The 113,692-nt window shown below is 72.0% G+C and carries 95 protein-coding genes and 4 pseudogenes (2 of these 99 running past the window's edge); 51 read left to right on the top strand and 48 right to left on the bottom strand.

The window, feature by feature from the left end; all coding sequences use genetic code 11:
* The 5 genes from ACWCQM_RS10055 to ACWCQM_RS10035 all read right to left on the bottom strand — a co-directional run.
* A protein-coding gene (locus ACWCQM_RS10055; protein ID WP_450914797.1) for a penicillin-insensitive murein endopeptidase crosses the window boundary here: on the bottom strand, positions 1-150 show its start. It extends 789 nt beyond the left edge of the window; only the first 150 of its 939 coding nucleotides appear in the window; it begins with the start codon at positions 148-150; its stop codon lies beyond the left edge, outside the window.
* A 34-nt stretch (positions 151-184) separates the two neighbouring features.
* The gene (locus ACWCQM_RS10050) at positions 185-1,933 is read right to left on the bottom strand and encodes a glycoside hydrolase domain-containing protein (protein ID WP_450914796.1); all 1,749 of its coding nucleotides are present in this window, start codon (positions 1,931-1,933) and stop codon (positions 185-187) included.
* 793 nt (positions 1,934-2,726) lie between these two features.
* Positions 2,727-4,166: an NADP-dependent phosphogluconate dehydrogenase gene (gene gndA, locus ACWCQM_RS10045; RefSeq protein ID WP_450914795.1), complete on the bottom strand. Its 1,440-nt coding sequence runs from the start codon at positions 4,164-4,166 to the stop codon at positions 2,727-2,729.
* A 305-nt stretch (positions 4,167-4,471) separates the two neighbouring features.
* A complete protein-coding gene (locus ACWCQM_RS10040; RefSeq protein WP_450914794.1) occupies positions 4,472-6,304 on the bottom strand; it encodes an ABC transporter ATP-binding protein in 1,833 nt (610 codons plus the stop codon).
* Between the two features lie 444 nt (positions 6,305-6,748).
* Entirely contained in the window at positions 6,749-7,216 is a 468-nt protein-coding gene (locus ACWCQM_RS10035) for a DUF5709 domain-containing protein (RefSeq protein ID WP_450914793.1), read from the bottom strand.
* A gap of 211 nt (positions 7,217-7,427) precedes the next feature.
* Between ACWCQM_RS10035 and ACWCQM_RS10030 the strand changes: the two genes are divergently transcribed.
* Genes ACWCQM_RS10030 through ACWCQM_RS09985 form a run of 10 tightly spaced genes read left to right on the top strand, consistent with a single transcriptional unit; the run spans position 7,428 to position 18,668 of the window.
* Entirely contained in the window at positions 7,428-8,684 is a 1,257-nt protein-coding gene (locus ACWCQM_RS10030; protein WP_450914792.1) for an ATP-grasp domain-containing protein, read from the top strand.
* Positions 8,681-9,520, top strand: a complete 840-nt coding sequence (locus tag ACWCQM_RS10025) for a hypothetical protein (RefSeq protein WP_450914791.1) — start codon at positions 8,681-8,683, stop codon at positions 9,518-9,520. Before ACWCQM_RS10030 ends, ACWCQM_RS10025 begins: the two co-directional genes overlap by 4 nt.
* Positions 9,517-10,602: a PLP-dependent cysteine synthase family protein gene (locus tag ACWCQM_RS10020; RefSeq protein ID WP_450914790.1), complete on the top strand. Its 1,086-nt coding sequence runs from the start codon at positions 9,517-9,519 to the stop codon at positions 10,600-10,602. The genes ACWCQM_RS10025 and ACWCQM_RS10020 overlap by 4 nt, the downstream gene beginning before the upstream one ends.
* Positions 10,599-11,666 carry an enolase C-terminal domain-like protein gene (locus tag ACWCQM_RS10015; protein ID WP_450914789.1) on the top strand — a complete coding sequence of 356 codons (1,068 nt, stop codon included), beginning with the start codon at positions 10,599-10,601 and terminating at the stop codon, positions 11,664-11,666. The genes ACWCQM_RS10020 and ACWCQM_RS10015 overlap by 4 nt, the downstream gene beginning before the upstream one ends.
* Positions 11,663-12,940, top strand: a complete 1,278-nt coding sequence (locus tag ACWCQM_RS10010) for an MFS transporter (RefSeq protein ID WP_450914788.1) — start codon at positions 11,663-11,665, stop codon at positions 12,938-12,940. Before ACWCQM_RS10015 ends, ACWCQM_RS10010 begins: the two co-directional genes overlap by 4 nt.
* Positions 12,937-13,776, top strand: coding sequence for a class I SAM-dependent DNA methyltransferase (locus ACWCQM_RS10005; RefSeq protein WP_450914787.1), 840 nt, complete (start codon positions 12,937-12,939; stop codon positions 13,774-13,776). Before ACWCQM_RS10010 ends, ACWCQM_RS10005 begins: the two co-directional genes overlap by 4 nt.
* Positions 13,773-15,368 carry an ABC transporter substrate-binding protein gene (locus tag ACWCQM_RS10000; protein ID WP_450914786.1) on the top strand — a complete coding sequence of 532 codons (1,596 nt, stop codon included), beginning with the start codon at positions 13,773-13,775 and terminating at the stop codon, positions 15,366-15,368. Before ACWCQM_RS10005 ends, ACWCQM_RS10000 begins: the two co-directional genes overlap by 4 nt.
* Positions 15,365-16,318: an ABC transporter permease gene (locus tag ACWCQM_RS09995; protein ID WP_450914785.1), complete on the top strand. Its 954-nt coding sequence runs from the start codon at positions 15,365-15,367 to the stop codon at positions 16,316-16,318. The genes ACWCQM_RS10000 and ACWCQM_RS09995 overlap by 4 nt, the downstream gene beginning before the upstream one ends.
* Positions 16,315-17,124, top strand: a complete 810-nt coding sequence (locus ACWCQM_RS09990) for an ABC transporter permease subunit (protein ID WP_450914784.1) — start codon at positions 16,315-16,317, stop codon at positions 17,122-17,124. Before ACWCQM_RS09995 ends, ACWCQM_RS09990 begins: the two co-directional genes overlap by 4 nt.
* Positions 17,121-18,668, top strand: coding sequence for an ABC transporter ATP-binding protein (locus tag ACWCQM_RS09985; RefSeq protein WP_450914783.1), 1,548 nt, complete (start codon positions 17,121-17,123; stop codon positions 18,666-18,668). The genes ACWCQM_RS09990 and ACWCQM_RS09985 overlap by 4 nt, the downstream gene beginning before the upstream one ends.
* Before the next feature lie 11 nt (positions 18,669-18,679).
* Here the strand turns inward: ACWCQM_RS09985 and ACWCQM_RS09980 are convergent, their stop codons facing one another.
* Complete coding sequence (locus ACWCQM_RS09980) at positions 18,680-19,522, bottom strand: class I SAM-dependent methyltransferase (RefSeq protein ID WP_450914782.1); 843 nt, start codon at positions 19,520-19,522, stop codon at positions 18,680-18,682.
* Positions 19,523-19,859: 337 nt separating this feature from the next.
* Positions 19,860-20,507: an HD domain-containing protein gene (locus tag ACWCQM_RS09975; protein ID WP_450914781.1), complete on the bottom strand. Its 648-nt coding sequence runs from the start codon at positions 20,505-20,507 to the stop codon at positions 19,860-19,862.
* Between the two features lie 209 nt (positions 20,508-20,716).
* Here ACWCQM_RS09975 and ACWCQM_RS09970 point away from each other — a divergent pair.
* The 5 genes and pseudogenes from ACWCQM_RS09970 (at position 20,717) to ACWCQM_RS09950 (ending at position 28,453) form a co-directional block, all read left to right on the top strand.
* A pseudogene (locus ACWCQM_RS09970) lies at positions 20,717-22,224 on the top strand (carboxylesterase/lipase family protein).
* Between the two features lie 232 nt (positions 22,225-22,456).
* On the top strand, positions 22,457-23,590 hold the full coding sequence (locus ACWCQM_RS09965) for a S1 family peptidase (protein ID WP_450914849.1): 1,134 nt from the start codon (positions 22,457-22,459) through the stop codon (positions 23,588-23,590).
* A gap of 399 nt (positions 23,591-23,989) precedes the next feature.
* A complete protein-coding gene (locus ACWCQM_RS09960) occupies positions 23,990-25,153 on the top strand; it encodes a DNA gyrase subunit B (protein ID WP_450914780.1) in 1,164 nt (387 codons plus the stop codon).
* A gap of 331 nt (positions 25,154-25,484) precedes the next feature.
* Positions 25,485-26,600, top strand: a complete 1,116-nt coding sequence (locus tag ACWCQM_RS09955; RefSeq protein ID WP_450914779.1) for a DUF1996 domain-containing protein — start codon at positions 25,485-25,487, stop codon at positions 26,598-26,600.
* An 86-nt stretch (positions 26,601-26,686) separates the two neighbouring features.
* On the top strand, positions 26,687-28,453 hold the full coding sequence (locus ACWCQM_RS09950; protein ID WP_450914778.1) for a discoidin domain-containing protein: 1,767 nt from the start codon (positions 26,687-26,689) through the stop codon (positions 28,451-28,453).
* A 135-nt stretch (positions 28,454-28,588) separates the two neighbouring features.
* On the opposite strand, the gene ACWCQM_RS09945 is transcribed toward ACWCQM_RS09950, so the two are convergent.
* The 6 genes from ACWCQM_RS09945 to ACWCQM_RS09920 form a co-directional block, all read right to left on the bottom strand.
* Positions 28,589-30,598, bottom strand: a complete 2,010-nt coding sequence (locus ACWCQM_RS09945) for a hypothetical protein (protein WP_450914777.1) — start codon at positions 30,596-30,598, stop codon at positions 28,589-28,591.
* Between the two features lie 136 nt (positions 30,599-30,734).
* On the bottom strand, positions 30,735-31,115 hold the full coding sequence (locus tag ACWCQM_RS09940; protein ID WP_450914776.1) for a hypothetical protein: 381 nt from the start codon (positions 31,113-31,115) through the stop codon (positions 30,735-30,737).
* A 133-nt stretch (positions 31,116-31,248) separates the two neighbouring features.
* On the bottom strand, positions 31,249-32,607 hold the full coding sequence (locus ACWCQM_RS09935; protein WP_450914848.1) for a GH1 family beta-glucosidase: 1,359 nt from the start codon (positions 32,605-32,607) through the stop codon (positions 31,249-31,251).
* A 20-nt stretch (positions 32,608-32,627) separates the two neighbouring features.
* Positions 32,628-33,467 carry a carbohydrate ABC transporter permease gene (locus ACWCQM_RS09930; protein WP_450914847.1) on the bottom strand — a complete coding sequence of 280 codons (840 nt, stop codon included), beginning with the start codon at positions 33,465-33,467 and terminating at the stop codon, positions 32,628-32,630.
* A 13-nt stretch (positions 33,468-33,480) separates the two neighbouring features.
* On the bottom strand, positions 33,481-34,491 hold the full coding sequence (locus tag ACWCQM_RS09925; RefSeq protein ID WP_450914775.1) for a carbohydrate ABC transporter permease: 1,011 nt from the start codon (positions 34,489-34,491) through the stop codon (positions 33,481-33,483).
* A gap of 10 nt (positions 34,492-34,501) precedes the next feature.
* Positions 34,502-35,815 carry an ABC transporter substrate-binding protein gene (locus ACWCQM_RS09920; protein ID WP_450914774.1) on the bottom strand — a complete coding sequence of 438 codons (1,314 nt, stop codon included), beginning with the start codon at positions 35,813-35,815 and terminating at the stop codon, positions 34,502-34,504.
* Positions 35,816-35,957: 142 nt separating this feature from the next.
* On the opposite strand from ACWCQM_RS09920, the gene ACWCQM_RS09915 reads away from it, so the two are divergent.
* A complete protein-coding gene (locus ACWCQM_RS09915) occupies positions 35,958-37,292 on the top strand; it encodes an ROK family protein (protein WP_450914773.1) in 1,335 nt (444 codons plus the stop codon).
* Between the two features lie 137 nt (positions 37,293-37,429).
* Here the strand turns inward: ACWCQM_RS09915 and ACWCQM_RS09910 are convergent, their stop codons facing one another.
* A complete protein-coding gene (locus tag ACWCQM_RS09910; protein WP_450914772.1) occupies positions 37,430-38,500 on the bottom strand; it encodes a LacI family DNA-binding transcriptional regulator in 1,071 nt (356 codons plus the stop codon).
* Positions 38,501-38,711: 211 nt separating this feature from the next.
* Here ACWCQM_RS09910 and ACWCQM_RS09905 point away from each other — a divergent pair, with 211 nt between their 5' ends.
* On the top strand, positions 38,712-39,989 hold the full coding sequence (locus ACWCQM_RS09905) for a transglycosylase family protein (RefSeq protein ID WP_450914771.1): 1,278 nt from the start codon (positions 38,712-38,714) through the stop codon (positions 39,987-39,989).
* Positions 39,990-40,032: 43 nt separating this feature from the next.
* Here the strand turns inward: ACWCQM_RS09905 and ACWCQM_RS09900 are convergent, their stop codons facing one another.
* From ACWCQM_RS09900 to ACWCQM_RS09875, 6 genes are all read right to left on the bottom strand, one after another.
* Positions 40,033-41,172, bottom strand: coding sequence for a DMT family transporter (locus tag ACWCQM_RS09900; RefSeq protein WP_450914770.1), 1,140 nt, complete (start codon positions 41,170-41,172; stop codon positions 40,033-40,035).
* A gap of 238 nt (positions 41,173-41,410) precedes the next feature.
* Positions 41,411-41,866: an ATP-binding protein gene (locus tag ACWCQM_RS09895; RefSeq protein WP_267078876.1), complete on the bottom strand. Its 456-nt coding sequence runs from the start codon at positions 41,864-41,866 to the stop codon at positions 41,411-41,413.
* Positions 41,867-41,963: 97 nt separating this feature from the next.
* Positions 41,964-42,407: a response regulator gene (locus ACWCQM_RS09890; RefSeq protein ID WP_450914769.1), complete on the bottom strand. Its 444-nt coding sequence runs from the start codon at positions 42,405-42,407 to the stop codon at positions 41,964-41,966.
* Positions 42,404-44,029 carry a sensor histidine kinase gene (locus ACWCQM_RS09885; RefSeq protein ID WP_450914768.1) on the bottom strand — a complete coding sequence of 542 codons (1,626 nt, stop codon included), beginning with the start codon at positions 44,027-44,029 and terminating at the stop codon, positions 42,404-42,406. The genes ACWCQM_RS09890 and ACWCQM_RS09885 overlap by 4 nt, the downstream gene beginning before the upstream one ends.
* A complete protein-coding gene (locus ACWCQM_RS09880) occupies positions 44,026-45,285 on the bottom strand; it encodes a PP2C family protein-serine/threonine phosphatase (RefSeq protein WP_450914767.1) in 1,260 nt (419 codons plus the stop codon). Before ACWCQM_RS09880 ends, ACWCQM_RS09885 begins: the two co-directional genes overlap by 4 nt.
* A 117-nt stretch (positions 45,286-45,402) precedes the next feature.
* On the bottom strand, positions 45,403-46,299 hold the full coding sequence (locus ACWCQM_RS09875) for an RNA polymerase sigma factor SigF (RefSeq protein WP_450914766.1): 897 nt from the start codon (positions 46,297-46,299) through the stop codon (positions 45,403-45,405).
* Between the two features lie 388 nt (positions 46,300-46,687).
* Here ACWCQM_RS09875 and ACWCQM_RS09870 point away from each other — a divergent pair, with 388 nt between their 5' ends.
* Both ACWCQM_RS09870 and ACWCQM_RS09865 read left to right on the top strand, forming a co-directional pair.
* Positions 46,688-48,178 carry an SDR family NAD(P)-dependent oxidoreductase gene (locus ACWCQM_RS09870; protein ID WP_450914765.1) on the top strand — a complete coding sequence of 497 codons (1,491 nt, stop codon included), beginning with the start codon at positions 46,688-46,690 and terminating at the stop codon, positions 48,176-48,178.
* A gap of 427 nt (positions 48,179-48,605) precedes the next feature.
* Positions 48,606-48,779, top strand: a complete 174-nt coding sequence (locus ACWCQM_RS09865) for a hypothetical protein (RefSeq protein ID WP_450914853.1) — start codon at positions 48,606-48,608, stop codon at positions 48,777-48,779.
* A gap of 120 nt (positions 48,780-48,899) precedes the next feature.
* On the opposite strand, the gene ACWCQM_RS09860 is transcribed toward ACWCQM_RS09865, so the two are convergent.
* The 3 genes from ACWCQM_RS09860 to ACWCQM_RS09850 are packed head-to-tail and all read right to left on the bottom strand — an operon-like array spanning position 48,900 to position 51,713.
* Complete coding sequence (locus tag ACWCQM_RS09860; RefSeq protein WP_450914764.1) at positions 48,900-50,342, bottom strand: lipase maturation factor family protein; 1,443 nt, start codon at positions 50,340-50,342, stop codon at positions 48,900-48,902.
* Between the two features lie 28 nt (positions 50,343-50,370).
* On the bottom strand, positions 50,371-50,880 hold the full coding sequence (locus tag ACWCQM_RS09855; RefSeq protein WP_450914763.1) for a DUF1990 family protein: 510 nt from the start codon (positions 50,878-50,880) through the stop codon (positions 50,371-50,373).
* Positions 50,877-51,713 carry a YndJ family protein gene (locus tag ACWCQM_RS09850; RefSeq protein ID WP_450914846.1) on the bottom strand — a complete coding sequence of 279 codons (837 nt, stop codon included), beginning with the start codon at positions 51,711-51,713 and terminating at the stop codon, positions 50,877-50,879. Before ACWCQM_RS09850 ends, ACWCQM_RS09855 begins: the two co-directional genes overlap by 4 nt.
* Positions 51,714-51,860: 147 nt before the next feature.
* Between ACWCQM_RS09850 and ACWCQM_RS09845 the strand changes: the two genes are divergently transcribed.
* From ACWCQM_RS09845 to ACWCQM_RS09805, 9 genes are all read left to right on the top strand, one after another.
* Entirely contained in the window at positions 51,861-53,927 is a 2,067-nt protein-coding gene (locus ACWCQM_RS09845; RefSeq protein ID WP_450914762.1) for a SpoIIE family protein phosphatase, read from the top strand.
* 136 nt (positions 53,928-54,063) lie between these two features.
* The gene (locus ACWCQM_RS09840; protein ID WP_450914761.1) at positions 54,064-55,422 is read left to right on the top strand and encodes a wax ester/triacylglycerol synthase family O-acyltransferase; all 1,359 of its coding nucleotides are present in this window, start codon (positions 54,064-54,066) and stop codon (positions 55,420-55,422) included.
* A gap of 103 nt (positions 55,423-55,525) precedes the next feature.
* A complete protein-coding gene (locus tag ACWCQM_RS09835) occupies positions 55,526-56,494 on the top strand; it encodes an aldo/keto reductase (protein ID WP_450914760.1) in 969 nt (322 codons plus the stop codon).
* Between the two features lies 1 nt (position 56,495).
* Positions 56,496-57,365: an amidohydrolase family protein gene (locus ACWCQM_RS09830; RefSeq protein ID WP_450914759.1), complete on the top strand. Its 870-nt coding sequence runs from the start codon at positions 56,496-56,498 to the stop codon at positions 57,363-57,365.
* Between the two features lie 46 nt (positions 57,366-57,411).
* Positions 57,412-58,272: an Fpg/Nei family DNA glycosylase gene (locus tag ACWCQM_RS09825; RefSeq protein WP_450914758.1), complete on the top strand. Its 861-nt coding sequence runs from the start codon at positions 57,412-57,414 to the stop codon at positions 58,270-58,272.
* Between the two features lie 294 nt (positions 58,273-58,566).
* Positions 58,567-59,319, top strand: a complete 753-nt coding sequence (locus tag ACWCQM_RS09820; RefSeq protein WP_450914757.1) for a LytR/AlgR family response regulator transcription factor — start codon at positions 58,567-58,569, stop codon at positions 59,317-59,319.
* A gap of 62 nt (positions 59,320-59,381) precedes the next feature.
* On the top strand, positions 59,382-59,744 hold the full coding sequence (locus ACWCQM_RS09815; RefSeq protein ID WP_073752720.1) for a hypothetical protein: 363 nt from the start codon (positions 59,382-59,384) through the stop codon (positions 59,742-59,744).
* Positions 59,741-61,231: a sodium/solute symporter gene (locus ACWCQM_RS09810; protein ID WP_073752718.1), complete on the top strand. Its 1,491-nt coding sequence runs from the start codon at positions 59,741-59,743 to the stop codon at positions 61,229-61,231. The genes ACWCQM_RS09815 and ACWCQM_RS09810 overlap by 4 nt, the downstream gene beginning before the upstream one ends.
* Positions 61,228-62,457 (top strand): sensor histidine kinase, encoded by a 1,230-nt coding sequence (locus ACWCQM_RS09805; RefSeq protein ID WP_267078889.1) that lies wholly within the window; start codon positions 61,228-61,230, stop codon positions 62,455-62,457. Before ACWCQM_RS09810 ends, ACWCQM_RS09805 begins: the two co-directional genes overlap by 4 nt.
* A gap of 39 nt (positions 62,458-62,496) precedes the next feature.
* Here the strand turns inward: ACWCQM_RS09805 and ACWCQM_RS09800 are convergent, their stop codons facing one another.
* Positions 62,497-63,006 (bottom strand): hypothetical protein, encoded by a 510-nt coding sequence (locus tag ACWCQM_RS09800; RefSeq protein WP_450914756.1) that lies wholly within the window; start codon positions 63,004-63,006, stop codon positions 62,497-62,499.
* Between the two features lie 111 nt (positions 63,007-63,117).
* On the opposite strand from ACWCQM_RS09800, the gene ACWCQM_RS09795 reads away from it, so the two are divergent.
* A complete protein-coding gene (locus ACWCQM_RS09795; protein ID WP_267078891.1) occupies positions 63,118-63,315 on the top strand; it encodes a zf-HC2 domain-containing protein in 198 nt (65 codons plus the stop codon).
* Here the strand turns inward: ACWCQM_RS09795 and ACWCQM_RS09790 are convergent.
* Complete coding sequence (locus tag ACWCQM_RS09790; RefSeq protein WP_450914755.1) at positions 63,249-63,818, bottom strand: sigma-70 family RNA polymerase sigma factor; 570 nt, start codon at positions 63,816-63,818, stop codon at positions 63,249-63,251. The genes ACWCQM_RS09795 and ACWCQM_RS09790 overlap by 67 nt on opposite strands.
* 257 nt (positions 63,819-64,075) lie before the next feature.
* Here ACWCQM_RS09790 and ACWCQM_RS09785 point away from each other — a divergent pair, with 257 nt between their 5' ends.
* On the top strand, positions 64,076-65,287 hold the full coding sequence (locus ACWCQM_RS09785) for a CapA family protein (RefSeq protein ID WP_450914754.1): 1,212 nt from the start codon (positions 64,076-64,078) through the stop codon (positions 65,285-65,287).
* Positions 65,288-65,441: 154 nt separating this feature from the next.
* Here the strand turns inward: ACWCQM_RS09785 and ACWCQM_RS09780 are convergent, their stop codons facing one another.
* Entirely contained in the window at positions 65,442-65,903 is a 462-nt protein-coding gene (locus tag ACWCQM_RS09780; protein WP_267078894.1) for a universal stress protein, read from the bottom strand.
* 164 nt (positions 65,904-66,067) lie between these two features.
* Here ACWCQM_RS09780 and ACWCQM_RS09775 point away from each other — a divergent pair, with 164 nt between their 5' ends.
* On the top strand, positions 66,068-66,913 hold the full coding sequence (locus ACWCQM_RS09775; RefSeq protein ID WP_450914753.1) for a polysaccharide deacetylase family protein: 846 nt from the start codon (positions 66,068-66,070) through the stop codon (positions 66,911-66,913).
* 59 nt (positions 66,914-66,972) lie between these two features.
* Here ACWCQM_RS09775 and ACWCQM_RS09770 read toward each other — a convergent pair whose 3' ends face one another.
* Positions 66,973-67,635 (bottom strand): class F sortase, encoded by a 663-nt coding sequence (locus tag ACWCQM_RS09770; RefSeq protein ID WP_450914752.1) that lies wholly within the window; start codon positions 67,633-67,635, stop codon positions 66,973-66,975.
* Between the two features lie 324 nt (positions 67,636-67,959).
* On the opposite strand from ACWCQM_RS09770, the gene ACWCQM_RS09765 reads away from it, so the two are divergent.
* Positions 67,960-68,661: a hypothetical protein gene (locus ACWCQM_RS09765; RefSeq protein WP_450914852.1), complete on the top strand. Its 702-nt coding sequence runs from the start codon at positions 67,960-67,962 to the stop codon at positions 68,659-68,661.
* Positions 68,662-68,759: 98 nt separating this feature from the next.
* Here the strand turns inward: ACWCQM_RS09765 and ACWCQM_RS09760 are convergent, their stop codons facing one another.
* A complete protein-coding gene (locus tag ACWCQM_RS09760; protein ID WP_450914751.1) occupies positions 68,760-69,308 on the bottom strand; it encodes a hypothetical protein in 549 nt (182 codons plus the stop codon).
* 189 nt (positions 69,309-69,497) lie between these two features.
* Positions 69,498-70,265: a bestrophin-like domain gene (locus tag ACWCQM_RS09755; protein ID WP_450914750.1), complete on the bottom strand. Its 768-nt coding sequence runs from the start codon at positions 70,263-70,265 to the stop codon at positions 69,498-69,500.
* Between the two features lie 729 nt (positions 70,266-70,994).
* Between ACWCQM_RS09755 and ACWCQM_RS09750 the strand changes: the two genes are divergently transcribed.
* From ACWCQM_RS09750 to ACWCQM_RS09740, 3 genes are all read left to right on the top strand, one after another.
* Positions 70,995-71,948, top strand: a complete 954-nt coding sequence (locus ACWCQM_RS09750; protein WP_450914749.1) for an SCO0930 family lipoprotein — start codon at positions 70,995-70,997, stop codon at positions 71,946-71,948.
* 203 nt (positions 71,949-72,151) lie between these two features.
* Complete coding sequence (locus ACWCQM_RS09745) at positions 72,152-72,970, top strand: SAM-dependent methyltransferase (RefSeq protein ID WP_450914748.1); 819 nt, start codon at positions 72,152-72,154, stop codon at positions 72,968-72,970.
* Positions 72,967-75,141 (top strand): putative bifunctional diguanylate cyclase/phosphodiesterase, encoded by a 2,175-nt coding sequence (locus ACWCQM_RS09740; protein WP_450914747.1) that lies wholly within the window; start codon positions 72,967-72,969, stop codon positions 75,139-75,141. The genes ACWCQM_RS09745 and ACWCQM_RS09740 overlap by 4 nt, the downstream gene beginning before the upstream one ends.
* Before the next feature lie 12 nt (positions 75,142-75,153).
* Here ACWCQM_RS09740 and ACWCQM_RS09735 read toward each other — a convergent pair whose 3' ends face one another.
* Positions 75,154-76,077: a LysR family transcriptional regulator gene (locus ACWCQM_RS09735; protein ID WP_450914845.1), complete on the bottom strand. Its 924-nt coding sequence runs from the start codon at positions 76,075-76,077 to the stop codon at positions 75,154-75,156.
* 96 nt (positions 76,078-76,173) lie between these two features.
* On the opposite strand from ACWCQM_RS09735, the gene ACWCQM_RS09730 reads away from it, so the two are divergent.
* The 3 genes from ACWCQM_RS09730 to ACWCQM_RS09720 are packed head-to-tail and all read left to right on the top strand — an operon-like array spanning position 76,174 to position 79,575.
* The gene (locus tag ACWCQM_RS09730; protein WP_450914746.1) at positions 76,174-76,881 is read left to right on the top strand and encodes a succinate dehydrogenase; all 708 of its coding nucleotides are present in this window, start codon (positions 76,174-76,176) and stop codon (positions 76,879-76,881) included.
* 1 nt (position 76,882) lies between these two features.
* Positions 76,883-78,832 carry a fumarate reductase/succinate dehydrogenase flavoprotein subunit gene (locus ACWCQM_RS09725; RefSeq protein ID WP_450914745.1) on the top strand — a complete coding sequence of 650 codons (1,950 nt, stop codon included), beginning with the start codon at positions 76,883-76,885 and terminating at the stop codon, positions 78,830-78,832.
* On the top strand, positions 78,829-79,575 hold the full coding sequence (locus ACWCQM_RS09720; RefSeq protein WP_073752691.1) for a succinate dehydrogenase/fumarate reductase iron-sulfur subunit: 747 nt from the start codon (positions 78,829-78,831) through the stop codon (positions 79,573-79,575). Before ACWCQM_RS09725 ends, ACWCQM_RS09720 begins: the two co-directional genes overlap by 4 nt.
* 22 nt (positions 79,576-79,597) lie before the next feature.
* Here ACWCQM_RS09720 and ACWCQM_RS09715 read toward each other — a convergent pair whose 3' ends face one another.
* Positions 79,598-82,024 (bottom strand): ABC transporter, encoded by a 2,427-nt coding sequence (locus tag ACWCQM_RS09715; protein WP_450914744.1) that lies wholly within the window; start codon positions 82,022-82,024, stop codon positions 79,598-79,600.
* Positions 82,025-82,124: 100 nt separating this feature from the next.
* Positions 82,125-82,316, bottom strand: coding sequence for a DUF6381 family protein (locus tag ACWCQM_RS09710; protein WP_450914743.1), 192 nt, complete (start codon positions 82,314-82,316; stop codon positions 82,125-82,127).
* Between the two features lie 219 nt (positions 82,317-82,535).
* Between ACWCQM_RS09710 and ACWCQM_RS09705 the strand changes: the two genes are divergently transcribed.
* Together ACWCQM_RS09705 and ACWCQM_RS09700 are read left to right on the top strand one after the other, a co-directional pair.
* Positions 82,536-82,862 (top strand): plasmid stabilization protein, encoded by a 327-nt coding sequence (locus tag ACWCQM_RS09705; protein ID WP_450914742.1) that lies wholly within the window; start codon positions 82,536-82,538, stop codon positions 82,860-82,862.
* 59 nt (positions 82,863-82,921) lie between these two features.
* Positions 82,922-83,411 (top strand): annotated as a pseudogene (locus ACWCQM_RS09700) (phosphatase domain-containing protein).
* A 136-nt stretch (positions 83,412-83,547) separates the two neighbouring features.
* Here ACWCQM_RS09700 and ACWCQM_RS09695 read toward each other — a convergent pair.
* A complete protein-coding gene (locus ACWCQM_RS09695) occupies positions 83,548-83,763 on the bottom strand; it encodes a dodecin (protein WP_073752687.1) in 216 nt (71 codons plus the stop codon).
* Between the two features lie 204 nt (positions 83,764-83,967).
* On the opposite strand from ACWCQM_RS09695, the gene ACWCQM_RS09690 reads away from it, so the two are divergent.
* The 3 genes from ACWCQM_RS09690 to ACWCQM_RS09680 all read left to right on the top strand — a co-directional run bounded on the left by ACWCQM_RS09690 (position 83,968) and on the right by ACWCQM_RS09680 (position 87,114).
* Positions 83,968-85,221 carry an extracellular solute-binding protein gene (locus ACWCQM_RS09690; protein ID WP_450914741.1) on the top strand — a complete coding sequence of 418 codons (1,254 nt, stop codon included), beginning with the start codon at positions 83,968-83,970 and terminating at the stop codon, positions 85,219-85,221.
* Positions 85,222-85,474: 253 nt separating this feature from the next.
* Positions 85,475-86,278 carry a GNAT family N-acetyltransferase gene (locus ACWCQM_RS09685; RefSeq protein ID WP_450914740.1) on the top strand — a complete coding sequence of 268 codons (804 nt, stop codon included), beginning with the start codon at positions 85,475-85,477 and terminating at the stop codon, positions 86,276-86,278.
* Positions 86,275-87,114 carry a lysophospholipid acyltransferase family protein gene (locus ACWCQM_RS09680; protein ID WP_450914739.1) on the top strand — a complete coding sequence of 280 codons (840 nt, stop codon included), beginning with the start codon at positions 86,275-86,277 and terminating at the stop codon, positions 87,112-87,114. Before ACWCQM_RS09685 ends, ACWCQM_RS09680 begins: the two co-directional genes overlap by 4 nt.
* On the opposite strand, the gene egtD is transcribed toward ACWCQM_RS09680, so the two are convergent.
* From egtD to egtA, 4 genes are read right to left on the bottom strand one after another with little or no spacing between them, the layout of a single operon-like run.
* Entirely contained in the window at positions 87,057-88,019 is a 963-nt protein-coding gene (egtD, locus tag ACWCQM_RS09675) for an L-histidine N(alpha)-methyltransferase (protein ID WP_450914738.1), read from the bottom strand. The genes ACWCQM_RS09680 and egtD overlap by 58 nt on opposite strands.
* Positions 88,016-88,771 (bottom strand): ergothioneine biosynthesis protein EgtC, encoded by a 756-nt coding sequence (egtC, locus tag ACWCQM_RS09670; RefSeq protein ID WP_450914737.1) that lies wholly within the window; start codon positions 88,769-88,771, stop codon positions 88,016-88,018. Before egtC ends, egtD begins: the two co-directional genes overlap by 4 nt.
* Entirely contained in the window at positions 88,771-90,111 is a 1,341-nt protein-coding gene (gene egtB / locus ACWCQM_RS09665; protein WP_450914736.1) for an ergothioneine biosynthesis protein EgtB, read from the bottom strand. Before egtB ends, egtC begins: the two co-directional genes overlap by 1 nt.
* Positions 90,108-91,409 (bottom strand): ergothioneine biosynthesis glutamate--cysteine ligase EgtA, encoded by a 1,302-nt coding sequence (gene egtA, locus ACWCQM_RS09660; protein WP_450914735.1) that lies wholly within the window; start codon positions 91,407-91,409, stop codon positions 90,108-90,110. The genes egtB and egtA overlap by 4 nt, the downstream gene beginning before the upstream one ends.
* Positions 91,410-91,556: 147 nt before the next feature.
* On the opposite strand from egtA, the gene ACWCQM_RS09655 reads away from it, so the two are divergent.
* Positions 91,557-92,390, top strand: a complete 834-nt coding sequence (locus ACWCQM_RS09655) for a TIGR02452 family protein (RefSeq protein WP_450914734.1) — start codon at positions 91,557-91,559, stop codon at positions 92,388-92,390.
* Here ACWCQM_RS09655 and ACWCQM_RS09650 read toward each other — a convergent pair.
* The gene (locus ACWCQM_RS09650; RefSeq protein WP_450914733.1) at positions 92,375-92,842 is read right to left on the bottom strand and encodes a type II toxin-antitoxin system PemK/MazF family toxin; all 468 of its coding nucleotides are present in this window, start codon (positions 92,840-92,842) and stop codon (positions 92,375-92,377) included. The two genes, ACWCQM_RS09655 and ACWCQM_RS09650, sit on opposite strands and share 16 nt — an antisense overlap.
* Positions 92,843-93,131: 289 nt before the next feature.
* Between ACWCQM_RS09650 and ACWCQM_RS09645 the strand changes: the two genes are divergently transcribed.
* The 3 genes and pseudogenes from ACWCQM_RS09645 to ACWCQM_RS09635 all read left to right on the top strand — a co-directional run.
* Positions 93,132-94,025 carry a glycosyl hydrolase family 18 protein gene (locus ACWCQM_RS09645; protein WP_450914732.1) on the top strand — a complete coding sequence of 298 codons (894 nt, stop codon included), beginning with the start codon at positions 93,132-93,134 and terminating at the stop codon, positions 94,023-94,025.
* Positions 94,026-94,134: 109 nt separating this feature from the next.
* Positions 94,135-95,163 carry a LacI family DNA-binding transcriptional regulator gene (locus ACWCQM_RS09640; protein ID WP_450914731.1) on the top strand — a complete coding sequence of 343 codons (1,029 nt, stop codon included), beginning with the start codon at positions 94,135-94,137 and terminating at the stop codon, positions 95,161-95,163.
* A 73-nt stretch (positions 95,164-95,236) separates the two neighbouring features.
* Positions 95,237-95,485: pseudogene (locus ACWCQM_RS09635) on the top strand (hypothetical protein); the annotation flags it as partial.
* Positions 95,486-95,819: 334 nt separating this feature from the next.
* Here ACWCQM_RS09635 and trxA read toward each other — a convergent pair.
* Positions 95,820-96,218 carry a thioredoxin gene (gene trxA, locus ACWCQM_RS09630; protein WP_450914730.1) on the bottom strand — a complete coding sequence of 133 codons (399 nt, stop codon included), beginning with the start codon at positions 96,216-96,218 and terminating at the stop codon, positions 95,820-95,822.
* A gap of 115 nt (positions 96,219-96,333) precedes the next feature.
* On the opposite strand from trxA, the gene ACWCQM_RS09625 reads away from it, so the two are divergent.
* Positions 96,334-97,779, top strand: coding sequence for a dihydrolipoyl dehydrogenase family protein (locus tag ACWCQM_RS09625; RefSeq protein ID WP_450914729.1), 1,446 nt, complete (start codon positions 96,334-96,336; stop codon positions 97,777-97,779).
* 110 nt (positions 97,780-97,889) lie between these two features.
* Here the strand turns inward: ACWCQM_RS09625 and ACWCQM_RS09620 are convergent.
* From ACWCQM_RS09620 to ACWCQM_RS09610, 3 genes and pseudogenes are all read right to left on the bottom strand, one after another.
* A pseudogene (locus tag ACWCQM_RS09620) lies at positions 97,890-98,111 on the bottom strand (transposase); the annotation flags it as partial.
* 118 nt (positions 98,112-98,229) lie between these two features.
* The gene (locus ACWCQM_RS09615) at positions 98,230-98,535 is read right to left on the bottom strand and encodes an AzlD domain-containing protein (protein WP_450914728.1); all 306 of its coding nucleotides are present in this window, start codon (positions 98,533-98,535) and stop codon (positions 98,230-98,232) included.
* The gene (locus ACWCQM_RS09610; RefSeq protein ID WP_450914727.1) at positions 98,532-99,353 is read right to left on the bottom strand and encodes an AzlC family ABC transporter permease; all 822 of its coding nucleotides are present in this window, start codon (positions 99,351-99,353) and stop codon (positions 98,532-98,534) included. Before ACWCQM_RS09610 ends, ACWCQM_RS09615 begins: the two co-directional genes overlap by 4 nt.
* A gap of 96 nt (positions 99,354-99,449) precedes the next feature.
* Here ACWCQM_RS09610 and ACWCQM_RS09605 point away from each other — a divergent pair, with 96 nt between their 5' ends.
* Positions 99,450-100,067 (top strand): CGNR zinc finger domain-containing protein, encoded by a 618-nt coding sequence (locus ACWCQM_RS09605; protein ID WP_450914726.1) that lies wholly within the window; start codon positions 99,450-99,452, stop codon positions 100,065-100,067.
* Between the two features lie 59 nt (positions 100,068-100,126).
* Here the strand turns inward: ACWCQM_RS09605 and ACWCQM_RS09600 are convergent, their stop codons facing one another.
* Genes ACWCQM_RS09600 through ACWCQM_RS09590 form a run of 3 tightly spaced genes read right to left on the bottom strand, consistent with a single transcriptional unit; the run spans position 100,127 to position 103,219 of the window.
* Positions 100,127-100,894, bottom strand: coding sequence for a class I SAM-dependent DNA methyltransferase (locus tag ACWCQM_RS09600; protein WP_450914725.1), 768 nt, complete (start codon positions 100,892-100,894; stop codon positions 100,127-100,129).
* Between the two features lie 46 nt (positions 100,895-100,940).
* On the bottom strand, positions 100,941-102,161 hold the full coding sequence (locus tag ACWCQM_RS09595; RefSeq protein ID WP_450914724.1) for a YcaO-like family protein: 1,221 nt from the start codon (positions 102,159-102,161) through the stop codon (positions 100,941-100,943).
* Positions 102,158-103,219, bottom strand: coding sequence for an aKG-HExxH-type peptide beta-hydroxylase (locus tag ACWCQM_RS09590; RefSeq protein ID WP_450914723.1), 1,062 nt, complete (start codon positions 103,217-103,219; stop codon positions 102,158-102,160). The genes ACWCQM_RS09595 and ACWCQM_RS09590 overlap by 4 nt, the downstream gene beginning before the upstream one ends.
* Before the next feature lie 753 nt (positions 103,220-103,972).
* On the opposite strand from ACWCQM_RS09590, the gene ACWCQM_RS09585 reads away from it, so the two are divergent.
* A complete protein-coding gene (locus tag ACWCQM_RS09585) occupies positions 103,973-104,449 on the top strand; it encodes an N-acetyltransferase family protein (protein ID WP_450914722.1) in 477 nt (158 codons plus the stop codon).
* Positions 104,450-104,602: 153 nt separating this feature from the next.
* On the opposite strand, the gene ACWCQM_RS09580 is transcribed toward ACWCQM_RS09585, so the two are convergent.
* Positions 104,603-104,773 carry a hypothetical protein gene (locus ACWCQM_RS09580; RefSeq protein ID WP_450914721.1) on the bottom strand — a complete coding sequence of 57 codons (171 nt, stop codon included), beginning with the start codon at positions 104,771-104,773 and terminating at the stop codon, positions 104,603-104,605.
* 160 nt (positions 104,774-104,933) lie between these two features.
* On the opposite strand from ACWCQM_RS09580, the gene ACWCQM_RS09575 reads away from it, so the two are divergent.
* Positions 104,934-105,374, top strand: a complete 441-nt coding sequence (locus ACWCQM_RS09575) for an ATP-binding protein (RefSeq protein ID WP_450914720.1) — start codon at positions 104,934-104,936, stop codon at positions 105,372-105,374.
* 22 nt (positions 105,375-105,396) lie between these two features.
* On the opposite strand, the gene ACWCQM_RS09570 is transcribed toward ACWCQM_RS09575, so the two are convergent.
* Both ACWCQM_RS09570 and ACWCQM_RS09565 read right to left on the bottom strand, forming a co-directional pair.
* Positions 105,397-112,077 carry a beta-ketoacyl synthase N-terminal-like domain-containing protein gene (locus tag ACWCQM_RS09570; RefSeq protein ID WP_450914719.1) on the bottom strand — a complete coding sequence of 2,227 codons (6,681 nt, stop codon included), beginning with the start codon at positions 112,075-112,077 and terminating at the stop codon, positions 105,397-105,399.
* Between the two features lie 42 nt (positions 112,078-112,119).
* Positions 112,120-113,692, bottom strand: the 3' end of a protein-coding gene (locus ACWCQM_RS09565; RefSeq protein WP_450914718.1) for an SDR family NAD(P)-dependent oxidoreductase. It continues 4,508 nt past the right edge of the window; the window shows 1,573 of its 6,081 coding nt (coding positions 4,509-6,081); its start codon lies off the right edge, out of view — the gene reads right to left on this strand; its stop codon occupies positions 112,120-112,122.

The raw sequence follows: 113,692 nt of genomic DNA, 5'->3' as shown, positions 1-113,692 counted from the left end.
GTGCTGCAGCGCGACCACGTCGGAGCCCCGGCTGCCGCTACTGCTCAGCGGGAACGCTGCCTGCGGGAAGGCCTGCGCGGGGACGCCCGCTCCGAGGAGCAGGCCGGCCAGCGCGGCGGCCAGGGTGATGATGCGTGCGACTCGCCTCATGGTTCCTGCCTCGCTCTCGTCTTCACTCGCCTGGTCATTTCCCGGCCTGGAGGGCGCCCCAGGTGGCGGGTCCGACGATGCCGTCCGCGCCCAGACCGCGCGAGGACTGGTAGTCGCGTGCGGCCTGGGCGGTGCCCGACCCGAAGACGCCGTCGATGGACACCGTCCGGCCGAGTGCGGCGGTCAGGGCACGCTGGAGCCGGGTGACGGCCTCTCCTGTCGATCCGTTCTGGACGGTCGGGGTGGATCCGCGGGACAGCAGGGCCGTCCAGGTCTTCGCGCCGACCACGCCGTCAGCCGTGAGCCCCTTGCCGGCCTGGAAGTTCCGGGCGGCAGCGGTCGTATCGGGTCCGAAGATCCCGTCGGGTGTTCCCGGGTCGAATCCGGCGGCCTTGAGCAGGCACTGCGCGGCCTTGACCCGGTCTCCTGTCGAGCCGTTCTGGACGGTGGTGTACGAGGCGAAGTCGAGGTTCGCCCCGGTGCAGGTGGGTGTGGGCGTGGAGCCGTTTCCGACGTCCAGGTAGTCGCGGTCGATGTTGATCGAGTAGCCGCCGTAGGACTCGGTGACCTCGCCCGCGTACTGGTGGATCCGCTGATGGTCGGACCAGGAGGTGGACGGCACGTAGGAACCGGTGTTGGTGTCGGCGGCGCCGTTCCACCACGCGTAGAAGAGGTGGTCGACCCGGGTGTAGGCGCTGTTGCCGTACTCGGCCGCGGCGTCCTTGATGCCGGAGGCGGCGCTGGAGTAGAAGCCCGACAGATAGCCGCTGCTGTGCAGCCGTTCGGTCCATCCGGACAGGTACGACAGCACGGACGCCTTGCAGGCGGCTGTGGAGGTGTACGCCTCGATGTCGCTGTAGATGGCGCTGCCCGCCGGGATGCCGAGGCCCGCAGCGGCGGTGATGGCCCCGGCCGCCGCGGTGACGCCCTGGGACTTGGCCGTGGCCGGATCGGTGGACATCTTCAGCGAGTAGCTGGTGCACGGTGCCTGACGGCCGACGTCGATGGGGAACAGGCGCCATCCGTTGCTGGTCTGGCTGGTCACCCAGCTCGCCGTCAGATTCGGCTGGGCGCAGCCGCGGAACGAGCCGCTGATGTAGACGCCGACCGCGCTGTACGGCGAGCTCGCCTGCCAGGCGTTCATGGCGGCCTGCGAGGGCGCGGCGCAGGCGTCGAAGCCCTTGCCCAGGTAGGTGCCGGGTTGCGGTCCTGCCGCGGCCGTCGGGTTGACGTCGGCGCGCTGGGCCGTGTGGGGCAGCGCGGTGCGCTCGGCGCCCTGGGTGAGCTCGGCGGAGGCGAGGACGTCGCGTACGAGGTTCTCGGTCTGCGGTGTGTGGGCGGCGGTCACGAGGACGCCCGCGTCCTCGACGGCGATCCGGATGGTGCCGTCGCTGGACGTGGTGGACGGCGCGGTGGCCTCGCCCGGCTGGGTCCGCGCGGTCGCCGCGGTCGTCTGTCCGGCGGAGCGGGCGGTGATGGGCTCCACGACGATGCCCGCCGAACGGCCGACGACTCCGGCGGGGCAGTCGTTCTGCTCGGCGGGCTCGCCCAGATAGACGGCGGGTCTGTCGAACCGGAGGCAGGCGCGCGGGTTCTCGGCCAGATCGACCACCTGCCAATCGGCGGGTACCTGGATGCGGTAGCCGTGGTAGGTGACGCTCCGCGGGCTCTCGGACGAAGACCCCGCCAGGGCGGGGGCCGGGGTGGCGAACGCGCCGATGCCGGCAAGCGCTGCCAGCAGTGCTGTTCCGGCGCGGGCGCGCCAGGGGATCCAGGACGACATCGGTTCACTCCTGCTCGGATGCGGGGGGAGGGTGGGGGAGCGCGGCACGGCGGGTCTGCTCCGGTCCGGCCACGAGCGGCGCCCGCCCATGGCCGAGTCCGACGGGCCGCCCACCCTGTGGAAGGTGCCGGGCCCACTGCCGTGCGGTAGGTGCAGCTGTGCCTGCCGGACGCCGCGGCTGGGCGCGGCCCAGGAGCGGCTGGTGCGTCCGTCCATGTGGGTGTGGTCGTCGACATGCCCGGCCATCCGGGGCCGGAGCCGGGTCATGTCGGCGCCCGGCATGGCTTCGGGCAGGGTGTGGCCGCAACCGCCGCACTCGTCGGCCGGAGCCGGTCCGGGCGGTGGCCGGCACCCTGCCTGTCGATGTAGCCATGGCCATGACATGTCTCGGGGTGAGCTGGATCGTACGCGTCGGCACGGCGCCTCCGTGGTGGGTCCTTCCTGATCTACCCGTAGAGGGCTGAGGTGAGTCTGGCGCCCTCATTCATGGCGTGTCCACACCATCACCATCTGCCACAGGATCAGACCTCCGGCACAACAGGCTCACCGCTGCGCAGAGTTGCGGTCATCCGCAGTGACGCGGTCTCCGGCGCAGGCCGGGAGGACGGGGCCGGGGCCCAGCACGCCGTGCGCCCACAGTGCCGGTGGCAGCCCGCGGCACCAGCCGAGCGGCGCTCGGCGAACTGCGCGCCACCGCGATCCTGCCGCGCGCAACGGAGCTCCCCGGCCGCGTCGTACGACGAGTCCAACGGCCGGGTCACACGGTTCGATCCGGGCAGCAGGGTGCTCCCGCTCAGCTCTCGACTTCGCTCTTGTCGCCGCCCCAGAGTGTGTGGAAGACGCCGTCGCGGTCGACGCGGCGGTAGGTGTGGGCGCCGAAGTAGTCGCGCTGGCCCTGGGTGAGGGCGGCGGGGAGGCGTTCGGCGCGCAGGGAGTCGTAGTAGGCGAGGGTCGCGGCGAAGGCGGGGGTGGGGACGCCCTGGGTGACGGCGGTGGCGATCACCGAGCGCCAGTCGTCCTGTGCCGCGGCGATCTCCTCGGCGAAGCTCTTGTCGGAGAGGAGGCTCGGCAGCTGGGGCTGTGCCTCGTAGGCGCTGGTGATCCTGTCGAGGAACGCGGCCCGGATGATGCATCCGCCGCGCCAGATCGCGGCGACCTTGCCGAGGTCGACGCTCCAGTCGTACTCCTCGCTGCCGGCCGCGATCTCGTGGAAGCCCTGGGTGTACGAGACGATCTTCGAGGCGTACAGCGCCTGCTCGACCTGGTCGGCGAAGGCCGCCGCCTCGTCCGTGGCGAGCTTGCGGGCGGTCGGTCCCGCGAGGTGGCGGGAGGCCTCGCGGAGGTCTGCGTGGCCGGAGACCGAGCGGGCGAACACCGCCTCGGCGATGCCGGAGACCGGAACACCCAGGTCGAGCGCGATCTGCACCGTCCAGCGGCCGGTGCCCTTCTGCTCCGCCTGGTCGACCACCACGTCCACGAAGGGCTTGCCGGTCGCCGCGTCGACATGCGAGAGCACGTCCGCGGTGATCTCGATGAGGTAGGAGTCAAGCCGCCCGGTGTTCCAGGTGCGGAAGATGCCCGCGATCTCCTCGGCGGAGTATCCGGCCACGTCACGGAGCAGCTGGTAGGCCTCGCCGATGAGCTGCATGTCGGCGTACTCGATGCCGTTGTGCACCATTTTCACGTAGTGGCCCGCTCCGTCCGGGCCGATGTGCGTGACGCACGGCGCCCCGTCCTTGGCCTTCGCCGAGATCTTCTCCAGCATCGGCCCCAGGGACTCGTACGACTCCTTGCTGCCGCCCGGCATGATGCTCGGGCCGTTGAGCGCGCCCTCCTCACCGCCGGAGACACCGGTGCCGACGAAGTGGATGCCCTGCTCGCGCAGTTCCTTCTCGCGTCGGCGGGTGTCCGCGAAGTGTGCGTTGCCGCCGTCGATGATCATGTCGCCGGACTCCAGCAGAGGCGCGAACTCCGTGATCACCGCGTCCGTGGCCTCCCCGGCCTTCACCATGACGACCAGACGACGCGGCCTCTCCAGGGCGGCCACGAAGTCCTCGGCGCTCTCCGTCGCGATGAAATCACCCTCGTCGCCGAAGTGTTCGACGAGCTCGTGGGTGCGGGCGGCGGTTCGGTTGTGCAGAGCGACGGTGTATCCGTTGCGTGCGAAGTTCCGGGCCAGGTTGCGGCCCATGACGGCAAGCCCTGTGACACCGATCTGCGCTGTGCTGCTCATTGTGACCCTGCCTGCTTCCGGTCTCGTCGTGTTCGGCACTCCGGCCGACCGCCGTGCTGGAACGGGCTACCGAGCTTACGGCGCGCGGCCGGCCGCGGCCCGGGAGCCCGCCAGGGTGTCGCCACCGTGCCCCGGATGGTCGCCCCGCACAGGTCAGCGGCCGGCCGCCCGAAGGGCGCGATCCGCGTGGCATCGAGGCCGGAATTCACCGGTGCGGAGTGCGTGATCCACCGGCCGGGAGGAAGCGATCCAACGGCCGGCGGCGCGCGGTGCCCCGGTGCGCGAGCACCGGGGCACCGCACCGGTCAGCGTGCCTGTTCGGCAGGGGCGGCGGGCCGGCCGACGGCGGTGTCGACGAGGAATCCGCCGGACTGGTGGCGCCAGAGCTTGGCGTACGCACCGTCGCTGAGCAGCAGTTCCTGGTGCGTTCCCTGCTCGGCGATGCGGCCGTGGTCCAGGACGATCAGGTGGTCCATGGCCGCGACCGTGCTCAGACGGTGGGCGACGACCAGCGCGGTCCTGCCCTCCATCAGCTGCCACAACGCCTGCTGGACGAGCGTCTCGCTCTCGGAGTCCAGCGCGCTGGTCGCCTCGTCCAGGAGCAGGACCGGAGCGTCGCGCAGGATCGCCCTGGCGAGGGCGACCCGCTGGCGCTGCCCGCCCGAGAGCTTCACGCCCCGTTCACCGACCATGGTGTCGAAGCCTGCGGGAAGGCCGTCGGCGAACTCGGTGACGTGTGCGGCGTCGGCGGCCGCACGGACCTCCGCCTCGGTGGCGTCGGGCCGGGCGAAGAGGATGTTCTCGCGCAGCGTCCGGTGGAACATCGCCGGTTCCTGGGGAACGTACGCGATGAGGCTCCGCAGGTCCGACTGGCGCAGCCGGCTGATGTCCTGACCGCCGATCAGGATGCGGCCCGACTGGACGTCGGCCATCCGCAGCAGGAGCCGGGTCAGTGTGGTCTTCCCGCCGCCCGACCGCCCGACGAGACCGATTCTCGATCCGCTCGGCACATCCAGTTCCAGGCCCTCGAAGATCGGGTCGGCGCCGTCGTGGGCGAAGGTGACGTGGTCGAAGCGGACGTCCGCCGTCTTCGTGAGCAGGGGCTCCGGCACCGGGGGATCGACCACGGTCGGTTCCGTGAGGAGCAGTTCGGTGAACTGCGCGGCCTCCGTCATCGAGCTTTCGAGGCGGCGGTAGATCTGGTTGAACTCGAACATGATGCGGGTCGAGCCGGTGTAGTAGGTGAAGGCGACGACGATCGCCTCCACATTGCCGCCGCCGGCACCGATTCCGACGGCGAGCAGCAGGCCGAGCGCGTTGGTGAGCACCGACATCGGTGCGACGAAGGTGTCGATGCGGAGATTGCCGTAGTCCCACGAACGCAGCGTCAGCCGGCGCGACTCCGCGACCCGTGCCCGGTGCTCGGCGGCCTCACGCTCCTCGGCGGCGAACGCGCGCACGGTGTCCATGTTCATCAGCGCGTCGGAGACATGGCCCGACACCCGGGCGATCGCCTCCTCCCGCCGGTTGACCAGCTTCTGACGGCGCCGGATGAGCGGCGTGGCGCATACCGCGGTCAGTGTGATCATCGTCAGCAGGCCGACCACCAGGAGGGGGTCGTAGCTCCAGAGGATCACCGTGCCGAACAGCAGCGGGCCCACACTGCCGACGATGTTGAACGTGAGGGTGTCGACGAACTCCTCGAAGCGCGAGGCGAAACTCAGCACCCGCTTGGTCAGCGATCCGGCGAAGTTGTCCTGGAAGAACGCGGCGTCCTTGGCGAACAGGTCGTCCATGCCGGTGACATACAGGTGCTCGATGCCCCGTGCGTCCACGCGGTTGAGGCAGTGCAGGCCGACGCGCCACATCGTCTCGGCCAGCAGCAGGACACCGGCGAAGAGGGCGACGTACGGGAACGCCTCACTGACGCTCAGTGTCCCGTCCTCGGCGATCCGGCCGACGAGCTTGGCGACCACGAGCGGTGCGACGTACGTGATTCCGATGTTGCCCAGCGCCGGGAGCGCGAGGGCAGGGACGGACAGTCTGCGCTGGCGGGTCAGTTCCCGCAGGTAGTGGCGGAGAGCGAGCCGGACCGGGCCTCTGCCCGGTCCGGTGCCCTGGGACTGCTGCGATTCCATGCCGACCTCATGTCGTGTCGCGGGCAGTTGTTCCGGGCCTCGGCCGCGGCGGGAGTCATCCCTGAGAAAGGCGTGTCACCGCGCCGGGCGGAAGCGCTCGCGGCGCGTCCGCGGTAAGAGATCCGGGGGAGATGAGTCTCCCCTCGCCGGGCAGTCGGAGTCCAAAGGTTTTCGGGGGCACGGGCAGCACAGCGGCTCGTTCCGGCCGGTGCGTCCGGGCACCCTCGCACCACGGGCGCACGCACGTCTCAGAGGCGCGGGACGTGACGGGCGGGAGCGCGCTCCGGGGCGCGGCCGGGCGGATGGTACGCGCGTATGTCCTGATGCGCATGATCTGCGCCTGGTGCGGGGCGGGCCCGCATCCGTGCGGATGCGGGCGCCGGGAAGGAGGGGGCGGCCAGGCCGCGCGACCGGGGCGGAACAGCGCCCCGGCGGTGCCGGCTCCTACCCGAACAGGTCCTCCTCCTCGGGGATCACATGCATCGCCGCCTCCTCGGCGGAGGCCGCGGCCCCGTCGACGCCGACGTCCTGGGCGGTGAGGGTGGAGGGCACATGGCCGTCGCCCCCCTGAGTGAGCCGCCCGGCGCGGTCCGTGCCCACCTCGGTGTCGTACGGCTCGCCCTCGCCGCCCGGCAGATCGCCGATCCAGTCGTCGGAGGCACCCGGAGTCTCGGGAACCTCTCTGGTCAGGCGGGTGTCGAGGGACTCGCCCGTGTGCTGCTCCGACGCGGTGGTCCCCTCGTCATCGACGGCCCAGGGCCGGTCGGGCGGGGAGTAACCCTCCTCCAGCACGTCGGTGACACCTGTGGTGTCGAGAGTGTCCTCCACGTCCAGCAGGTCAGCGGGGTCGGAGGCCTCCGGCTCCTGCGGCTGGTAGACGTCGTCCCCCCGGTCGCTGTCGCTGTCAGTCATGGCGAGTCCCTTCCTCCGGGTCCCCCTGTACGTCATTCCACTCCGGTCCGGCGAGGGACGCAACGGAAGGCGGTTCCCCGCGGCAGTGACACTGTTTTAGATGACAATGAAAACGATTATCGATAGCGTGTGTGCGGGCGGGCCGCCACCGCCGCAGGGGGTGACTTCTGCCTGCCCGCATTCCCAACGGCACTGTGAGAAGGGGGAACCAGTGGCTCATCTGCTGGTTGTCGAGAGCTGGGTCGGGTCGATGAGCAGGCTGCTGCCGAAGGCGCTGGGGGAGGGAGGGCACGACTTCACCTTCCTCACCCGCGACCTGCGGCACTACCTCCGCTCGGCGCCGGAGGGCACGGATCATCCGCTGCTCACCGCGCGTAATATCATCACGGCGCCCACCAATGACGTCGAAGCCCTGCTTCCGCAGGTGGAGCGGCTGCACGGCGCCCTCGGATTCGACGGGGTGGTCACTTCCTGTGACTACTATCTGCCGACGGCGGCCCGGATCGCCGCCCGTCTGGGCCTGCCCGGCCCCGCGCCCGAGGCCATGGAGAACGCCTGCCGCAAGGACGCGACCCGCCGTGTCCTCGCGGACGCCGGTGTCCCGGGACCCCGGTTCGCTGTCTGCGCGGACGGTGCGGAGGCAGCGGTGGCCGCCCTCGGCCTCGGGTATCCGCTGGTCGTCAAGCCGGTGGACCTGTGTGCGGGCATGCTCGTGCGCCGGGTCGACGACGAACGGCAGCTGGCCGAGGCATGCAGGGCGCTGGCGGACTTCCCGTACAACGCCAGGGGGCAGCGGCGCGCGTCCCACATCCTGCTGGAGGAGTTCCTCCAGGGTCCCGAGGTCAGCGTCGAGACCGTGACCTTCCGAGGGGCCGTCACCGTCGTCGGCGTGACGGACAAGAGCCTCGGCGGGGCCACGGCCTTCGTCGAGACCGGCCACATGTTCCCGGCCGCCCTCGGCCCCGAAGACCTCGCCGCGGTGACCGCCACCGCGGTCGCCGCCGGCGCCGCGCTCGGGCTCGACGACGTCGTGGCGCACACCGAGATCAAGCTGACGGCCGAAGGGCCCCGGGTCGTGGAGGTCAACCCCCGGCCCGCGGGGAACCGCATCACCGAACTGATCCGCCATGTCACGGGGATCGACCTCGCGGCCGCCTGCGTCGATGTGGCGCTCGGCAGGGAACCCGCACTCCACCCCAGGGACACCGGACTGCGCAGCGCCGCCATCGGCTTCCTCGTCCCCGACACCGCGGGCACCCTCGCGTCCTTCGACGGCGCCGCCGCAGTGCGGGAGGCCGACGGCGTGCTGGAGGCCCAGTTCGCCGAGGCGGGCCGGGCCGTGGAGGCGGCGGACAGCAACAACGGCTACCTCGGGCACATCATGGCGGGCGACGCCGCGGAGTTCGGTGCCCGGCGCCGTGTCGAGACGCTGCTCTCGGGCGTACGACCCCGGCTGGTGCGCTCATGACGACATCTCCCCGCATCCTCGCCCCCTGCCTGGACACGCTCACCGGCCAGGCCCTGCGCGGCGAACTGGGCCCGGACCCACGCCACCGCCGCATCGCCGTCGCCTTCACGACGTCCCAGGCCGTACGGCACGACGGGCGGAGCGGCGGATACCGCAACGAGGTGCTCAGCCTCCGCCTCGACCGTGCCGTCGGCTCCTGCGCCGTCGAGCCGGGCGCCCTTCCCGGGGGCGCGGTCCAGGAGTGCGCCGGCGCGGACGTGGCGGCGCTGCTCGCCCATCCGCTCCTGCCCGTCCGTGTCGCGGCGCTGGACGCCTATCTGATGGACGTCCTGCCGCATGCCCCGGAACAGGGGGCCCGCCCGGCGCACATCCCCGCCGGGACCTCGCTGGAGCGCTCGCGGGCGCGGGCGGCCGTCGTCGTGGATCTGCTGGAACTGCCGCCCGGCAGCCGCGTCCTGGTCGTGGGAGTCGTGAACTCCCTCCTGGAAGAGCTTCGTTCACGCGGGCTCATCGGCATTCCCCGCGATCTGAAGGGCGGTACCACCGAATGGGGAGAACCCATCGGCACGGACGCCCTCGGGGACGTCGGCCGCTGCGACGCGGTGCTCGCCTCGGGCATGACGCTCGGCAACGGCACCTTCGAACCACTGCGCCGGAGCGCACAGGAGCACGGCAAGCCGCTGGTCATGTTCGCCCAGACCGGGAGCGCCGTCCTGCCCCGGCTCCTGGGCGCGGGAGTGGCGGCGGTGTGCGCGGAACCGTACCCCTTCTTCTGGCTCGACGGGGGTCCCGGCACGGTCCACTGCTACCGCGAAGGCCAGGGAGGCCCCGCATGACCACGGTCTCCCCGCCCGTCCTCGCCCCCAACCGCGAACTGCTCTCCCTCATCGGCCGGAGCCCGCTGGCCAGGATCACCACGGAACTGCCCCGGTCCCACCCCGGCTTCTGGGCCAAGCTCGAAGGGCACGCCGTCGGCGGCATGAAGGCCAGGGCAGCGGTGTCCATGCTCCTCGGTGCGGAGGAACGCGGCGAACTCCCGCCCGGCGCACCGGTGGTGGAGTCCACCTCCGGCACCCTCGGCATAGGCCTCGCCTTCGCCGGACAGGCGCTCGGGCATCCCGTCGTGCTCGTCGGGGACAGCGAACTGGAGCTGTCGATGCGGAAGCTGCTCCGGTCCTACGGCGCCCGCCTCGAGATCGTGGACCGCCCCGCGGCACACGGCGGCTGGCAGGGCGCTCGTCTGGAGCGGCTGCACGACCTGCTCGGCCGGCTGCCAGGCGCCTACTGGCCCGACCAGTACAACAACCCCGACAACACCGCCGGTTACGCCTCCCTCGCCGCCGAACTCGCCACCCAGCTCGACCACCTCGACATCCTCGTGTGCAGCGTCGGCACCGGCGGACACAGCGCCGGGATCGTCGGACCACTGCGCAGGCACTGGCCCGGACTGCGCCTCGTCGCCGTCGACTCCACCGGATCCACCATCTTCGGCCAGGCCCCCGGGCCCCGGCTGATGCGAGGGCTCGGCAGCAGCATCCATCCGCGCAACGTCGCCTACGACGCCTTCGACGAGGTCCACTGGATCGGCCCGGCCGAGGCCGCCGACGCCTGCCGCCGCCTGGCCCGGGGCAACTTCGTCAGCGGCGGCTGGAGCACCGGCGCGGTCGCACGCGTCGCCGCGTGGGCCGCCCGCACCCACCCCGGGCAGGCCGTCGCCACCGTCTTCCCCGACGGGCCGCACCGCTACCTCGGCACGGTCTACGACGACGACTTCATGACCGCCCACCGCCTGGACCCCGGCCTCGCCGCCGAGCACCCCGTCGACGTCCCGCACCCGCGCGCCGCACCGACCGGGGGATGGGCCAGGTGCACCACCGTCACCGACCCCCTGGCGGAAGGCATGGAGAAGAAGCCGTGAAACTCACCCAGCACACCGTGCGGCTCGTCCTCGCGGAGCCGCTGCGCATCTCCCGCTCGACCATGACCGCCCGCGACGCCGTACGCCTCACCGTCGAACACGACGGGCTCAGCGGCCATGGAGAAGCCGTCACCAGCGTCTTCTACGGCCTCGACACCCGGACGCTGCAACGCCTGGCCGCCCGAACCGCCGAGCACCTCACCCGCTTCGACGGACCGGAGACCGCGCTGCACGCCCTGCGCGTCGGTGAACTCGCCCCGCCGGACACCCCGGCCGCGATGACCGCCGCGACCGAGGCGGCCCTCCTCGACCTGGTGGGCAAGCGCACCGCCACCGCCGTCCACCGGTTCCTCGGTTCCCCCGTGCCGCCGAGGGCCGCCACGGCCCGCACCATCTCCCTGGTGTCGCCGGGCCGGGCGGCGGCCCAGGCCCGTGGCCTGGCCGGCGCGGGGTTCTCCGTCATCAAGGTCAAGGCGGGTGACCGGGACCCGGAGACCGACCTGGACCGGGTACGCGCCGTCCGGGCCGCGGCCCCCGCCGCCCGGCTCCTCCTCGACCCCAACGGGGCCTGGCCGGCGGCCCTGGCCCGCACACTCCTGCCCCGGTTCGCCGGACTCGGCGTCGAGGCGGTGGAGCAGCCCCTCGCCCCCGGCGATCCCGAGGCCCTCGCGCGGCTCGCCGCCCGCTCACCCGTCCCCGTCATCGCGGACGAGGACGCCGTCACGTACGAGGACGCGCGGCGGCTCGCCGGACGCGTCCACGGAATCAACGTCAAGCTCGCCAAATGCGGTGGCGTCCACGCCGCCCTGCGCATCGCGGCGCTGATCGAGGACAGTGGCACGGATCTGATGCTCGGCTGCCTCACCGCGAGCACGCTCGGCATCGCCCCCGCGGTCCACATCGCCGACCGCGCCCGCTGGACCGACCTCGACGGCCACCTCCTGCTGGCCCACGACCCCTGGACCGGCATCGGCGGCACCGACGGATTCGTGAGCACCACAGGGGAGCCCGGCCTCGGTGTCCGGCCCCGTGGCGAAGCCGGGGCCTGGAGCGAGGCCTCATGAGGACCTGGCACGAGATCCGGGGCTTCCCACTCGCCATCCGCCTGCTGCTGGTCAACCAGTTCGGCGTCAACACCGGCTTCTACCTGCTCATCCCCTACCTCGCCACCCACCTCGGCGACGACCTCGGCATGTCGGCGGCCGTCGTGGGCATCGTCCTCGGCGTACGCAACCTCAGCCAGCAGGGCCTCTTCCTCATAGGCGGGTCCGCCGCCGACCGGCTCGGGGCCCGGGGCGTCATCATCACCGGCTGCGCGATACGCACCGCCGGCTTCGCCCTCTTCGCGCTCGGCGACGGACTGCCCGTCCTGCTCGCCGCCTCCGTGCTCAGCGGAGTGGCCGGCGCCCTGTTCAACCCCGCCGTCCGCACCTACCTCGCCCTGGAGGCCGGGGAGCGCAAGGCCGAGGCGTTCGCCCTGTTCAACGTCTTCGCCACCACCGGGGCGCTCGTCGGCCCGCTCCTGGGGAGCGCCCTGCTGCTCGTCGACTTCCGCGCCTCCGCGCTCACCGCCGCCGGGATATTCGCCCTGCTCACCGTCGCCCAGGCCCTGGTCCTCCCCGCGCGCACCGTGACCCCGGCCAGCAGCCGTGTCACCGCCGACTGGCGGGAAGCCGTCGGCAACCGCGCCTTCCTCGCCTTCGCCCTGGCCATGGTCGGCATGTTCACCCTGGAGAACCAGCTCTATCTGCTGCTGCCCGACGGCGCCCGGCAGGCCACCGGCTGGGACGGCGCCGCAGGACTGGTCTTCCTCACGGGAACGATCGCGGGGATCACGCTCCAACTGCGGATCACCCGCACGCTGAAGGAGCGCGGTAACAGGGGCCGTTGGATCGCCGCCGGGCTCGTGCTCATGGGCCTCGCCTTCGTACCGCCGATGCTCGTCGCGGGCGACGGCACACCGCCGGACGGCACCCTGGACGCGGCCCTGCGCGTGCTGCCCGTGCTGGCCGGAGCGCTGCTGCTCCACCTCGGGGTGATGACCGCGCAGCCCTTCGTCATGGAACTGATCCCCGGCTTCGGCCGGCAGGCGCTGACCGGAACGTACTTCGGGATCTTCTACGCCGTCTCCGGCATCGCGGCGGCCGTCGGCAACACCGCCGTCGGATGGGCCATGGACGCCGCGCAGCGGGGTGGGGCGCACAGCGGCGCGACCGCACTGCTGCCCTGGGCCTGCTGCCTGCTGACCGGCCTCGTCTCGGCCGCCGCCGTCATCCGGCTGCAGCGCGCGGGCGGCCTTCCCGCGGCCGTGCCCGGACCCGTGGCGGTGACGGCGTGAAGCGGCGCACGGGCAACCTGCTCACCGACCGGCCGGAGCTGTACGAGGCGCGGTTCCCCGATCCCGAACGGCTCGCCGGACGCTGGGCCGAGGACTGCCTGCGGAGGTACGGGGCGGGGCCCGCCGTCCTGGACCTCGGTTGCGGGACCGGCCGCGACGCTGCTTTCCTCCACCACGCGGGGCGCCGGGTCACAGCCGCCGACCTGTCCGCCACCATGCTCGCCCACGCCCGCGCACACCACCCGGGCCCGGACCACGTACTGGCCGACCTCAGCCGGTTCGATTTCGGACAGGGCGTCTTCGACGCGGTGGTGTGCCTCGACAGCTCGCTGCTCTACTGCCACTCGAACGAGCAACTCGACGGCTTCCTCACCTCCTGCCACCGCACCCTCGCGCCCGGCGGTCTGCTGGTCGCGGAGATGCGCAACGGCGCCTACTTCCTGGGCCGGGCGGAACCTCCCGCCGAGCCGGCCGTCTCCCGCTTCACCCGGGACGGCACCACTTACCGCTCCACCACCGTCCTGCGCATCGACCGCGCCGCGCAGCTCCTGCGGCGCACCCGCCACTGGACCGCCGACGACGGCAGCCCGCCCGTCGAGGAGCACTCCGCGTGGCGGCTGCTCCTGCCCCAGGAACTGCGCCACTTCCTCACCGCCCACGGCTTCGACGTCCTCGGCCTGTACGACGGCCCCGGGCCACGCACCGAGCCCGCCTGGCGGCCGGGCGCCGAGCCCGGCACCGCCGCCGACGGCGACCGGCTCCACCTCGTCGCGAGGAAGCCGCACACGACACCAGCCCCACCCTCAGCCCGATCAGGAAAGCGAGTACGGCCATGACCGCATCCCACGACAGACACGAGAGCTTCCCCGCCCTGCGCAGGCGCGGCTTCCTCGCCGCCGCCGGGGGAGCGGCCGGAGCCGGGGCGCTCGCTCTCGCGGGATGTTCGGGACCCGGCGCCACCCAGGACCCGGCGGGCAAGGCCGACGGCGCTCCCCGGAGAGGCGGACGGCTCCGCGCCGCCTTCGCCGGAGGCGGCGCGAGCGAGACCCTCGACCCGCACCTGGGCAACCTCTTCGCCGACGCGGCCCGGGGCAAGGCGCTCTTCGACAAGCTCGCCGACTACGGCGCCGACCTGTCGGCCGAACCGCGCCTCGCCGAGACCTGGGAGCCGAACGCCGCGCTCGACCGGTGGAAGGTCACCCTGCGGCAGGCCGACTTCCACGACGGGAGGCCGGTGACCGCCGCCGACGTCCTGTACAGCTACCGCCGCATCGCCGACCCCGGCAAGGCCTACCGCGCCCGCGCATCCCTGGAGCCCATCGACCTGAAGGCGAGCCGCGCCACGGGCAAGCGCACCCTCGAATTCGTGCTCAAGCGCCCGACAGCCGAATTCCCCAACGTCATGGCCGCGTTCGGCACCCACATCGTCCAGGACGGTGCCACCTCCTTCGACAACGACCCGGTGGGAACGGGCCCCTTCCGGTTCGTCTCCTTCGCCCCCGGGCGCTCCACCGTCCTGCGGCGCCACGACGCCCACTGGGACGGCGCCCCCTATCTCGACGAGCTCGAATTCATCGTCGCCAACGAGGAATCCGCCCGTGTCAACGCCCTCCTCGGCGGCCAGATCGAGTACGCGCACGAGCTCAACCCCGCCACCGGACGGGCCCACGAGAAGGCCGGAGCGATCGAGATCGTACGGCTGCGGAACAGCGCCATGCAGGCCTTCGCCATGAAGACCGACCGGCCGCCCTTCGACGACCCCCTGGTCCGCGAGGCGTTCTTCCACATCGCGGGCCGCCAGGAACTCGTGGACGGCGCGCTGTCCGGCGCCGGCGAGGTGGGCAACGATCTCTTCGGCAAGGGATACGAGTACTACGCCGACGAACTCCCGCAGCGCGAACAGGACATCGACCGCGCACGCACCCTGCTCGCGCGGGCGGGCGCGGACGGTCTGAGGATCACCCTCGACACCTCGGCCGTCGCCGCCGGCTTCACCGAGGCCGCCGGCATCTTCCGGGACCAGGCGGCGCGCGCCGGAGTCACCGTCGAGGTCCGGATGGGCAGCAAGGACTCCTACTGGAAGGACATCCTCGACTCCGGCACGCTCTGCTGCTACCGGTCCGGGGCCATGCCGATCGAGTCGCACATCTCCCAGCGGCTGCTGACCGGATCCACCACCAACGCCACCCGATGGCAGGACAGGAAGTTCGACGCGCTGTACCAACAGGCCCAGTCCACGCGGGACAAGGCGGCGCGCGCCGCCCTCTACGGCCGGATGCAGCGACAGCTGCACGCCGAAGGAGGCTTCCTGGTCTGGGGATTCGGCGACTGGATACTCGGCACCGCCCGCGCCCTGCGCGGCGTCGCACGCGAAGCGCCCGCCAACACCCTGGACTGGGCCCGCTTCGACAAGGTCTGGCTGGCGTGAACGGACCGCGCTCCTGGATCGCCCGGCGGCTCCTCCTCGGAGTGGCGCAGACCGCGGCCGTCGTGCTGCTGGTCTTCGTGCTCACCGAGGCCCTCCCGGGCGACGCGGCCGTGGCCTTCGCGGGCGACCAGCCCGACCCCCGACGCATCGAGGCGGTCCGCGAGGCGATGGGACTCGACCGGCCCGCCCACGAGCGGCTGGCCGAGTGGGTCACGGGACTGCTCCACGGCGACCTCGGCACCTCGCTCACCTCCGGGCGGCCGGTGTCCGGCTTCCTCGCCGACGGCTTCGGCCCCACCCTGCTCCTCGCCACGGTCACCGTCCTGCTCCTGGTGCCCGTGGGGGTGGGCCTCGGAGTACTCGCCGCGCGTCACGAAGGGCGGTTCACCGACCGGCTGATCAGCTCCGCCACGCTCGGCGTCTACGCCGTCCCCGAATTCGCCCTCGGGGTACTGCTGGTGAGCGTCTTCGCCCTGCGGCTCGGCTGGCTCCCGCCCACCGCCGTCGGCTACGGCGACGGGCTGCTCGCGCACCCCGCCGTGCTCGTCCTGCCCGTCCTGGTCCTGCTCGCCCGGCCCGTCTGTTCGCTGGCCCGGCTGGTCAGGGCGGGCATGATCGAGGCGCTCGCCACCCCGTACGCGGCCCAGGCCCGGCGGTACGAGATCCCCGGCGCCCGCATCCGCTACGGGCACGCCCTGCCCAACGCCCTCGCACCCGCCACCCAGCAGCTCGCCCGCACCATCGACTGGCTGCTGTGCGGAGTCGTCGTCGTGGAGGCCCTGTACGTGATCCCCGGACTCGGCACCGTCCTCATGAACGCGGTCGCCGACCGCGACATCCCCGTCGTGCAAGGTCTCGCCGTCGTGTTCGGTCTCGCCACCGTCGTGCTCAACCTCGGCGCGGACCTCGTCACCCACCGGCTCGCACCCCGCTCGGCGGTGGCAGCGTGAACCGACTGCGGAGATACGGCCCCGGAGCGGCCGTCACCGCGCTCCCGCTGGCCCTCGCCCTCGCCGGACCGCTCCTGGCCGGTGACACCCCGGCCCGCGCCGCCTCCTTCACGCTCGGCGGGGGCCACTGGCTCGGCACCGACTTCGTCGGACGTGACGTCGTGCACCAGATACTGCTCGGCGGCCGGCCCGTGGTCCTGGTCGCCCTCGCCGCGACGGCCCTCGCGTATCTCGTCGCCCTGCCCCTCGGACTGATCAGCGCGCTCACCCACCGCAGATGGCTGGAGGAACTGCTGATGCGCCCGCTGGACGTGCTGCTCGCCGTTCCCTCGCTGCTCATGATCCTTCTGGTCGCCGCCGCGTTTCCGCCCGGTGCCGCCGGACTCGCGCTGCTGGTGGCCTTCGTCTCCGTACCGGACACGGCCCGGATCGTGCGCGCGGCGGCGGCCGAGGCGGCGTCCCGGCCGGCCGTGGAGGCGCTGCGGATGCAGGGCGAGAGCTGGTGGCGCCTGGCCGTCGGATACGTCGGCAGGTCCATCCTGCGCACCCTTGCCGCGGACGCGGGCATCCGGCTGACCGGAGTGCTCTATCTGGTCGCCACCGCGGCGTTCCTGGGCATCGGAGTCGCCCCGGACGCGGCCGACTGGGCGGTGATGGTCGACCGTAACCGCACCGGACTGCTCATCCAGCCCTGGGCGGTCGTCGTGCCCGCCCTGCTCATCATCGCGCTGACGACGGGCAGCAACCTGCTCGTCGACGCCGCCATGGAGAACCGCACCCCGCCCCGGAAGGGCCGCCGCCCATGAACCGCAAGCCCCCGCTCGCCACCGTCACCGGGCTGACCGTCGAGGTCGACGGGCAGGTGCTCGTCGACCGGGTCTCGCTCGACATCAGGCCCGGCACCGTCACCGCCCTGGTCGGCCCGTCCGGCAGCGGCAAGACCACCACCGGCCTGGCCCTGCTCGGCGAATATCCGGCGGGCGCCCGGGTCACCGGAGAGGTGACCGTGGACCGGGCCAGGACCGGCTACATCCCCCAGCACCCCGCGTCCGTGCTCAACCCCGCCCGCAGAGCCGGAACCCTCCTGCACGACATGGCCCGGCAGCAGGTCCGTGACCTGCCCCGCGCGCGGCGGCGTGGCGCCGCCGCGGAACGCGTCACCGACGCGCTCACCGAGGCCCAGCTCGACGACGGCGACGCCCTGATGCGCCGCTACCCGCACCAGCTGTCCGGCGGCCAGCAGCAACGCGCCGTCCTGGCACAGGCGCTGCTGCTCGGCGCCCGTATCGTCATCGCCGACGAGCCCACCACAGGGCAGGACGCCCTGACCAAGCGCCGCATCGTCGACGAACTGGCCGCCGTCGCCCGCAGGGGCATCGCCGTCCTGCTGCTCAGCCACGACCTCGACGTCGTACGCGAACTCGCCGACGAGGTCCTGGTGATGCGCGGCGGCAGAGTGGTGGAACAGGGCCCGGCGCACGTGGTCCTGGACACGCCCGCACACCCGTGGGCCGGGGAACTCCTCGCCGAGCCGCGGACCGTGCCGTACGCGGACCCCACGCGAACCGGCCACGAGGTGCTGACCGTCAGCGACCTGACGGCCCGTCACCGCAACGGCGGCGCCCGTGTCCCGGTGCTCCGGGTGGACCGGCTCACCCTGCGCGGCGGCGAATGCCTCGCCGTCGTCGGACGCTCGGGCAGCGGCAAGACCACCCTCGCCCGCTGCCTCGCCGGACTCCACCGCGACCACACCGGAGAGATCCGGCTGGACGGCACGACGCTGCCCCGCAGCCTGCGCGCCCGCGGCCGGGAACAGCTCGCGGCCGTGCAGTACGTGTTCCAGGACGCGCGGGCCGCCTTCGACGAACACCGGCCGGTACTCGACCAGGTGGCCCGCACCGCGGTACGTCTGCGCGGTGCGGGCCACGAGGAGGCGATGGCCGAGGCCCGGCATGCCCTCGCAGGGCTGGGCCTGGACGAGAGCCACGCCCGCAGGCTGCCCGCCCGGCTGTCCGGCGGCGAACTCCAGCGCGCGGCCCTCGCCAGGGCGCTCCTCGCCCGGCCCCGGGTGCTGGTCTGCGACGAGATCACCTCAGGACTGGACCCCCTCACCCGCCGCTCGCTGCTGGACCTGCTCGCGGCCCTGCTCCGCGGGAACGACGGGCTGAGCGTCGTACTGATCACACACGACCTCGACACCGCGGCCCCGGCGAACCGCATCGCGGTGCTGGACGGCGGCCGGATTGTCGAGGAGGGGCCGGCCGAACAGATCCTGACCGCCCCCGGGCACCCGTTCACGGTCTCCCTGCTCGGCGCCTCGACACGGTGGGGAGCCGCCGTACGCCCATGAACCCTGGCGCCCTACGGCACGGTGGCGACGACCGCGAACCGGTCGGCCCCGCTGTCGTAGGGCGCTCCGGCGAGGTCGCCGAGGACCTCGACGCCGGTGAACCCCGCACCGAGGAGCTCCTCCTCCAGCTCGCCCGGAGCGAAGTAGCGGATCCAGTTGCAGAACGTCCTGTGACGCCCGGCTTCGACGATCTCGTACTTGTCCAGCGACACCCGCTCGTCCTCGTACCTGAAGGTGTCATGGAAGCCGAAGTACGGCCGGGCGGACCAGAATCCGTCCATCAGGGAGGGCGCGTACACCGCCTGCTCGCGCACCGCGGCGAACGCCGGCGCGGCATCGACGTCGAAGACGAACGCACCCCCGGCGGCCAGGTGCTCCCGGACCGTGCGCAGCAGTGTCCGGCGGGCGTCAGGAGACAGGGCGGAGTAGTCGCGCATGACCATGATGACGAGGTCGTACGCGGCGTCCTCGTCCCGGTAGGCGAGGTAGTCCTGGTGCAGATAGCGGATCGCCAGACCCTCGCGGTGCGCGTCGGACACGGCGTGCCCGAGCGAGCGGGACGACACGTCCAGGCCGGTCACAGCGGCCCCGGCGCGCGCCAGCCGGGAGGTGTACAGGCCGGGCCCGCACCCGAAATCGGCGACGCGCCTGCCGCCGGCCAGGCCGAAGCGGTCGATGAGCCAGGCCACGACACGTTCGAGGTACTCCTCCCGGTAGGAGGAGAGGTCCAGCAGCGGATCGAGATGGGCGGCGAGCATGTGCGCCGAGATATGGGGGTCGGCCCACATCTCCGGAGTGGTCACCCGCGAGTAGAGCGGGGGACGGGCGACGATGGCCGAAAGTTCTGCGAACACGTGGATATACGTCCGTTGTTCTCGTGGGACGGGCGGGGGTGGGGCATGCCACGCACCTCTGGCCGGCGAGCCCTCGCCGGACTCGCCGGGGTGCGGGGTGATCGCCGATGGCGCCCGCCGCCGGATACGGCGTGGAGCGGGGCCCTGCCTGGTCGCGGACATGCCGCCGCGCACAGACCGGACGGCCGGCGGTGCCGTGACGGCATCGCTCGGGACCGGCGGTCTGCCGGGGCATGGGGACTTCGGGCTCACTGGCGCATGGCGAGACCGTAGGCCGGGTGCACGCCGTCCCGCAAACGGGTTTCCGCGCGGTGGCCCGCTCCCGGCCGACGCCGTCTCACTCGGGCCACGGCGAGTCGAGAATCGTGCGTACGAAGTCCCCGCGCTCGAAGCCGGGAACGTAGTGCTGGAGCACATCGGCCTTGACGTTGCCGAAGGTCGTCTCCGGCTTCGGGCTGATTCCGTCGGTGAAGGCGGCGAGAATGCGCCGCTTGAAGTCCGGGCGGGGATGGAGGGCGACGATCTCCGCGCGGTCGGCCTCGGAAATGTCCTCGTAGCCGATACCGAGCACGTCGTACTCCACACCGGCCGTCACGAGCGCCACCTCAGGTTCCATGAAGGCCGGGATGCCGGGGGTGGTGTGCAGGGCGATCGCTGTCCACACCCGCCGCACACTGTCCTCGGGCACCCCGTGGGACTGAAGGAAGCGGCGTGCCTCGTCCGCGCCGTCCACCTCGAAACGCCTGCCGCTGGAGCGGAAGCGCTCGCCGAGTCCGAGGTCGTGGAACATGGCCCCGATGTACAGAAGTTCCGGGTCGAAGGAGAGATCGCGCCGACGGCCCTGGAGTGCGCCGAAGAGGAAGACCCGGCGCGAGTGGTGATAGACGAGATCGTCCGTCGTGTCGCGCACCAGCTCGGTCGCCTCGACGGCGAGTCTCGTGTCCGGGACGCTCACGTCCGCTGCCTGGGACGGGCCGTTCGCCATGGGACACCGGGGCTTTCCGTGCGAGGGGTCGTTCGGGGCACTGCCAGGATCGGCGTACGCGGGTGCGGTGCTGGGGCGACAGGCCGTGAGGTCGCCCGACTGATTCACATCGGATGTGCGTCAATCGGCGCCGTTCAGGTGTTGGCCAGGTGCCGCCCGCCGGTGCGAGGGTGATGCCGGACCGGCAGGGGAGCGACGGGGGAGTGCGGATGAGCGTGTTCACGACGAAGGCAGGAGCGGTCGAGGGGCGGCCGGGTGAACGCGATTCCGGCATCACCGTGCTGCGCGGAATCCCTTACGCCGCACCGCCGTTCGGCGCCGACAGGTTCCGCGCCCCGCGCCCCGCCGCACCCTGGGACGGGGTGCGGACCTGCGCCGCGTACGGCCCGACCCCGCAGTCCGCACGGCTGCCCGGTGCTCCGGCCTGGTCCCCCGGCGACGAGGACGTGCTCAGCCTCAACGTCTGGACGCCGGGCGGCAGCGGCGACGCACTCCCCGTGCTCGTCTGGATCCACGGCGGTGCCTATGTCTTCGGCTCCTCCGCGCAACCGGACTTCGACGGTACGGTCCTGGCCGGCCGGGGCCTCGTGGTCGTCACGCTCAACTACCGTCTGGGATTCGAGGGGTTCGGTCATGTCCCGTCCGCCGGGGCCGACGGAGCCTGCCCGGACAACCGGGGCCTGCTCGACCAGATCGCCGCGCTCGAATGGGTGCGTGACAACATCGCCGCGTTCGGTGGCGACGCCGACCGTGTCACCGTGGCGGGCCAGTCCTCCGGGGCCACCTCGGTCGCCTGTCTGATGGCGATGGACGGGGCACGCGGACTGTTCCGTCGCGCCATCGTCCACAGCGCGGTGAACGCCTGCGCCTCGCCCGCCTCCGCCGCCCGCACCACGGGCGAGGTGGCGGCGGAGGCGGGGGTGCCCCCACGTACGCCGGGCTGGTGTCCACGTCCCCGAAGGCACTGGTCGATGCCTCCGACCGGGTCGCGGAGGTATATCGGCGCGACCCCGGGTCAGGGCAGCGCCACTACGATCCCGCGATCTACGGACCGGTGGCAGGAAGCGACACACTGCCCCTCGACCCACTCACCGCGTGCGCCGCGGGCGCCGCACGCGAGGTGGACCTGATGGTGTGCCACACGGCCGAGGAGTACTGGCTGCTGGATGCGGTGGGCAGCTGCGCGAAGATCACGACGGAGGAGCAACTCGCCGTCTTAGCCTCGGACTTCCAGCTCCCTGAGCCTCTGGTGGAGGCATACCGAGGACTGGCTCCGCAGGCGTCGGTGCACGACATCTTCCTCGCCCTGTACGGGGACCTGCTGTTCGGTGAGTACAGCAGCAGACTGGCCGAGGCCCATATGCGGGCAGGCGGCCGGACGCGCCTCGCGCGCTTCGTCCGGCGGCAGGACGGCCGTGGGGGGCCGGTCCGGGCGTGGCACTGCGCGGACATCCCGTTCGCGTTCGGCACCCTGGACGACCACAACGTCCACTTCCTCATCGGTGGACCGCCGGGTGCGGCCGACCACGAGCTGGCGTCGCGGATGACGCGCGCCTGGGCGGACTTCGCGGCCTCGGGGGACCCGGGCTGGCCGCAACTCACCCCCACCGGCGGCCCCGTGCGGATCTGGGACACCGCTGCGGAGGCTCCCGGCGGCCGGTGGGACGCGTTCCGGGAGCCATGGCGTACGACGGGACTGCCGCTGCTCACGCCCTGACATCGGGGGCGCCGTTGCCGGCGGTGACGGCTGCTGGACCGGCGGCCGTCACCGGCCGATCTGCCATCGGCCGCGCTTCCGTCGCAGTCATTGGCATGGACCTGCCCGTCGAACTGCTCTACAGTCCGTAGCGGCACTTCTGAGAGCGCTCTCAGACGGCTTTCGGATGCTTCCTGTTCCACCCCCACGATGCTGGAACAACAGAAGGGGCACTCCCTTGAGACACACGACGATGGTGCGGACCGGTCTCTCCGCACTGCTCATCATCGGCACCTGGGCGACCGCCGGGCTCACCCAGGCCTCCGCGGCGGACGCCACCTCCTCCACCGGACCCCAGGCTTCCGCCGGGCTCCTCACGGCCATGCAGCGGGACCTCGGGCTGACAAAGGATCAGGCGGCGGCCCGGATCACCGCAGAGAAGGCGGCGACGGCCCTGGAGGGCACCGCGCGGAACGCGGCCGGGACGTCGTTCGGCGGCTCCTGGTTCGACGCGGGCACCGGCAAGCTGACCGTGGCCGTCACGGACAGCGCCAAGGCCCGCGCCGTCCGTGCCACCGGCGCCGAGGCGCGCGTCGTCGACCACACGGCGCTGCAGCTCGACGCCGCGAAGGCCAAGCTCGACGCGCTCTCCGCGCCCGCAGGGGTCAGCAGTTGGCACGTCGACCCCCGTGCCAACAGCGTGGTCGTGAACGTCGTCGCCTCCGAGCAGGGTGACAACGATGTCCGCGCCTTCCTGGCCAAGGCGCGTGCACTCGGACCCGTCACGGTGAAGCAGACCACCGAGGCGCCGCAGACCTTCGCGGCGGGCACGGTCGGCGGCGACCCGTACTACACAGGCAACGTCCGGTGCTCCATAGGCTTCTCGGTGCACGGCGGCTTCGTCACGGCCGGCCACTGCGGCCAGGCGGGCGGAGCGGTGAGGGGCTGGGACGGCTCGGCCATCGGCAACTTCCAGGGGTCGTCCTTCCCCGAAAACGACTATGCCTGGGTGAACGTGGGCAGCGGCTGGTGGACCGTCCCGGTCGTCCTGGGCTGGGGCACCGTCTCGGACCAGCTGGTGCGCGGCTCCAACGAGGCCCCGATCGGCGCCTCGATCTGCCGCTCCGGCTCCACCACCCACTGGCACTGCGGCAACGTCCTGGCCAAGAACGAGACCGTGAACTACAGCCAGGGCGCCGTCCGTCAGATGACCAAGACCAGCGTGTGCGCCGAACCGGGCGACTCCGGCGGCTCGTTCATCAGCGGCGACCAGGCGCAGGGTGTCACCTCCGGCGGCTGGGGCAACTGCAGCAGCGGCGGCGAGACCTGGCACCAGCCCATCAACGAGATCCTCAACCGTTACGGGCTGACCCTCCACACCGCCTGACCCATGACCCCGCCGGGTCACGGTGACCCGGCGGAAAGCGACCGGTCTGCTGCGGCAGCAGGGTGGCCCCCTGTCGCAGCAGGCCCCGTCGCCTTTCCGGACGCCCCACCCGGCGAGCGCATGCGTGGGGCCCGGTCCGGCACCCTCGGAGCGCGCACTCTCCGGGTGGCTGTCAGGTATCGGAATCGGAGGCCTCCGGGACGCTCGGAGTGGGGTCGTGTGCGCCTTCGGCGGGCCCGGGGGCAGGCTCCGGGCGTGGTGCGCGGCGCCTGGGCCGACTGCTTCCCGGCACGCCCTCACCTGCCCGGTGACAGCTTCGCTGAAAAGGCTCTGACCTGGTGTTCTGTCGGCTTTCCCCTAGGCTCGGGAGGTCTGCCGGACGCCATGGGAGGGGTCTTCATGAGTGGGGAAACGACGGGGTACGACGCTGCCCGGACCGAGGAGCTGGAGGGGCGGGAAGGCATTCGGAAACGGCCCGGTATGTTTGTCGGATCGACCGGCGAACGCGGTCTGCACGAGATGGTGTTCCAGGTCCTCAGTTGGGCGGTGACTCACGTCTTGGCCGGCCACGGCGGCGGCTCCGTCGATGTCACGCTCACCCGCGACGGTGGCGTGCGGATCTCCGGCGACGGGCCCGTCACGGCTGCCCGTGACACCGGCGGCACCGGTCTCGAAACCCTGCTGACCAGCATGCCCACCGCGACCGAGGCCGGCGGCCGGCTCATCGTGAACCTGGGCCATGGCCGCATGGGTGGTGAACTCTTCGTGGCCAACGTCCTGTCGAGCCGGCTGACGGCCGAGGTGCGGTGCGGGGGGACCCGCCGCGTCCAGGCGTACGCGCGTGGTGTGGCGACTGCCCCGCCCGCAGCCATGGGGTCGGCGGCCGGCAGCGGGACCACCGTCACCTTCTGGCCCGACACCGAGATCTTCGAGACGACGCGGTGCTCGTTCGCCCTGCTGGCGGAGCGCTTCCGTCAGGTGGCTTCCCTCAACCGGGGCCTGGGACTGTCGCTGACCGACGAACGCCCGGAGGGCGGGGCCCGGGCGGTGAGCTTCCGGTTCCCCGACGGAGTGCGGGACTTCGTGGCAGCCCTCGACGTGGAGGCAGGGGCCGTCCTCCAGCCGGACGTCATCGGCTTCGAGCGCGAGGATTCGCGGATGGCGGGGACGATGGAGGTGGCCCTGCTGTGGAACGGCTCCCACCAGGAGCGGATACGCAGCTTCGCCAACAGCCGGGCCACGCGCCAGGGCGGCACGCATGTGGACGGCTTCAGGGACGGAGTGGCGGCAGTGGTCACCGCGTACGCGCGAGCGCAAGGGCTCCCCGACGCGGTCGGTGGTTTCTGGGCCGACCGGATCGGCGAGGGCCTCACGGCCGTGGTGTCGGTGAAACTGGATCACCCCGAATACCTCGGCGCCACATGCGAGTTGCTGGGCAACGCGGAGGTACGGGACTGCGTCGCGGAGGCCGTCCGGGAACACCTCGGCAACTGGCTCAGGGAACGTCCGACGCAAGCCGCGCAGGTCCTCGACCGAATCCTGCGGAACGTCCCCCAGGACTGAACGTCGGGCGGTCCGTGGGTCTTCGGCTCCCGGCTTGCCGGAGACCAGAGGGCCGGCGGCGCCGCTCCGGCCCCGAGTTCGTCACGCGCTCGCCGAGCGCCGTCCGGACGCCCGTTCCCGCAGGTCGAGGGGCGATGGGTGCCGGACGCGCAACTCCCCGTGTGCCGGGCACCGTTCACCAACTATTGACATGTTCTCAGCGGCGACGCAACACTGACACCGCTTCGGAGAGCGCTCTCCGAAAGTTTCGCGCACGATGCACCAGCCAGCTCCACTCTCCCCCCACCGTGCACCCGATGTGCACGGGACGCAGAGCGGTACGGAGGTCCGCATGGCCGAAAGAATCAGCAGAACCACCCTGGTGTCAGCCCTCGTCGTCGCCACAGCGCTCGCCCTGGTCGTCATGGGGCTCACGGCGATCACGGGTGCCGGTGCCCCGAAGGCCGGGGCCGCCCCGCAGGGCGCGGGAGCGCCGGCCGCCGTGTCGCACATGGCGCAGGGTCACGTCATGGCGGCGGCCGATCCCGTCCCCTCGGGCGACGACCCCGACGGAGACGGCTACATCCCGGCGAACCCTCCGGTCACCGGCGTTCAGCCGTCCACCGAGATACCGCCGCACCGGTACTTCCACGAGTTCCAGGCGAACTGCTCGGTCAACCACACCGGATCGGTCGACCCGATCGTCTATCCGGGGCAGACCGGGAAGTCGCACAACCACACGTTCATGGGGAACGACACCACCGACGAGAACAGCACCACCTCGTCGCTCGGCGCGGGCGGTACCGCGTGCAAGGCGCCCGGTGACCTGTCCGCCTACTGGATGCCGACGCTGTACAACGGCGACCAGGAAGTCCGCCCCGTCGGCCCGCAGACCATCTACTACAAAGCGGGGGTCACCGACTACCGCACCGTCCGGCCGTTCCCCAAGGGGCTGCGCTTCGTCGTCGGCAGCCCGACGCAGACGGCCGAGGAGTTCCGCGACCACCCGGGTACGGTCGAGGGCTACGAGTGCGGTGAGAGCTACCACAACTTCGAGTTCCCGGCGAGCTGCCCGACCAGTCAGGACACCCAGCTCAACCTGCGTATGCAGGCCCCTAGTTGCTGGGACGGGAGGAATCTCGACACCCCGGATCACCAGGCCCACATGGCCTATCCCGTCGTGATGGGCGCCAACCAGGACGTCTGCCCGGCAAGTCACCCCGTCGCTCTGCCGATGATCGAGTTCAAGATGGCGTGGCCGGTCAACGGTGACATGTCGCAGGTGAGGCTGGCCAGCGGCACGGGACACTCCTTCCACTACGACTTCTTCAACGCGTGGGACGACGCCACGCTCGACGCCATGGTCGGCCACTGCATCGTGGGCGGCCTCCAGTGCGACGCCCGGGGCTACGACCAGAACAACCCGGGCGAGGGTGCCGCCCTCGACGAGAACTACGAACTGCCCTGACCCGCCGCGCTCTCCCTCATGGGTGCTCCACGCCCATGAGGGAGAGCGCTCTCCGAAATCATCCCCCCACAAGGAGTTCCAGGACCATGAAACTGTCACGTCCCACACCCGCGGCCCTCGGCCGCAGACGTACGACGGCGAGGCTCGCCGTCGCCGCTCTCCTCGCCGCCGGAGCGGCAGCCCTGCCCGTGCCCGCCGCCCAGGCGGCCGGAACCGTGGTGAAGGTCGAGGGATCACAGGGCGCCTGGCGCCTCACCGTCGACGGCGCGCCGTACACGGTGAAGGGCCTGACCTGGGGCCCGGCCGTCGCCGACGCCGGACGGTACATGCCGGACGTCAGGTCGATGGGCGTCAACACCATCCGCACCTGGGGCACCGACGCCACGACCGCACCACTGCTGGACAGCGCGGCCGCCAACGGCATCAAGGTCATCGCCGGCTTCTGGCTCCAGCCGGGCGGCGGCCCGGGCAGCGGCGGGTGTGTCGACTACCTGACGGACACCACCTACAAGAACAACATGCTCGCCGAGTTCCCCAAGTGGGTGGACACCTACAAGAACCACCCCGGCGTCCTCATGTGGAACGTCGGCAACGAGTCCGTGCTCGGCCTGCAGAACTGCTACAGCGGCGATGCCCTGGAGCGGCAGCGCGACGCGTACACGACGTTCGTCAACGACATCACCAGGAAGATCCACGCCGTCGACCCCGACCACCCGGTCACTTCGACCGACGCCTGGACGGGGGCCTGGCCGTACTACAAGAAGAACGCGCCGGACCTCGATCTGTACGCCGTGAACTCCTACGGCGCCGTCTGCGACATCCGCAGGACCTGGGAGGACGGAGGCTTCGACAAGCCCTACATCGTGACCGAGGGCGGCCCGGCCGGTGAGTGGGAGGTGCCCGACGACGCCAACGGCGTACCGGACGAGCCCACCGACGTGGCGAAGGCCGAGGGCTACAGCAGGGCGTGGCAGTGCGTCACGGGCCACACCGGGGTGGCGCTCGGCGCGACGCTGTTCCACTACGGCACCGAGTACGACTTCGGCGGCGTCTGGTTCAACCTGCTCCCGGCGGGCCAGAAGCGGCTCTCGTACTACGCGGTGAAGAAGGCGTACGGCGCGGACACCTCGGGCGACAACACGCCGCCGGTGATCAGCGGGATGACCGTGGACAACGCCTCGGCCGTCCAGGCGGGCAAGCCCTTCACCGTGAAGGCCTCGGTCTCCGACCCCGACGGCGACCCGCTCACCCATCAGGTGCTGCTCGGCGGCAAGTACGTGGACGACAGCGGCCAGCTCGTCGACGCGCGGTTCACGGACAAGGGCGACGGCACCTTCGAGGTCACCGCCCCCGACCGTCTCGGCGTGTGGAAGGTCTACCTCAAGAGCACGGACGGCAAGGGCAATGTCGGCATCGAGACCAAGTCCTTCCGGGTCGTGCCGCCGGAGGTCGGCGGCACCAACCTGGCGGCGGGCAGGCCGGCCACCGCGTCCAGCTTCCAGCCGGACAGCGTCGGCTGCCCGTGCCCGGCGGGCAACGCCGTGGACGGTTCCTTCGACACCCGCTGGGCGAGCGCATGGGCCGACCAGCAGTGGATCCAGGTCGACCTGGGGGCCAGGACGGCTTTCGACCATGTGCAGCTCGCCTGGGAGGCCGCGTACGCCAAGGGGTACACCGTCCAGACCTCGGACGACGGGCAGAGCTGGAACACCGTCCGCACCGTCACCGACGGCAACGGCGGAATCGACGACCTCGACGTCTCGGGCGAGGCGCGCTACGTACGGGTGAACGCCACGGCACGCGGCACCGCCTGGGGCTACTCGCTCTACGAATTCGGGGTCTACCGGAGCTGACGGACCGCGGTCAGGACCTGCCGCACCGTCCCACTCCCCGCTGTCGGTGCGGCCGGAGAGCCCGCGGCGGGCCACGGACATCCGTGGCCCGCCGCGGCCTTCTGCCGTGCCGCGCGACATCCCGGCCGGGGCCCGTCAGCGGACCGAGGGCGCCGTCCCGCCGTCGTGGAGTTCCGCGGTGACCCGGAAGGCGGCGTCCTGCGGTGCGCGGACCGCCAGCGTCGTGCCGGCGGCGGCCCCGCGGACGGCACCCGCCACCTCGACGCGCCCCACGGAGCGGCTGCCCGCCGCTAGCACGTACCAGGCTCCGGCCGGTGACCTCCAGTGCGTGCCGGCGACGACGTGCTGGCCGAACCGGCTGCACAGGGCGGTGTTCCGGCGGTCGGCCACCACCTCGGCCGGTGCGGACGGGGAGCCGGCGGGCGGGGCGAACTGCACGAGGACCCGGCCCGGACCGCGCCAGGTGTCCGCCCGCGTGCACACCCAGTCGGCCGAGGATCGGGTGCCGGGCAGCGGCTGCACCGCGAACCGCCAGTTGTTGACCGCCCGCACCCCCGACCGCCGCAGGTCCCGCAGCGAACACGCCGTGCGGGCCCAGCCGGTCAGGGCCTCTGCACTCGTCGCCTCGCGCGGCTGACGGGCCGGTGCGCCGGAGCCGGGCGCCGGTGTGTGGGTGAGGTGCACCGGTGCGAGCTCGCCGAGATCGGTCAGGAGGAACGCGTGCTTCTCCACGATCTTCTCCGACGACCGCACCTGCATCGCGGGCCAGGACCCGCATGCGCCGCCCTCCGCGGGGCGGGGCACCGCCGCCGTGATTCCGTCACCGTCCGTCTCCAGAGGCCGCGCCGGGGTGCCGGGTGCCAGGAGGTCCCGCGTAGCCGGCTCCGTCACCCACGGCGCCAGGAGATACCGTGCCGCCGCGGCGGTGCGGCTGACGGTGAGCGCCGCCGCGGTGGTGACGTCCGCCTCGTCGGACCGGGCGAAGTCCAGGGCGGGGGAGGCCGCTCCGGAGAGCGGTTCGGCGTACCGGACGACGCGTACCCCGCCGTCGTGGAACAGCACGACGGCCTCACCGTCCACATCCCCCGCGAACAGCAGCTGAGGAGGCTGGGCGGGCGCAACGACCGCCGTGCCGGGGGTGGCGGTGACGGCGGTGCCCGGACCGGGGGCGGCCCAGCTTCCCAGGGCCCGTTCCAGGAGCTCACGGTCGCCGGTCCGGCCGCCGCGTGGCGGCCAGGCGCTGAAGTCCACGCGTGAGGTGTCCGCCCACTGCGCCGGAGACGTCCGCAGGAGCGCGGCGGGGTCGAGGGCCCCGCCCGGCACCGTCACGCGCCGGGCGCCCGCCGGCGACGGGGCCTCGCCGGAATCCGGTCCGGCAACCGTCAGGGCGAAGCCCCCCGCCACCGTGGCGAGCGCCAGGGCAGCCGCGCCCGCCCGTACCCGGTACCGGCGCCGGAGCAGGTCGCCGGGGCGCGTCTGCACCGTGCAGGGATCGAACTCGCCCGACCCCAGCATGCGCCGGACCTGCTCGTGATCGCTCCCGGCCACCCGCGCCGCGGCCCGCACGGCGGCACCAGGATCTGCCACGCCCGCCTCGGAGAGCAGCGCCCGGGCGGCATCCTGGGACAGCGACTCCAGCAGGCGCAGACCCAACGCCGCCCGGACGGGCGCCGGCACGTCCGCCAGGGCGCGGTCCAGTGCGAACTCGTCCATGCCGCCGGCACGCGGGAAGAGCCGCAGCCCCCGTACGACCGGCAGCGAAGGGCGCAGTGCCGCGGGCGGAGGGACCCGCCCGGGCCACCAGCGAGGCGTCCGCCCGTACGCCAGCGCGTGGCGCACGGCGCGCAGGCGGACCGCGGCGTAGGCAGGGGTGCGGGTGCCGTCCGCCACCCCGGACCCGGACCGCGGCCCGGGGACGCCTTCCGCACCCGGGCCCGGTGCGGGGCGCGCCCGGCCGCGCAGGGCGCGCTGCACGGCGGTGTGCGCCGCGAGCACCCTGCGGTGCCTTCCGAGGCCCGGCGGCAGGGTGAGATAGGCCAGCCGCACGAGGCGCGGATAGTGCTCTACCAGAGCTGCCTCGGCCTCCTTGACGCCGAGGTGCGCGCCGGGGCCGGGATGGCGGAGCGGCGGGGGATGGAGCGGCATGGGGTGGGTGCCTTCCGAGCCGTGGGCGGAGAACCGTCACACGGCAAACGAACCAATCGTGTGACGGTCACATCGGCCCCGTCGCTCGTACCCCTCGCGGGTCGGACCGTCGCTCCGCCAGGAGCGGGCATCGCGCCTACAGGGGACCCTCCGGGCCCTCCTCGCCCGCGCTCAGCTCCTCGGCCCGCAGCGCCAGATCCTGGAGCACATCGGCCGAACTCACGTCCTCCTGGCCGGAGTCGTGGACCTGGGCGAGCGCGATGAAGGCCAGTGTGAAGGCTCCGACCAACTGCTCGACCGCTCCGCCGACCTCGCGCCCCACCAGGACGGCCATCTCCTCGACGGTGGCGTCGGAGGGAATGGCGATATGCGGCATCGTCTCGTTGAGGAGAGTGGTCACCATGTTCCCGCCCGCGTCGATGTCGCCCCCGCCCGTGTCCTCCTCGGCATGGCGCTGCATCTCGCCGGCCTCCGTGAGGATGCCGATCACTCGCTTGAGGACTTCGCTCTGCTCCATACGGTGAGCATATGTGCCCCGGACGCCCGCACCCGGCCGCCGGCCTGCGGTGAGCCGAACGGCGGAGCGCCCCCGGACGCCGGCGGGTGGGGCCGCCGGGCCGGGGGCTCGGGCCGTCGCCCGGGGAAGGGGCTCAGGCCGTCGTGCGGGGCCTGTCGCCCGAGACTCCGCGGATCAGCTCCGCATAGCGCCGTCCGCTGCTCTTGACCGTGCGGCGCTGGGTCGCGTAGTCGACGTGGACGAGACCGAAGCGCTTGTCGTAGCCGTACGCCCACTCGAAGTTGTCGAGCAGCGACCACGCGAAGTAGCCGGCCAGCGGCGCACCCCCGCGGACCGCGCGGGCGCAGGCGGACAGGTGCTCCTCCAGATAGCGGGTGCGCTCCGGATCGTGCACCGAGCCGTCGGCCCGCACGGTGTCCTCGTAGGCGGAGCCGTTCTCGGTGACGTAGATCCGCCGGGCGCCGTACTCGTCCGTGAGGCGCAGCAGCAACTGCTCCAGGCCGTCGGCGTGGACCTCCCAGTCCATGGCGGTGTGCCGCGCGCCGGGCGGCTGGACCTGCCTGGCTTTCGGCACGGGCCCGTCCGGGTCCGCGGTGACGATCTGGCGGAAGTAGTAGTTCAGGCCCAGCCAGTCGAGGGGCGCGGCGATGGTCTCCAGGTCGCCCGGCCGCTGGGGGAGTTCGACGCCGTACAGGTCGAGCATGTCCTGCGGGTAGCCGCGGCCGTGTATCGGGTCGAGCCACCAGCGGTTGATGTGGCCGTCGGCGCGGACGGCGGCGGCGAGGTCCTCCGCACTGTCGCTCGCGGGCTCGATCGGGCTGAGGTTGTTGACGATGCCGACACGGGCGTCCGGGGACTGCGCGCGGATCGCCCGGACAGCCAGGCCGTGGCCGAGGTGGAGGTGGTACGAGGCGTGGACGGCGGCCGTCAGATCGGTCAGGCCCGGCGCCATCCGGCCCTCCAGGTGCCCGATCCAGGCCGAGCAGAGCGGCTCGTTGAGCGTGGCCCAGTCCTTCACCCGGTCGCCGAGGCGACCGACGACGACGGAGGCGTACTCCGCGAAGTGCTCCGCCGTCTCGCGGACGGTCCAGCCGCCGCGGTCCTGGAGTGCCTGCGGCAGGTCCCAGTGGTACAGCGTGGCGAACGGCGTGATCCCGGCCTCCAGGAGGCCGTCGGTCAGCCGGTCGTAGAAGTCGAGACCGGGCTTGTTCACCGGGCCGTCGCCGCCGGGCACCACGCGCGGCCAGGCCACCGAGAAGCGGTAGGCGTTCGCACCGAGCTCCTTGACCAGGCCGATGTCCTCGGGGGCCCGGTGGTAGTGGTCGCAGGCCACGTCCCCCGTGTCACCGTTGTCGATGGCGCCCGGGGTGTGCGAGAAGGTGTCCCAGATCGAGGGCGAGCGGCCGTCCTCCGCCACCGCTCCCTCGATCTGGTACGCGGCGGTGGCGACGCCCCAGGTGAAGTCGGCCGGGAGACCGGTGAGGTCGTTCACTGACTGCCTTTCGTGGTGGGTCACTTGACGGCTCCGGCGGTGAGGCCGGCGACGAGGTAGCGCTGCAGGAGCAGGAATCCCGCGACGACCGGCACGCTGACGACCAGCGAGGCCGCCATGACCTGGTTCCAGTAGACGTCGTTCTGGGTGGCGTAGCCCTGAAGGCCGACCGCCAGGGTGCGGGTGGTGTCGTTCGTCATCACGGAGGCGAACATGACCTCGCCCCACGCCGTCATGAACGCGTACACCGACACGGCGACGATCCCGGGCACCGCGGCCGGCACGACGATCCGGAACAGGGCACGGACCGGGCCGCAGCCGTCGACCATCGCGGCCTCGTCGAGATCCCTCGGGATGGAGTCGAAGTAGCCGATCAGCATCCAGATGGAGAAGGGGAGCGAGAACGTCAGATACGTGAGGATCAGCCCGCCCCGCGAGCCGTACAGGGCCAGGCCGGTGCTGTTGCCGATGTTGACGAAGATGAGGAACAGCGGGAGGAGGAAGAGGATCCCCGGGAACATCTGTGTGGACAGGACCGTGACGGTGAAGACCCGCTTGCCCCGGAAGCTGTAGCGGCTCACGGCATAGGCCGAGAACACCGCGATGACCACCGAGAAGACCGTCGCGGCACCGGCGACCACCAGCGAGTTCACGAAGTACCTCGCCAGCGGGACGGTCTCCCAGATGTCGAAGTACGGCCTCACGGTCAGCTTGTCAGGTATCCACCGGAACTTCCCCGACACGTCCTGGAGCGGCTTCAGCGAGCTGCTGACCATCACGTAGACCGGCAGCAGGACGAAGCCCGCAAGCAGGGTCAGGACGACCCTGCGGGTCCAGAGGAAGGACCGCGGCGCGGCCATGGGGGACCGGGGGCTAGGCACGGGAACCCTTCCTTCCGCGGGAGGTGAAGAACAGATAGACGGCCGTCACGACCAGGAGGAAGAGCAGCAGGAGCACCGACATCGCGGAGCCGGTGCCGAAGTTCCAGGTGACGAACGACGACTGGTAGATGTGGATCGAGATGAGATCCGCGTTCTCGGGAGCCGCCTTCCCGAACAGCACGTACGGGGTGTTGAAGTCGTTGAACGTCCACAGGAAGAGGACGAGCACCAGCACCTGGTTGACGGGCCGCAGCGAGGGCAGGGTGATCCTGCGGATCTGCTGCCAGATGCCCGCGCCGTCGATCGACGCGGCCTCGTACAGCTCGCGCGGGATGTTCTGCAGCGCGGCCATCAGCATCAGGAAGGCGAACGGCCAGCCCTTCCATACCGAGACGATGATCAGCGCGTAGATGCTGTTGTCACCGATCAGCCAGAACGACGGCTGGTCGGTCAGGCCCAGCTGGTCGTGCAGGACGTGGTTCACCAGTCCGTTGTCCCGCTGGAACATGAACGCCCAGGTGATGACCGCCGCGTAGACCGGCAGGGCGTACGGGACGAGGAACACGGCCCGCAGCAGGCCGCGGCCCCGGAAGTTCTCCTGGAGCATGATCGCCGCGGCGACCCCGAGCAGCCAGGCGAGACCGACGGCGAAGAAGGTGAAGACGCAGGTGACGAAGAAGGAGCGGAGCAGGGCCTCACCGATCGGGGCGTCGAAGTCGACGGCGATCCTGTAGTTGTCGAGGCCGGTCCATGGTGCCGCGCCCCAGTCCCTGATGAAGAACTGGGTGAGCTGGCGGAAGCTCATCACGATGCCGACGATCATCGGGATCAGATGGATGAGGAGTTCGAGCAGGACGGCCGGGAGGAGCAGGAGATAGGGCAGTCCGCCGCGGCGGATCCGGTCGGGGACGCGCGGCAGTCCGCGCCGCGCGTTCCCGCTGCCCCGGCTCGTACCCCTGGCCGGCGTGCCGGCTTCGGGGTCCGTGGTGACGGTGGCGGTCATGAAGGGTGCCTCACTGCTGCATGGTCTGCTGGGCCTTTTCCAGGCGCGCCTTGACCGACTCGGTGGTGACGGGCGTGCCTGCCGCGGCGTCCGCGAACAGCTCCTTCACCGCGGTGCCCACGGCCGTCTCGAACTGCGACTCGTTCGGCACCTGGGGGAGCGGTGCGGCGCTGGTGGCGAGTGTGTCGCGCAGGACCTTCAGCTCGGGGGCTGCGAAGGCGGGGTCGGACTGGGCGGCCTTGACGGGCGGGATCGACCCGTAGGTCTTGCAGAGGATCTTCTGCTCCTCGTCGCTCGTCATGAACTTCACGAACTTCTTGGCGCCGTCGATGTTCTTGGTGTTCCTGAACACCGCCATGTTGATCCCGGCCACCATGGAGTTGGTCTGCTTGCCCGCGCCCGGCGCGCCGGCGGGAACGGGGACGGGAGCCACACCCCAGTCCTCCGGCTTCATGCCCTGCGCGGAGAAGGTGGTGGCGGCGGCCTGCCAGAGCACCATCGCCGTCCGGCCCTTGGCGAAGTCCGTCAGCGACTGGTTCTGGGCGTACTCAGCGTTGCCCGGAGCGATGATCTTGTCCTTGGCCATGAGGTCGACGTACTGCTTCACGGCGGCGACGGCACCGTCCGACGTGAAGTCGGCCTTGCCCGCATCGTCGAAGAAGTCGGCGCCGTGCTGCTGTCCCAGGACGAAGGTCTGGTGGATGTTGTTGGAGAGGTTGGAACCCTCGGCGCCGAGGGCCCACTTGCCGTCCTTGGTGAGCTTCCTGCCGTCCGCGACGAGCTGGTCCCAGGTGGCGGGCGGTGTGGTGATGCCCGCGTCGGCGAACATCTTCTTGTTGTAGTAGAGGGCGTACGCGAGGGAGTAGAGCGGCACCGCCGCGGGCGGCTCGCCCTCCTTGCCGGCCGAGGCCACCGCCGATTCGATGAAGCGGTCCCGGCCGCCGATCGCCTCGAAGTTCTTGTCGTCCCAGGGGAGCAGCGCGCCGGTGGCCTGCAGCGACGCCGACCAGGTGTTGCCGATGTTCAGTACGTCCGGGCCCTGACCCGACGTGGCGGCGGCGAGGATGCGGTTCAGCAGGTCGGCCCAGGGCACGACCTCCAGCTTCACCTTGATCCCGGTCTCCTTCTCGAACTTCTTCAGCTCGGGGGTGAGGATCTTCTTGTCGGCCTCGATGTTCGGGCCCTGGTTGGACGCCCAGTAGGTCAGGGTCTTGGGTGACTCGTTGCTGCCGCCGTCCGACGACGTGCCGCCGCCGCAGCCGGTCACTCCGGCGGCTACGGACATGGCGAGGGTGATGGCTGCTGCGGCTCTGAGGTGACGCATGAAAGGTGGCCCCTTTCCGGGGAGGGCGCGGTTCGGGATCCGAACGCCCCTTCGCTCTTAATTTAAGATGTGATTTAAGAGCTGAAGAAAGTGCGCGTCAAGGGCTGGGGCCGGGGTATGTTGCCGGAAGGAAGGGAGCAACATGGCTGAACGCAGCAGACGGACCGTGCGTGACCTGCGACGGGGCAACCGGGCGCGGGTATTGCAACGGTTGTATTTCGACGGTCCGTTGAGCCGTCAGGAGCTCGGGCCCGCCACGGGGCTGAGCTCGGGATCCATCAGCAACGTGGTCGCCGAGCTCGTCTCGGAAGGGCTCGTGGAGGAGGCGGGCATCGTCGACTCCGACGGCGGACGCCCCCGCACGCTGCTGCGGATCGCCTCGGGCGGCGGACTGTTCGTGGGCGTCGACATCGGGGAGACCCGGGTGCGCGTCGAACTGTTCGACCTCTCACTGACGGAGCTCGCCCGCACCGACCGCCTGCTGGCACAGCACGGATACGACGTCGAGCGCATCGTCAGCCATGTCCGTTCGGGCGTCCTGGACGTCCTGCGCGACGCGGGCGCCGACCCCCGCACGCTGCTCGGCGTCGGCATCGGGGTGCCCGGCATCATCGAACGCGACGCACCGGAGGCGGCCGGCGGTCCGGGCGCGGTCGTGCACGGGCAGACCATCGGATGGAGCGCCGTGCCCTTCGAACGGCTGCTCCGCGCCGCGGTGGACGTGCCGCCCGAGGTGCCGTTCTTCATCGACAACGGCGCGAAGACGCTGGGCCAGGCCGAGATGTGGTTCGGCGGCGGGCGGGGCGCCGGATCGGCGGCCGTCGCCCTGATCGGCTCCGGCGTGGGCGCGAGCGTCAACCGGGGGGACATCCTCGACGAGGACCTCTCCGACGCCGCGCTGGAGTGGGGCCACACGACCGTGCAGCTGCGGGGCCGCCGCTGCCGCTGCGGCTCCATCGGCTGCCTGGAGGCCTACGCCGGAGCGGAAGCGATGCGCGAGCGCTGGCAGGAAGCGGGCGGCCCGCTGCCGCCGGACGCCGACGACGAGAACGCCCTCGCCGCACTGCTCGCGGCCGCCTACCCGGGCCCCGGGGGCGGAGCCCCGGACCCGGTCGCCGTCTCCATCCTGGACGAGACGGCCGAGTGCCTGGGTGCGGCCCTGGCCGACCTGGTCAACCTCTTCCTGCCCGAACGCATCCTGCTCGGCGGCTGGGCGGGGCTGCTCATCGGCCCCCATCTGCTCCCGGACATCCGCCGGTACGCCCAGGAGTACGCCCTGCGGCACGCGGCGGCCCGGACCACGATCGACCTGGGGCACCTGGGCCCGGACGCGGTCACGGTCGGCGCCGCGACCCTGCCCCTGGCCGACTTCCTGGCCCGCGGCGGCTCCCGTCCCGCACCGAAGCCTCTCCCGGAGAGCGCAGCGGCCCCGGAGCGCACGGTGGCGACGGGACGCGGGCGCGGAGCGGCGGGCTGAGGGGAGGCCGGCAGGGTGCGCGCGGGGCCGAGCGGAATGGCGTACGACCATGCCCGGCGACCAGTGATCAGCGACCGGAGCCTGGTGCCCGGCGACCGGTGCCCGACTCCTGTACGGCCGCGCCGGCCCCCGGTGCGCTACGCGGAGTCCCGCACGACCAGCACGGGTTCGAAGATCACCGAGGTCACCGGCCGGTCCGGCGCGGCCAGTCGGTCCAGCAGCAGTCCGGCCATCTCCGCCGCCATGTCCTCCACCGGCTGGCGCACCGTCGTGAGCGGTGGCCGGCAGGTCGAGGCGGCGCTGCTGTCGTCGAAGCCGACCACCGCCACGTCGTCGGGCACCCGTCTGCCGTGTTCCCTCAGCACATGGCAGGCTCCCATGGCCATCAGGTCGTTCCCCGCGAACACCCCGTCCAGGTCCGGATGTTCGGCGAGCAGCCGCTCCATGGCGGCCTCGCCGCTCTCCTGGGTGAAGCGGCCCTCGGCCACCGGGACGCCGGAGTGCCCGTGCCGCGTCAGCGTGTCCCGGAAGCCGGCGAGCCTCTCCTGCCCCGCCGGCAGGTCCAGCGGCCCGCAGATGGTGACGATCCGCCGGCAGCCGCGCGCCAGCAGATGCTCGGCGGCCAGCCGGGCGCCGTCCCGGTGCGCCAGATCGACGTAACTGATCCGGGCGGGCTTCGCGGGGCGCGCGTACAGCACGGCGGGCAGCCCGGCATCAGTGATCAGCGCGGGCAGCGGGTCCTGCGCGTGCGTCGAGACGATCAGCGCCCCGTCGGCGCTGCCCTGCCTGAGGTAGTCCACCACCTCGTCACGGGCCCGCGAGCTCTCGGCGAACATCAGCACCGGGTGCATGCCGCGCGGGCGCAGATAGTCGACGATCCCCGTCACCACGCGGCCGAAGAACGGATCGGCGAACACCCGGGCGGTGAAGGACCCTTCCGCCGCGGTTTCCGCGTCCTCCTCCGAGACCCCCGCGCCCGACACCACCAGCGCGATGGCGTCCGCACGCCGGGTCACCAGGGAACGGGCCGCGCGGTTCGGCGCGTAACCGGTGACAGTGACCGCCTGCCGTACGGCCTTCTGGATCGCCGGGTCGACGTTGCGCACGCCGTTGACGACCCGGGAGACCGTGGCGCGTGAGACACCGGCCGCCCTCGCCACGTCCTCCAGGGTGGGGGCCGCGCCGGCCGGTCGCTGAGCATCCGTCATGGGCGCATTTATAGCATCAGCGGGCGACCCGAATAGAGCGCTCTCCCAAGTCCGCGTGAGCGGGCCCCACGAGCCGCTTGCCGACGCCCCCGGGGGTCGTGCGCCGGGGCGTATGGGCGGCGGGAGCTGATTGTTCACTTGTCACCACCCTCTGTATGCCCATACGTTGGCCGCTTGCGACGTGTCCTACAGCCAGTGGGGGAGCCGAATCATGGCCGCGAACGGACGGCACCGCAGATATCAGCCCAGCCGGATCAACCGTGCTTCGCTCACGGTGACGGCGGGGGGTGCGGGCATCGCCCTCCCGCTCCTCACCGCCGCCTCGGCGGGCGCCGCATCGACCGATGTGTGGGAGAAGGTCGCCGCCTGTGAGTCGACCGGGAACTGGCACATCAACACGGGCAACGGCTATTACGGGGGCCTTCAGTTCACCGGGTCGACCTGGGCCGCGTACGGCGGCACGGCGTACGCCGCGCGGGCCGACCTGGCGACCAAGGACCAGCAGATAGCCGTCGCCGAGAAGGTGCTCGACGGGCAGGGCCCCGGTGCCTGGCCGACCTGCTCCGTGCGGGCGGGTCTGAAGCAGGGTGGAGACGCACCCGACATCGCCCCCCAGCAGAAGCGCCAGACAGCGGCCGGTACCGGGAAGGGCAAGACGCCGCAGTCCGGTTCCCCCAAGAAGACCGCCCGTGACGCCGGGGCGGCGAAGGCCTCACCGACCACCGTGCCGGGCAAGCGCGAGTCGTACACCGTGGCGCACGGCGACTCGCTCTCCGGCATCGCGTCCGCCGAGCGGGTGCGGGGCGGCTGGCAGCGGCTGTACGCCGCCAACCGCTCCGTCGTGGGCGCCGACCCCGATCTCATCCTCCCGGGGCAGCGGCTGACCCTGGACGTGGCGGGGAAGCCCGTGACCTCGGCGCCGAAGCCCACGGCCACGGCGCCGAGGCAGAAGACCGCCCAGCAGGCGGCGCCGAAAACCGCGGCGCCGAAAACCGCGGCGCCGAAGACGGCCGCCCCGAAGACCGCCGCGCCCAAGCAGGCCGCGAAGCCCGCCGCCCAGAGTGAGAAGAAGACGGCGAAGTCCCGCGCCGGCCTCACCGCCCCCGTCTCGGCCCGTACGGGAACGCCGTACCACCAGGCGGGATCATGGTCCAGCGGCTACCACACCGGCGTCGACTTCCCCGTCCCCACCGGCACATCGGTGAAGGCCGTGGCGTCCGGAAAGGTCGTCTCCGCCGGCTGGGCGGGCGCGTACGGCTACGAGGTCGTCATCCGGCACAGCGACGGCAGGTACAGCCAGTACGCGCATCTCTCCTCGCTCCATGTGCGCGAGGGCCAGCAGGTCGGCAGTGGCCAGCGCATCGCGCGCTCCGGCTCCACGGGGAACAGCACCGGCCCGCACCTGCACTTCGAGATCCGCACCGGCCCCGGCTACGGCTCCGACATCGACCCGCTCGCCTACCTCAGGGCCGGTGGCGTCAGCGTCTGAGCGGTCCGCGTCCGGAGGATCCAGCCACGGACGACGCCCGGACTCAGTCGGAGGCGATCAGTAAGTCACACCGTCGCGACGGACCGGCGACGGGCGGCTCGGTGCGGGACGCGGGACGCCCGGCGCCGAACTCGACCCGCCCGCCGCCATGGTCCAGCGGCATCGTCAGCGGCAGCGAGAGCGCCGTCGGCGCGGGAAAGGGGTCCGGCAGGGCCGCGCCCGGCGCGACGGCGGGTTTCGACGGCTCGGGAAGCTTCACCTCGGGCGCCACCGGACGGTCCTCGTCCTCGGCCGAATCGTCGGTGGTGCCCTCCGACGTGGGCGCCCCGGCCTCCGAGGGCTCCGGCACGGATCGCTCGGTCGCCACCCGCTCCATGGTCAGGAGCACCAGACCGGTCGCCGCCAGGGCGCCGCAGGCGAGCGCGAGCAGGGTTCCCGTCAGGCCGTGGCGGAACTGCTCCCCGAACATGGTGATGCCCACGGCGGCGGCGACCACCGGGTTGACCACCGTGACCGTCGCCAGCGGTGCCGTGAGCCCCGCGCCCCGGTAGGCGGCCTGGGAGAGCAGAAGACCCGCCGCCGCGAGCGCGGCGATCACCAGCAGCGTCGGCAGCCCCGAACCCACAACGCCGGAGGTCCACTCCACCGCGACGGTCTTGGTGAACACCGACGCCATGCCGAAGGCGACGCCGGCGCCGGTGGCCAGCACCACGCTGCGCAGCATCGGCCGGTGCAGTCCCTTGGCGACGACGAGCACCGCCGCCACGGCACCGAAGGTCCCCGTCGCCAGGGTCAGCTGCTCGGAGCCCGCCAGTGTGTGCGATCCGGCGCTCCCCGTTAGAGCCAGCAGCCCGGCCAGCCCCACCGTGGCCATGACGGCGCCGCGCCAGGCCGTACGCCCCGCCCTGCGCCGTACGAAGACCGCCGCCATCGGCAGCGCGAAGACGATCGTCAGAGCACCCAGCGGCTGCACGAGGCTGAGCGGTCCGTACGCCAGAGCCACCACGTGGAGCAGCGCCCCGACGCCGTTGAGCCCGACGGCCACCCACCAGACGCCGTTGCGCAGCGGCGCGTACGGGCGGCTCCCCGCGGCCGACGCCACGCGCTCCTGGACGATCGCGCCGGCCGCGTAGGCGACGGCGGAGATCAGTGACAGCAGCACGGAAAGCGCGAGGGAACTCATGTACACCACGATGTCTCGTCGGAGCGGCCGCGTCGTCGTCCCTGAGGCGGCGATTCGGCGTACTGCTCCAGTTGTACGTACCTCACTCCTGGGTCCTCCTCTCGACGGTAGTCCTCCTCGCCCGCGGGCTCAGAAGTTCGACCTGGAGGTGACGCCGTGCCGCCGTGCGGCTGCGGAACGTGTACGGAAAGGCGTGAACCGGCCCATTTCTCCGGGCCGGGAGCCGACGAGGGGCGGCTCAGGTGCTGAGCTGGAATTCGGCCCGGATGCGCTTGCCGACGGGCACCCGCTCGGCCGTCAGCCGGTCGCAGAGCGCGACGACGATCTCCATGCCGTGACCGCCCAGACGGGCCGGGTCGGGGGAGTAGAGCACCGGGAGTGCCGTGCTGCTGTCGTAGACCGTGACACTGATGCGCCGTGCGTCGCCTTCGAGCTCCAGCAGATAGGGGCCGTGGCTGTAACGGTCGGCGTTGGTGACGAGCTCGCTGACCGCCAGCATGAGGTCGCTGCGGGTGTGCTCACCGAGAACGGCCAGCCACTCCGCCGTGAGCCGCGCGAGGAAACGGTCGGCCAGGGCGCGAGCCTGCGCGATGCATCCGGGCTCGCCGTCGAACACCTCCGCGGCGAGCAGAACCTCGGTGGACGGAGACCCCTGACAGGGGTCCTCCGGCCGTGAGGTGGCCTGTTCGTTCATGTGCTCCAGCCAGGGCGCGCAGGGGAGGTCGTCAACCTCTTCTCGCCGTTCGTCTACCCGCGTCGAGAGATCTCACTCCGGGAGATGTCTCGAGATCTTACGCGCGTGGCGGCAGCCGGACCACGCTCACGAAGAAGTCGTCGATCTGACGCACGGCGCCGATGAACTGTTCGAGGTCGACCGGCTTGGTGACATAGGCGTTGGCGTGCAGTTTGTAGCTGCGCAGGATGTCCTCCTCCGCCGAGGACGTGGTGAGGACCACCACCGGGATCAGCGCCAGTTCCGGGTCGGTCTTGATCTTCTCGAGCACCTGCCTGCCGTCGTACCGGGGCAGATTCAGGTCGAGAAGCACCAGATCGGGGCGCGGCGCGTCGGGGTATTCGCCCTGGCGGTACAGGAAGTCCAGCGCCTCCTGGCCGTCGCGCACCACATGCAGGGTGTTGCGGATCTTGTTGTCCTCGAAGGCCTCACGGGTCATCAGCTCGTCGCCGGGATCGTCTTCCACGAGCAGGACTTCGATGGGCTTCACGGCGTCGTTCAAGAGGGGTCTCCCGACCGGGGGGTGAGCGGGGCGGGGGCGAGCAGCTCCGCCGTGGTGTGCGTGGGTGCTTCGGGAAGCACCGGCAGGGTGAAGTGTATGAGTGTGCCCTCGGTGCGTTCCGGGTCCAGCCAGATCCGGCCACCGTGGAACTCGATGATCTTGCGGCAGAGGGAGAGCCCGATGCCCGTTCCCTCGTACTCGTCGCGGGCGTGCAGGCGCTGGAAGATGATGAAGACCTTGTCGGCGAACTCCGGCGCGATCCCGATGCCGTTGTCGGCGACCGTCAGATGCCAGTTCTCGCCCTCCCGGACACAGCCGACCGTGATCCGGCACGGCTCGTCGGGCCTGCGGAACTTCACCGCGTTGCCGATGAGGTTCTGCCAGACCATGGTCAGCGACGTCGCGTCACCGAGCAGCTCGGGGAGCGGTTCCTCGCGCACGACCGTCGCCCCGGACTCCTCGACGGCCAGAGTGAGGTTGGACAGCGCCCGGTCCAGGGCTCCGTCGAGGTCCACGGGCTTCCAGCTCTGCTGCACCCGGCCCACCCGGGAGAAGGTCAGCAGGTCGTTGATGAGCACCTGCATCCGCTTCGCACCGTCGACCGCGAAATTGATGTACTGCCGCCCCCGGTCGTCCAGCTGTGTGCCGTAGCGCTTCTCGAGGAGCTGGCAGAAGGAGGCCACCTTCCGGAGCGGCTCCTGGAGGTCGTGCGAGGCCACGTACGCGAACTGCTCCAGCTCGGAGTTGGACCGGCGCAGCTCCGTGGTCTGTTCCGCCAGCAGCGTCTCGCGGTCCTGCGACTCGGCCAGCTCCGCGACCAGACGCCGGCGCATGTCCTCGGCCGCCGCGGCCACCGCTCTGACGTCCGAGGGGCCGCGGACCGCGATCCTGGCGGTGAAGGCGCCCGACCTGACCCTGTCCGAGGCCGCGGTCAGCGCGCTCAGCGGACGGCCGACCACGCGCCGCAGCAGCAGGCTGAGCGAGACGACGGACAGCACGAAGCCGATCAGCAGCGCGATGAGCACCCGGTCGCGCGTGGCGCGTGCGTCGTCGAGCTCGGCGCGGGCCTTGTCACGCGCGTCGTCGAGATGGCTCTGCTGCGTGGTGTAGAGGAGGCGCAGCGCGTCGAAATCCTGCTTGCTCCGGAGGATCGGGGCCGAGGACGCGGCGGTCGGCCCGCTCTCCCGCACCGTGGCGATCAGCGGCTCGGCCCGCAGTGCGCGCCACTGCTCGGCGGCCCTCGCGATCCGCTCCAGGTCCTCGGCGTACGGCTGCTCGTCCCCCACCAGGGCGCGCACCCGGTCCAGCCGCTCCGCCTCGTTCCGCACGCCCGCCTCGTAGGGCTCCAGGAACGTGCTGTCACCGGTCAGCGCGTAACCCCGGACGCCGGTCTCCTGGTCCAGGAGCGAGTTCTGCAGCTGGAAGGAGGAGGAGCGGGCGGGCTGGATACGGTCCACCAGGTCCGTGGTCCGGTCGGAGATGCGGGACAGCACCAGGCCGCCCGCCACGAGGCATCCGCAGACCACCAGCACGAAACCGGCGAGGATCAGATGGACCCAGTTCTGCACCGACAGCCGGGCTATGGGGCCCGGGCGCGCGTCCGCGGGTTCCTGTGTACTCATGAGCCGTTCCTCCAGCCGAGATGGAGTACGGCGACGTCGTCGGCCAGCCCGCCGTAAGGGGACGCGCTCTCGGTGGCCTCGGCCACCAGGGCGTCCACGAAGGCGCGCGGCGCCAGTTCCCCGTACTTCCGTGCCATGGCGAGCAGCCCGTCCTCTCCCAGCCGGGAGCTGGGCCCCGTACGCCCCTCGAACAGACCGTCCGTGAACAGGACCAGCTCGTTGCCCGGAACGAGCTCCAGCTCGGTGAGCGTCCAGCGGCCCATGCCCGGCAGCAGCCCGAGGGCCATCCCGGTGTCGGGCTCCACCCAGCCGACGTCCGTGCCGCGCCGCATGAGCAGTCCCGGATGCCCGGCCCGCGCGACGAGCACCCGGTCCCCGCCCGGAGGGAAGACGAGGGTGGTCACGGTGGCGAACACATGGGGATCGGACCGCTCGGCGACGAGTATCTCCTCCAGAAGACCGATCTTCTCCAGCTGCGACACCCCGGTCAGTACGGCCGTACGCCAGGCCACCCGGAGACACACCCCCAGCGCCGCCTCCGCCGCACCGTGCCCCGAGACATCACCGATCACCGCGTGCACCGCACCGTCGGCCGTCTGCACCACGTCGTAGAAGTCGCCGCTCAGCAGCCCGTGGGCGCGCCCCGCCTCGTAGCGGGCAGCCACGTCGAAGCTGTCGTCGAGCAGCAGCGGAATGGGCAGCAGCGCGCGCTCCAGACGGGCGTTCTCCTGGGCGATCAGGCGGCTGGTCCGGATGGCCGCCGCCGACCGCTCGGTGTGCTTGCGCTGGAGGGCGTAACGGACCGCGCGGCCCAGCACCTCGGGATCGATCCGGCCCTTGACCAGATAGTCCTGGGCTCCCTGCGCCACCGCGGACAGTCCGGTCTCGGACTCGTCCAGACCGGTCAGCACGATGACGGCGGCATCCGGCGCGGACTCCACGAGCTGGCCGACGGCCTCCAGGCCGTTCACATCGGGCAGATGCAGATCCAGCAGCACACAGACGGGAGTGCGGCATCCCAGCAGGAACCGCCGGGCCTCCGCCATCGTCTTGCACCAGGTGAGGGGAGCGTCCAGCTCGCTGTCCGTGAGCATCTCCTCGACGAGGAGAGCATCGCCCGAGTCGTCCTCGACCAGGAGAAGGGTCGCACCGACAGCCCAGACGGACGCGTCGGCAGCTGCGAGGACACCCTGCTGCTCCGGGATCCCGGTGGGCTCCTTCACGCGCGCAGAGGTGTCCAACGGCAACTCGGTCACTCTCCACCCCCTCCGACAGACGGCACGGGGTGCCCGTGGCCGTTTCGGCAGGAAGCATATGCGACCGATGCCCGGCACTCGGCCGGGCATCGGTGATTCGACGGATGAGTCAGGCGGTCACGCTTCGACGCACATGCCCGTGCGCAGCCGCTGCACGATCCTGCTCAGCAGCCGGGACACATGCATCTGGGAAACGCCCAGCTCGGCACCGATCTGAGCCTGCGTCATCTCCTGGCCGAACCGCATCCGGACGATCTTCCGCTCCCGGTCGTCCAGCTGCCGCAGCAGGGGGGCCAGGGCGTGCAGATTCTCGACAGTCTCCATCGCGGGGTCGTCCTCGCCCAGCAGATCGGCGTAGGCGCGCTGGTCGCCGCCCGATTCGCTGTCGGCGCTCGGGGTGTCCAGCGAGCCCGCCGAGTAGCCGTTGGCCGCGACGAGACCCTCGATGATCTCCTCCTCGGGGAGATCCAGGTGCTCCGCGAGCTCCGCGACCGTCGGGTCGCGGTCGAGCTTCGCCGACAGCAGCTCCTTGGCCTTGGCCAGTTCGACCCGCAGCTCCTGCAGCCGTCGCGGCACGTGCACGGACCACGTGGTGTCACGGAAGAAGCGCTTGATCTCGCCGACGATGTACGGCACCGCGAAGGTGGCGAACTCGACCTCGCGCGACAGGTCGAACCGGTCGATCGCCTTGATCAGGCCGATCGTCCCCACCTGGATGATGTCCTCGGCGTCGTCACCGCCACGGTTGCGGAACCGCGAGGCGGCGAAGCGGACCAGTGAGAGATTCATCTCGATCAGGGTGTTGCGCGCGTACTGGTACTCGTGCGTCCCCTCCTCCAGGACCTGGAGCCGGTCGAAGAACAGCTTCGACATCGTCCGGGCGTCCTGCGGGGCCACCTTGCCGGCGTCCTCGATCCATGGCAGCGCGCCCGCGTCCGAACCCGTCTCCGCCTCGTCGCACCGCGTCTCCGCCGTACCGATCGCTTCGTTGGTTCGCACTGACATGGCCGTCATGGTGTCGCCCTCCCTGGGATGTGCTGTGGTGACCAGCGCATGCCCCGCTATCCGGAAGTAATGCCACCGAATTCCAGGAATTTTCGCGGAGGGCGTCAGACGGGACCGGACAACGCAGCCGATTGTGCCGATCTGTTGCGATGGAGACCGATATCTCACCGCATCCCCTGTCCGAGCGGACCGGGCGTCACCGGCGCCCGGGACACCGGCAGTACCGCCCGGCGGGTGTGCGGAGAGGGCTGCCCCACTCGAACTGAGCTACGTCCGATTCATGGCAGACTTGACCGGGGCATTCGGCCCGTGCGCGCCTGCCCTCGCCGGCCCCGGCCGGACCACTCCCCACCGAAGCCCGCCGGCGGCATGAGTGACGAGTGACAGAGGAACGGCAATGACGGTGACAGAGGACAGCCCGGAGTTCGCTCCCGGTATCGACGAGTTCGGTCCCGGTATCGACCCGGAGCGGCTGGCCGTCTGCCTGAGCGTGCTCGACGAGCTGAACGGCATCGAGGTCGACCACCCGGACGCCATCGCCGTGCGCCGGGCCACGGCCGGCATCTACCGCACCGTGAAGCAGCGTCGGCGCCAGGAGCGCCGCGCCGCCAAGACCGCGCACGACAAGGCCGTCACCGAAGCCACGGCGACCGGCTCCGCCGAGCGCATCGACGACGAGACGCAGGGCGTCCTCCCGTCCTCCTCGGCGACTGCCGAGATCGCGGGCGTGCTCCAGCGACCCAGGTCCTGCTACATCTGCAAGACCCGGTACGTCGAGGTGGACGCCTTCTACCACCAGCTCTGCCAGCAGTGCGCCAAGGAGAACCGCGAGCGGCGTGACGCGCGCACCGACCTCACCGGGCGCCGTGCCCTGCTCACCGGCGGCCGGGCCAAGATCGGCATGTACATCGCGCTGCGGCTGCTGCGCGACGGCGCGCACACCACCATCACCACCCGCTTCCCCAACGACGCGATCCGCCGCTTCAAGGCGATGCCGGACAGCGACGACTGGATCCACCGCCTGAAGATCGTCGGCATCGACCTGCGCGACCCCGCCCAGGTCGTCGCCCTCGCCGACTCGGTCGCGGCGGAGGGCCCGCTGGACATCCTGATCAACAACGCCGCGCAGACGGTCCGCCGCTCCCCGCAGGCCTACAGCGAGCTGCTCGGCGCCGAGTCCGCCCCGCTGCCCGCCGGCGAGCTCCCCGCCGCCGAGGTGATCGGTACGTTCGGCAGCGGCACCGTCGACCGCGTGGCCGCGCTGCCCGCCGCCCGTAAGGAGGGGGAGGGTCTGAGCGCGCAGGACGTCACGGACCTCGCCCTGGTCACCGGATCCGCCTCGCCGGCCCGTATCGCCGCGGGCACAGCGATCGACGCCGGCGGGCTCGTCCCGGACCTGCACGACACGAACAGCTGGATCCAAACCGTCGACGAGGTCGAGCCGATCGAGCTCCTGGAGGTCCAGCTCTGCAACTCCACGGCGCCGTTCATCCTGATCAGCCGGCTCCGCCCGGCGATGTCGAGGGCCGTGTCCGGGCGGGCCTACGTGGTCAACGTCTCCGCGATGGAGGGCGTTTTCAGCCGTGGCTACAAGGGCGCGGGACACCCGCACACCAATATGGCCAAGGCCGCGCTGAACATGCTGACCCGTACCAGCGCCCAGGAGATGTTCGAGAAGGACCGCATCCTCATGACGGCCGTCGACACGGGCTGGATCACCGACGAGCGTCCCCACCCGGACAAGATCCGCCTCGCCGAGGAGGGATTTCACGCCCCGCTCGACCTGGTCGACGGCGCGGCCCGGGTCTACGACCCGATCGTGCGCGGTGAGGCGGGCGAGGACCTGTACGGCTGCTTCCTGAAGGACTACGCGCCCGCGGGCTGGTGACCTGCGCGTCCCTGGCGCGATTGCGGCCCCTCGGGTACCTCGTGCGACTTCGACGCGTCCAGCACCTCTCGTATCGTCCGCACCTTCCGCACCTCCTGTCACCTGCGTAAACAGGTGACACGGCGGCGGCCCTCTGATTCAGGGGCCGCCGCTGTTCTGTTGGCTGAAAGTGACCTAGGCCACACGTTCTGTCGAGCGCGATGACGCTCATTTGGTTAGTCTGAGGTGAACGGACGCCACCAAGGGATCCACGAAGCTTCCTCGGCCGTCCCGGGACAGGTCTGTAAGCAGTCCGCCGTCCCGCCCCGTACCCGGCGCCACCGCGACCGAACTGTTTCTGCCCCTGCCCCGCAGAGGGCGGTCGACACGGTTCTCACAGCCGCGACGTCGCCACCGCCCGGGGTTACGCGACACAAAGGAGTCCGCGGTGACACCTGAAATGACCAAGGCCGAGACGCGCCCGGCCGAATTGACCGGAGAGCGGGCCCGCCGGCCGGAGAAGCTCCGGAACATCGAGGTCTGGGCCAGGTCGGCCCCGATCAGGCTGGCCGGCTACGAGGACGATCTGGCCGAGCCGCACATCCTGCCCGGCATCGACTGACGGCCCCGCCGCACAGCGCCTCGGCTCCGGCCCCCCGTTCATGGACGGGGGGCCCGAGCTTTTCCCGCACCGGTGCCCCGGCGCGGGACGGCGGTACGCGGCGCCGGGCCCGTGTGCCTCCTACTCCGGTGCCCGCCGGCCGGGCCGGAGCGGAACCGGCCGGGCCACGGGCCGCATGAAGTCGCGTACGTAGGTCCGGTGCCACCAGCAGCCGGTGGCCCGTAGTTCCCGCCAGTCCGTGAAGCGGTAGTGGAAGACCCTGGCCCGGATGTGGGCGGGCGGGCCGCCGGGGAACGGGTCGTGGCCCAGCAGCCGCAGGGTGTCCCGATCGCCCCGCAGCAGCCTCTCCACGAACGGTTCGAACCAGGAGCGGGCGTACGCGGGGGAGAGGGCCGCGAACCACATCAGCCAGTCCAGCCGCAGGTGGTACGGGGCGAACTGGCGCGGCAGCCTGCGCGGATCACCCGGCTTGCCCCGGAAGCCGTACTCCAGCCAGCGGGTCCCTTCGTGGATCACCGGCTCGTCGGTGCCCTCGACCACCACCTCCAGCCGCATCCTGCTGATGCTCCCGAAGGCCCCGTACGTATTGACCAGGTGCAGCGGGTCGAAGGACCTGTTCATCACCTGGCGGCGGGAGACGAGATTGCGCGCCGGACGGTAGCTGAGGGCCAGGACGAGCGCGGTGACCGCGATGACCACGACTTCGTACCAGAGCGGCGGCGCGGACTGCGCGGGCGGCGCTCCGGCGATCAGCGACCAGTCGACGGCGGACAGGGCGAGGGTGATGGTCAGCCAGTTCAGCCACGCGAAGTTCCCGGACAGGACCAGCCACAGCTGGGTGACCACCATCAGCCCGGCGGCGACGCTCGCCACCGGCTGCGGCGTGAACAGCAGGAACGGCACCACCAGCTGCGTGACATGGTTGGCGGCCACCTCGACCCGGTGCACGGGCCTGGGCAGCCGGTGGAAGAACCAGCTCAGCGGTCCCGGCATCGGCTGGGTCTCGTGGTGGAAGTCCAGGCAGGTCAGCCGCCGCCAGCACTCGTCCCCCCGGATCTTGATGAGCCCGGCGCCGAACTCCACCCTGAAGAGCAGCCAGCGCAGCAGCCACAGCACCAGCACCGGGGCGGCCGTGTCCGCGTTGCCGAGGAACACGGCGAGGAAGCCCGTCTCCAGCAGGAGCGACTCCCAGCCGAAGCCGTACCAGACCTGGCCGACCTGGACGATCGACAGGTACAGCGCCCAGGGCACCGCCCACAGCGCCATGGCCGCCCACAGTGGCAGGAGGCCGTCCAGTCCCGCCAGGAGGGCGAGCGAGACGGCGGCGCCCGCCCACGCGACCAGCGCGAAGAAGCGGTCCGAGTAGTGCAGCCTGAACAGCCCCGGCGCCGCCCGCCACGGGGTGTACCGCAGCAGCTCGGGCACGGGGAGCATGCCCCGGGAGCCGATCAGTGCCCGGAACTGGAGCGCCGCGCCGACGAACGCGGCCAGGTAGACGACGGCGAGCGTCCGCTGGAAGATCAGCCTGCTCAGCCAGTAGCCGTCCGCGGTGAACCACTGCATCGCTTCCAGTATCCGGCCCGCCGGGCCCTCAGGCAGCCGTCGTGATCCTCCGCAGCACGGCTGTGAGCCGGCGCGCGTACCACCGCTGGGCCACCGGCACGAGAGGTCCGGCGAGCCGGGCGTACCAGCAGGCGGGGCGGGAGAACGCCGTGACCGTGAACCACACCGTCCCGTCGTCCGCCAGCTCCACCACGAAGCTCTCCTCGCCGCACTCCGGGTGTCCCCGCCCGGTGCCGTACGCGAATCCGGTGCGGTCCTTCTCGTACGCCGTCCAGACGATCTCGCAGGGGGCGGCGATCCTGAGCCGCCCGATGCCCGCCGACACCTCGACGGTGACCCCCTCGGCCGCCCGGTCGGCGGAGGCTTCCACCCCGGCTCCGGCGGCGCGGTGCATGCGCCACTCGGTGACGGCGGCGCCCGTCGCCTCGAATCCGGCCCGGCCCCGGCCGATGGCGGCACGGTGGTGCAGATGGTTGTAGCCGCCGGGGAGCGGTCCGAGCCGGGTGGCTCCGACCTCCGGGTACGTCAGGGTGCTCATGCGGTCCCGCCTTCCGAGTGGGTGAGGTCCTGGAGCCGGCGCAGTGCGAGCAGCGCGCAGAGCGCGAAGCCCAGCGCGTTGCCGAGCCCGTGCGTGGCGGCCATCCAGGTGAGGGTGGGGTGAGGCAGCCCGGTCGCCTCGCCGAGCGCCCAGCTCAGTGCGAGAACCATGGTCACCACGAGTACGGCCGCCGAGACGGCGAGCAGGATCCGGGTGGCGCGGTCGCTTCCGGGGACCTGGACGGCGCGCCAGGTCAGGAGGGCGACCGTCCACATCCCGGCCGTGAGGACGACCGCCCCGGCCAGCTCGGCCCAGTCCCCGATGAAGTAGCCGGCCAGCACGAGCAGGGTGCCGAGCGGCACGCTCAGGGCGGCGAGCCGGCCTCCCGGACCGTCCTGGGCGCGGCAGACGAGACCGGCGACCAGGGCGGCGGCGAACCCCGCGAAGTGGAAGTGGGGCACGGTCAGGGCCAGGATGCCGAGCCCGAACCCGAACAGTTCGTGTCCGGAGCGCTCGGCGACCAGCGCCACGGCGGCGACCGAGGGAGTGACCAGCGCGGTGAGCACCGCGGCCTCCGCCGGGCGCACGGTGCGGGTCCGGGCGAGGCGCAGGGGGGCATGGGCGGCCAGGGCCAGGGTCCCCAGCGCGTAGCAGAGGGCGAGTGCCGTCGCGGCACCGCCGCGCGGAAGCCACAGGGAGACGGCGCCGGGCACCGCGAAGAGCGGCCAGAGGCGGCGTACCCGGTCGAGGACGGGATCGCCGACGAGCCGCAGCCCCATCGGGACGATCACCAGCATGCCCAGCATCACAATCAGCCCGACCAGTACGGACACCGTGCCCACCCCCGTCTCCCGACGTGTCGCGACGAACGAGTTGAACGTGTTCAACTCGTCTCGCGCCGAGCATAGAGGGTGAGTTGAACGCGTTCAAGCCGCCCGGTTCGGTCGAGGAATCGGACAAATAATGGCAGAGTGGCGCACATGGATGATCGGGTAGCGGGTGCCCTGTCACTCCCGGACGACTGGCCCGCCCACCCGGACCTCAGCCTCGCCCTGAACCGAATGGGCAGCTTCGACTGGGATCTGGACAGCGGCCTCATGCACATGGACGAGGCCGCCCTCGACGTGTTCGACCTGCGCCCCGACGAATACGACGGCCGGCCCGCGGCGCTCGCCCAGCGGGTGCCCGCGGACGAGGGGATCCGCCTCGACGACATGGTCTCCCAGGCGCTGAAGAGCGGCCACAACAACTACGGCGCGTACTTCCGCAGGACGCAGCGGGACGGCAGCATGCGCTGGACGCACACCCAGGGGTTCATCCGCCGCGACGGCGCGGGCAGGCCCCGCCGCATCATCGGGATCATCCGCGACGCCACCCAGGAGCTGGCCGAGTCCACCGCCCGCCGCACCGTCGACGAGGAACGGCGGCGCCGCACCAGCCTGGTCGAGGGCACCACGGCCGCCCTGGCGCACGCGCGCACGGTGAAGGACGTCACCGAGGTGCTGAAGAGCTCCCGGGGCCTCGCCCATCTCGGTGCCACCAGCCTCGTCATGGGCCTGCTGGAGTCCGGGCGCATCCATCTCGTCGCCGACGGACCCGAGGGGGCCTTCGTCCAGGGCACCCGCTACACGAGGGTCGACGAGCCCTACCCGATGAGCGAGGTGATCCGCACGCTCGCGCCCCGCTTCATCGAGAGCGCGGAGGACTTCGCGGCCTCGTACCCCATCCTGTGGCCCCACATCAGCCACCTCGGCATCACCGCCGCCGCCTACATGCCGCTGATCGCCCAGGCCCGCCCGATCGGCGCGCTCGGGCTGCTCTACGGCAACAAGGCGGGCTTCACCAGCGACGAACGGAACCTCCTGGTGGCCCTGGGGAGTTCGATCGCGCAGAGCCTCCAGCGGGCCATGCTCTACGAGCAGGAGCACGATCTCGCCGAAGGGCTCCAGCAGGCGATGCTGCCCCGCCGGATTCCCGAGGTGCCCGGCGCCCAGGTCGCCGTCCGCTACCGCTCGGCGAAGCTCGGCCGGGACATCGGCGGCGACTGGTACGACATCATCGCGCTGCCCGGCGGCCGGGTCGGCGCGGTCATCGGCGACGTACAGGGACACGACACCCACGCGGCGGCCGTCATGGGCCAGCTCAGGATCGTGCTGCGGGCGTACGCGGCCGAGGGGCACAGCCCGGCCACGGTCATGGCCAGAGCCTCCGTCTTCCTGCACGAGCTCGACACCGACCGCTTCGCGACCTGCACCTACGCCGAGGCCGACCTGACCACCGGAGTGGTGCAGCTGGTCAGGGCGGGTCACGTCGATCCGGCCCTGCGCGACGTCGACGGGAGCTGCCGCAAACTGCCCGTCGACGGCGGCATGCCGCTGGGCCTCTCGGCGGAGTTCGGACACCTCGAATATCCGGTCAGCACCGTCGACCTGGACCCAGGCCAGACGCTGATCCTCTACACCGACGGCATGGTGGAGCTGCCGGGCACCGACCTCGACGACGGCCTGCGGCTGCTGGCCTCGACCGTGCGCGACGGGCCCGAGGACCTCCAGAAGCTGGCCGAGCGGCTCTGCGAGGTCGTCGACGAGCGCGGCGGCGAGGACGACATGGCCGTACTGCTGCTGCGCCGCAACGCCGCCCACGCCCCGCACCCGGGCGGTCGGCTCCAGCAGCACGTCGCGCAGAACGACCCGGAGGCGCTGACCTCCGCCCGCCACATGATCAGGGCGGCGGTGCGCGCCTGGGGGGCCAGGGAGCGGGCCGACGAGGTCGAACTCGCCGCCGACGAGCTGATCACCAACGCCCTGATGCACACCGACGGCGGAGCCATCGTCACCATCCGGGTGCTCACGGGGCCCGACCGGCGTCTGCGGGTCGATGTCGAGGACCGCTCCAGCGCGCTGCCGCGCCGCAGGGAGGCCGGGGAGTCCGGCGTCTCGGGCCGCGGGCTCATGCTTGTCGACCGACTGGCCGATGTCTGGGGTGTGGAATCCCGGGGGACCGGCAAGTGCGTGTGGTGTGAGTTCTTCATCGCGGAGCACCGGTAGCGGTCCGGACCGGTAGCGCCGCTTTCGAGACGGCGCGAGACTGTAACAGTACGTAACATGTCCATGCTTGACCGTAACCGGCGCGGAGGGATTGACTTCGATCCCGCCGTTCCGTTGTCGATGACGCGAGGCCCCGTTGAGTACCGAGCTTCTGGCACCTCTTGATCTGGCTTTCTGGCACCTCGAATCCGATGCCCATCCGATGCACCTCGGCGCGCTCGCCGTCTTCGAACCGGCTCCCGGCGTGACCTCGCACGAACTGCTCGACCTGCTCGGGGCCCGTGCCGCCGCCATTCCCCGGCTGCGGATGCGGGTGCGCGACGTCCTGCTGCCCGTGGGCGGCGCGGCATGGTTCACCGACAAGGACTTCGACGTCCACCGGCACGTCAAGCGGGTCGTGCTCGCCGAGGGCGACTTCATGGCGGAGGCGACCCGGCTCGCCGGAGAACTCATGGAGCAGCCGCTCGGGCGGGGGCTGCCGCCCTGGCAGATGTACCTCCTCGACAGCGCGGACGGCGGCCCGTTCGCCGTGCTCGTGAAGCTGCACCACGCCCTCGCCGACGGAATGCGGGCCGTCGCCATCGGCGCCGGCATCTTCGACCAGATCGCCTCCGCGGGCGCCGGCCGGGGCCAGGCGCGCCGGCGGACGCCCGTGCCGCCCCGCTCCTGGCTGCCCGGGCCCTACGAGGCGGCCGGCATGGCCCTCGACCGGCTCGGTGACGTCGGCAGGGCGCTGGGGGTCGGCGCCTCCGTCGTGCGCGCGAGCCGCCTCGACCTGCGCGCCGGCACGGCCCTGACCGCGCGCTCCAGCGGCACCCGCCGGCTGGCCACCGCCGAGCTCGACGCCGAGGCGGTGCAGCGCATCCGGCGTACCGAGGGCGGCACGGCCAACGACGTCCTGCTCGCCGTGGTCGCCGGGGCCCTGCGCCGCTGGATGCTCGAACGCGGCGAGTCGCTCCCCGGCGCCGATCCGCGCGCCCTCGTCCCCGTGTCCCGGCGCAGGCCCGGTGGCGCCGCCACCGGCAACAAGCTCTCCGGCTACCTCCTCGGGCTCCCCGTCGGCGAGCCCGACGCCCGCGAACGGCTCCGCCTGGTGCGCACGGGCATGGACCGCAACAAGGCGGCCGGGCCGCTGCGCGGCGCCGGAGCCGTCGCCGTGCTGGCGGACCAGCTGCCCGCGCTGGCCCACCGGTTCGGAGCACCGCTGGCGGGGAACGCGGCCCGGATGCTCTTCGACATCCTGGTCACCAGCGTGCCCCTGCCGCGCTCCGCGCTCTCCCTCGGCGGCTGCCCGCTGCGCGCCGTCTACCCCATGGCGCCGCTGGCCCGCGGGCAGTCCCTGGCCGTGGCCCTTTCCACGTACGGCGGGCGCGTACAGGTCGGACTGGTGGCCGATGGCAAGGCTTTGCCCGATCTGGACCAGCTGGCCCTCGCGGTCCACGAAGAACTCCACGAGCTGCACGCACTCCTGCCCACGGTCCCCGCTCCGGCGTGACGGCCAATCACCCGGAGAGTGTTGACGGGCCCGATTGATCCGATGAATAGTCCTGTACGGAACAGTACAGACCATCAGGACGACCGTCGGGAGCGGCAGGGGCATGCGGCGCATCAGGCTCGGACACAGCGCGGTCGAGATCACCGAACTCTCCTTCGGGGCCGCGGCCATCGGCAACCTCTTCGCCGAGGTCGATCCCGGGCAGGCGGCCGCAGCCGTGGACGCCGCGTGGGACGAGGGCGTGCGCCACTTCGACACCGCACCGCACTACGGGCTCGGTCTCTCCGAACGCCGCCTCGGCGAGGCGCTGCGCCACCGGCCCCGGGACGAGTACACCGTGTCCACGAAGGCCGGACGCCTGCTCGACCCCCTTGCTCCCGTGGAGTCGGCCGCCCGGCACGGGCTCTCCGACGGATTCGCCGTACCGCACACCCACCGCCGCCGCTGGGACTTCAGCGCCGACGGCATCCGCCGCAGCGTCGAGGAGAGCCTCGTCCGCCTCGGCCTCGACCGTGTCGACGTCGTCTATCTCCACGACCCCGACGAGCACGGCGAAGCGGCCTTCCGCGAGGGCTATCCGGCGCTGGAGAAGCTGCGCGCCGAAGGCATGGTCGGGGCCATCGGCGCGGGCATGAACCAGACGGCCATGCTCACCCGCTTCCTCCGCGAGACCGATGTCGACGCCGTCCTGTGCGCCGGCCGCTTCACCCTCCTCGACCGGAGCGCCCTCGACGCACTCCTGCCGGAGGCCGCCGCCCGGGGCCGCAGCGTCGTCGTCGGAGGAGTCTTCAACTCCGGGCTGCTCGCGGACCCACGCCCCGGCGCGACCTACGACTACGCGGAGGCACCCCCGGACCTCCTCGACCGCGCCCTGCGCATCCGGGCCGTCGCCGAAGGACACGGCGTCCCGCTGCGCGCGGCCGCCCTGCACTACCCGCTCCGCCACCCCGCCGTCGCCGGGGTCCTCGTCGGCACCCGCTCCCCGGAGGAGGTGCGGGACGCGGCCGCCCGGCTCCGCACGCCCGTCCCGGACGCGCTCTGGGACGACCTGCGGTCCGAAGGGCTCCTGTGACATGACACAGCGGCTGCCCGTCATCGACGCCCACCACCATGTGTGGGACCTCGCCGTGCGCGACCAGGAATGGATCACCGGCGAGGAACTCGCCCCCATCCGCCGCACCTTCACCCTCGCCGACCTCGAACCCGAGGCCCGTGCCGCCGGAGTGGTCGCCACCGTCCTCGTCCAGACCGTCACCGTCGCCGAGGAGACCCCCGAATTCCTCGCGCTCGCCGACGGCAGCGCCCTCGTCGCGGGCGTCGTCGGCTGGACCGACCTGACCGCGCCGGACGTCGCGGACACCCTCGCCGCGCTCCGCGCACTGCCCGGCGGCGACCGGCTCGTCGGAATCCGCCACCAGGTCCAGGGCGAACCCGATCCCGAGTGGCTCCTGCGCCCCGACGTGCGGCGGGGGCTGCGGGCCGTCGCCGACGCCGGTCTCGTCTACGACCTGATCGTCCGGCCGCACCAGCTGCCCGCCGCCGTCCGCGCCGCCGCACTGCTGCCAGGACTCACCTTCGTACTCGATCACGCGGGCAAACCACCGGTGGCGAGCGGGAGCACGCACCCCTGGGCCGACGGACTGCGGGCGCTCGCCGCGCTGCCCAACACCGTCTGCAAACTCTCCGGTCTGGTCACCGAGGCGGACCACCGCTCCTGGACCGTCGACGACCTGCGGCCGTACGCCGAGACGGTCATCGAGGCCTTCGGGCCCGACCGGCTGATGTTCGGCTCGGACTGGCCGGTGTGCGGGCTGGCCGCCCCGTACGCCGACGTCCTGGGCGCGGCACGCGAGCTGACCGGCCGGCTGACCGAGGACGAACGCCGCCGCGTCCTCGCGGCCACCGCGCGGCGCGTCTACGGTCTGCGGGGACCCGCCGTCTGAACACCCGTGCCGCGCGTCCGCCCGGCCCGTGCGGCAGTCTGGAGGCATGCCCGAACTGCCGGAAGTCGAAGCCCTGCGGGACTTCCTCGACGACCACCTGGTCGGCAAGGAGATCGCCCGCGTCCTGCCGCTCGCGATCAGTGTCCTCAAGACGTACGACCCACCGCTCACCGATCTGGAGGGCACCGTGGTCACCTCCGTCGCGCGGCACGGCAAGTTCCTCGACATCACCGCCGGGCGGCTCCATCTGCTCATCCACCTCGCACGGGCCGGCTGGCTGCAGTGGAAGGACAGCTTTCCCGCGACCACCCCTCGGCCGGGCAAGGGGCCGCTCGCCCTGCGGACGGTCCTCGCCGGAGGCGACGGCTTCGATCTGACCGAGATGGGCACCACCAAGCGCCTCGCCGTCCATCTGGTCACTGATCCGGCGGACGTTCCGGGGGTGGCGCGCCTCGGCCCCGATCCGCTCGCCGACTCCTTCGACCGGGACGCCTTCGCCATGCTGCTCGGCGGGGAGCGCAGACAGATCAAGGGCGCACTGCGCGACCAGTCGCTGATCGCCGGCATCGGAAACGCCTACAGCGACGAGATCCTGCACGTCGCGAAGATGTCGCCCTTCAAGCTCACCACCGCCCTCGGCGACAACGACATCACCCACCTGTACAACGCCATGCGCACCACGCTCCAGGGCGCCGTCGAACGCTCGAAGGGCGTCGCGGCCGGCCGGCTCAAGGCGGAGAAGAAGAGCAGCATGCGGGTCCACGGCCGCACCGGGCAGCCCTGCCCGGTGTGCGGCGACACCGTGCTGGAGGTGTCGTTCGCCGACTCCTCGCTCCAGTACTGCCCCACCTGCCAGACCGGGGGCAAGCCGCTCGCCGACCGGCGGATGTCGCGGCTGCTGAAGTAGCGGCCCCGCTCAGCACCGCCACGGGAACACCCGGTGAGCGCTCCCGGGCGGCAGGAGACGGGCGTACGCAGACAGATGATCCACCACCTCGCCGAACTCGCGCACCCGCACCACGCACACGGAACACTCCGACAGATGCCGTTCGAAACGGCATGCGTCGGCCTGCCCGAGAACCCCGAGCGCATAAGCTCCGGCATCGACGTGAGGTTCGATCGCACGCATGCACCCAGGTACGCGACGAACCGCGGAATCACTCACGCCATCACCCCGGGAATGCACCTAAACTCCGGCCTCATGCTGCGCGTACTCGCCGTCGACGACGAAGAACCCGCCCTGGAGGAACTCCTCTACCTCCTGCGGGCCGATCCCCGTATCCGCAGCGCCGAGGGAGCGACCGGCGCCACGGAGGCGCTGCGCCGGATCGGCGGTGCCGTCGACGCGGAGCCCGACGACCCCTCGGCCATCGACGTCGTGTTCCTGGACATCCACATGGCGGGGCTGACCGGACTGGACGTCGCCCAGCTGCTGGCCGGCTTCGCGGCACCCCCGCTCATCGTCTTCGTCACCGCCCACGAGGGCTTCGCCGTGCACGCCTTCGACCTCAAGGCCGTCGATTACGTGCTCAAGCCGGTGCGCCGCGAGCGCCTGGCCGAAGCCGTACGCCGCGTCGCCGAGCAGGTCGGCGAACGCTCCGCGTCCGTCCACGACGCCGCGGCCGACCAGGTCGCCGTCGAACTGGGCGGAGTGATCCGCTTCGTGCCCGTGGACGACATCGCGTACGCCGAGGCGCAGGGCGACTACGCCCGGCTGCACACCGCGACCGGCAGCCATCTCGTCCGCGTCCCGCTCACCACCCTGGAGGAGCGCTGGCGCTCCCGGGGATTCGTGCGCATCCACCGCCGCCATCTCGTCGCGCTGAACCGGATCGACGAACTCCGGCTCGACGCCGGCAGCATGAGCGTGCGCATCGGGGAGGCGGAGCTGGCCGTGAGCCGCCGCCACACCCGCGCCCTGCGCGATCTCCTGATGCGGCAGACCGGCCGCTGACCTGGCCCTACCGGGGAAGACCCCTTCCCAGCCGGGCCCCGCGCCGCCTACACTCCGGGCCCATGTCCGCAGAGAGCACGCCCCGGCGCGAAGTGGTCACGGGCGAGCCCCGGCGGGTGCGTCCCCTGCCCCGCTACCGTGCCCAGTCGGAGATCGACGAGCAGACCGCGCTCGGCGGCGCGTACGTACGCTCACTGATGCGCAGCCAGCTCCGTGCGGGGCTCACCACCTTCGCCGTGCTCGCACTCGTCGCGGGCACCCTGCCGCTGGTCTTCGAGGCGCTGCACAGCAACACGGTCGTCTGGGCGGTGCTCGGCTTCGCCACCTACCCGCCGCTCACGCTGGCGGCCTGGTGGTACGTCCGCCGCGCCGAGCGCAACGAGCGCGACTTCGCCCGGCTCGTGGAAGGCCTCCCGTCACCGTGAGCCTCCCCGGCCACCCGGCAGCGGTGGCGGCGGTCGCCCTCGTCGTCATCGCCACCGTCCTCGTCGGCGGCTTCGGGCTGCGGATATCCCGCACCACCTCCGACTTCTACGTCGCCTCGCGCACCGTGCGGCCCCGGCTCAACGCCGCGGCCATCAGCGGCGAGTACCTCTCCGCCGCGTCCTTCCTCGGTATCGCGGGCCTCGTCCTCGTGCACGGCCCCGACATGCTCTGGTACCCGGTCGGCTACACCGCCGGATACCTCGTGCTGCTGGTGTTCGTCGCCGCCCCGCTGCGCCGCTCGGGGGCGTACACCCTGCCCGACTTCGCGGAGGGGCGCCTCGAATCACGGCAGGTGCGCCGGCTGGTCAGCGTGTTCGTCGTCGGCGCCGGCTGGGTGTACCTCGTGCCGCAGCTCCAGGGAGCCGGCCTCACGCTGAAGATCCTCACCGGCGCGCCGGGCTGGCTCGGCGACGTGCTCGTCGCCTCCGTCGTGGTGGTCGCCGTCGCGGCGGGCGGCATGCGCTCGATCACCTTCGTCCAGGTGTTCCAGTACTGGCTGAAGCTCACCGCGCTGCTGGTGCCCGCGATCTTCCTGGTCCTGGCCTGGCAGGGCGACGGGCGCCCCCGCGTCAGCTTCGACGAGCAGATCTCCGTCTTCCGCGCCGACCACCCGCTCTACGCGACGTACGGACTGATCGTGGCGACCTTCCTGGGCACGATGGGCCTGCCCCATGTCGTGGTCCGCTTCTACACGAGCCCCAACGGCCGCGACGCCCGCCGCACCACCGTCGCCGTACTCGCCCTGATCGGCCTGTTCTACCTGCTGCCGCCGGTGTACGGGGCCCTGGGACGGCTGTACGCGCCCGAGCTCATCCACGGCGGGGACGCGGACGCCGCCGTACTTCTGCTGCCGGCCCGGGTGATCGGCGGCCTCGGCGGCGATCTTCTGGGAGCGCTCCTCGCGGGCGGTGCCTTCGCCGCGTTCCTCTCGACGGCGTCCGGGCTCACCATGGCCGTCGCCGGAGTCATCACCCAGGACGTCCTGCCCTCGCGGGGCGTACGCCACTTCCGGCTGGCCACCGTCCTCGCCATCGCGGTGCCGCTGGCCGGCTCGCTGGTCGTCAGCCGGGTGCCCGTCGCCGACGCGGTCGGGATGGCGTTCGCCGTCTCCGCCTCGTCCTTCTGCCCGCTGCTCGTCCTCGGCATCTGGTGGCGAGGGCTCACCCCGCCGGGCGCGATCGCCGGGCTGCTCCTCGGCGGCGGCTCCGCGCTGCTGTCCGTGGCCATCACCGTCAGCGGCGCGGTACGCCCGCCCGGCTGGCCGCACGCCCTGCTGGCCTGGCCCGCCGTCTGGTCCGTGCCGGTCGGCTTCCTCGCCATGATCCTGGTCTCGCTGGCCACCCCGGGGCGGATACCTCCGGGCACCAACGCGGCCATGACCCGCTTCCACCTGCCGGAGGCGCTGACCTCGGGGCGGGGACGATGACCGGGGCCGGGATCGCCGCCATCGCCGTGCTCGCCCTGCTGCTCTTCGGCACCGGCTTCCTCCTCGGCCGCACCGCCCGCCCCGTACGCACCAGCGATGTGGGCACACCCGTCGAACACGCCACGTTCGAGACCCTGCACACCGCCTCCCTCGCCGCGCCTCCGCTGCGTGCCGGGCTGACCGAGGAGAGCGCGCGCCGGTCGGCACGAGGGCTGCGCTCGCTGCTCGGAACCGACGCCCTCTGCCTCACCGACCGTGAGCGGGTGCTGGTCTGGGACGGCGAGGGCGACCACCACGGCAAGGACGTGATGCACCAGGTCGAGGGCCTCCTGGCCAGCGGCAGGGACACCGCGTTCCACAGCGACTGCGGCGACCTCGACTGCCCGCTGCGCTGGGCCGTCGCCGTGCCGCTGACGGTCGACCACCGGGTGCTCGGCACGCTCGTCGCCTACGCCCCACGGGAGTCGGCGGTGCTGGCCAGGGCGGCGGGGGAGGTGGCCCGCTGGGTCTGCGTACAGCTGGAACTGGCCGAACTCGACCGCTCCCGCACCCAGCTCATCGAGGCCGAGATCAAGGCGCTGCGCGCCCAGATCTCCCCCCACTTCATCTTCAACTCACTGGCGGCCATCGCCTCGTTCGTCCGGACGGACCCGGAGCGTGCGCGTGAACTGCTTCTGGAATTCGCCGACTTCACCCGCTACTCGTTCCGCAGGCACGGCGAGTTCACCACGCTGGCCGACGAACTGCACTCCATCGACCAGTATCTGGCCCTGGTACGGGCCCGCTTCGGTGAGCGGCTCTCGGTGACGCTCCAGGTCGCCCCGGAAGTGCTGCCCGTCGCGCTCCCGTTCCTCTGCCTCCAGCCCCTGGTCGAGAACGCCGTCAAGCACGGCCTGGAGGGCGCCGTCACCCTGGCTCCCCGGGAGCCCGGCTCCGTGCGCGCGGGAGAGGCCCCGATCCGCATCACGATCAGTGCCCTGGACGCGGGCGCGGAGGCCGAGGTCGTCATCGAGGACGACGGCGCCGGGATGGAGCCCGAGCGCCTGAGGCAGATCCTGCGCGGCGAGGGCGGTGCCTCCACCGGCATCGGCCTGCTCAACGTCGACGAACGGCTGCGCCAGGTGTACGGCGACGACTACGGGCTCGTCATCGAGACAGGCGTCGGAGCGGGCATGAGGATCACGCTGCGACTGCCCAAGTACCGTGCGGGCGTGCACGGTTCCTGACGGATGCGGCCGATGTGCCCGGTGCGGGGCGGAGCCGGCTCAGTACAGATGGACCGCCAGATGCCCCAGCGGCAGGCCCAGCTGCCACGCCGGGGTCCACACCTGCGCCTCGCCCTCCTCCTCGTCGCCCAGCGGCTCCCACGGCTGCGGGCCGATCGCGTCGAGGTCCGCCGCCAGCAGCTCGGTCTCCTCCAGCCACCGCCAGGCGGCCCGCGCCAGCGCGAGGTCGGGAGCGTCGGGCCCGGCCGGGGCGGTCGGCCGCTCCAGGGCCTCCAGCCGTGCGCAGACCCACCGTCTCCAGGGCGCCCCGTACGCCGTGAGGAGGCGCAGCTCGTCCACCCGGGCGGCGGGCAGCTCGTCGGCCACCGCCCCGTCGGAGAGGAAGATCGTCAGGGCCAGCGCATCGCGCCCCGCGCGGTACTCCAGGGTCGTCGGCTCCATCAGGTCGCCGGTCGCCAGTACTTCGTCGGCGATGTACTCGGAGTACATCCACGCCATCGGGACCAGCAGCCCGTCCCCGCCGGTTCCCTCGTGATGTTCGGGACGCATCCCGTCTCGCCTCTTCTCTCGACTCGGCACCGGGCTACACGCAGCATTGAACCGGGGGCGCGCGCCCCGCGTGGGCAGAAGGGCAGGATCCGTCGGGAGATTCGAGGTGCGATGAGCGTCGACCGCGGTGACGACCCGCACGTGCGGCAGTTGCTGGGTGCGTATGTGCTCGACGCCCTGGACGCGGACGAGAGCGGTCTCGTCGCAGGGCATCTCCAGCGGTGCGGGGCATGTGCCGCCGCCTACATGGAGGTGGCGGACGCGGTGTCCCTGCTCGCGCTGCTGAGCGCGGACGACCTGCTGGAATAGCCCGGCAGGTTGCGCGAGAGCAGCCTCAGGGCGTAGTAGGAACGGGACTTGACGGTCCCGGCGGGTATGCCCAGGGCCCGCGCGGTCTCGCCGACGCTGAGCCCTCGGAAGTAGATCTGCACGAGCACCGCCCGGTGCTCGGGGCTGAGCGTCCTGACGGCCTCGCGCACATCGAGGGCGTGGACGGCCGAGTCCGCGGTGTCCTCGTGGGCCGGGGCGCTCTCCAGGACCACGTCACTGACCTCCGCCGGACGGGCCTGGCGCGACCTGCGCGCGTCGATGGCCAGGCGCCGGGCGACGGTGAAGAGCCACGGCCGCATCGAGTCGTACGGGGCGTCGAACGCCTCCGGGTGGAGCCAGGCGCGCACCAGCGTCTCCTGGAGCAGGTCCTCGGCCCGCTGCCGGTCGCCGAACGTCAGACCCAGCAGGAAGTGGAACAGCGCGGGTCCGTGGTCGCGCTGGAGTTCCGCGAGGGTCCGCTCATCGGTTGTCGCAGTGGTCATCGTGAACGTCCTTTCCCGAAGAGGCCTCTGACGCCTCGCTCCCGCCTGGCGTATACGAACGCATCGAGGCGCGGGGGAACAGGCGGTGCACCGAGGCGTGCGTTGAGCGGTCGCACGGAGCGGCGAGTGGTGCGGTGAACGGTCGAGGGACATCGATACGGCCGATTCAGGTACTTGGGCGTCTTTGTCCTTGACTCGCCAGTATGAATATATGTGTAGTCGGATGGCCGAAATCATCCGAACTGGGAGTCGTGCCGATGACGCAGCGCATCCGACCGGGCGCGGCGATCGCCGTCGCCGGTCTGCTCGCCACCGCAACAGCCTGTACCGGCCATTCGTCCACGCCCCCCGGATTCGCCGGGCGGCAGCTCTCCGCCGAGCAGGGAGCGCACGGGGCGGGCGCCGGGGAGGCGAAGGACGGGCGCACCTTCACCCTGCTGGCGTCGGGCGACATCCTGCCCCACGCACCGGTCATCGACCGCGCGGCGGCGGACGCCGAAGGCAAGGGGTACGACTTCCGTCCGATGCTCAAGGGCGCGGCCCCGGCCGTGTCGGGCGCGGACCTGGCGATCTGCCACATGGAGACGGTGTACGGGCAGGAGGGCGGCCCCTACACGGGCTATCCGTCCTTCAAGTCGCCGCCGGAGGTGGCGACGGCCTTGCGGGCCACCGGCTTCGACTCCTGCTCGACGGCCTCCAACCACAGCCTGGACGACGGCGCCTCCGGCATCGCCCGCACCCTCGACGCGCTGGACCGCGCGGGCGTCGCGCACGCCGGCTCGGCCCGCACCGCCGAGGAGGCGTCCCGTCCCACCCTGCTCAAGGCAGGCAAGGGCAAGGACGCGGCCCAGGTCGCCCACCTCGCCTACACCTACGGAACCAACGACCTGCCGCTGCCTGCGGGACAGCCCTGGGCGGTCAACCTGATCGACAGGGACCGCATCGTCGCGGACGCCAGGGCCGCCCGTGAGGCGGGAGCCGACGTGGTCGTGGTCTCCCTGCACTGGGGCACCGAATGGCAGGACGCACCCGACGACGTACAGCTTCGGCTGGGCCGCGAACTCACCGCTTCGGGCGACGGCGAACGCCCCGACATCGACCTGATCCTCGGCACCCACGCCCATGTCCCGCAGGCGTACGAGAAGGTCAACGGCACCTGGATCGTCTACGGCATGGGCAACCAGATCGCCGGCTCCATGATCAACCACGACGGGGCCAGGGACCCACGGGCGAGCGAGAGCTCGATGGGCCGCTTCACCTTCGCCCCGCCCGCGAAACCCGGGCAGCGCTGGACGGTGAAGAAGGCCGAATTCCTACCGCAGTGGTTCGACACGGAGAAGGGCCGCGTCATCGGCCTCGGCTCCACCGCGGGGGACGGCGACGGCCGCCTGCGCGAGATCCGCGACCGCGTCGGCGCGGTCGTGCTCAGCCGTGGCGCCGCCCAGGACGGCCTGACCGCAGGCAAGTGACGGCGACGGGGCGGCAGTCGGGCCGGGGCCCCAGGCGGCGGCCACAGGGCTCCGGCGGGACGACTGCGGGCGGGTCGGGCGCCGGGCCACGGCACCACGGCGGGCGGGGCGGCGGGAGGGCTACGGTACGACTGCGGGCGGCGCGGTGGAAGGGCTACGGCACGACGGTGACCGGCCAGCGTCCCGCCTTCACCAGCCGGACCGCCACCGAACCGACGAAGCGGTGCCCGGCGGACTCCGAGGCGCCCACCACCACGGCGTCGGCCTTCAGCTCGTCTGCCGCTGTCACGAGCCCGTTGTACGGATCACCGTGGAACGTGTGGAACTCCCAGCGGACGTTCCATATGTCCTTGAGCCGCTCCGTCGCCGTCCGGATCTCGCTCACCAGACCCTCGGCCACCTCCCCGGTCGTATCGGCGACCGGGGCTCCCAGAGCGACGCCCGCCGACATCACCGGCTGCACGTAGACCAGGGCGAGCATCGCGTTCTGGCGACGGGCGAGGCCTGCCGCGTACGCCGCTGCCCGCATCGAGGACTCCGAGCCGTCGATGCCCGCGACGATCACCTTGGGGCCGTCGGTGCCGCGCTCGAACCGGTGGTGTTGCTGGTCAGTCACGGCCATGAGGGTAGCCGCTCCTGTGGGCCGCCCCCCTGGCGGCCTCCCCGCCGCCGTCGATCTCCCCGCCGGATCGGCGGCGGCACTCGTTCCATCGGGTGCAAAACGCCCCCTCCGCGGTGTCGGCGGCGGGTGCGGGCGGAAGCCTGTGCGAGCAGTTGGTCATGAAGCATGATCAGATTCCGATGGACCGACGCACCCTGCTGAGACTCGGCCTCGCGCTGGGTGCCGCCGCCACCGTGCACATGATCGCGGCGGATCCGGCCGGCACGCCCGCGCGCCCCGGCGGTGAGCCGCCGGCGCCGGCGGCCGGGCCCCAGGCCCGGGCTCAGGCCGGCCCCGGCTCCTACAGGCTGCGTCCCATGACCTCGACGACCCCGCCCCGCTTCAGCCCCGCCCCGCCCCCCGTCCGCACCAGGCCCTTCGAAGAACTCCCCGAACTGGGCGACGACGCCATGGTGCTCACCTTCGACGACGGACCCGACCCGCGGTACACGCCGGACATCCTGGCGACGCTGCGTGAGTACGACGTCCGGGCGATGTTCTTCGTCTGCGGTGAGATGGCGGCGGACAACCGCGACCTGCTGCGCGAGATGGCGGACGACGGGCACGTGGTCGGGAACCACTCCTGGTCGCATCCCTTGATCCCGAAGCTGTCCCGGGGCCGGATCCGCGACGAACTGGGCAGCACCAGCGAGGTGATCGAGAAGACGCTGGGTTCCCCGCCGCTCTGGTACAGGGCCCCGTACGGCGCCTGGAACCGCAATTCCTTCGAGATCGGTGCCGCGATGGGCATGGAGCCGATGGCCTGGACCGTCGACACCCTCGACTGGACCACGCCGGGCACCGACTCCATCGTCCGCCGGGTGAAGAAGGGCGCGGCGCCCGGCGTCGTGGTGCTGTCGCACGACGCGGGCGGTGACCGTTCCCAGAGCGTGGCCGCCCTGCGGCGGTATCTGCCCGCGCTCATCGAGAAGGGCTACCGCCCGACCGTGCCGTTCCGCGGCTGACGCCGCGCGAGGGCTGTCCCGTAATCCCTGGTGGATCAGCCCTCAGGTGTTCGTACGGGCTATCTCGTCTCGATCAGCCGGGCGAAGACCACGACGTTGCCGTCGTAGCCGTTGGCCTTGGAGTAGCCCCCGCCGCAGGTGATGACCCGCAGTTCGGCGTGGCCCGTGTCGCCGTACACCAGGGGGCCGGGGAAGTCGTTCTTGGAGAAGACCTCTACCCCGTAGATCTCGAACACGGCGGTCCGGTTGTCGTAGCGGGACACCTCGATCTGCTGGCCCTTGGTCAGGGAGCCCAGTCCGTAGAAGACCGCGGGGCCGGACAGGTTGTCCACGTGGCCGACCACCACGGCGGTGCCGCGCTGGCCGGGGGCGATGCCGTTCTGGTACCAGCCGGCGAGGTTCGGGTCCTCGGCGGGCGGCGCCTCGATCCAGCCGGCCGGGTCCAGGTTCACGTCGATGATGGGCGCGTCGACCTGGATCGACGGGATCTGGACGCGCGACGCGGGGGCGTACGCGAGCGGCTGCACCGGCTCCGCGTCGGCCGGCGCGGAGACCGCCATGTCGCGGGGGCCGGCCACCGAGGCCGCGGCGGCCGGCTGCGGCGGCCCGGGGGAGGTCTCCACGCCGTTGCGCATGAGCGCGAGCCCCGTGAGCATCACCAGGGCGATCGCGCCCCACGGTGTGCGTCTGCTCCGCTGCGCGCCCCACTGGTCCCGGCCCATGGTTCTCCCTTCGTCGCGACACCGCCACGCTAGGCGCGGCTCCGGGCGGCGGCGATCAGGGAAGAGCGAACGGGTGGCGGCCGACCGGGCGCCGAGGGCGCCGAGTTCTCTTCGGAGTAATGAGCGGATAAAAGTTCTGACGGTCCGTGACCTGCGGGTCCGTCAGATTTCCGGATCGCCTCACGGCGTGTCGGCTCACCGGGGTGGAGCAGTCCCGAAGTGCGATAATTGGCATATCTGGTGAGGGTTCGTCATGGGATGCGTACTCGTCGAATGATCCCGGGGAACAGGACTCCGGGGGCGCTTCCCGCTGGAGGTTCAACGATGCGTGCTTCACGCACTCTCGCGGTGACCGCGACCGCGTTCGCGGCGGTCGGCCTCGCTGCGCCGCTCGCGGTCGCCGGTGGCGGCCCGGGCAGCAACCCGAGCAACGTCCCGACCAATGTCACCGTCAACCCGTCCTCGGTCCACCAGGGCGCCACGATGCAGGTCAGCGCAGAGGGCTGCGGCCGCTCCGGCGGCAAGGTGTGGTCGAACGCGTTCCCGACGGTGAACCTCTCGCCGGGCCGGGTCGGCTACGCCACGGCGCACATCAGGGACGACGCGACGCCCGGGCAGTACAGCCTGTCCGTGCGGTGCAACGACAGCGACAACAACTTCGGTGGCGGCAACGGAGGTGACGGCGGCCAGGGCGGCAACGGTGGCGACCGCGGCCAGGGTGGCGACCGGGGCCAGGGCGGCCAGGGCGGCAACGGCGGCAACGGCGGCCAGGGTGGTAACGGCGGCCAGGGCGGCAACGGCGGTCAGGGTGGCAACGGCGGTCAGGGTGGCAACGGCGGCAACGGCGACCCGGTCGCCACGGCCCGCTTCACCGTGCTCCCCTCCCGCGGTGCGCAGGGCGGCCTCGGCGGTTCGATGGGTCCCAGCTCCGTCGAGATGCAGGTCGGTGGCGGCCTCGTCGCTGCCGCTGCCGTCGGGGGCGCAGTCTTCGTCGTCCGTCGCCGGATGAGCAATGCGGCGATCTGACGCGTCCAGCCTTCCGTCCGGCCCGATACGCCCGTCGCCCCGAGTCCTGTGGATCAGGACCCGGGGCGACTGTCGTGTGCCGGAACGTGGTGGCCGGCTCAGTGCTGACGGCTGGTGCGCCTCTTGCGCAGGGCGTAGAAGGCTCCGGCCGCCGCGACCGTCACGAGTGCTGAACCCGCCGCGATCTCCGCGGGGTCCATGGTGTCCACGCTGCCGCCGAGGCCACCCAGCACACCGCTGGGGGAAGCCGTGGAGCTGGTGGTGGGCGCGGTGGTGGGCGTGGCCGTGGGCGAACTGGTGGCAGCGCTGGTGATGGTCAGGTTCGCCGACCGGGTGGTGGTGCCGCAGCGGAAGGTGACCTCGTAGACGGCACCGCGCCTGGCGTCCGAGTCGACGGTGGCCGTGGCCGACCTGCCGCTCGGGATGGTGGTGGTATCGAACACGCCCGAGAACGCGGTCGCGTCGGTGGTGCACCCCATGGCGCCGAGGGTGACCTGTCCTCCCGGCGCGACCGTCGACGGGGTGATGGTCGGCGTGAACGAGGTGGACGTGCCGCCGTCGGGCGCGAGGGCCGATGCGGTGGGGGCCATCAGAAGGCAGGCGGTGGCGCCCAGCAGGGCGACGGGTGCGACACGTATCGCGCGCATGGTGAATCCTCCGGGTCCCGAGGCGCAGCCGCGGAACGGATTTCCGCTAGGGGTAGGACATGCACCTCGATGACCGAAACGCTAGAAGTGCCGCATATCACCCGCGATCGGGGTCAGGCGAATGGGGCAGCCATGTCCCCCGGCCGGCGCACCGGCCGGGGGAGGGGCGAGGGTCCGTGGCTGTGCCCCCTACCCCCCTGCGGCGTTCGGGAAGAGATCGACGAACGGGGCCGTCGTCGCCGAGATGCCCCGGCCGAAGGGCGCGTCGAAGTCCCAGATCAGGAAGAGCAGGAACGCGATCAGCACGCTGAAGAGACCCGCCAGCAGCAGTTCGCGGAACGTTCTGCGGATCTGGAGCGTGAAGATCAGCCCGACCGTGACCACCGCGCCCGTGATCAGTCCGAACCAGACCACCCCGGGCATCGTCGCGCCCGCGTTCTGCCCGCGCGACCCGCGTGCGTCGTCGACGGCGGCCACCTGGTCCACCAGCGGCTGGTAGGCCTGCCCCTCGTGGTCCGTCTTCGGTACGTACTGCGTGACGTCGGTCCGCACCTTGTCGAGCAGCCTGGTGCCCTCCTCGGTGAGGCTGCCGTGATCCGTCATCGACCTCCACTCCTCGCCCACGACATGGGCCACGTACGCGTCGACGTCAGCGCGGATCCGGTCGCGGACCTCGACGGGGTAGACGGCCGACCGCGCGCTCACCTCGTGCAGTGCCTGCGCCTCCAGGCGTACGGACTCCTGGGCGGCGCTGCGCCCCTCCCAGACGCCCGCGATGGCGAGGCCGAGCACGATCGCGTACACCACGCCGATCATCATCGTCATGTACTCGATGACGTCGGGTGTCTCGGAGGGATCGTCGTCCTCGGCGATCCGGCGGTTGCTGAGGACGGCGATCGTCAGGACGACGGCACATGCCGACGCCATGGCAATGGTGAGTACAAGCCATTCGGACATGGGTTCCCTTCATCGGTCAGCGGGAGGAGCGGGGCCGCAGCACGGCCACGGCGAACACGGCGGGCGCGGTGATCAGAAGGGTGAGGGAGACCAGGGACGGCCCCGACCGGGGCGCCTTGCGGGGCGGTTTCCGATAGGTCGGGAGCGCCACGGGTGACGGGGCGGGTGGAGTGGGACGCGCCGTGGTCCGGGTCGGCGAGGGTTCCGGTTCGGGTGGTGCGGGGGCGGGCGGTGGAGGAGGAGGCGGGGTGGAGGGCGGTGGAGGCGGTGGGGGTGGAGGCGGTGGCGGGGGTGGCGGAGGCGGGGGAGGTGGCGGTGGAGGTGGTGGCGGCTCCGGCTCCGGTTCGGGCTCGGCGATGACCGCACCGCACCGCCCCTCGCCTGCCACGGCGACGGACGAACCGCCGTCCCCCTGCCCGATGGAGGCGACCGCGCAGTCGTCACCGCCCGCCGCCGGAAGAGGGACGGCGAGCAGCAGGAGCAGGGTGGCGGCCGTAAGCCGCCAGATGCGTGATCCGTACACGCCGGGGAGCATGTTCCCCTCGGCCGCCGGACACGCGGACGGCGGAGCTGATTCCCCTGATGGTGGGGACATTGTGCGATTCGCGTTTGCGCCCGTCGAAACTTTCTCGGCGCCACGCTGAACATCCGGACCCATGCCGCCCGTACCTAGGGCCGACAGCGACGCGGGCCCGCGTCACGAACGGCAGCAGGACGACGGGAGTCGACATGAATACCTGGCGGAACGCCTCGCTCGCGGTGACGGCGCTGGCCCTGGTGGCACTGACGACGGCGTGCGGTCAGGAGAAGGGCACCGCGTCCCCCAACGGTCAGGCCGTGGGCAACGCGGCCCCCGCGCAACAGCCGGCCGACAGCGGCTACGGCTCGGACGGCGGCTACGGGTCCGGTGCGAGCACCGCTCCGAAGGAGGCCGGGCAGCTCGCGGTGTGGGACAGCAAGGAGCTGGGCAAGGTGCTCACCGACGGCGAGGGCTTCACCCTCTACCGCTTCGACAAGGACACCGCGGACCCACCCGCGTCGAATTGCGAGGGCGACTGCGCGAAGACCTGGCCCGTCGTGTCCGCGGCGAACGCGACGGCCGCCGCGGGAACCGACGCCTCACTTCTCTCCAAGGTGACCAGGGACGACGGTACGGAACAGCTGACCGTCGGGGGCTGGCCGGTCTACCGCTATGCCCAGGACACCGAACCAGGGGAAGCCAAGGGGCAGGGCGTCGGCGGGACATGGTTCGCCGCCGCTCCGGACGGAAGGAAAGCGGCGGCGAACGCGGACGTGCCCCCGGTCGGCGGGCAGGCCGAAGCCGCCGGACTTTCGGTCCGCAAGGATCCGGAACTCGGAGACATCGTCGTCGACAAGCGCGGCATGACGGTTTACCGCTTCAAGAAGGACTCGGCCTGGCCGATGAAGTCGGCGTGCACGGGAGACTGTCTCAAGAAGTGGCCCGTCGTCAGCCCCGTGCAGAAGAATGACGTCGAGGGCGTCACCACGAAGGGATTTGTCACCTTCAGCCGGCCCGACGGCATCAAGCAGCAGTCGCTCGACTGCTGGCCCCTCTACACCTTCTCCGGCGACACCCGGCCGGGAGACACCAACGGCCAAGGTGTCGGGGGGACATGGTACGCGGTCACACCCGACGCGAAGCTTGCCGGAGCCTCCGAGTAGCGCCGGGAAACGCCCACGGTACCGGTCCGTCGCCGCATGTTCACACGCAGCGACGGGCCTGCCGCGCATGCCTCCGGTGTGTGACCAATAACGGATCTCTAATTTCCGTTTCCACTCGCTCTCCTGGCGGTCGATCAGTAGCCTCTGGTCAACACTGACCATGAACATGGCCGGACCGCCGTGGCGACTTGTTGGAGACATCGATGGAGCGTCCCGCCTGGGCACCGAAGGGCATCGACATCTCGATGCCGAGTGTGTCTCGTATGTATGACTTCTATCTGGGCGGATCGCACAATTTCGAGGTGGACCGGGAAGCGGCCCGCAAGGCCATGGAGTTCATGCCGGGCCTGCCGAAGGTCATGCAGGCCAATCGGGCCTTTATGCGGCGGGCGGTGCAGTACGCCACCGCTTCGGGCGTCAATCAGTTCCTGGACATAGGCTCCGGCATACCGACCTTCGGCAATGTCCACGAAGTCGCCCAGGCCGCCGATCCGGAGGCCAGGATCGCCTACGTCGACCACGACCCGGTCGCGGTCGCACACAGTCAGGCGGTCCTCGAAGGAAACGAACGGGCCGTCATCGCCGCCGCGGACCTCCGCAAGCCGCGGGAGATCCTGGACCACCCCGAGATCACGGGCCTCCTCGACCTGGACAAGCCGGTGGCGCTGCTCCTGGTGGCGGTGCTCCACTTCATCGAGGACGCGGACGATCCGTACGGGGCGGTCGCCGAACTCCGCGAGGCGCTCGCCCCCGGCAGCCTGCTGATCCTGACCCACGCCTCCTACGAGGGCATTCCGCTTCCCGAGGAGGAGGCGGGCGGGACGGTCGGCGTCTACCGCGACATCCGCAGCCCGCTGATCATGCGTTCCCGCGCGGAGATCAGCCGCTTCTTCGAGGGGTACGAGATGGTCGAGCCCGGCCTCGTCGCGATGCCCGAGTGGCGTCCCGAGTCCCCGGAGACGCTCGCGCAGGAGGACCCCTTCACCTACTCGGGCTTCGCCGGGGTTGGGCGCACGGCGTGAGCATTCCCGCCCAGTCGTCCGGCGCGCCGGACGCGGAACCCGACGGTCCCGAGGGCCGGCTCCGGAGATTCGCCACCATCTGGAGCCGGGCGATCTTCCCCTCCACGGCCACCTCCATGACCCGCCCCGAGTTCGAGGAACACCTGCTCCCGCTGGCCCGCGAACTCAGTACCATCCTGCACGCCCGGGTCTTCGACGCGGCGCCCGCGCACCGCGTCGGCGCCGCGCTCGTCGCGGCACACTGCACCGATCCCGACGCCCTGAGCTCCACGCTCGGCGTCGTCGATTCCTATCTGGTGCTCTACTGCGGCGGCAACGGACCGGTGGAGCTGCCGACCGAGGACAGCAGGGCCCGCTGCGCGCGGATCCAGCACTCGCTCGCCGGGGGATTCACCCAGGCGCTGCGCGAGCGGACACTCGCCGAGCAGGAGGCCATCGCCCGCTCGGCGCTGACCGCCCGTTCGAACGCGGAGCAGGCGCTGCACGCGACCGAGGCGCGCTTCCGCGCGGTGTTCAAGGACGCCGCCATCGGGATCGGGATCGCCGACCTCGACGGCAACATCCTGGAGATCAACGACACCCTCACCCGGATGTTCGGCGGTCTGGAGCACCACGTCCGCAGCCACAAGGTGAACGAGTGGGTCCACCCCGAGGACTCACCGAACGTCTGGAAGTACTACGACGAGCTGGTACGCGGCGACCGCGAGCACTACAGCGTCGAGAAGCCGTACTACCGCAACGACGGCACCGTGCTCTGGACCAACCTCACCGTGTCGCTGCTGCGGGATTCCGAGGGCCGGCCCGAATACCAGCTGGCGCTCATGGAGGACACCACCGAGCGGCGGCTGCTCAACCTGCGCCTGCGCTACGAGGCCACCCACGACGCGCTCACGGGCCTGCCCAACAGGACGCTGTTCTTCGAGCGCCTGGAGAAGGCCCTCGCGCCGAGGGACGGCATGCGCTTCGGGCTCTGCTACCTCGACCTGGACGGCTTCAAGGCGATCAACGACAGCCTGGGCCACGCGGCGGGGGACAGGCTCCTGGTGGAGGTCGCCGACCGGCTGCAGAGCTGCGCCACCGCCCCCGGCGAGATGGTCGCCAGACTCGGGGGGGACGAGTTCGTGGCCCTGACGACCGGGCCCGGCACCCAGGAGGAGGTCCACGAACTGGCCGGACGCATCCTCTCGGCGCTCGCCACCCCGGTGCGCCTCGACGGCCGGGAGCTGACCGTACGCGGATCGGTCGGCGTCGTCGAAGGGCCCTCGGGTGAGCGCACCGCCGCCGAGGTGCTGCGCAGCGCCGACATCACGATGTACCGGGCGAAGGCGGCGGGCGGGAACCGCTTCGCCCTCGCCGACGCCGAGGCCGACGCCCGCGCCATCACCCGCCACGGGCTGACCACGGCGCTGCCCGCGGCGCTGGACCGGGGCGAGTTCTTCATCGAGTACCAGCCGCTCGTGCACCTCGGCGACGGCAGCGTGCACGGCGCGGAGGCGCTGGTGCGCTGGTGCCACCCGCAGCACGGCGTGCTCGGCCCCGACCGGTTCATCCCCCTCGCGGAGCACACCGGGCTGATCGTGCCGCTCGGCCGCTGGGTGCTGGAGGAGTCCGTACGGCAGGCGAACTTCTGGCAGGAACGTCACACCGACGGCGGTCCGCTGCGGATCAACGTCAACCTCTCGCCGACCCAGCTGCACCACCCGAACCTCGTCGCGGAGACCGTGGACGTGCTGGAGCGCTCCGGGCTGGAACCGGGCGCCCTCTGCCTGGAGGTCACCGAGTCCGCGCTGATCGGCGCCGACGACGATCTGCTGAAGCCGCTGCGTCAGCTGGCCGAGATGGGCGTCGACATCGCGCTCGACGACTTCGGCACCGGCTACTCGAACCTGGCGAACCTGCGCCGTCTGCCGGTGAGCGTGCTCAAGCTGGACCGTTCCTTCACCCAGGGCATGCAGCACCACCCGGCCGACCCGGTCGACCTGAAGATCGTCGAGGGCATCGTCTCGCTCGCCCACAGCCTGGACCTGGCGGTCACGGTGGAGGGCGTGGAGACAGGGGCCCAGGCCGAGCAGCTGAGGCAGCTCGGCTGCGACACCGCCCAGGGCTGGTACTACGCCCGGCCCGGCGCCCCGGACCGCATCCACGCGCTGGTCCTGGCGGACGCGGTCTGACGGCTCGTGCCCTCAGCCGCCGGTTCCTCCGGCGGCCGGGGGCACGACCTCGGGCCCCGCCCCCAGAAGCATCCGCTGCAGTTCCCGCGCGGCGCGCGGCGGTTCGACGTCGCTGCGGTGCGCGAGCGCGATCGTACGGCGAAGTCCCGGCGAGGCCAGCGGAGTCGTGCGCAGATCCTGACCGGCCCGTACGGCGACCATGCGGGGCACCACGGCGATTCCGAGGCCCGCCCGCACAAAGCCGAGGACGGCGTCCATCTCGCCGCCCTCCACCGTGAACGACGGCTCGAAGCCCTCCGCGCGGCACGCGGCGACGGTCAGCTCCCGCAGGTCGTAGCCGTGCCGGAACATCACCAGCGGCTCGTTCTCCAGATCGGCGACGCGCACGGAGCCCTTGCGCCCGGGAGCGGGCCGCGATGCCGACGACACCACCACCAGGTCCTCGTGCAGCAGCTCCACGGTGGTCAGGGCAGGGGAGGCCGCGGGCAGCGGCAGCACCAGCAGCGCGAGGTCCAGCGCGCCCCGGGCGAGCTGCCGCACGAGGTCGTGGGAGCCGCCCTCCTCGATCAGGAGCTGGATGCCCGGGTGCGCGCCGTGGAAGGCGCGCAGCACGTCGGGCAGCAGGCCGGTGCAGACGCTCGGGGTGGCGCCGAGCCTGATCCGGCCCCGGCGCAGCTGCACCAGCTCCTGCACCTCGTGCCGCGCGGTGTCGGCGTCCGCCAGGATTCTGCGGGCCAGCGGCAGCAGTGCCTCACCCGCGTCGGTCAGCGCGATGTTGCCGCGCGCCCGGCTGAAGAGCTCGGCCCCCAGCTCGTTCTCCAGGGCCTTGATCTGCTGGGAGAGGGAGGGCTGCGACACATGCACCTCCTCGGCGGCCCGGGTGAAGTGCCTGGCCTCGGCCACGGCCACGAAGTAGGCGAGCTGCTGGAAGTGCATGGAGCCGAGGATAGCCGACTCCATAGCGACTGCCTATGGAGATGACTCGTTTCATGTCTTGGACTGATGGTGCCCCTCGCCTCTAGCGTCGTGTCCATGGCATTGGCAACGCGGACGGACCGACGGCCGTCCATGACGCGTACGCTCTGGGACTCGTCCGTCGGCAAGAAGACGATCATGGCCGTGAGCGGCCTGATCATGCTCGGTTATCTGGTGGTCCACATGCTGGGCAACCTGAAGATCTTCTTCGGATCAGACGAGTTCAACCACTACGCGCACTGGCTCAGGACCATCGGCGAGCCCTTCCTGCACTACGAGTGGGCGCTGTGGATCATCCGTGTGGTGCTCGTCGCGGCGGTGGTCCTGCACGCCGTCTCCGCGTACCAGCTGAGCCGCCGTGACCTCAGGGCGCGCCCGACGGCGTACGTCCACAGGAAGGCCCGCTCCAGCTACGCCACCCGCACCATGCGCTACGGCGGCATCATCCTCGCGCTGTTCATCGTCTGGCACATCCTGGACCTGACGACCGGCACCGTGCACACCGGCGGATTCCAGGCCGGCCACCCCTACCAGAACGTGCTGGACACCTTCTCGACCTGGTACGGCAACGTCATCTACATCGTCGCCGTGCTCGCCCTCGGCCTGCACGTCCAGCACGGGTTCTGGAGTGCGGCGCAGACCCTCGGCGTGGGCAGCGCGACCCGGGACCGCGTCTGCAAGACCCTCGCCAATGTCCTCGCAGTGGTGCTGACGGCCGGCTTCGTCTCCGTGCCCGTCGCCGTGATGACCGGAGTGGTGAGCTGACATGAGCGACTACACGAACTACCGCACCGGCGAGCCCGTCGTCGACACCAAGGCCCCCGAGGGTCCCGTCGCCGACCGCTGGGACACCCGCCGCTTCCAGGCGAAGCTCGTCAACCCCGCCAACCGCCGCAAGCACACCGTCATCGTCGTGGGCACCGGCCTGGCCGGCGGATCGGCCGGGGCGACGCTTGCCGAACAGGGCTACCACGTCGTCCAGTTCTGCTTCCAGGACTCGCCGAGGCGCGCGCACTCCGTCGCCGCCCAGGGCGGGATCAACGCGGCCAAGAACTACCGCAACGACGGCGACTCGGTCCACAGGCTCTTCTACGACACCGTCAAGGGCGGCGACTTCCGCGCCCGCGAGTCCAACGTCCACCGCCTGGCCGAGATCTCCGTGGAGATCATCGACCAGTGCGTCGCCCAGGGCGTCCCCTTCGCCCGGGAGTACGGCGGCCTCCTCGACAACCGCTCCTTCGGCGGCGTCCAGGTCTCCCGCACCTTCTACGCCCGCGGCCAGACGGGGCAGCAGCTCCTCCTCGGCGCCTACCAGGCGCTCTCCCGGCAGATCGCGGCCGGCAACGTCGAACTGCACTCCCGCACCGAGATGCTCGACCTGATCGTCGTCGACGGCAAGGCCCGCGGCATCGTGGCCCGCGACCTCGTCACCGGGAAGATCGACACGTACTTCGCCGACGCGGTCGTCCTGGCCAGCGGCGGCTACGGCAACGTCTTCTACCTGTCGACGAACGCCATGAACTCCAACGCCACCGCCATCTGGCGTGCGCACAGGCGTGGCGCGTACTTCGCCAACCCCTGCTTTACCCAGATCCACCCCACCTGCATCCCGCGCACCGGCGACCACCAGTCCAAGCTGACGCTGATGAGCGAGTCCCTGCGCAACGACGGGCGCATCTGGGTCCCGAAGGCCAAGGGCGACGACCGCCCCGCCAACGAGATCCCCGAGGACGAGCGGGACTACTACCTGGAACGCGTCTACCCCGCGTTCGGCAACCTCGTGCCGCGCGACATCGCCTCCCGCGCCGCGAAGAACGTCTGCGACGAGGGCCGCGGCGTCGGCCCCGGCGGACAGGGCGTCTACCTCGACTTCGCCGAGGCCATCGCGCGCATGGGCAGGAAGAAGGTCGAGGAGAAGTACGGCAACCTCTTCGACATGTACGCCCGCATCACCGCGGAGAACCCGTACGAGACGCCGATGCGCATCTACCCCGCCGTGCACTACACGATGGGCGGCCTCTGGGTCGACTACGACCTCCAGACCACGATCCCCGGCCTCTTCGCCATCGGTGAGGCCAACTTCTCCGACCACGGGGCCAACCGCCTCGGCGCCTCCGCGCTGATGCAGGGCCTCGCCGACGGCTACTTCGTCCTGCCGTCGACCATCAACGACTACCTCGCCCGCAACCCGCACACCGAGGCGGTCGACGCCGGACACCCGGCGGTCACCGAGGCCGTCGCCGAGACGGAGGACCGGCTCAACCTGCTCCTCGCGGTCGACGGCGACCGCACACCGGACTCCTTCCACCGCGAGATCGGTGAACTCATGTGGGAGTTCTGCGGGATGGCCCGCACCGAGGAAGGCCTCCGCAAGGCCCTCGACCGTCTCCCGCAGATCCGCGAGGAGTTCTGGCGCCGCATCAAGGTGCCCGGCACCGGGGAGCAGTTCAACCAGTCGCTGGAGAAGGCCAACCGCGTCGTCGACTACCTGGAGCTCGCCGAGCTCATGTGCCTCGACGCCCTGCACCGCGCGGAGTCCTGCGGAGGCCACTTCCGCGAGGAGTCGCAGACCCCGGACGGCGAAGCCGCCCGCAGGGACGAGGAGTTCTCGTACGCCGCCGCCTGGGAGTTCAGCGCCACCGGCGACGCCCCCGTCCTGCACAAGGAAGACCTCGTCTTCGAGTACGTCCACCCCACTCAGCGGAGCTACGCATGAAGCTCACCCTGCGCGTCTGGCGCCAGCAGAACGCCGAGGCGCCCGGCGCCATGGCCACCTACGAAGTCGACGGCATCTCGCAGGACATGTCGTTCCTGGAGATGCTCGACACCCTCAACGAGGAGCTCATCCTCAGCGGGGACGAGCCCGTCGCCTTCGACCACGACTGCCGCGAGGGCATCTGCGGCGCGTGCAGCCTCGTCATCAACGGCGACGCCCACGGCCCGGAGCGCACCACCACCTGCCAGCTCCACATGCGGTCCTTCGACGACGGCGACACGATCGACATCGAGCCGTGGCGCGCCTCGGCCTTCCCGGTCGTCAAGGACCTCGTCGTCGACCGCTCCTCATTCGACCGGATCATCCAGTCCGGCGGCTACATCTCCGCGCCCACCGGCACGGCGCCCGACGCACACGCCACGCCGGTGCCCAAGCCCGACGCCGACTCCGCCTTCGAGCACGCCGAGTGCATCGGCTGCGGCGCCTGCGTGGCCGCCTGCCCGAACGGCTCGGCGATGCTCTTCACCTCCGCCAAGATCAACCACCTCAACGTACTCCCGCAGGGCGCGCCCGAGCGCGAGACCCGGGTCCTCGACATGGTCGCCACCATGGACGACGAGGGCTTCGGCGGCTGCACCCTCACCGGCGAATGCGCCACGGCCTGCCCCAAGGGCATCCCGCTGCCGTCGATCACCGCGATGAACAAGGAATGGCTGCGCGCCACCCGCAAGGTACGCCGCTGACCACCCTCCCGCCGACGGGGAGTCAGTCCGACCGCAACGCCCTCGCCAGGTACGCGGCCGTACGGCTCCCCGCCGCGCGTGCCACCTCCCGCGGCGTACCGGTGGCGACGATCCGCCCGCCCCGGTCACCGCCGCCAGGACCCAGGTCGATGACCTGGTCCGCGCCCGCCACCACCGCCATGTCGTGCTCCACGACCACCACGGTGCCGCCCGCGTCCACCAGGCCGTGCAACTGCCGCATCAGCACCTCCACATCGGCCGGATGCAGCCCCGTCGTCGGCTCGTCCAGCAGATACAGCGTGTGGCCGCGCCTGGCGCGCTGCAGCTCCGTGGCCAGCTTGATCCGCTGCGCCTCACCGCCCGACAGCTCCGTTGCGGGCTGGCCCAGCCGCAGATAGCCGAGCCCCACGTCCAGCAGGGCCCGCAGACTGCGCTCCGCCGCCGGGGTCCCGGCGAGGAACCCCGAGGCGGCCTCCACCGTCAGGTCCAGCACCTCGGCGATCGTGAGACCGCGCAGGGTGACTTCCAGGGTCGCCGGGTTGTAGCGCGCCCCGTGGCAGTCCGGGCAGGGGGCGTACGTACTGGGCAGGAAGAGCAGCTCGACCGAGACGAATCCCTCGCCCTGGCAGGTCTCGCACCGCCCGCCCGCCACATTGAACGAGAACCGCCCCGCCCTGTACCCCCGGGCCCTGGCCGTCTCCGTCTGCGCGTACAGCTTCCGCACGACATCGAACAGCCCCGTGTACGTGGCCAGGTTGGACCGGGGTGTACGGCCGATGGGCCGCTGGTCGACCTGCACGAGCCGGTCCACCGCCTCCAGTCCCTGCGCCGACGCGCAGTCCCGGGCCACCGGCGCGGCCGGCTCCTCCGTGCTCTCGGCGGCGCGCCGGTCGGCCAGTACCCCCGCCAGGACCTGGCCGACGAGGGTCGACTTGCCCGACCCCGATACACCGGTCACCGCCGTCAGCACCCCGAGCGGGAACGCGGCGTCCACACCGCGCACATTGTGCAGATTCACCCCGCGCAGCGTGATCCACCCGGACGGGGTGCGAGGTTCGCGTACCGGCGCCGGGTCCTCGTCGAAGAGGAAGCGCCGGGTCGCGGAGCCGGTCACACCGGCGAGCTCCGCGGGAGGGCCGCTGTGCAGCACCCGGCCCCCGTGCTCTCCCGCCAGCGGACCCACGTCCACCAGCCAGTCGGCCTTCCGCACCACGTCCATCTGGTGCTCCACCACGAACACCGAGTTCCCCGCGTCCCTGAGCCTGCCGAGCACACCGAGCAGCGACTCCGTGTCGGCCGGGTGCAGTCCCGCCGACGGCTCGTCCAGCACGTAGACGACACCGAAGAGCCCCGACCGCAGCTGGGTCGCCAGCCGCAGCCGCTGCAGCTCGCCCGATGAGAGGGTCGGCGCCGTCCGGTCGAGGCCGAGATAGCCGAGCCCCAGCTCCGTGACCGTCTCGATCCGGGCCAGCAGATCCGCCGTCAGCACCCGCGCGGTGTCGCTCCCGCCCCCCGCCTCCAGCAGCACCTCGGTCAGCGAAGTGAGGGGGAGCGCGACGAGGTCCGCGATCGTGCGGCCGGCGAAGGTGACGGCCATGGCCTCCGGACGCAGCCGGCTGCCCGCGCACACCGGACACGGCGAACTGGTCAGGAAACGCTCGGCCTTGGCCCGCAGCGTGCGGCTCCTGGAGTCGGCGAAGGTGTGCATCACATAGCGCCGCGCGCTCATGTACGTACCCTGGTAGGGGCGTTGGATGCGGCCCGCGTCCCGCACCGGATGGACCGTCACCACCGGCTGCTCGTCGGTGAAGAGAATCCAGTCCCGGTCGCCCTGATCCAGCTCCCGCCACGGGCGCTCGATGTCGTACCCCAGGGCATCGAGCACATCGCGGAGGTTCTTGCCCTGCCAGGCGCCCGGCCAGGCGGCGATCGCGCCCTCCCTGACCGACAACGACGGGTCGGGTACGAGCAGTTCTTCCGAGGTGCCGTGGACGCGGCCCAGGCCGTGGCACTCGGGGCAGGCCCCGGCCGCCGTGTTCGGCGAGAACGCGTCGGAGTCCAGCCGCTCCGCCCCCGGCGGATAGTCGCCCGCGCGTGAGAACAGCATGCGCAGCGAGTTGGACAGCGTGGTGACCGTACCCACCGAGGAGCGCGCTCCCGGCGCCGACCGGCGTTGTTCGAGTGAGACCGCGGGCGGCAGGCCGGTGATCTCGCCGACATCGGGAGCCCCGACCTGGTGGATCAGCCGGCGGGCGTAGGGCGCGACCGACTCGAAGTAGCGCCGCTGGGCCTCCGCGTAGATCGTCCCGAAGGCCAGCGAGGACTTTCCCGAGCCCGAGACGCCCGTGAAGACGGCGAGCGTGTCGCGCGGGATGTCGACGTCCACATCGCGGAGATTGTGCTCGCGCGCGCCGCGCACCCGGACGTACGGATCAGAGGGAGTGGACATCGGTGGTGCGGCTCCGTCGCGTCGGTGTACATGGTTCTGCCGGTGATCCTCGCGCACCCGGGCGCGCGAGCGGACCACCGGCAGGGCGGGACCGGCGGAGCTACACCATCGGGTCCATGCCGCGGTCGCGCATCGAGCTCTCCTGCTCGCTCTGCTCCCGCAGGCGGCGGGCCTTGTCCTGGAGCCGCTGACGCTGCTCCGGATCGGTGGCGCGCTCGGCCGCCTCGTTCAGTTCCTGCGCCTTGGCACGCAGCTGCCGGACTCGGCCGCCTGACTCACCTGCAACGCTCATGATCACTCCTGGATCTGTGGGGGAGCGGACAGGCTCAGCGAATCAGCGCACCGGCCCGCATGCATCTCGAACGCCGTGCCGCTCGGGCGCGGCCGGCCGGGCCGCACGCGTCCGCCCCGGAGCCCGTTCGGACCTCTCGCCCGGCGCGCGTGGGAGCGAGGGTGTGGGGTAGTAGGTGCGGCGGTGCACCACCGCCGTCCGACAGTGAGGAGAGGCGTCATGCCCGCAGGATCGAGCCCGAAGCGCGAACGCCAGTACGAGCACATCAAGGAGAGCGCCGAACGGCGCGGCACGTCCACGAAGCGCGCCGAGGAGATCGCGGCGCGCACCGTCAACAAGGAGCGGGCCCGCTCCGGGGAGTCGCGCACCGCGAGCAAGGCCTCCCTCAGAGACCCCCAATCGGCCTCGGAGCGCGGAGGGCAGCGGTCGCACAGCGGGGCGCAGGGGCCGACGAAGGACCAGTTGTACGAGGAGGCCAAGAAGCGCAACGTCGAAGGCCGCTCGACGATGAACAAGGAGCAGTTGCGCAAGGCGCTCGGGCGCTGAGTGCCGGGCCCGCGGACGTTCCGGCGTGACGGCGGGCGCGGTCTTCCAGGGTGGGCGCCGTGAGTGACGACACCCGGCCGCTGGCCGTATTCGATCTGGACGGCACGCTCGCCGACAGCGGCCACCGGCAGCACTTCCTCGAAGGCCGGCGGCGCGACTGGGCGGGCTTCTTCTCCGCGGCGCCCGACGACCCTCCGCCGGCGGAGGGGGTGGACCTGGCCCTGGCGAGCGCCGAGGAGTGCGAGGTCGTCTATCTGACCGGCAGGCCCGAACGGTGCCGCAGGGACACCCTGGCCTGGCTGGAGCAGCAGGGTCTGCCGAAGGGCGCCCTCCACATGCGTCGCAACGACGACCGCCGTCCGGCCCGCCGCACCAAGCTGGAGATCCCTGCGACGGCTGAGCCGGACCCGTCAGGTGCGCGTGCTGGTCGACGACGACGAGCTGGTGTGCGACGAGGCGGAGCTGGCCGGTTACACGGTCGTCCGGGCCCGCTGGGCGGTCACCTCGCCGTCGCTGAAGGACGCGCAGGAGCGCGAGGGCCGCACCTGACCGCTGCCGGCGGCGGTGCCGCCCCCGTGACGGCGGCCGCACCTGACCCCTGCCTGCGGCCGTGCCGCCCCGAGGCGCCGGCCGTGGAGCCCCCTGATGACGGCGGTGAGCATCGTGGAAAAAGAGAAGGGCCTGGTCAGGCCTTCTCGTCGAGCCGGAAGCCGACCTTGAGCCCCACCTGGTAGTGGGCGACCCGGCCGTCCTCGATGTGGCCGCGGACCTCCGTCATCTCGAACCAGTCGAGATTGTGCAACGTTTCGGAGGCTCTGGCGACGCCGTTTCGGATCGCCGCGTCGAGGCCCTCCTCGGAGGTTCCTACGATCTCGGTGACCCGGTAGGTGTGATTGGACATCAAATGTCTCCTTTCGTGGTTCCACGGTGCCTCACTCCGGGGAGGAGCGCGAGGTATGCCGCCCGTGACGCGCGAGAGAGCCGGGCTTGACCTGCCCATTGGTCCATACCAAACTCCGACCCAACACGCCCGTGCGAGCGCCGCCCGCAGTCCCCCCACCCGGGTCCTGTCATTCCGTCGTGCCGTTTCGCAGAAGGTGACCCCGTGAAGATCCGCATACTGGCCGGAGCCCTCGCGCTCGTGTCCTCCGTCGCGCTGAGCGGCTGTGGCGTCCTCCCCGGCGCGGGCGCCGACCGCAGCACGGTGACGGTGTGGCTGATGAAGGGCAGCGCCTCCCAGAGCTTCCTGGACCGCTTCAAGGAGTCGTACGAGGCCGAGAACCCCTCGGTCGAACTGGAGTTCATCCTCCAGGAGTGGGGCGGTATCGGCCCCAAGGTGCTGAAGGCGCTCGAGGGCGACGACGCACCGGACATCATCGAGGTCGGCAACACCCAGGTCGCCCAGTACGCCGAGAGCGGCGAACTGCGCGACCTCACCCTGGAATCCATCCGCGACCTGGGCGGCGAGGACTGGCTGCCCGGACTCGCGCAGCCGGGCAAGGTCAACGGCGCGCAGTACGGAATTCCCTGGTACGCCGCCAACCGTGTCGTGATCTACAACAAGGACCTCTTCGCGCAGGCGGGCATCACCGAACTCCCCAGGACCCGCGAGGAGTGGGTGGAGATCAGTGAGCGGCTGAACACCGGGGGGCAGCAGGGCATCTATCTCGCCGGGCAGAACTGGTACGTGCTCGCCGGGTTCATCTGGGACGAGGGCGGCGAACTGGCCGAGGAAGGCGGCGGTGAGTGGCAGGGCGCCCTGGACTCGCCCGCCGCACTGCGGGGCATGGACTTCTACAAGACGCTCCAGGCCCACGGCGACGGCCCCAAGGACGCCGACGAGCAGACACCCCCGGAGACCGACGTGTTCGCCGAGGGCGACGTCGCCCAGATCATCTCCGTCCCCGGCAGCGCCGCGCTCATCGAGCAGCAGAACCCGGAACTCAAGGGGAAGCTCGGATACTTCCCGATCCCCGGCAAGAGCGCGGCGAAGCCCGGCTCGGTGTTCACCGGAGGATCGGACCTGATCGTGCCGGAGGGCGCCGACCAGCGCAGCGAAGGCATCGAGGTCGTCAAGGCGCTCGCCGGCGAGAAGTGGCAGACCGAGCTGGCCCGGGCCATGAGCTACGTGCCCAACAAGCCTGCCCTCGCGAGCGTGGTGGAGGGCCAGGAAGGGACCTCGGCCATGGCGCAGGGCGCAACCCAGGGCCGGGCCACCCCCAATTCGCCGTACTGGCCGGCCGTCGAGGCCGAGAACCCGATCAAGCCGTACATGACGGCGGTGCTGGAGGGCGGCGACCCGGCGGAGGAGGCCAGGAAGGCGTCGGAGCGCATCACCGCGAAGCTGATCAGCGGCTGACCGGACGCCGGGGCGCGAGGGGCGGGAAGACGGCCCGACCAGGGGCGGGGGCGAACCGGACCTCGGCGCCCCCGCGGGCGGCCGGTCCGCGGGCGGCGGGGTCGCAACCCGGGGGATTCAGCCGTCGCACATCCCCGCGCTTCGCGGCGGTCACGTCGATTCCAGCCGGTCACGGAAGAAGTAGGGGGCCGGCCATTCGCGCTCCGCGAAGGGCCCGGCAGCCGCCCCAGCTGATCCGTCCCCGGAGACCGCCATGACCGTGCTGCCCCTCGCCACACCCGCCCCCGCACCCGCTCCCCGCCGGCCCGCCGCGCCCGCCCCCTCGGGCTACCGCGTCTCCCTGGCCGCCGACGAGGACGACGTACGGGCCGCCCAGCGCCTGCGCCACCTGGTGTTCGCCGGAGAGCTCGGCGCCCGGCTGGAAACCACCGAACCGGGCCTGGACAGCGACGCCTTCGACGCCTACTGCGACCACCTGCTGGTGCGCGAGGAGGCCACGGGCGAGGTGGTCGCCACCTACCGGCTGCTGCCGCCCGCGGGCGCACGCGCGGCCGGCGGGCTCTACGCCGAGGGCGAGTTCGACCTCGGCCGGCTGCACCCGATCCGCGACGACCTCGTCGAGGTCGGCAGGTCCTGCGTCCACCCCGCCCACCGCGACGGCGCCGTCATCGCCCTGATCTGGGCCGGACTCGCCCGCTACATGGAGCGCACCGGCCACAACTGGCTCGCCGGCTGCTGCTCCGTGCCCCTCGCCGACGGGGGCGCCCTGGCCGCCAGGACCTGGGACACCGTACGGACCCACAACCTCGCGCCCGAGGAGTACTGGGTGGCCCCTCACCGCCTCTGGGACACCACGGGCCACCCCGGTGGCGGAGCCGGGGGCCGGGCAGGACTGCCGCCGCTGCTGCGCGGCTATCTGCGCCTCGGGGCCTGGGTGTGCGGAGCCCCCGCCCACGACCCGGACTTCGGAGTCGCCGACCTCTACGTCCTGCTCTCGATGCGGCGCACCGACCCGCGCTACCTGCGCCACTTCCTCTCCCTGGCACCGCTGCGATGAGCGCCTGGCTGCCCATCGCCCCCTGCACCCCGCGCGACTGCGCCGCGCACGAGGGCGCCAGGCGCGCACCGCTGGCCGCCGCCGCCCTGCTGCTCGCCGGGTGCGCCCTCACCCTGCTCGGGGTGGCGTGCGTGCCCGGGGTGCGGCTCCTCGCGCCCTCGCTCCGCGACCGGCTGGTACGGGGCTGGGCGTACGCGGTGGTGCGGGCCTTCGGCGTACGCCTACGCGTCACCGGGTGCCAGGTGGAGCCCGGCCGGCCGGCCACGGGCGAGCTCGTGGTCGCCAACCACGTCTCCTGGCTGGACATCCCGCTCGTGGCGGCCGTGCTCCCGGCCCGGATGGTCGCCAAGAGCGAGATACGGCACTGGCCGGTGTTCGGGCGGTTCGCGGCGCTCGGCGGAACGCTCTTCATCGAGCGGGACCGGCTGCGCGCCCTGCCGGGCGCGGTCCACGCCCTCGCCGGGGCGCTGGCCGCCGGATCGCGGGTGGCGGTCTTCCCGCAGGGGAGCACCTGGTGCGGCCGTGACGGGGGCGGCAGCTTCCGGCCTGCCGCCTTCCAGGCCGCGGTCGACGCGGGCGCCGCGGTGCGGCCGCTCCGCATCGCCTACCGGACGCCGGAGAGGGCCCCGGCGGGGGCCGCCGCCTTCGTGGGCGACGACCCGCTCGCCGCGTCGCTGTGGCGGGTGGTGACCGCCGCCGGGCTCACCGCCGAGATCCGCGTCCTGCCGCCGATCCCCGCGGGCGGTGAGCCCGACAGGCGCGCGCTGGCGCTGGCCGCTCAGTCCGCCGTGGCCAGCGACAGCGCGAACCGGCCCGCCGCGTCGGTCCACCACTGATCCAGCCGCAGTCCCGCGGTGGCCAGTTCCTGGCGCACCTTCTCCTCGCGGAACTTCGCCGAGACCTCCGTGCGCAGCTCCTCACCCTCCTCGAAGTGCACCACGAGATCCAGCTCACGGATCTTGACCGTCAGCGCCCGGCGGGCGCGCAGCCGCATCTCGATCCACTCGTTGTCCGGGTCCCAGAGAGCCACATGGTCGAACTCACCGGCCGGGAAGTCCGCCCCCAGCTCACGGTTCACCACCGTCAGCACGTTCTTGTTGAACGCGGCCGTCACCCCTGCCGCGTCGTCGTACGCGGTGACGAGCGTCGCCTCGTCCTTCACCAGGTCGGTGCCGAGCAGCAGCCCGTCCCCGGGCGCGAGCCGTGCCCGTACGGACTTCAGGAACGTCGCACGCTCGTCCGGGAGCAGATTGCCCAGCGTTCCGCCCAGGAACACCACCAGTCTCGGGCCGGGGCTGTCGGGCAGCTCCAGCACATGGGTGAAGTCCGCGACGAGCGCGTGCACGGAGAGCCCCTCGCGCTCGGCCAGCAGCGCCTCGGAGGCCCCCTTCAGCGCGCTCTCACTCACATCGACAGGGACGTAGGTGTGCAGCTGGGGCAGCGCGTCCAGCAGGTGCCTGGTCTTCTCCGAGGAGCCCGACCCCAGCTCGATCAGGGTCCGCGCCCCGGACGCCGCGGCGATCTCACCGGCGCGGGCGATCAGGATCTCCCGTTCCGCACGCGTCGGGTAGTACTCGTCCAGCCGGGTGATCTCCTCGAAGAGGTCGCTGCCGTGCGCGTCGTAGAACCACTTGGGCGGCAGCGTCTTCGGCTGCGCGGTCAGACCGCTCAGCACGTCGGCGCGCAGCGCCGCGTCCGTCGCGTCCGCAGGCAGCGTGCGGGTCAGCAGATAGGGACTCACGCGGTGGGCTCCTTGAGCGGGGTCAGCAGAAGATCGGTGCGTGTCGAGGCCAGCAGCGTGCGGTCCGGGACCTCGCGCCAGTACGGATCGTCGTCGTACGGCTCCGAGGCCACCACCGTGCGGTGACCCGGTTCGTGGAGATACCAGAGGGAGTCGCCCCAGGTGGTCGCCACGACGGCGGAACCGTCGGTGAGCAGCAGATTGAGGCGGGAACCGGGGGCGGCGGTGCCGACGTCGACGACCGTGTCGGCGACCGCCTGCGCTATCTCGTCGCCCTGCGCCATCCGGTGGAGCACCAGCGCCCAGATCAGCGCCGAATCGCTCCTGGCAGCCAGGGTCAGCATCCGCTCGGGCGGAAGGGCCCCGGCCAGCGACGCCATGGAGCCGGGCCAGCCCCGCACCGCGCCGTTGTGGCTGAAGAGCACCGTGCCGTCGGCGAAGGGCGCGGCGGCGGCCTCACCGTCAGCGCCCGCGAAGGTCGCGTCCCGTACGGCGGCGAGCAGCGCGGTGGTGCGCACCACGCGGGCCAGATCGGCGAAGGTCTCGTCGCCCCAGACGGGCCCGCCGCGCCGGTAGCGGCCCGGCACGGGGTCGCCCTCGGCGTACCACCCGACGCCGAACCCGTCGGCGTTCACCGTGCCGTGCCGCTGGCGCCGGGGTTCCCAGGACTGGCGCACGAGTCCATGGGAGGGGGAGACGAGCACCTCGCCCAGGGTCACTGGGGGCCCCAGGTAAGCAATATGACGGCACATCAGGCATCCCTCGCCGTACGGAATCCGGAGAAGATCTGGCGCCGCACCGGAAGGTCCCAGTTGCGGAACGTGCCGCGGCAGGCCACCGGATCGACGCCGAAGGAGCCGCCGCGCAGCACCTTGTGCTCCGGGCCGAAGAACACCTCCGAGTACTCGCGGTACGGGAACGCGGCGAAGCCGGGGTAGGGCAGGAAGTCGCTCGACGTCCACTCCCACACGTCGCCCATCAGCTGGCCCGCGCCCGAGGGGGCCCGGCCCGCCGGATACGCGCCGGCGGCCGCGGGCCGCAGGTGGCGCTGCCCCAGGTTGGCGTGCTCGGGCGCCGGGTCCTCGTCGCCCCAGGGGTAGCGGCGGGAACGCCCCGACGCCGGGTCGTGGCGGGCGGCCTTCTCCCACTCGGGCTCGGTCGGCAGACGCCTGCCCGCCCAGCGGGCGTACGCGTCCGCCTCGTACCAGCTGACGTGCAGCACCGGCTCGTCCGCCCGCACCGGCTCCGTCACCCCGAAGCGCCGCCGCAGCCACTGGCCCGCGTCGCGGTGCCAGAACAGCGGTGCCGTCAGGTCGTGTTCGCGGACCATCGCCCAGCCCTCGGGCGTCCACCAGCGCTCGTCGGTGTATCCGCCGTCCTCGATGAAGCGCGCGTATGCGCCGCAGGTGACCGGGGCGGTGTCGATGTGGAACGGGGCCACCTCACGCCGGTGCGCGGGCCGTTCGTTGTCCAGGGCCCAGGGCTCGGTGGAGGTCCCCATGGTGAAGGGGCCGCCGGGAACCAGGACTTCGGCCGGCAGCGGGAGGGCGTCCGAGGGCTCCGGGGGCTCCGGCGCGCCGAGCACGGCCGGTCCGGAGCGCAGCTGATGGGTAATCAGCATGGTCTCGTCGTGCTGCTGTTCGTGCTGGGCGACCATGCCGAAGGCGAAGCCCGCCCGCTCCAGCGGCCGGCCGGCTCCGTGCAGCGGGGCGCCGCCGAGGACGTCGAGGGCCCGGCCGCGTACGTCGGACGCGTAGGCCCGCGCCTCGGCGGGGGCCAGCAGGGGCAGGGAGGGCCGGCTCGCCCGGGAGTGCTCGAAGGCGTCGTACAGCCCGTCGATCTCGGGACGCAGCGCGTCGTGGCCGCCGACGGCGCGGAGCAGCCACAGCTCCTCCTGATTGCCGATGTGCGCCAGGTCCCAGACCAGGGGCGACATCAGCGGTGAGTGCTGTGCGGTCAGGTCGTGGTCGTCGACGCTGTCGGTGAGCAGAGCGGTCCGCTCGCGGGCGGCGAGGAGCGCGGCCAGTGCACGCGCGCGCAGCGCCTCGGGATCGTGTTCCCCAGTGGTGTGCGGAGCAGGAGTGTCGGTCATCGGACCAGGCCCTTTCCGTGCAGCGGCGCCGTATCCGGGTCGGGCGTGTCGTCGGCCGGACATCGGCCCCGGGCCACATAGCGGTCATGGAAGGCGGCGACCGTGCCGAGGACATGGTCGCTCGCCCCGATCCTGGGCAGCGCCTCCAGCGCAGCCCTGAAGCAGGCCGCAGCGGCGGTCGCCAGCTCCGGATCGCTCAGCCCGTCCCGGGCGGCGGCCGCCCAGAGCGGGTTACGGGGGGCGGGCGCCGGGCCCGCGGTCTCCGCCAGCGGTTTGACGGTGCGGTACACGGTCTCCGCCGCCTCCGGGTCGTCGAACAGGGCGGTGGTGACGGCGAGCGGCACCAGCCAGCCGTCGGTACCCGACTGGGCGTCGATCATGCGCAGCTCCAGGTGCCCGCGCGGGCGCACCGGCGGGAACAGCGTCGTGACGTGATAGTCGAGATCGGCCCGCACCGGCGGCCTGGGACCGCCGCCGCGGATCCAGTCCCGGAACGACAGACCCACCGGTACCGCCCAGGGCGCGTCGCCGTTCCGTACACACATCACCGAGGTGTCGAGGACATGGGCGGCCCAGGCGTCGCGGGGCGAGAGACGGCTCTGCGGCGCCAGCGACCTGGCCGGGTCGAGATCCGCCCACAGCGCCTGCCGGGTCGACTTCCAGCCGGTGCGCCGGCCCTGCCGGTACGGCGAATTGGCGAACGCGGCGACCAGCACCGCGCCCAGCAGATGCCCGAGCTGCCAGCGCCGCCCGTAGCCCAGCGGCCCCGGCTCCTCCTCGCCGGCGTCCAGGCAGACCTGGACCGACGCGGAGGTGCACATCATCGCCCGCCCGGCGGAACCCGAGCGGTCGAGCGCGGCCTCCATGGCGTCGTAGCGTGGCTCCTGGAGCAGACGGCGGGGAACCTGCCACGGATCGACCCCCAGCCCGGCCAGGGTGAGCCCCGCCCCGCCGAGGGTCTCGCGTACGGAGACGAGATCTGCGGCCGTGGCGTCGACACAGGCCATCAGGGAGCCCGCGGGCTGGGAGCTGAGCTCCAGCTGGCCTCCCGGTTCGAAGGTCAGGGCAGCGTCCAGCGGGGTCGCGCGCACGGCTTCGGCCGCGGCGCGGAGACGTTCGTGCGAGACAGCGGTCTCGGGGTGTTCACGATCGTGAATGAGCCATTCGAGCTCCACACCGACCGTCCGGGGCGGTCCCGTCTTGAAACATATGCCGCGCAGTAGATCCTCCGCCTCCTCCTCGCCGAGTGGTACCGCCTCGAGGGGGTGGCCGTGCCGGCCGAGAGCGTCCGGGGGCATGCTGGGCCTCCTTTTCGGGTGCTTCCCTACCACCCAAACCCGTACCTGGATTTCGCACAAGGGTGCCCCTGAGCCACGGAAAACCGGTTGCGTCCATGCCGCCGGGGTGTCCAGCATGCCCCGTATGAACCACACGGGGGCACGACCATGAGCGCACGGCTGAGAGGGATCGCGAGAGAGACCGAGAAGATCGTGCGGGCCGGGCGGTACCGCACCCCGGCCGGACGCGAGGTGACGATCGGGCGCACCGTCGACGCGGCGCTCTCCGGCACCCGCCTCCACGGGCCCGAGCCCGTGCCCGTCGCCGTGGACACCTGCCGCAGCCCGGTGATCGAGGTGACGGACGAAACGAGCCTGGGCGCCGCACACCGGATGACCGGCGAGTCCGGGGCCAGGACCGCCGTGCTGAACTACGCCTCCGCCCGCAACCCCGGCGGCGGCTATCTGAACGGCGCGCAGGCCCAGGAGGAGTCGCTCTGCCGCGGCTCGGCGCTGCACGCCACGCTGCTCCGCGCCCCCGGGTTCTACGCGCACCACCGCGCCGAACGCAGCGTCTTCTACACCGACATGGTCATCCACTCACCCGGTGTGCCGGTCTTCCGCGACGACCGGGGGAGGCTGCTGGACACCCCTTACACCGTGGGGTTCCTCACCTCGCCCGCACCCAACGCCGGGGTCATCCGCAGCCGCGAGCCCGGCCTGGCCCACCGCGTCCCGGCCGCACTGGCCGGCCGGGCCGAACGGGTGCTCGAAGTCGCCGCCGCCTGCGGCTACCGCCGGCTGGTACTGGGCGCGTGGGGCTGCGGGGTCTTCATGAACGACCCGGCCCACGTCGCGGGCGCGTTCCGTGCCCTGCTCACCGACGGCGGGCGCTTCGGCGGCCACTTCGAGCAGATCGTCTTCGGCATCCCGGACCGTGACCCCGAATCCGTCACCCGGGCGGCCTTCACCAGCGCCTTCGCCGGTCAGCTCCAGTCGTAGCGCTCCCGCAGCCGCCCCACGACCAGGTCGAACCTGTCCCGGTCCAGCGCACAGGCCTCGCGCCGCATCCCGTCCTCGTGCACCCGCAGCACCCGGTCCAGATCCACCCAGGACGGGCGTCCCGAGCTGTCCCACGGTCCGGCACCCAGGGCCACCCACTCGTGGTCCCTGTCGTGCTGCTTGCTGGACAGCTGCACGGCGAGGAGCGTGCCCTCCTGCTCCCGGGCCACGACGAGAACCGGCCGGTCCTTGCCGCGCCCGTCGTTCTCCTCGAACGGCACCCAGGTCCACACGATCTCCCCGGGGTCGGGATCGCCGTCGCGATCCGGGGCGTACGCGGTGCGGACGCGTCCCACCTCGCGGGGTTCGGCCTGGGAGGTCGCGGCGGGGCCGCTGCGGCCGGGGAAGTCGGTCGTGCTGTCACTGCTGTGGTTCATGTGGTGGAACGTCATCGCAACACCGTAGAACCTGTACGGACCACTCCACGGAGCGGGCCGGGTCAACGACCCTCAGGCTCTACCTCATGGTCACCCCTTCGCCGGCCCCCGGCCCACCCGCGCGCTCATGGTCACGGCCCTCCTCGCGGCAGCCGTGCTGCCAGCGGCTTCTGGCGCGGCGTCAGCACCGGCGCCGGGCGTTCCGCCCTCGACCTCGGCCACAGCTCCAGGTGCGCCGGCGGGCCCCCGTACGGTGTCGGCGTGGCTGCCCTACTGGGACCAGAAGGGGGCCTACCAGGACGCCTTGAGCCACGCCGGCCAACTGCACACCGTCAGCCCCTTCTGGTACCAGGCCGTCTCGGCCGGCCGGATCGACGGGCACCCCGGCGCGGGCGAGCGCCGCATCATCGACGGACTCCACCGGGCCGGGGTCGAGGTCGTCCCCACCGTCATGGAGACGATGGAGCCCGGCGCCCTCGCGGCGATCCTCACCAGCCCGGCCCGCCGCACGGAACACGCCGACGCGCTGATGCGCACGGTCGCGAGCCGTGCCTACGACGGCCTCGACCTGGACTACGAATCCATCGCCACCACCGGCGACGCGACGTACGCCGCCGTACGGGACGGATTCACCGCACTGGCCACCGACGTCTGCCACCGTCTGGACGTCCTCGGCAAGAGTTGCGTCGTCACGGTCTTCCCGAAGACCGCCACGACCGGACGGATCTGGGACTACGCGGCGCTCGGGCGTGTCGCGGACCGGCTCCGCATCATGGGTTACAACCTGCACCACGCCGCCGGTGAACCCGGACCCCTCGCCGACACCCGCTGGTACGACGACATCCTGACCCGCGCCACCGCGCTCGTCCCGGCCGCCAAACTGGAGATGGGACTCCCGGCCTATGGCTGGAACTGGCCTGCCGACGGCGCGAGCAAGGCCCCCGCCAAGCACGTCACCTGGAAGGAGGCCGAGGCGCTGCGCGTCCAGGAGGACGCCGCCTACCGCTCCGACGAGGTCTCGGGCACCCCGCACTTCACCTACGACGACGGCACGGAGTCCCGCGAGGTCTGGTACCAGGACGCACGCGGCGTGGCCACCCACCTGCCGGTGCTGCGCAAGCACGGGGTGGCCGGCACGGTGCTCTGGGCGCTCGGCTTCGAGGACCCGGGGATCTGGCCGGTACTCGCCGGGAACTGACACCCGCCCGCCGGTGGCCCGGCTCGTGGCGACGCGCCCCCGGACAGGCCCGGCAGGCACCCCCCGGGCCGCCGGCGGGGCGAGCCGGTCTGGAAGACTGCCGGACGCCATGAGCCAGTTACCCGAGCAGCCCGCAGGCGTCTCCGTTCCGACCAGCGCCGATGTGGCGCGACTCGCCGGAGTCTCACGGGCCACCGTGTCCTACGTACTGAACAACAACACCACTGTTCGCATCAGCGAACCAACCCGCCTCCGGGTCAGGGAGGCCGCGGCCGATCTCGGCTACGTCCCGCACGCGGCGGCCCGGAGCCTGCGCGCCGGGCACACCAGAATGGTGCTGCTGCCTGCCGCGTACGCGCCCGGAGGGCCCCTGCACCAGCGCTTCTTCACCGGCCTGGAGTCGGACCTGCGCCGCCTCGACTACACCGTCGTGCAGTACGGGAGCGTCGGCCTCGACGCCGACGAGGCGGCCAGGGCATGGGCCGAGCTCCGCCCCGTCGCCGTGGTGTCACCCGGCGGCATCGCCCTCACCCCGCACGGGATAGCCGTGCTCACCCGCTCCGGCGCCAAGGCGGTGATCACCCTCGGCCCGCAGCCCGTCGAAGGGGCGCACGCCCTGGTCGTGGACCAGGGGGAGGTCGGGGGCTGCGCCGTGCGGCATCTGCTCTCCCGCGGGCGGCGCGCCATCGGTGTGGTCATGCCCCGGGAACCCGGCCTCGCCCTGTTCGCCGAACCACGCCTGGCCGGCGCGGTCCGCGCCGCCGAGAAGTCGGGGGCGGACGCCCGTGTCCAGCCGCTTCCGCTGCACTACGACGAGGCGTCGGCCCAGGACCTCGCCTCCCGCTGGCGCGCGCTGGGCCTGGACGCGGTGTTCGCGTACGACGACGCGTACGCCATGCTCCTGATGAGAGCGCTCCAGGACGCCGGGATCGGCATCCCGTCGGAGACGGCCGTGATCGGCGCCGACGACCTGATGCTCGGCAGGCTCCTGCGGCCCCGGCTCAGCAGCGTCAGGACCGAACTGGCGACCGAGCAGCCAGTGGCCGAGATGATCGACCGGCTGGTGCAGAACCCCGGCGGCGCGCCGGAACGCCACTACCTCCTGCGGGCCCGAGCGGTGCAGCGCGAATCCACCTGACCGGGCCCGTCCCGGCGCCCACGCCCGCTGTCACGACATGCGCCACCGGCGGCGGATGTCTAGCGTCGTCGGCATGAGCCATCCGCAGAGCTACGAGATCCTGGTGTTCCCGGAACCCGAGGAGACCGCGACCGGCGCCCCCGAGCCCAGCACCGCCATCCGCTCCGCGGTCGTGGCGGCCACCGGGCAGACCGGGACCTCGGGCTACCCGCGTTACGCGGGCGACGGCCTGGTGGCGGACATCGACCCGGCTTCGCACACGGTCGAAGCCCTGCTGGTGGACGGGCACGAGCTGGACTACGGCCTCACCGTCAGAATCGCCGAGCGGATCGGCGGTACGGCCGAACCGGCACGGGACGACGAGAGCCCCGGGGAGCCGCAGGCGGTGGACCAGGGCACGGGCGGCACGGGCCGACCGGAGGCGGCCCAGGACACCGGAGAGCCGGACACGCGGGATGCTTCGCACGCGGTGGACGCCCCTGGCGCGCCGGACGTCCCTGGCGCGCCGGGCGCGCCGGAGAAGGGGAGCGGCGGGCAGCCCGCCGCCGGCTGAGCCCGCACGCCCGAAGGCGGGCCATCCGGCTCCCGCCCGCGCACGAGCAAGGCCCGGCCGAAACGGCCGGGCCCTCGTCACGTGTGCCGCAGGCGCGAAGGGACTACTGCTGCTCCTGCTGTGCCTGCTGTGCCTGCTGAGCCTGCTTCTGCTCCTCGACCGACTTGCGGACCTCGTCCATGTCGAGGTTCCGCGCCTGCCCGATGACATCCTCGAGCGCCGCCTCGGGCAGCGCTCCGGGCTGCGAGAAGACCGCCACGTTGTCACGGACGATCATCAGAGTCGGGATCGAACGAATCTCGAAGGCCGCCGCCAGCTCCTGCTGCGCCTCCGTGTCGACCTTGGCGAAGACCAGGTCGGGGTGGCGCTCGGACGCCGAGTCGTAGACCGGGGCGAACTGCCGGCACGGACCACACCAGGAAGCCCAGAAGTCGATCAGAAGAAACTCGTTGTCGCTCACGACCTGATCGAAGTTTTCCTTGGTGAGCTCTACGGTGCTCATACGCTGTTACCTCTTCCTCGGACCGTTCGAACCTGTCCGGCACAACGGTGACGACTCCTGCCGTATTCCGCCTGCCCATGTGGCCGCGGGCCACACCCATGACCACACTGTTCCCATGACAGATGCTGAGGGTGCGCAGAGCAACGAATACGACGTGGTGGTCATCGGGGCGGGGCCGGTGGGCGAGAACGTCGCGGACCGTGCCAGGGCCGCAGGGCTGAGCACCGCCGTGATCGAGTCCGAACTCATCGGCGGCGAGTGCTCGTACTGGGCGTGCATGCCCAGCAAGGCGTTGCTGCGCCCCGTGGTGGCGCGCGCCGACGCACGCCGTGTGCCGGGGCTGAGCGGCGCGGTGCAGGGCCCGCTCGACGCGGACGCCGTCCTCGCCCACCGCGACGAGGAGACCTCCCACTGGAAGGACGACGGCCAGGTCGCCTGGCTGGAGAGCGTCGGCGCGGACATCTATCGCGGCAAGGGGCGGCTGACCGGAGTACGGCAGGTGTCGGTGACGGCCGCCGACGGGTCGGAGCAGCACCTCACCGCACGGCACGCCGTCGCCGTCTGCACCGGCAGCCGCGCCGTCGTCCCCGCACTGCCCGGCATCGCGGAGGCCCGCCCCTGGAGCAGCCGCGAGGCGACCAGCGCCAAGGAGGTACCTGGCCGGCTCGTCGTCGTGGGCGGGGGAGTGGTCGGCGTGGAGATGGCCACCGTGTGGCAGGGGCTCGGCGCCCAGGTGACGATGCTGATCCGCGGCAAGCGGCTGCTCCCCAAGATGGAACCCTTCGCGGGCGAACTGGTCGCCGACGCGCTGAGCGAGGCCGGCGCGAAGATCCTGACCGGGGTGTCGGCCAGGAGTGTGCACCGGGCGGGCCACGACGGCCCGGTCACCGTCGAGTTGGACAACGGGGAGCGGCTGGAGACCGACGAGATCCTCTTCGCCACCGGCCGGGCCCCGCGCACCGATGACCTCGGCCTCGACACGGTGGGACTCAAGCCGGGCTCCTGGCTCTCGGTCGACGACAGCTGCCTGGTGGAGGGAAGCGACTGGCTGTACGCCGTCGGAGACGTCAACCACCGCGCGCTCCTGACCCACCAGGGCAAGTACCAGGCGCGCATCGCGGGAGCGGCGATCGCCGCCCGCGCGCAGGAGACGCCACTGCTGGAGACGGACCGCTGGGGCGCCCACGCGGCCACCGCCGACCACGCCGCCGTCCCCCAGGTCGTGTTCACGGACCCGGAAGCGGCATCGGTCGGCCTCACCCTCGCGGAGGCGGAGGCGGCGGGCCACCGCGTACGCGCCGTCGACTACGACCTGGCCTCCGTCGCCGGATCCGGCCTGTACGCGCAGGGGTACACGGGGCGCGCGAGGATGGTCGTCGACCTGGACCGCGAGATCCTGCTCGGCGTCACCTTCGTCGGCCCAGGCATCGGCGAACTGCTGCACTCCGCGACGGTCGCCGTCGCCGGCGAGGTACCGATCGACCGGCTCTGGCACGCGGTGCCTGCCTACCCGACGATCAGTGAGGTCTGGCTGAGGCTGCTGGAGACGTACAGGGGGTAGGAGCCGCCGTTAAGTACACACACCGGGAAACGCCACAAGTGGGCTGGGGAACTCGTAGGCTGTCGCAGGTTCTGCCTGGTTGTTGTGCCTTGTCGGGCAGGTCAACCTTGTCAGGTTGCCGAGCACCGCTGATGCGCCGAGGGCAGGCGACGCTGGGTGCAGACCGACTGCGCACTGCTGGTCAGATGACCCATGGCGTGCTTGAGCTGCCGGTCTCCGCCTTGGGGTGCGTGTTCGCCGTGGATCGAGCTCCCCGAGGGCTTGGTGGTGGGGGCGAGGTCGGCGTAGGAGACGAGGTGGGCGGCGGCGGGGAAGCTGGTGCCGTCGCCGACGCGGCGGGACTGCTCGGGGTGCATCGTCCGGGGCTTCCGGCAGCTGATGCTCCCCGGCTCACCGGTGCGGGGAACGGGCTCGCCGGTGACGCCGACCGGTCGGCGACCCCGCCCGCTCCTACACCCATATGCGTAGCGCCGCCGTCACGGTGACCGCGGCCACCAGGGCCACAGGGAGCGGGGCCCGGCGCCAGAGGAGCAGCGGAACCACCGCGAGCCCGGCGATCATCGTGGGGTCCAAGGCGGTCCAGCGGGGGCCCAGTAGGGCTACGACGATGAATCCGGCGAGCAGGGCGGGGGCGGAGAGGGCGATCACCGACTGTGCTCGTGGGGGCAGGGTTCTCCCGCCGAAGAGGGCGGGGCCGAAGGCCTTGCAGGCGAAGCTGAGGGCGGCGACGGAGGCGATGGTGAGCCAGAGTGTCATGGTGCGACCTCTTCGTCGGAGCGGGCGGAGCGCAGGGCCCTTTCAGGCGTTTCGGCCGACCCTGCGGCTTCCGTGGTCTCGGCCACCGCCGTCCCGTCCGTTTCGTCGGCTTGTAGGTGCCGGGCGGGTGTCCTGAGCAGGGCGACGAGAGCCGCGAGTGCCGCGCCCACCAGGGCGGGTCCCGCGGGCAGGAAGACGATGAGTCCGGCGGCGATCGCCGCGCCGAGCAGGGCCGGCAGGCGGTTGATCCGCTCCCGGCGGACTTCGCCGAAGAGGAGTGCGAGGAAGAGCGCGGGAGTGAGGACGTCCAGTCCGAGCCGGTGCAGGAGATCGAGGTCGGGGGACACCACCACGCCGACGGCAGTGCCCGCTACCCAGGCGGGCCACTGGATCGCGGTGGCGCCGAAGAGCAGGTACCGGTCGAACTGTCCGCCCCCGAGGTGGGCGGCGGCCCAGGAGCCGTCCACCACTGCCTGGCCTTCGAGCGCGCGGCGGAACCGGCCGCCGTGCAGGTAGCCGGCGACGGCGATGCCCATGGGGATGAAACGGCTGTTGATCAGTGCCGCGGACATCACGGCGCCGGCCACACCGCCGCCGGAGGCCAGCGTGGCCAGCAGGGCGAACTGGGCGGACCCCGAGAACACGGCCATCGAGCAGATCACGGGCGCGAGATACCCCCAGCCCTGGGAGGTGCTGATCGCACCGAAGCTGACGGCGAGGAGAAAGGAGGCTGCCGCCAGCCCGGATCCGGTTCTGACTCCGGAGAGGAAGCTCGCACGCGGTGAGGCGACTGCCTTCGCTGATCGGGACCTTTCCATCGCCTTACCGTAACAGCCATAGGCTCTTATGGGTGTTAGAAAAGTGAGTACGATGGTGGTGTGACGAGTAAGCAAGCTGTTCCTCGCGCTCCAGACGTGCCGGGAAACCCCCACGACTCCGGTGTCTCGCTCGTGGGCGGTCATCCGGTGCTCGACTTCGCCAACACCGTCGCCTGGCGCCTGGACCCCGCCCGCACCATCGACCGTGTCAAGGGCGCCGAGGCATGGGCGCGTTGGGCCGTGGCCACCGGAGTGTTCACCGCCGAGCGCGCCGAGGCGCTGCTCCGGGCGGAGACGGCGGACTCCACGCCCTCGAATACCGCGACCGCGGCGCTCCTCGACCTGCGCGCCGCCCTCTGGCCGGTCCTGGATGCCCTGGTCGACGGCCAGGAGCCCCCTGCCGCAGAGTGGGAAGCGCTGCGCCGGAACATGGTGCTGGCCCGCGAGGGCGCCGTACTGCCCCCCGCTTTCCCTCTGCGGTGGCAGCCCGGCACAGACCGTCTCGACGATGTGCGCCACGCGCTGGCGCTGCGGACGGAGGACCTGCTGAGCGGGGACGGCCTGGGCCGGGTCCGGCGCTGCGAGGGCCCCGGATGCGGCTGGTTCTTCCTCGACCGCTCCCGGAGCGGAACCCGGCGCTGGTGCAGCTCGCAGGACTGCGGCAACCGGGACCGCGCCAGGCGCCACTACTCCCGCACCCGGCAGCGCGGATGACCCCGCGCGTCCGCCGCCGGGCGGGAGGTGCCCTCTCGTGTGAGGGCCGGCCTCGCGCTCTAGGCGGGCAGCTCGTACACGGAGACGTGGTAGCTGCTGGAGTCCTTGAAGGGGACGCCGGACCATCCTCCGGCGCGGTGCCGCAGGCGTAGTCCGGCAGCCGCGGCCATCAGGTCGAGTTCGCCGGGCGAGGCATAGCGGAACGTGACGCGCACATGGCGGAGCTGGTCGCCGTCGAGGACCACGTAGTCGGAGACGTAGTGCTGCTTGGCCGGGTGGATGCTGCGGGTGCACAGGACGAAGTCCTGGCTGGAGTTGTTCACGGGCCGGGTGCCGGAGGAGACCGTTGCCAGGGCCTCCGGCAGATGGGCGTCCAGGACGAAGAGGCCGCCCGGTCGCAGGCGCCGTGCGGCGCCTGCGAAACAGGCGAGCTGGTCGGCCTGTGTGGTGATTTCGGCGAAGGTGCCGTTGGCGACGTAGACGAGGGCGTACGTACCGCGTTCGTCTTCTGCGGGTTCAGCGGCGAAGTTGCCCATGGTCACCGGGATCTCGCGGCCGCCGGGTTTCGCGCGCAGCCGCGCGACCATCTGTGGTGAGCTGTCGATGCCGTGTACGGCCAGGCCCTCCTCGGCGAGGGGCAGGGCGATGCGGCCGGTGCCGATGCCGAGTTCGAGCAGGGGGCCGGGCGGGGCTTCCTTCGCGAGCGAGGCGAGGAAGGCGACGGTGGTGTCCGTGCCGCCGGCCGGTGCGAACCAGTCGTCGTACTGGGAGGCGAACCGTGTGTAGGCGGCTTCGGGCGGCGGGACCGGGGTGCGTGCAGGGGGCATCGGGGCCTCCGGTGTGGGGCGAGGGCGTGATGACCGGGAACGGTGGTCAGCCGAAGGGGTGCGGCGGGATCCCGGGGGCGGTGCGGGCGGGCAGTGGCAGGGCGCCGGGTGCGACGAGCCGCACCACGGACGTGTCCTCGGTGTCGGGCGGTCCGGTGGGGCAGTCCACCGCGATCACGTCAAGGCCCGTGTACTGCGTCAGCAGGTTTACCGGGTCGGGGAGGTCCGCCGGGTCGGAGCTGTCGGAGGTGTGGCGGACGGGGCCGTGACCGCCGGCGGGGTGGCCGCCCGTCCAGTGGCGCAGCGCGTCCTGGCGGTGGAAGGCCCACAGGGCGTGTTCCACCGCATGGTGCGGCCGGTCGGCGCTCTCCAGGCGCTGCAGGGCGCGGCGTGCGGCGGCGGTTCCCATGCTCCAGCGGACCATCAGCGCCTCGAACGCCGCTTTGGCCAACGCCGTTGTGCTTCCGCCCGGCGGGCCGCAGCTCGCGCCGAAACTCTGCAGGCGGCCGTCCTCGGTGTGCAGACAGACGACGACCGCGCACACCTGCCGCGGCGCGGGTGGCAGCAGCGCGGTGGCGCACAGCCGCTCGCGCACCAGCAGCGCCCTGAGGCCGGGAGGCAGTCCGGCCGGCCCTGCCAACGCGTCGTACACGGAGGGGCGTTGGTGTTCGGGGGCGCACCAGCTTCGGCGGATCAGTTCGCGTTCCAGGATCTCCCAGGCGGCGTGAGCGGTGGCGGACTCCCGTCGGGGGTGCGCGCCTACTCCGGTCGATCCGGCCCGGACGGTGGCGGTGCAGCCGGGCGGGGGCCTGTGCTGGAGGAACGCAGCTCCGGCGGGTACCCACACCTCGCCGTCCGAACTCAAGGCCCGTCCCCGCACCCAGAGCTGGCGAGCTGCCCGGGACTCTGCGGCACCCCAGAGGGCCGGATCGACGGCCGGAACCCCGAGGCGCCGTAGCTCGGAGTGCGTCGCGGTCCGCGTCGCCGGGAGCGCGCCGGACTCGGCCGCCCGGCCGGTCAGGACATTGCCCATCCTCTCCATGAGTTCACCCCGGGCACGCACGGCGACATCGTCGGCGGTCGCGCCGGCCGCACTGCCCACCAGGACAGGTCTGCCGCCACCGGCGCTGTTGGACCCGAACGCCGCGGAGCGGGCTGCCACACGGGCGATGACGACCGCCGCGCTGTCCGCGAACGGGCGGAAGACCTCGGGTACCCACTGAGGTGGGGCGGAAGAACCGCGTACCGTGGGCAACGGGACGGTCATGCGCCGCGCCCTGATGCCGCGGGGGCCTCGGGAGCCGAGTCCGAGGGCCTGGGAGAGGGGGGTGCGACTTCGATCGGGTGGCGAGCCTCCTCGTCGAGAAGGACGCGCGCCTCCGTCAGCACGGCACGCCCCTCGTGTGTCAGCGCCGCAGCGTGCTGTCCCAGAGTGCCGACGCCCTGACGGGCACCGGCCACCAGCTTGCCGTGCCGACGGCTGAGAGCCTGGCCGAGCGTACCGTCGCTGCCTTCGCGATCCCGCAGGCTCTCCAAGAGCCGTCGATACAGAATCACTTGGCGTACCAGCACCACGGTCTGCTGGAAGAGTCCGGTGAGCGGCCGTGGGTCGGGGCGCAGGGGGGTGCTCACCGGTGCCACCGTGTGCGCGGCAGGGGCGAGGAACTCTGTCACCAGGGCCGCCGCATTGCACCGCGTGTGTGTCCCCTCGTGGACGAGGGCATCTGCGAGCTTCACCCACCCGGGCAGGCCGCCGGACCGTGAGGCGAGCCGTGCGGCGTTGACGAACACGGCACCGTGGACGGTGAAGTCGGTGAACCCGTTGATTCCCTGGCCGCTCAGCAACGCGATCTGCTTGACGCCCACCCGCAGTTCGTCGAGCATGTCCGGCCACACCACGGCCAGTCGCTCGACGGCCTCGACGAAGAGCTCCCTGTGGTCAGCGTCCCAACGGGACACCGTGCAGGCTTCCCCGGGCGCGGACGGCGGGGTGGCGGGAGCCGGTCCAGCCGGCGGCAGGGACGCCCATGCACGGGCGACGGCGTCCCGCAGATGGGTGTCCGGCTCGGCCAGATCCACCTCCCACAGCGAACCGGAGGTATGGCGGGGGAGTGACGAGGCGCGGTGCAGCCACTCCGCCGGCCCGGGCGGCGCATGCTCTGCCGCGTCGGCGGTGCCGCGTGACTCCTGCGCCCGGTGAGCCACCGCCATGACCGCAGGATGCGCGGGAACGGCGCTGGTGAGCCCTGCGGCGCGCAGGACGGCCTCGGCGGCCTCCCACACGGCGGCTTCGGCGCGGCGGGCAGCCGCCGCGTCAGGTGTCACCCGCAAGATTCTGTCTCCGCCTCTGTATCGACCGACAGTGGACGGGTGTGTGCCGGACCCTCGCAAACGGTCCGCCACACACCCTTGTTCAGTTCGGGGCTGCGGGAGTTCCGGCCCCGTCAGTCGTCGTCGCCGCCGATGTCGATCATCAGGGCGAGCTCGGGAAGCTCCTCGGTGACCTGCTCGATCTCGTGCTCCATGCCAGACCTCTTTCCAGGCCGTGTGGCCCAGTGACGGAGTATGCGGCGTGTGGCCGTCGGACGGCCTACGAGTTACCCCTGCGGGAGTCGGCCATGTGTGCTGCCGCCTGGCGCGGTCGGTATCCGGTCACCGGCGATCCGGCCGGCAATGGTGTGGCGAATCGAGGGGCGGACGTGAGTGTGGCCGCGCATGCTGGTGACAACGGCCGAGTCCATCGCCAGGACGGCAGCGTGCCGGGTGCGCCGGCTGACAGGGCGAGGCGTCACAGAACGCGCCACGGCGCCGCGCCGCGCGAACCGGAGGAATGTCCGGTTCTCTGTCGCATGCCCCCTGGGCGTACCGTTTGCTCTCCACCCCGGACGTCGCACCCGGCACCGACACTCCCGCCCCCGGTCGGGCCGTCCGACTGTCAGTGACGACTGCGATCCGGTTTCGCCCCCAAGGGCGCCCACCTCCAGGAAATCTCACCCGCGGCAACGAAGCCTGTCCGGAGTCGTGATCACGGGATGGGGACCGAAGTCCGCCGATGAGGGGCCGGTTGGGGTCTGTGTCATGTCTGCTCTCCCTGCGCCCTCGTCCGCCCCTACCCTGCGTCTCGCGACCCGTGCCGACCTGCCTGCGGTGCTGGCTCTGCTCGCTGACGAGGACCAGGTGGTGGACCCGGCGACCGTTGTGGTGACGCAGGCGCATGAGCGTGCCTTCGTGGCGATCGAGACGGACCCTCGCAACGAGATGCTGGTTCTGGTGGACAGCGGCGGCACGCTGGTGGGGTGCCTGCAGGCGACCTACATTCCGGGACTCGGCAAGGGCGGTGCCGAGCGCGCCTTGGTCGAAGCGGTGCGGGTCCGTGCGGACCGGCGGGGAGACGGTCTCGGCCGGACCTTGATGGAACAGGCGATCACGCGGGCACGTTCGCGTGGCTGCGCCCTGGTACAGCTGACCAGCAACAAACAGCGTGAGGCCGCGCACCGCTTCTATGCCGTACTGGGCTTCGCACGCAGCCATGAAGGGTTCAAGCTCGCCCTCTAGGTGCGGTCGGCCGCCCTCATGCGGAAACTGAGGCTGCGGATCGGCTCGAATGCCGCGACATTTGCCGGCTGCTCCACCCATGCGCCGTGCGCTCGCCCGGCACGGGCGGGAGTGCGGCGAGCACCCGCCCGCGCCGGGCGACCGGCGGTGCGGTCAGCGTCTGCGGGCGGGGCGGCCCGCTCCGATGCCCGCGACGTGCAGGGCGAGTACCGCCAGGCCCAGGAGCATGACGTTCACCGAGGAGAAGACGTCGTTGGTGGTGATGTCCGCCGCGTTGATCAGGAAAGCGATGGCGAACAGGACAGCCGCGGCTATGCCGAGCATGGGGTGCTCCTCTCGAAGGGGTTGAGGTGCGTGTGCCCGGACATCCCGCCGGCAGACCCCCGTTCGGCGTCCGGCCGGCGGCGGGCCGCAACGCCGGGGTCGTGGGGGTGCGCGCCGAGGGCGGGGGTAGGCGGTGGGAAAACCGAGTGAGGGAGCGCCGATGGCGAAAGACACATCGCTGCGTGCGATGGGGTGGGCGCAGTCGTTTCCGGTGGAGCAAGGCGTGCGGGCCGGTCGTCGGTGGACGCGGGAGCACCTCGCGTCCCTGGAGTGGACCAGGGACGCCCCCGAGACGGTGGACGCGATACTGCTCAGTGTCTCCGAGCTGATCACCAACGCGCATGTGCACGCACACAGCGACGCGCAGCTGGTTCTCACCTGGGACAGTCACTGCCTGCACGTGAGTGTCCACGACTCCGACTCCCTGCCCCCCGCCAAGCAGCCCGAGGACCTCATGACGACCGGAGGACGCGGCCTGGCCATCGTCGAAGCACTCGCCGACGACTGGGCTACACACCCGCAGGCCTCGGGTAAGACCGTCACCGCCTGCTTCGTGCCACCGGGCGCTCCGAAGCCCCGGCACGGCAAGGACGTGAGCTGAACTCCGGGAGCGGCGGCCACCGTCAGTGCCGTGGGCCCTCCGCACGGGGCGGAGCACCGGGTGAGGCGTGCGGTGGACGGTCCGCCCCGGACACCACGCGCATACCCAGCCCACGCACCCGGTAGATGCATGTGTCATCGCCCCAGAGCGACGCGTCCGCCACCGCATAGGGGCCCTGCTCGTCCGTGCCGCTCTCCACGATGTCCATGTCCACCCGGATCAGCCGGTGGGAGGGGGTGATCTGGCCCCGGTACGTCCATGCCGTCTCCCGGCCGGGCAGCACCGGCTCGAACCTGGGGTGAGGAAGGCCGTCGCCCGCCCCCTGTTCGATGAGGTGATACTGCAGCAGCTGGCACATGGCCTCCAGGCCCAGGGAGCCGGGCTGCACCGGGTCCTGGAAGAAGTGGGCCCGGAAGAACCAGGCGTCCGGCCGTACGTCCTTCTCCGACCGCAACCGGCCGAGTCCCGCGCTCCCCCCGTCCGGCCAGTAGCCTGTGATCCGGTCCAGCATCAGCAGCATGGGGCCCGGGAGGCACAGCTTCCCGGCGCAGTACCGGACGGGCCGGGCGGTCAGATCGACCGTACGACCGCAGTGCTCGTCCAGGCGGGCCCGGTCGTCCGCCGACGCCGCGAGACCCGGCTGGTCGTCGAAGGCCGACGGAGGGAAGTAACCGAAGGCCGTGGAGAGTTCGAGCACGGGCACGCCGTCAGCCGTGCACGACACCCGGAACGACTCGATGATCATGTCCCCGCTGCGGGAGACACGCGTCAGTTCGGCACGGGTACGGACCGTCCGCGTCAGCGGGGTCACCTCGCCGGTGACCGTCCCCGACCCGTCGAGGTTGCGGAAGAGCAGGTCCATGTCCGTGGTCAGTGCGCTGCCCACGTACGAGGCGAGCCATCCGCAGGGCTGCAGCGCGATCTCCATGAGTACGGCGAACGGCGCGGTGTGGCCACCGCTCTGCTCGAAGTACCAGGCCTCCGCCGGTACGTCGTACTCCGCGACGACGGTGCTGCCCTCCCGCATCCCCGCCTGCGGCCCGTCCACCGAGACGATCCGGCTCATGAAGTGGTACGGCGGCCCGGGGAGCCGGGCCACCCTGCGCGTGCCGTCGAAAGGCTCGTACATGGCGCCGAACGCCTCGCTCGGCCTGCCCCAGGCGCACGCCAGCAGCGAGGCGTAGCCGAAGGGGAGTCCGTCGGCAGCCACAGCCACCGGCCTCTCCTCGCGGTGCCCGGCCAGGCCGCCGAGCCGCGGGAGCGGCACAGGGGCTCCGCCGGCCTGGACGAGGGGCGGGCCCGAGTGCCGCCACTGGGCCAGCGGCCAGTCGGGTACGAGCCGCAGCGCCATGCCGCGGCCCAGGAAGGCCTTCGTCCCGTCGACCGAACCCAGCACGTCCGCGTAGAGCGTCGGTTCCGGCCCGGCCGAGACACCGCGGACGAACACCTCGTAGACGACCAGCCGGCCCTCCGGGGTCGCCTGGCCCCGGCACAGGGCCTTGTAGGGGATCCCGCTGACCGGTTCGAAGCGCCAGCCGTCACGGTCGACGGTGAAGCCCATGGCCGTCAGGTAGAACGCCATCGCCTGGAGGCCGCCCTGGAGCATCAGAGTGCCCGGCATACAGGGGTCGTTCTTGAAGTGTCCGGCGAAGAACCAGTCGTCCGGCGACAACGCGGTCTCGGCGCGCAGATAGCCCCGGCCCCACGGACCGCCGGCCGGGTCGAAGGCGGTCACCTCGTCCAGCAGCCGCAGCCGTCCCTCGTCGAGCCTCGGCGACCGGACATGGGCAGCCGTCGTCTCCCAGCCCGGTCCGAAGCAGTCCGCCGGCCGCCCCTCCCCGAGGGCCCGCACCCGGTCCGCGCCGAAGCGGGTCTCTCCGCAGCGCACGGCAGGCGGGTCGAGCGGAAGGTCGTCGCCGGGCGCGTGTTCGGCGGGATTCCACCGGACCCCGCCGCTGCCGGCGAGCTCCTCGGGGGTGAAGAACCCGGCCTGGCCCTCACGGACACTGAGCCGGAGCTCGCCGTCCACGTAACAGTCGTAGTGGAAGAAGGCGAGCCGGACACCCTCCTCCTCCGCGTGGCCGTCGACATGGATCTCGAAGCACAGCGTGTCACCGGCGCGCGGTGGCTCGCCGTGGAACGTCACCTCGCAGCCCAGCAGCCGGTAGGCGCGCTCGCCCCGGTTCAGGAGGTCGACACCCAGCCAGCTGAGCAGGAGCAGGTCGGCCTGGCCCGCCTCGATCAGCAGACCTGCCGGCATGCGTCCCGTGGAGTCCAGATACCAGCTGTCGTTCAGGACGTCGGTTTCGGTCCAGATCCTTCCGTCCGTGCGCACCGGATCCGGCAGGGTGAGCGCCGCGGGCACCGCGTCGATGCCGGTGACCCGGTCCGCGAACAGCATGGGCGGCCCGGGCATCCGGGTCTGCACCGCGTATCCGTCCTGCTCGGCGAAGCGCGGGCCGAACAGGGCGGAGACCTCACGGGAGGCGAGGTGCTCCAACTGGGCGCGATCGAAGCCCGGACCCGGCCTCGGGGCCGGCGCGGGAGCCGGCCGGGGCCGGACGACCGGTGGAGGCGCGACGGGGGCGTGCCGCAGTACGGGAACGGGGTTCGGCGGCACCAACCCCGTCAGCGGTACGGGAGCTTGGGTCGGCGGCACCCCTGCCGTCAGCGCGGTGACGGCGAGCGCCGACACCCGCAGGAACCGCTGATGGGCCTCCGTGTGCCCGGCCATGACCTCCTGGTGCAGCGCGGCGACCCGCAGACTCTGCCGGGCGACCGCGGCCGTAACTCCCGGCGTCCCCCGCTCCTCCGAACCTTCGGCGGGCGGCCGGAGCCGCTGTTCCACGGCACCGGGGGAGTGGGCGGCGAGGCCACCGGAGTCCCGCGCAGGCGGGACGGCCGGTGCGGCGGCAGCCGGGGGACGGCTGGGGCCAACGTCCGGTACGGGGGCCAGCTCGGGGGCCCGGGGCAGGACCGTCACCGCAGGCACCGCAGGCACCGCAGGCACCGGGGGCGGCAGGCTCGGGGACGGGACCATGGGAACGGTGACGGCGGGCCCGGGCCGCGGGAGATCCGTGGCTGCCTCGGCGAGCCGCGCGAACACCTCGTCGGCCCGCACGGGCACTCCGGCGACGACGAGTTCGGCCACCGCCAGGCACAGCTGGCGCAGTCCGGTGTCCTCCGGGGAGTCCAGCGCGACGGCCACATGCTCCCGGTCGCCGAGCACCCGCTTGATCCAGCCGGTGCACAGCCTCCTCGGCCCGTGCTCCACGAACACCCGGACACCGTCGGCCCACGCCTGCTCGACCGTGGCCGCGAAGTCGATCGTGCCCAGCCCCTGAGCGGTGACCGCCTCGGCGGCACGCTCGGCCGTCGGCCGGTACGCCTGCCCGGTGGCCCCGCTGTAGAACCGCACCCCGGGCACCTCGACCGTGGGGCGGTGGTGGACCTCGCGCCATACCTCCCGGACCTCGGCCAGCTCCGGCGCGTGCGCCGCCATGTCGTAGTCCAGCTCGATCGCACGGTCGGCACCGAGCCTGGCCACGACAGCCGCGGACGCCCGGGACTCGCCACCGATGACGCACACCCCGGGCGCGTTCACCGCCATCAGATGGACCGCGTCCTCCGTGGCGAGCTCCGAACGGACCACGTCCAGGGGGACGCTGACCAGATAGCTCGACCAGCGGGAGCCCTGGATGCCCCGTCGCTGCCAGTGGCGCCGGACCGCCCGGAGCTCACCGGTGAGCTCGGTCGTGAACAGACCGCTGTCCCGGGTGGCTTCGTACAGCCCCGTGGCGTCCGGCCACGCCCCCAGCGCGACCAGGGCGGCCGACTCGCCCGAGGAGTAGCCGAGCGCGGCATCCGGCTCCATGCCGAGCACCTCGCGGGTGAACACGGTGTGCAGGGCGGACAGTTCGGCGGCCGCCCAGATCTGGCCGAGCACGCCGCGCTCCCGCTCCGGTCCGGACCGCAACCGTGTGCCCAGCGCCCGGTGGCCGTCCCGGACGGCCTCGCCGAGCGACGGCAGGGCGAGCGTCAGCTCATGGCCCATCCCCGGATACGTGGCCGAGCCGTTGGTGTAGACGAACGCGGTCCGCCCGTCGACCGGCCCGTCCCGGTACAGCACATCGGCGGGACGGGGCCCGCCCCCCGTCAGCCAGCGGCGGGCGGCCGCCCTGCGGTCCGGCAGAGCGTCCCCGCCGCCGACCACGAGCGCCAGCCGGGCCGGGCCCGCGCTGGACTCCGTGCCCGAGTCCAGCGCGGCCAGCACCTCCCGGCGGTCGGCCCCGGAGAAGACGTGCAGACGCGGAGCCGTTCCCCGCAGCCACGGCCGGGGGTCACCCGAACGCAGGCGCACGCTCGCCTCGGGCCCCTCCATCGGCGTCACCACGGCCCGCGCGGTGTGGGCGACGGCCGCGGTGTCCGCCGGTCCGGCCGCACGCGGCACAGCGCGGTGCTGGAGCGCGAGCGCCGCCACCGCGACGGAGACCAGCCCGGACGCGGCATGAGCGCGCCCGAAGGCCGACGCCGGGTCGAACGCCGCGCCGGGGCCGTCGCCGATGACCATGTCGGGCTCGTCCGAGGCCCCCTCGTCCAGCCGGGCGACGACGGTGTCGCCGTCCCTGCGCGCGGCGTCCAGGGTCTTGAGGACCAGGACGACCGCCGCGTCCCCCGGATCGCGGTCGTCCCCGAGCTCCCGCAGGGCCGAGCGGTGAACCGCCTCGCAGGACAGGTCGGCGGCACCGACGAGTGCCGCATCTGCCTCCCCCGACCGGACGGCCCGCGCCGCGACCTCCAGCGCCACCAGCCCGGACGCCTCCTCCGCGGACACCGCGAACGACGGCCCGGCCAGGTCCAGTTGGGTGCTGATCCGGCTCGCCACGAGGTTCGGCATACTGCCCACCACCCCCTCCGCGGTCATGGGCGGTACGAACGCGTCCCGGGCGGGGCCGGGGGGCGGCACCGTCACGCCCTGACCGGCGGCCTGTTCCAGCCAGTACGGAACCCGCCAGCGCGCGCCCGCCCGGGCCACCTCGGGGTCCACCCCCATGCCGACGACCACCATGGTCCGCTCGCGAGGCAGGGCCACCCCCCGTGCGGCCTCCCGGGCGGCCTCCAGCACCAGAAGCTGGTGGCGCACGGTCCGCTCCAGCCCCGACGGCGGGAAGCACAGCCCGGTGAGCTCCACCGCGATCTCCGTGGCGGGGCCGCGCCGTTCACCGCCCAGCACCGCCCGGCGGAAGTCCTCGACACAGGTCCCGTCGCCGACCCGGGCGCCGAGAGCGACGATCGCCACCGCCCGGCCGCCGGAAGGATCGCCGGGCCGCCGTACGGCAGTCGTCGCGCGGCGCGGCGGCCGTGACGCGGAGGACGGGGGAGCGTCCTCCGCATGGTCCACGACCAGGTGGGCGTTGGTCCCGCCGAACCCGAAGGCGCTCACGGCCGCCCTGCGCGGCCCCGCCCACTCCTCCGGAGCCGCGAGCACCCGCAACGGAGTGCCCGCCAACTCGTCCAGCGGCCGGTCCGCGCCGAGTGTCGCCGGACGGACCCCCGCCCCCAGCGCACCGAGGACCTTGAGCAGCCCGGTCACGCCCGCCGAAGCCAGCAGGTGTCCGACGTTCGACTTTGCCGAACCGATCGGCACGTCGTCACCGCTCCCGAAGACCCGGGCCATGCCCCGCACCTCCACCGCGTCCCCGACCGGTGTTCCCGTCGCATGGCACTCGACGAGCGACACGGACTCGGGAGCGACGCCCGCCATGCCGTAGGCCAGGCGCATGGCCCGCACCTGGCCCTCCTCCGACGGGCTGATCAGCCCGGAACCGCGCCCGTCGTTGGACAGTCCCACACCGCGGATCACACCGAACACGGGAAGGCCGGAGGCGCGGGCCTCGGACAGCCTCATCAGGGCGACGAAACCGGCCCCCTCGCCGTGCACCAGCCCGTCGGCGTCCCGGTGGAAGGGGCGGCTGCGCCCCGTGCGGCTCGTCGCGGACAGGCCGCAGAACCCCACGTGCAGATAGAGGGGATCGGGCCGGCTGACCCCGCCGGCCACCATCAGATCGGCCGTGCCGTCGTGCAGCCGGTCGCACGCCAGCTTGATCGCGTACAACGAGGACGCGCAGGCCGCGTCGAGGGCCCACGCCCCCGCGCCGAGTCCTAGCGCACGGGCCGCGAGCCGGGCGGGCAGCCCGGAGGAGAAGCGGTTGCGTGCGTCGGGGCGCGCCCGGTGTTCACCCGTCAGCAGGGCGTCACGGAGCGGGGGCCGCTGCGCGGCCAGCCAGACGTGCTCGGAGAAGACCGCCCCGGCCTGCGTGGGGTAGGACAGGTTGCCCATCACCAGGCCGGCGCGCGGCAGAGGCCCCACCCGGCCCGCCTCCGTGAGTGCCTGCCTCACCCCGTACAGGACCCAGTGGAACAGAGGGTCCAGCGAGGAGATCCGCTCCCCGGGGATGCGGAAGCCGTCCGGATCGAAGACGGACTCGAACCCCTCGACGTAGCCGCCGACATCGGTCCAGGTGCGGTCGAGATGGTCGTCCACCGGGCCCATGGCCCAGTGGCGCGGCAACCGCCAACGATCCGCCGGGGCCGCCGACACCGTGGTGCGGCCGGCGGCGATGTTCTCCCAGAACGCGTCCGGGTCGAGCGCGCCGGGCAGCACGCAGCCCCGGCCGACGACAGCGATCGGTTCGAAATCCATACGGGTACTCACTTCACGGCGGGGCGGAGTCCGGGGACGGGGTCAGGAGGGGCGGCGGACGAGCTCGACACCGATCAGTTCGAGGAGTACGGACCCATCGGCGTCGATCAGCGCCGCGTCGCAACGCGCCCCTGTGCCGTGCGCCTTGCGTCCCCGTACGACACACCGCACGGTGCCGTCCGGCGTGCCGCGCCTGTGCACCCTGCACTCGGCGACGGCCATGGGCAGTGTCGCCGCCCCGAGGACGGCCTCGCCCCAGAGCAGGGCGAGTTGGAGCGCACCGTCCACGGCGGCCGGGTCGAGCGTCCAGTGGGCGCCCGGCCAGTCCAGGGTGCGCACGCCCGCGACGGTCGCCTCGGCGCCCTGCTCACCGACGCCGTGCACCGCGTGCAGGGCGTGGAACCGCGGACCGTGGAAGAGGACCTTCCCGTCGTACACATCGGCCCGGCCGAGCGGAACCAGACCGGCCGGGGCGTCCCACGCCGCCGGGTCCGGCTCCCCGCTCCAGGCGTCCAGCACGGCACGGAAGTGCGCCGGGCCGTCCTCGCCCAGGAGCTCCGCCTCCAGAGCCGAAGGTGAACCGGGTGCGCCCCGGCTGCCGGACAGGGTGAGCCGGTGGCCCGCACCCGCCAGTTCCGGCAGGGCGCACGTGCTGTACACCCGCAGATCGCGCAGGACGAGCGGCCCCGGGTCCGGCAGCCAGGCCGCGGCGGCGCTCGCGAACCAGTTCAGGACCAGTGCCACGGGCAGCACCGGAACCTCGGCGGGAGTGTGGTCGGCCAGCTGCGGCAGGGTGTCCGAGCGGACCAGCACCTGTGCCCGGGGCGGACCGCCGAGAGGGGAGAGGGCCGCCGGGCCGTCCCCGGCCGCAAGGACGACGCGGGCCTCACCGGCGGTGCCGTCCAGCTCGGCCGTGAAGGCGGCCGCGCCCTGTTCCAGGGGGATGAGCGGGACCCCCGACCGGCCGAAGTGCGTGGCCAGGGCGGGTGTGACCATGCCGCCCTGCCAGGGGCCCCAGGCGATGCACCGCACCAGGCAGCCGGGGCGGCGGGCCTGTTCGGCCGACGCGACCTGATGGAGGACTTCGTTGGCCATGGCGTAGTCGCTCTGCCCGGTGTTGCCGAACACGGCGGCCACCGAGGAGAACAGACAGATCGTGTCCAGCGGGTCATCCGCCGTCGCGGCCAGCAGCGCCCGCAGACCGTCCACCTTGGTGGACATCACCAGCTCGGCCTGCTCGTCGCTCTTGTCGGCGATCAGCTTGTCGGCCAGGACCCCCGCACCGTGCACGATGCCGGTGACCGGCCCCCATGTGTCGCGTACGTCGCGGAGGGCGGCGGCCAGGGCGTCGGCGTCCCTGGCGTCGACCTGGACGTACCGGACGGCGGACCCCGCCGACTCCAGCGCCGCCAGTGTCGCGCGTACCTCCCGTGCGGCCAGGATCTCCCTGGCCCGCGCCGCGATCAGGGCGGGCGAGGAGTCCGCCGCGTCCCTGCCGGAGCGCTCCGCGAGCAGCCGGGTGAGCGCCGCCTCGTCGGACGCCGAGGCCAGCCCGGCGGGTTCGGGGGCGGGGTCGGTCCTGCCCACCAGGACGATCCGGGGACCGTGGGCCCTG

The organism is Streptomyces sp. NPDC002125 (genome assembly GCF_053593715.1).
This window is presented reverse-complemented; position numbering and strand designations above follow the sequence as displayed.

What these genes read in the sequence shown, in the direction of transcription:
- ACWCQM_RS09870 (WP_450914765.1), top strand. Translation starts at nt 46,688, where the DNA reads ATGACGGTGACAGAGGACAGCCCGGAGTTCGCTCCCGGTATCGACGAG.
- ACWCQM_RS09765 (WP_450914852.1), top strand. Translation starts at nt 67,960, where the DNA reads ATGCGTGCTTCACGCACTCTCGCGGTGACCGCGACCGCGTTCGCGGCG.
- ACWCQM_RS09770 (WP_450914752.1), bottom strand. Translation starts at nt 67,635, where the DNA reads ATGGGCCGGGACCAGTGGGGCGCGCAGCGGAGCAGACGCACACCGTGG.
- ACWCQM_RS10010 (WP_450914788.1), top strand. Translation starts at nt 11,663, where the DNA reads ATGAGGACCTGGCACGAGATCCGGGGCTTCCCACTCGCCATCCGCCTG.
- ACWCQM_RS09885 (WP_450914768.1), bottom strand. Translation starts at nt 44,029, where the DNA reads ATGAGTACACAGGAACCCGCGGACGCGCGCCCGGGCCCCATAGCCCGG.
- ACWCQM_RS09795 (WP_267078891.1), top strand. Translation starts at nt 63,118, where the DNA reads ATGAGCGTCGACCGCGGTGACGACCCGCACGTGCGGCAGTTGCTGGGT.
- ACWCQM_RS09820 (WP_450914757.1), top strand. Translation starts at nt 58,567, where the DNA reads ATGCTGCGCGTACTCGCCGTCGACGACGAAGAACCCGCCCTGGAGGAA.
- ACWCQM_RS09965 (WP_450914849.1), top strand. Translation starts at nt 22,457, where the DNA reads ATGGTGCGGACCGGTCTCTCCGCACTGCTCATCATCGGCACCTGGGCG.
- ACWCQM_RS09895 (WP_267078876.1), bottom strand. Translation starts at nt 41,866, where the DNA reads ATGAACGAACAGGCCACCTCACGGCCGGAGGACCCCTGTCAGGGGTCT.
- ACWCQM_RS09705 (WP_450914742.1), top strand. Translation starts at nt 82,536, where the DNA reads ATGCCCGCAGGATCGAGCCCGAAGCGCGAACGCCAGTACGAGCACATC.
- ACWCQM_RS09860 (WP_450914764.1), bottom strand. Translation starts at nt 50,342, where the DNA reads ATGCAGTGGTTCACCGCGGACGGCTACTGGCTGAGCAGGCTGATCTTC.
- ACWCQM_RS09695 (WP_073752687.1), bottom strand. Translation starts at nt 83,763, where the DNA reads ATGTCCAATCACACCTACCGGGTCACCGAGATCGTAGGAACCTCCGAG.
- ACWCQM_RS09595 (WP_450914724.1), bottom strand. Translation starts at nt 102,161, where the DNA reads ATGACCGTCCCGTTGCCCACGGTACGCGGTTCTTCCGCCCCACCTCAG.
- ACWCQM_RS10020 (WP_450914790.1), top strand. Translation starts at nt 9,517, where the DNA reads ATGACCACGGTCTCCCCGCCCGTCCTCGCCCCCAACCGCGAACTGCTC.
- ACWCQM_RS09585 (WP_450914722.1), top strand. Translation starts at nt 103,973, where the DNA reads ATGTCTGCTCTCCCTGCGCCCTCGTCCGCCCCTACCCTGCGTCTCGCG.
- ACWCQM_RS09650 (WP_450914733.1), bottom strand. Translation starts at nt 92,842, where the DNA reads ATGACGTTCCACCACATGAACCACAGCAGTGACAGCACGACCGACTTC.
- ACWCQM_RS09945 (WP_450914777.1), bottom strand. Translation starts at nt 30,598, where the DNA reads ATGCCGCTCCATCCCCCGCCGCTCCGCCATCCCGGCCCCGGCGCGCAC.
- ACWCQM_RS09625 (WP_450914729.1), top strand. Translation starts at nt 96,334, where the DNA reads ATGACAGATGCTGAGGGTGCGCAGAGCAACGAATACGACGTGGTGGTC.
- ACWCQM_RS09685 (WP_450914740.1), top strand. Translation starts at nt 85,475, where the DNA reads ATGACCGTGCTGCCCCTCGCCACACCCGCCCCCGCACCCGCTCCCCGC.
- ACWCQM_RS09910 (WP_450914772.1), bottom strand. Translation starts at nt 38,500, where the DNA reads ATGACGGATGCTCAGCGACCGGCCGGCGCGGCCCCCACCCTGGAGGAC.
- ACWCQM_RS09615 (WP_450914728.1), bottom strand. Translation starts at nt 98,535, where the DNA reads ATGACACTCTGGCTCACCATCGCCTCCGTCGCCGCCCTCAGCTTCGCC.
- ACWCQM_RS09720 (WP_073752691.1), top strand. Translation starts at nt 78,829, where the DNA reads ATGAAGCTCACCCTGCGCGTCTGGCGCCAGCAGAACGCCGAGGCGCCC.
- ACWCQM_RS09730 (WP_450914746.1), top strand. Translation starts at nt 76,174, where the DNA reads ATGGCATTGGCAACGCGGACGGACCGACGGCCGTCCATGACGCGTACG.
- ACWCQM_RS09715 (WP_450914744.1), bottom strand. Translation starts at nt 82,024, where the DNA reads ATGTCCACTCCCTCTGATCCGTACGTCCGGGTGCGCGGCGCGCGCGAG.
- ACWCQM_RS09655 (WP_450914734.1), top strand. Translation starts at nt 91,557, where the DNA reads ATGAGCGCACGGCTGAGAGGGATCGCGAGAGAGACCGAGAAGATCGTG.
- ACWCQM_RS09570 (WP_450914719.1), bottom strand. Translation starts at nt 112,077, where the DNA reads ATGGATTTCGAACCGATCGCTGTCGTCGGCCGGGGCTGCGTGCTGCCC.
- ACWCQM_RS09785 (WP_450914754.1), top strand. Translation starts at nt 64,076, where the DNA reads ATGACGCAGCGCATCCGACCGGGCGCGGCGATCGCCGTCGCCGGTCTG.
- egtA (WP_450914735.1), bottom strand. Translation starts at nt 91,409, where the DNA reads ATGCCCCCGGACGCTCTCGGCCGGCACGGCCACCCCCTCGAGGCGGTA.
- ACWCQM_RS09830 (WP_450914759.1), top strand. Translation starts at nt 56,496, where the DNA reads ATGACACAGCGGCTGCCCGTCATCGACGCCCACCACCATGTGTGGGAC.
- ACWCQM_RS09800 (WP_450914756.1), bottom strand. Translation starts at nt 63,006, where the DNA reads ATGCGTCCCGAACATCACGAGGGAACCGGCGGGGACGGGCTGCTGGTC.
- ACWCQM_RS09640 (WP_450914731.1), top strand. Translation starts at nt 94,135, where the DNA reads ATGAGCCAGTTACCCGAGCAGCCCGCAGGCGTCTCCGTTCCGACCAGC.
- ACWCQM_RS09985 (WP_450914783.1), top strand. Translation starts at nt 17,121, where the DNA reads ATGAACCGCAAGCCCCCGCTCGCCACCGTCACCGGGCTGACCGTCGAG.
- ACWCQM_RS09955 (WP_450914779.1), top strand. Translation starts at nt 25,485, where the DNA reads ATGGCCGAAAGAATCAGCAGAACCACCCTGGTGTCAGCCCTCGTCGTC.
- ACWCQM_RS09580 (WP_450914721.1), bottom strand. Translation starts at nt 104,773, where the DNA reads ATGCTCGGCATAGCCGCGGCTGTCCTGTTCGCCATCGCTTTCCTGATC.
- ACWCQM_RS09855 (WP_450914763.1), bottom strand. Translation starts at nt 50,880, where the DNA reads ATGAGCACCCTGACGTACCCGGAGGTCGGAGCCACCCGGCTCGGACCG.
- ACWCQM_RS10000 (WP_450914786.1), top strand. Translation starts at nt 13,773, where the DNA reads ATGACCGCATCCCACGACAGACACGAGAGCTTCCCCGCCCTGCGCAGG.
- ACWCQM_RS09940 (WP_450914776.1), bottom strand. Translation starts at nt 31,115, where the DNA reads ATGGAGCAGAGCGAAGTCCTCAAGCGAGTGATCGGCATCCTCACGGAG.
- ACWCQM_RS09610 (WP_450914727.1), bottom strand. Translation starts at nt 99,353, where the DNA reads ATGGAAAGGTCCCGATCAGCGAAGGCAGTCGCCTCACCGCGTGCGAGC.
- ACWCQM_RS09680 (WP_450914739.1), top strand. Translation starts at nt 86,275, where the DNA reads ATGAGCGCCTGGCTGCCCATCGCCCCCTGCACCCCGCGCGACTGCGCC.
- ACWCQM_RS09950 (WP_450914778.1), top strand. Translation starts at nt 26,687, where the DNA reads ATGAAACTGTCACGTCCCACACCCGCGGCCCTCGGCCGCAGACGTACG.
- ACWCQM_RS09915 (WP_450914773.1), top strand. Translation starts at nt 35,958, where the DNA reads ATGGCTGAACGCAGCAGACGGACCGTGCGTGACCTGCGACGGGGCAAC.
- ACWCQM_RS09835 (WP_450914760.1), top strand. Translation starts at nt 55,526, where the DNA reads ATGCGGCGCATCAGGCTCGGACACAGCGCGGTCGAGATCACCGAACTC.
- ACWCQM_RS09900 (WP_450914770.1), bottom strand. Translation starts at nt 41,172, where the DNA reads ATGAGTTCCCTCGCGCTTTCCGTGCTGCTGTCACTGATCTCCGCCGTC.
- ACWCQM_RS09710 (WP_450914743.1), bottom strand. Translation starts at nt 82,316, where the DNA reads ATGAGCGTTGCAGGTGAGTCAGGCGGCCGAGTCCGGCAGCTGCGTGCC.
- ACWCQM_RS10035 (WP_450914793.1), bottom strand. Translation starts at nt 7,216, where the DNA reads ATGACTGACAGCGACAGCGACCGGGGGGACGACGTCTACCAGCCGCAG.
- ACWCQM_RS09760 (WP_450914751.1), bottom strand. Translation starts at nt 69,308, where the DNA reads ATGCGCGCGATACGTGTCGCACCCGTCGCCCTGCTGGGCGCCACCGCC.
- ACWCQM_RS09805 (WP_267078889.1), top strand. Translation starts at nt 61,228, where the DNA reads ATGACCGGGGCCGGGATCGCCGCCATCGCCGTGCTCGCCCTGCTGCTC.
- trxA (WP_450914730.1), bottom strand. Translation starts at nt 96,218, where the DNA reads ATGAGCACCGTAGAGCTCACCAAGGAAAACTTCGATCAGGTCGTGAGC.
- ACWCQM_RS09825 (WP_450914758.1), top strand. Translation starts at nt 57,412, where the DNA reads ATGCCCGAACTGCCGGAAGTCGAAGCCCTGCGGGACTTCCTCGACGAC.
- ACWCQM_RS09775 (WP_450914753.1), top strand. Translation starts at nt 66,068, where the DNA reads ATGAAGCATGATCAGATTCCGATGGACCGACGCACCCTGCTGAGACTC.
- ACWCQM_RS09745 (WP_450914748.1), top strand. Translation starts at nt 72,152, where the DNA reads ATGGAGCGTCCCGCCTGGGCACCGAAGGGCATCGACATCTCGATGCCG.
- ACWCQM_RS09750 (WP_450914749.1), top strand. Translation starts at nt 70,995, where the DNA reads ATGAATACCTGGCGGAACGCCTCGCTCGCGGTGACGGCGCTGGCCCTG.
- egtC (WP_450914737.1), bottom strand. Translation starts at nt 88,771, where the DNA reads ATGTGCCGTCATATTGCTTACCTGGGGCCCCCAGTGACCCTGGGCGAG.
- ACWCQM_RS09575 (WP_450914720.1), top strand. Translation starts at nt 104,934, where the DNA reads ATGGCGAAAGACACATCGCTGCGTGCGATGGGGTGGGCGCAGTCGTTT.
- egtB (WP_450914736.1), bottom strand. Translation starts at nt 90,111, where the DNA reads ATGACCGACACTCCTGCTCCGCACACCACTGGGGAACACGATCCCGAG.
- ACWCQM_RS09600 (WP_450914725.1), bottom strand. Translation starts at nt 100,894, where the DNA reads ATGCCCCCTGCACGCACCCCGGTCCCGCCGCCCGAAGCCGCCTACACA.
- ACWCQM_RS09735 (WP_450914845.1), bottom strand. Translation starts at nt 76,077, where the DNA reads ATGCACTTCCAGCAGCTCGCCTACTTCGTGGCCGTGGCCGAGGCCAGG.
- ACWCQM_RS09920 (WP_450914774.1), bottom strand. Translation starts at nt 35,815, where the DNA reads ATGCGTCACCTCAGAGCCGCAGCAGCCATCACCCTCGCCATGTCCGTA.
- ACWCQM_RS10025 (WP_450914791.1), top strand. Translation starts at nt 8,681, where the DNA reads ATGACGACATCTCCCCGCATCCTCGCCCCCTGCCTGGACACGCTCACC.
- ACWCQM_RS09790 (WP_450914755.1), bottom strand. Translation starts at nt 63,818, where the DNA reads ATGACCACTGCGACAACCGATGAGCGGACCCTCGCGGAACTCCAGCGC.
- ACWCQM_RS10050 (WP_450914796.1), bottom strand. Translation starts at nt 1,933, where the DNA reads ATGTCGTCCTGGATCCCCTGGCGCGCCCGCGCCGGAACAGCACTGCTG.
- ACWCQM_RS09960 (WP_450914780.1), top strand. Translation starts at nt 23,990, where the DNA reads ATGAGTGGGGAAACGACGGGGTACGACGCTGCCCGGACCGAGGAGCTG.
- ACWCQM_RS09975 (WP_450914781.1), bottom strand. Translation starts at nt 20,507, where the DNA reads ATGGCGAACGGCCCGTCCCAGGCAGCGGACGTGAGCGTCCCGGACACG.
- ACWCQM_RS09930 (WP_450914847.1), bottom strand. Translation starts at nt 33,467, where the DNA reads ATGGCCGCGCCGCGGTCCTTCCTCTGGACCCGCAGGGTCGTCCTGACC.
- ACWCQM_RS09815 (WP_073752720.1), top strand. Translation starts at nt 59,382, where the DNA reads ATGTCCGCAGAGAGCACGCCCCGGCGCGAAGTGGTCACGGGCGAGCCC.
- ACWCQM_RS09925 (WP_450914775.1), bottom strand. Translation starts at nt 34,491, where the DNA reads ATGACCGCCACCGTCACCACGGACCCCGAAGCCGGCACGCCGGCCAGG.
- ACWCQM_RS09905 (WP_450914771.1), top strand. Translation starts at nt 38,712, where the DNA reads ATGGCCGCGAACGGACGGCACCGCAGATATCAGCCCAGCCGGATCAAC.
- ACWCQM_RS09845 (WP_450914762.1), top strand. Translation starts at nt 51,861, where the DNA reads ATGGATGATCGGGTAGCGGGTGCCCTGTCACTCCCGGACGACTGGCCC.
- ACWCQM_RS10040 (WP_450914794.1), bottom strand. Translation starts at nt 6,304, where the DNA reads ATGGAATCGCAGCAGTCCCAGGGCACCGGACCGGGCAGAGGCCCGGTC.
- ACWCQM_RS09875 (WP_450914766.1), bottom strand. Translation starts at nt 46,299, where the DNA reads ATGACGGCCATGTCAGTGCGAACCAACGAAGCGATCGGTACGGCGGAG.
- ACWCQM_RS09755 (WP_450914750.1), bottom strand. Translation starts at nt 70,265, where the DNA reads ATGTCCGAATGGCTTGTACTCACCATTGCCATGGCGTCGGCATGTGCC.
- ACWCQM_RS09725 (WP_450914745.1), top strand. Translation starts at nt 76,883, where the DNA reads ATGAGCGACTACACGAACTACCGCACCGGCGAGCCCGTCGTCGACACC.
- gndA (WP_450914795.1), bottom strand. Translation starts at nt 4,166, where the DNA reads ATGAGCAGCACAGCGCAGATCGGTGTCACAGGGCTTGCCGTCATGGGC.